General features: G+C 43.9%; 102 protein-coding genes and 2 tRNA genes (2 of these 104 cut by a window edge). 76 read left to right on the top strand and 28 right to left on the bottom strand.

The genetic code is table 11. The annotated features are described in order from the left end of the window. The 4 genes from DBZ36_RS14735 to DBZ36_RS14720 form a co-directional block, all read right to left on the bottom strand. Positions 1-891 carry the 5' portion of an AmpG family muropeptide MFS transporter gene (locus DBZ36_RS14735; protein WP_120355725.1) on the bottom strand. The gene continues 465 nt to the left of window position 1, outside the view, so the window shows 891 of its 1,356 coding nt (coding positions 1-891); the start codon lies at positions 889-891; its stop codon lies beyond the left edge, outside the window. 29 nt (positions 892-920) lie between these two features. Further along, entirely contained in the window at positions 921-1,397 is a 477-nt protein-coding gene (locus DBZ36_RS14730) for a peptidylprolyl isomerase (protein ID WP_199711897.1), read from the bottom strand. A gap of 77 nt (positions 1,398-1,474) precedes the next feature. Next, positions 1,475-2,062 (bottom strand): YajG family lipoprotein, encoded by a 588-nt coding sequence (locus DBZ36_RS14725; protein ID WP_158589112.1) that lies wholly within the window; start codon positions 2,060-2,062, stop codon positions 1,475-1,477. Between the two features lie 33 nt (positions 2,063-2,095). Next, complete coding sequence (locus tag DBZ36_RS14720; RefSeq protein WP_120355722.1) at positions 2,096-3,226, bottom strand: methyltransferase; 1,131 nt, start codon at positions 3,224-3,226, stop codon at positions 2,096-2,098. An 83-nt stretch (positions 3,227-3,309) separates the two neighbouring features. Between DBZ36_RS14720 and DBZ36_RS14715 the strand changes: the two genes are divergently transcribed. The 10 genes from DBZ36_RS14715 (at position 3,310) to nqrM (ending at position 11,569) form a co-directional block, all read left to right on the top strand. After that, entirely contained in the window at positions 3,310-3,915 is a 606-nt protein-coding gene (locus tag DBZ36_RS14715; protein ID WP_120355721.1) for an alpha-ketoglutarate-dependent dioxygenase AlkB family protein, read from the top strand. A gap of 10 nt (positions 3,916-3,925) precedes the next feature. Further along, entirely contained in the window at positions 3,926-4,240 is a 315-nt protein-coding gene (locus DBZ36_RS14710) for a BolA family protein (protein WP_120355720.1), read from the top strand. Between the two features lie 233 nt (positions 4,241-4,473). Beyond that, entirely contained in the window at positions 4,474-5,808 is a 1,335-nt protein-coding gene (locus DBZ36_RS14705) for a Na(+)-translocating NADH-quinone reductase subunit A (protein WP_120355719.1), read from the top strand. A 2-nt stretch (positions 5,809-5,810) separates the two neighbouring features. Continuing rightward, on the top strand, positions 5,811-7,025 hold the full coding sequence (locus tag DBZ36_RS14700; RefSeq protein ID WP_120355718.1) for an NADH:ubiquinone reductase (Na(+)-transporting) subunit B: 1,215 nt from the start codon (positions 5,811-5,813) through the stop codon (positions 7,023-7,025). Continuing rightward, a complete protein-coding gene (locus DBZ36_RS14695; protein ID WP_120355717.1) occupies positions 7,015-7,800 on the top strand; it encodes a Na(+)-translocating NADH-quinone reductase subunit C in 786 nt (261 codons plus the stop codon). The genes DBZ36_RS14700 and DBZ36_RS14695 overlap by 11 nt, the downstream gene beginning before the upstream one ends. Next, entirely contained in the window at positions 7,793-8,425 is a 633-nt protein-coding gene (locus DBZ36_RS14690; RefSeq protein ID WP_120355716.1) for an NADH:ubiquinone reductase (Na(+)-transporting) subunit D, read from the top strand. Before DBZ36_RS14695 ends, DBZ36_RS14690 begins: the two co-directional genes overlap by 8 nt. Before the next feature lie 3 nt (positions 8,426-8,428). Further along, complete coding sequence (gene nqrE / locus DBZ36_RS14685) at positions 8,429-9,037, top strand: NADH:ubiquinone reductase (Na(+)-transporting) subunit E (RefSeq protein WP_120355715.1); 609 nt, start codon at positions 8,429-8,431, stop codon at positions 9,035-9,037. A 27-nt stretch (positions 9,038-9,064) separates the two neighbouring features. Further along, positions 9,065-10,288, top strand: a complete 1,224-nt coding sequence (nqrF, locus tag DBZ36_RS14680; RefSeq protein WP_120355714.1) for an NADH:ubiquinone reductase (Na(+)-transporting) subunit F — start codon at positions 9,065-9,067, stop codon at positions 10,286-10,288. A 110-nt stretch (positions 10,289-10,398) separates the two neighbouring features. Then, positions 10,399-11,322: an FAD:protein FMN transferase gene (locus DBZ36_RS14675; protein WP_233558150.1), complete on the top strand. Its 924-nt coding sequence runs from the start codon at positions 10,399-10,401 to the stop codon at positions 11,320-11,322. A gap of 10 nt (positions 11,323-11,332) precedes the next feature. Next, on the top strand, positions 11,333-11,569 hold the full coding sequence (nqrM, locus tag DBZ36_RS14670; protein WP_120355713.1) for a (Na+)-NQR maturation NqrM: 237 nt from the start codon (positions 11,333-11,335) through the stop codon (positions 11,567-11,569). Here nqrM and DBZ36_RS14665 read toward each other — a convergent pair. Both DBZ36_RS14665 and nadK read right to left on the bottom strand, forming a co-directional pair. Further along, complete coding sequence (locus DBZ36_RS14665; protein ID WP_120355712.1) at positions 11,562-12,686, bottom strand: GNAT family N-acetyltransferase; 1,125 nt, start codon at positions 12,684-12,686, stop codon at positions 11,562-11,564. The genes nqrM and DBZ36_RS14665 overlap by 8 nt on opposite strands. Beyond that, complete coding sequence (gene nadK / locus DBZ36_RS14660) at positions 12,683-13,567, bottom strand: NAD(+) kinase (RefSeq protein WP_120355711.1); 885 nt, start codon at positions 13,565-13,567, stop codon at positions 12,683-12,685. The genes DBZ36_RS14665 and nadK overlap by 4 nt, the downstream gene beginning before the upstream one ends. 159 nt (positions 13,568-13,726) lie before the next feature. Between nadK and grpE the strand changes: the two genes are divergently transcribed. The 3 genes from grpE (at position 13,727) to can (ending at position 15,487) form a co-directional block, all read left to right on the top strand. Then, positions 13,727-14,386, top strand: coding sequence for a nucleotide exchange factor GrpE (gene grpE, locus DBZ36_RS14655; protein ID WP_120355710.1), 660 nt, complete (start codon positions 13,727-13,729; stop codon positions 14,384-14,386). Positions 14,387-14,603: 217 nt separating this feature from the next. Beyond that, positions 14,604-14,855 carry a DUF1289 domain-containing protein gene (locus tag DBZ36_RS14650; protein ID WP_199711884.1) on the top strand — a complete coding sequence of 84 codons (252 nt, stop codon included), beginning with the start codon at positions 14,604-14,606 and terminating at the stop codon, positions 14,853-14,855. Positions 14,856-14,878: 23 nt separating this feature from the next. Continuing rightward, on the top strand, positions 14,879-15,487 hold the full coding sequence (can, locus tag DBZ36_RS14645; protein WP_120355708.1) for a carbonate dehydratase: 609 nt from the start codon (positions 14,879-14,881) through the stop codon (positions 15,485-15,487). A 54-nt stretch (positions 15,488-15,541) separates the two neighbouring features. Here can and mutS read toward each other — a convergent pair whose 3' ends face one another. Next, positions 15,542-18,103, bottom strand: coding sequence for a DNA mismatch repair protein MutS (gene mutS, locus DBZ36_RS14640; RefSeq protein WP_120355707.1), 2,562 nt, complete (start codon positions 18,101-18,103; stop codon positions 15,542-15,544). A gap of 518 nt (positions 18,104-18,621) precedes the next feature. On the opposite strand from mutS, the gene cls reads away from it, so the two are divergent. The 3 genes from cls to recA all read left to right on the top strand — a co-directional run bounded on the left by cls (position 18,622) and on the right by recA (position 22,014). Beyond that, on the top strand, positions 18,622-20,097 hold the full coding sequence (gene cls / locus DBZ36_RS14635) for a cardiolipin synthase (protein ID WP_199711883.1): 1,476 nt from the start codon (positions 18,622-18,624) through the stop codon (positions 20,095-20,097). A 119-nt stretch (positions 20,098-20,216) separates the two neighbouring features. Then, positions 20,217-20,783, top strand: coding sequence for an HdeD family acid-resistance protein (locus DBZ36_RS14630; protein WP_120355706.1), 567 nt, complete (start codon positions 20,217-20,219; stop codon positions 20,781-20,783). A gap of 193 nt (positions 20,784-20,976) precedes the next feature. Further along, positions 20,977-22,014, top strand: coding sequence for a recombinase RecA (recA, locus tag DBZ36_RS14625; protein WP_120355705.1), 1,038 nt, complete (start codon positions 20,977-20,979; stop codon positions 22,012-22,014). 68 nt (positions 22,015-22,082) lie between these two features. Here recA and DBZ36_RS14620 read toward each other — a convergent pair whose 3' ends face one another. Both DBZ36_RS14620 and DBZ36_RS14615 read right to left on the bottom strand, forming a co-directional pair. After that, on the bottom strand, positions 22,083-23,708 hold the full coding sequence (locus DBZ36_RS14620; protein WP_120355704.1) for a methyl-accepting chemotaxis protein: 1,626 nt from the start codon (positions 23,706-23,708) through the stop codon (positions 22,083-22,085). Between the two features lie 325 nt (positions 23,709-24,033). Then, on the bottom strand, positions 24,034-25,662 hold the full coding sequence (locus DBZ36_RS14615; protein ID WP_120355703.1) for a methyl-accepting chemotaxis protein: 1,629 nt from the start codon (positions 25,660-25,662) through the stop codon (positions 24,034-24,036). A gap of 258 nt (positions 25,663-25,920) precedes the next feature. Between DBZ36_RS14615 and DBZ36_RS14610 the strand changes: the two genes are divergently transcribed. Next, positions 25,921-26,934: a C4-dicarboxylate TRAP transporter substrate-binding protein gene (locus DBZ36_RS14610; RefSeq protein WP_120355702.1), complete on the top strand. Its 1,014-nt coding sequence runs from the start codon at positions 25,921-25,923 to the stop codon at positions 26,932-26,934. Between the two features lie 52 nt (positions 26,935-26,986). Here DBZ36_RS14610 and DBZ36_RS14605 read toward each other — a convergent pair whose 3' ends face one another. Beyond that, positions 26,987-28,294 (bottom strand): dicarboxylate/amino acid:cation symporter, encoded by a 1,308-nt coding sequence (locus DBZ36_RS14605; protein ID WP_120355701.1) that lies wholly within the window; start codon positions 28,292-28,294, stop codon positions 26,987-26,989. 305 nt (positions 28,295-28,599) lie between these two features. Here DBZ36_RS14605 and dnaK point away from each other — a divergent pair, with 305 nt between their 5' ends. The 9 genes from dnaK to DBZ36_RS14560 all read left to right on the top strand — a co-directional run bounded on the left by dnaK (position 28,600) and on the right by DBZ36_RS14560 (position 38,840). After that, positions 28,600-30,516 (top strand): molecular chaperone DnaK, encoded by a 1,917-nt coding sequence (gene dnaK, locus DBZ36_RS14600; RefSeq protein WP_120355700.1) that lies wholly within the window; start codon positions 28,600-28,602, stop codon positions 30,514-30,516. A gap of 103 nt (positions 30,517-30,619) precedes the next feature. Further along, positions 30,620-31,750 carry a molecular chaperone DnaJ gene (dnaJ, locus tag DBZ36_RS14595; RefSeq protein ID WP_120355699.1) on the top strand — a complete coding sequence of 377 codons (1,131 nt, stop codon included), beginning with the start codon at positions 30,620-30,622 and terminating at the stop codon, positions 31,748-31,750. A 414-nt stretch (positions 31,751-32,164) separates the two neighbouring features. Further along, positions 32,165-32,671 carry a GNAT family N-acetyltransferase gene (locus DBZ36_RS14590; protein WP_120355698.1) on the top strand — a complete coding sequence of 169 codons (507 nt, stop codon included), beginning with the start codon at positions 32,165-32,167 and terminating at the stop codon, positions 32,669-32,671. Between the two features lie 10 nt (positions 32,672-32,681). Next, on the top strand, positions 32,682-33,041 hold the full coding sequence (locus DBZ36_RS14585; protein WP_120355697.1) for a VOC family protein: 360 nt from the start codon (positions 32,682-32,684) through the stop codon (positions 33,039-33,041). Continuing rightward, a complete protein-coding gene (locus tag DBZ36_RS14580) occupies positions 33,038-34,333 on the top strand; it encodes a hypothetical protein (RefSeq protein ID WP_120355696.1) in 1,296 nt (431 codons plus the stop codon). The genes DBZ36_RS14585 and DBZ36_RS14580 overlap by 4 nt, the downstream gene beginning before the upstream one ends. A gap of 535 nt (positions 34,334-34,868) precedes the next feature. Beyond that, on the top strand, positions 34,869-35,936 hold the full coding sequence (locus DBZ36_RS14575) for an extracellular solute-binding protein (protein ID WP_120355695.1): 1,068 nt from the start codon (positions 34,869-34,871) through the stop codon (positions 35,934-35,936). A 102-nt stretch (positions 35,937-36,038) separates the two neighbouring features. Continuing rightward, positions 36,039-37,124, top strand: a complete 1,086-nt coding sequence (locus DBZ36_RS14570) for an ABC transporter ATP-binding protein (protein ID WP_120355694.1) — start codon at positions 36,039-36,041, stop codon at positions 37,122-37,124. Next, complete coding sequence (locus DBZ36_RS14565; protein ID WP_120355693.1) at positions 37,124-37,981, top strand: ABC transporter permease; 858 nt, start codon at positions 37,124-37,126, stop codon at positions 37,979-37,981. The genes DBZ36_RS14570 and DBZ36_RS14565 overlap by 1 nt, the downstream gene beginning before the upstream one ends. A gap of 1 nt (position 37,982) precedes the next feature. Further along, a complete protein-coding gene (locus DBZ36_RS14560; RefSeq protein WP_120355692.1) occupies positions 37,983-38,840 on the top strand; it encodes an ABC transporter permease in 858 nt (285 codons plus the stop codon). Positions 38,841-38,849: 9 nt separating this feature from the next. Here the strand turns inward: DBZ36_RS14560 and DBZ36_RS14555 are convergent, their stop codons facing one another. Continuing rightward, positions 38,850-39,809 (bottom strand): FAD-binding oxidoreductase, encoded by a 960-nt coding sequence (locus DBZ36_RS14555; RefSeq protein ID WP_120355691.1) that lies wholly within the window; start codon positions 39,807-39,809, stop codon positions 38,850-38,852. A 173-nt stretch (positions 39,810-39,982) separates the two neighbouring features. On the opposite strand from DBZ36_RS14555, the gene DBZ36_RS14550 reads away from it, so the two are divergent. Beyond that, on the top strand, positions 39,983-40,780 hold the full coding sequence (locus DBZ36_RS14550) for an SDR family NAD(P)-dependent oxidoreductase (RefSeq protein ID WP_120355690.1): 798 nt from the start codon (positions 39,983-39,985) through the stop codon (positions 40,778-40,780). A gap of 79 nt (positions 40,781-40,859) precedes the next feature. Here the strand turns inward: DBZ36_RS14550 and DBZ36_RS14545 are convergent, their stop codons facing one another. Both DBZ36_RS14545 and DBZ36_RS14540 read right to left on the bottom strand, forming a co-directional pair. Beyond that, positions 40,860-41,774, bottom strand: coding sequence for a pseudouridine-5'-phosphate glycosidase (locus tag DBZ36_RS14545; protein ID WP_233558149.1), 915 nt, complete (start codon positions 41,772-41,774; stop codon positions 40,860-40,862). 5 nt (positions 41,775-41,779) lie between these two features. Further along, on the bottom strand, positions 41,780-42,859 hold the full coding sequence (locus DBZ36_RS14540; RefSeq protein WP_120355688.1) for a carbohydrate kinase: 1,080 nt from the start codon (positions 42,857-42,859) through the stop codon (positions 41,780-41,782). Between the two features lie 240 nt (positions 42,860-43,099). Here DBZ36_RS14540 and DBZ36_RS14535 point away from each other — a divergent pair, with 240 nt between their 5' ends. From DBZ36_RS14535 to DBZ36_RS14485, 11 genes are all read left to right on the top strand, one after another. Then, entirely contained in the window at positions 43,100-43,969 is an 870-nt protein-coding gene (locus tag DBZ36_RS14535; protein ID WP_120355687.1) for a M48 family metallopeptidase, read from the top strand. Then, complete coding sequence (locus DBZ36_RS14530) at positions 43,915-44,463, top strand: GNAT family N-acetyltransferase (protein ID WP_120355686.1); 549 nt, start codon at positions 43,915-43,917, stop codon at positions 44,461-44,463. The genes DBZ36_RS14535 and DBZ36_RS14530 overlap by 55 nt, the downstream gene beginning before the upstream one ends. A 77-nt stretch (positions 44,464-44,540) precedes the next feature. After that, positions 44,541-45,161, top strand: coding sequence for an FKBP-type peptidyl-prolyl cis-trans isomerase (locus DBZ36_RS14525; RefSeq protein ID WP_120355685.1), 621 nt, complete (start codon positions 44,541-44,543; stop codon positions 45,159-45,161). Between the two features lie 360 nt (positions 45,162-45,521). Then, positions 45,522-46,919 carry a CmpA/NrtA family ABC transporter substrate-binding protein gene (locus DBZ36_RS14520; protein WP_120355684.1) on the top strand — a complete coding sequence of 466 codons (1,398 nt, stop codon included), beginning with the start codon at positions 45,522-45,524 and terminating at the stop codon, positions 46,917-46,919. Between the two features lie 81 nt (positions 46,920-47,000). Beyond that, positions 47,001-48,017: an ABC transporter permease gene (locus DBZ36_RS14515; protein WP_120355683.1), complete on the top strand. Its 1,017-nt coding sequence runs from the start codon at positions 47,001-47,003 to the stop codon at positions 48,015-48,017. Between the two features lie 33 nt (positions 48,018-48,050). Further along, the gene (locus DBZ36_RS14510; protein ID WP_120355682.1) at positions 48,051-48,890 is read left to right on the top strand and encodes an ABC transporter ATP-binding protein; all 840 of its coding nucleotides are present in this window, start codon (positions 48,051-48,053) and stop codon (positions 48,888-48,890) included. Positions 48,891-48,954: 64 nt separating this feature from the next. Beyond that, a complete protein-coding gene (gene dapB / locus DBZ36_RS14505; RefSeq protein WP_120355681.1) occupies positions 48,955-49,776 on the top strand; it encodes a 4-hydroxy-tetrahydrodipicolinate reductase in 822 nt (273 codons plus the stop codon). A 236-nt stretch (positions 49,777-50,012) separates the two neighbouring features. Continuing rightward, positions 50,013-51,155: a glutamine-hydrolyzing carbamoyl-phosphate synthase small subunit gene (gene carA, locus DBZ36_RS14500; RefSeq protein WP_120355680.1), complete on the top strand. Its 1,143-nt coding sequence runs from the start codon at positions 50,013-50,015 to the stop codon at positions 51,153-51,155. A gap of 12 nt (positions 51,156-51,167) precedes the next feature. Further along, positions 51,168-54,386 (top strand): carbamoyl-phosphate synthase large subunit, encoded by a 3,219-nt coding sequence (gene carB, locus DBZ36_RS14495; protein WP_120355679.1) that lies wholly within the window; start codon positions 51,168-51,170, stop codon positions 54,384-54,386. 110 nt (positions 54,387-54,496) lie between these two features. Then, positions 54,497-54,973: a transcription elongation factor GreA gene (gene greA, locus DBZ36_RS14490; protein ID WP_120355678.1), complete on the top strand. Its 477-nt coding sequence runs from the start codon at positions 54,497-54,499 to the stop codon at positions 54,971-54,973. Positions 54,974-55,119: 146 nt separating this feature from the next. After that, positions 55,120-55,614 carry a hypothetical protein gene (locus DBZ36_RS14485; protein ID WP_120355677.1) on the top strand — a complete coding sequence of 165 codons (495 nt, stop codon included), beginning with the start codon at positions 55,120-55,122 and terminating at the stop codon, positions 55,612-55,614. Positions 55,615-55,730: 116 nt separating this feature from the next. Here DBZ36_RS14485 and yhbY read toward each other — a convergent pair whose 3' ends face one another. After that, a complete protein-coding gene (yhbY, locus tag DBZ36_RS14480) occupies positions 55,731-56,027 on the bottom strand; it encodes a ribosome assembly RNA-binding protein YhbY (protein WP_120355676.1) in 297 nt (98 codons plus the stop codon). Between the two features lie 95 nt (positions 56,028-56,122). Here yhbY and rlmE point away from each other — a divergent pair, with 95 nt between their 5' ends. The 14 genes from rlmE (at position 56,123) to pnp (ending at position 70,881) form a co-directional block, all read left to right on the top strand. Next, on the top strand, positions 56,123-56,752 hold the full coding sequence (gene rlmE / locus DBZ36_RS14475; RefSeq protein ID WP_120355675.1) for a 23S rRNA (uridine(2552)-2'-O)-methyltransferase RlmE: 630 nt from the start codon (positions 56,123-56,125) through the stop codon (positions 56,750-56,752). 194 nt (positions 56,753-56,946) lie between these two features. Continuing rightward, positions 56,947-58,935, top strand: coding sequence for an ATP-dependent zinc metalloprotease FtsH (gene ftsH / locus DBZ36_RS14470; protein ID WP_233558166.1), 1,989 nt, complete (start codon positions 56,947-56,949; stop codon positions 58,933-58,935). Between the two features lie 53 nt (positions 58,936-58,988). Next, a complete protein-coding gene (folP, locus tag DBZ36_RS14465; RefSeq protein WP_120355673.1) occupies positions 58,989-59,822 on the top strand; it encodes a dihydropteroate synthase in 834 nt (277 codons plus the stop codon). Further along, positions 59,819-61,156 (top strand): phosphoglucosamine mutase, encoded by a 1,338-nt coding sequence (glmM, locus tag DBZ36_RS14460; RefSeq protein ID WP_120355672.1) that lies wholly within the window; start codon positions 59,819-59,821, stop codon positions 61,154-61,156. The genes folP and glmM overlap by 4 nt, the downstream gene beginning before the upstream one ends. 198 nt (positions 61,157-61,354) lie before the next feature. Continuing rightward, positions 61,355-61,687: a preprotein translocase subunit SecG gene (gene secG / locus DBZ36_RS14455; protein ID WP_120355671.1), complete on the top strand. Its 333-nt coding sequence runs from the start codon at positions 61,355-61,357 to the stop codon at positions 61,685-61,687. Positions 61,688-61,703: 16 nt separating this feature from the next. Continuing rightward, positions 61,704-61,790, top strand: a tRNA-Leu gene (locus DBZ36_RS14450). A 51-nt stretch (positions 61,791-61,841) separates the two neighbouring features. Beyond that, positions 61,842-61,918, top strand: a tRNA-Met gene (locus DBZ36_RS14445). 206 nt (positions 61,919-62,124) lie between these two features. Beyond that, positions 62,125-62,583, top strand: a complete 459-nt coding sequence (gene rimP / locus DBZ36_RS14440; protein WP_120355670.1) for a ribosome maturation factor RimP — start codon at positions 62,125-62,127, stop codon at positions 62,581-62,583. 12 nt (positions 62,584-62,595) lie between these two features. After that, the gene (gene nusA / locus DBZ36_RS14435) at positions 62,596-64,092 is read left to right on the top strand and encodes a transcription termination factor NusA (RefSeq protein ID WP_120355669.1); all 1,497 of its coding nucleotides are present in this window, start codon (positions 62,596-62,598) and stop codon (positions 64,090-64,092) included. A gap of 25 nt (positions 64,093-64,117) precedes the next feature. Next, positions 64,118-66,751, top strand: a complete 2,634-nt coding sequence (gene infB / locus DBZ36_RS14430; RefSeq protein ID WP_120355668.1) for a translation initiation factor IF-2 — start codon at positions 64,118-64,120, stop codon at positions 66,749-66,751. Positions 66,752-66,817: 66 nt separating this feature from the next. Continuing rightward, the gene (gene rbfA, locus DBZ36_RS14425) at positions 66,818-67,216 is read left to right on the top strand and encodes a 30S ribosome-binding factor RbfA (RefSeq protein ID WP_120355667.1); all 399 of its coding nucleotides are present in this window, start codon (positions 66,818-66,820) and stop codon (positions 67,214-67,216) included. A 2-nt stretch (positions 67,217-67,218) separates the two neighbouring features. Beyond that, positions 67,219-68,166: a tRNA pseudouridine(55) synthase TruB gene (gene truB / locus DBZ36_RS14420; protein ID WP_120355666.1), complete on the top strand. Its 948-nt coding sequence runs from the start codon at positions 67,219-67,221 to the stop codon at positions 68,164-68,166. 95 nt (positions 68,167-68,261) lie between these two features. After that, positions 68,262-68,531, top strand: a complete 270-nt coding sequence (gene rpsO / locus DBZ36_RS14415; RefSeq protein WP_120355665.1) for a 30S ribosomal protein S15 — start codon at positions 68,262-68,264, stop codon at positions 68,529-68,531. Between the two features lie 244 nt (positions 68,532-68,775). Then, the gene (gene pnp / locus DBZ36_RS14410) at positions 68,776-70,881 is read left to right on the top strand and encodes a polyribonucleotide nucleotidyltransferase (protein WP_120355664.1); all 2,106 of its coding nucleotides are present in this window, start codon (positions 68,776-68,778) and stop codon (positions 70,879-70,881) included. 86 nt (positions 70,882-70,967) lie between these two features. Here the strand turns inward: pnp and DBZ36_RS14405 are convergent, their stop codons facing one another. Next, entirely contained in the window at positions 70,968-71,390 is a 423-nt protein-coding gene (locus tag DBZ36_RS14405; protein ID WP_120355663.1) for a CBS domain-containing protein, read from the bottom strand. Positions 71,391-71,565: 175 nt separating this feature from the next. On the opposite strand from DBZ36_RS14405, the gene DBZ36_RS14400 reads away from it, so the two are divergent. From DBZ36_RS14400 to DBZ36_RS14390, 3 genes are all read left to right on the top strand, one after another. Then, a complete protein-coding gene (locus tag DBZ36_RS14400) occupies positions 71,566-72,051 on the top strand; it encodes a diacylglycerol kinase (RefSeq protein WP_120355662.1) in 486 nt (161 codons plus the stop codon). Positions 72,052-72,076: 25 nt separating this feature from the next. Further along, the gene (locus DBZ36_RS14395) at positions 72,077-72,580 is read left to right on the top strand and encodes a GNAT family N-acetyltransferase (protein ID WP_120355661.1); all 504 of its coding nucleotides are present in this window, start codon (positions 72,077-72,079) and stop codon (positions 72,578-72,580) included. Between the two features lie 725 nt (positions 72,581-73,305). Next, positions 73,306-74,094, top strand: a complete 789-nt coding sequence (locus DBZ36_RS14390) for an IclR family transcriptional regulator (RefSeq protein WP_120355660.1) — start codon at positions 73,306-73,308, stop codon at positions 74,092-74,094. Between the two features lie 93 nt (positions 74,095-74,187). Here DBZ36_RS14390 and DBZ36_RS14385 read toward each other — a convergent pair whose 3' ends face one another. From DBZ36_RS14385 to DBZ36_RS14370, 4 genes are all read right to left on the bottom strand, one after another. Beyond that, positions 74,188-75,381 carry an acetate/propionate family kinase gene (locus DBZ36_RS14385; protein WP_120355659.1) on the bottom strand — a complete coding sequence of 398 codons (1,194 nt, stop codon included), beginning with the start codon at positions 75,379-75,381 and terminating at the stop codon, positions 74,188-74,190. Between the two features lie 233 nt (positions 75,382-75,614). Next, positions 75,615-77,855 carry an ATP-dependent DNA helicase gene (locus DBZ36_RS14380; RefSeq protein ID WP_120355658.1) on the bottom strand — a complete coding sequence of 747 codons (2,241 nt, stop codon included), beginning with the start codon at positions 77,853-77,855 and terminating at the stop codon, positions 75,615-75,617. 41 nt (positions 77,856-77,896) lie between these two features. Next, positions 77,897-79,483: a sensor domain-containing diguanylate cyclase gene (locus DBZ36_RS14375; protein WP_120355657.1), complete on the bottom strand. Its 1,587-nt coding sequence runs from the start codon at positions 79,481-79,483 to the stop codon at positions 77,897-77,899. A gap of 201 nt (positions 79,484-79,684) precedes the next feature. Further along, the gene (locus DBZ36_RS14370; RefSeq protein WP_120355656.1) at positions 79,685-79,999 is read right to left on the bottom strand and encodes a DUF496 family protein; all 315 of its coding nucleotides are present in this window, start codon (positions 79,997-79,999) and stop codon (positions 79,685-79,687) included. 196 nt (positions 80,000-80,195) lie between these two features. Here DBZ36_RS14370 and DBZ36_RS14365 point away from each other — a divergent pair, with 196 nt between their 5' ends. Continuing rightward, positions 80,196-80,678, top strand: coding sequence for a GNAT family N-acetyltransferase (locus DBZ36_RS14365; RefSeq protein ID WP_120355655.1), 483 nt, complete (start codon positions 80,196-80,198; stop codon positions 80,676-80,678). Positions 80,679-81,362: 684 nt separating this feature from the next. Here the strand turns inward: DBZ36_RS14365 and DBZ36_RS14360 are convergent. Together DBZ36_RS14360 and DBZ36_RS14355 are read right to left on the bottom strand one after the other, a co-directional pair. Then, positions 81,363-82,562 carry an AGE family epimerase/isomerase gene (locus DBZ36_RS14360; RefSeq protein ID WP_120355654.1) on the bottom strand — a complete coding sequence of 400 codons (1,200 nt, stop codon included), beginning with the start codon at positions 82,560-82,562 and terminating at the stop codon, positions 81,363-81,365. A 172-nt stretch (positions 82,563-82,734) separates the two neighbouring features. Beyond that, positions 82,735-83,613: a helix-turn-helix transcriptional regulator gene (locus DBZ36_RS14355; RefSeq protein WP_120355653.1), complete on the bottom strand. Its 879-nt coding sequence runs from the start codon at positions 83,611-83,613 to the stop codon at positions 82,735-82,737. A gap of 111 nt (positions 83,614-83,724) precedes the next feature. Here DBZ36_RS14355 and DBZ36_RS14350 point away from each other — a divergent pair, with 111 nt between their 5' ends. Continuing rightward, positions 83,725-85,335, top strand: a complete 1,611-nt coding sequence (locus DBZ36_RS14350) for a glycoside hydrolase family 43 protein (RefSeq protein WP_120355652.1) — start codon at positions 83,725-83,727, stop codon at positions 85,333-85,335. A 104-nt stretch (positions 85,336-85,439) separates the two neighbouring features. Next, entirely contained in the window at positions 85,440-86,807 is a 1,368-nt protein-coding gene (gene yegD, locus DBZ36_RS14345; RefSeq protein ID WP_120355651.1) for a molecular chaperone, read from the top strand. Positions 86,808-86,871: 64 nt separating this feature from the next. Here the strand turns inward: yegD and gnd are convergent, their stop codons facing one another. Genes gnd through zwf form a run of 3 tightly spaced genes read right to left on the bottom strand, consistent with a single transcriptional unit; the run spans position 86,872 to position 90,546 of the window. Then, positions 86,872-88,320, bottom strand: a complete 1,449-nt coding sequence (gene gnd, locus DBZ36_RS14340; protein WP_120355650.1) for a decarboxylating NADP(+)-dependent phosphogluconate dehydrogenase — start codon at positions 88,318-88,320, stop codon at positions 86,872-86,874. Positions 88,321-88,330: 10 nt separating this feature from the next. Beyond that, positions 88,331-89,050: a 6-phosphogluconolactonase gene (gene pgl / locus DBZ36_RS14335; protein WP_120355649.1), complete on the bottom strand. Its 720-nt coding sequence runs from the start codon at positions 89,048-89,050 to the stop codon at positions 88,331-88,333. Further along, positions 89,047-90,546: a glucose-6-phosphate dehydrogenase gene (gene zwf, locus DBZ36_RS14330; protein WP_120355648.1), complete on the bottom strand. Its 1,500-nt coding sequence runs from the start codon at positions 90,544-90,546 to the stop codon at positions 89,047-89,049. Before zwf ends, pgl begins: the two co-directional genes overlap by 4 nt. Positions 90,547-90,844: 298 nt before the next feature. On the opposite strand from zwf, the gene DBZ36_RS14325 reads away from it, so the two are divergent. The 5 genes from DBZ36_RS14325 to DBZ36_RS14305 all read left to right on the top strand — a co-directional run bounded on the left by DBZ36_RS14325 (position 90,845) and on the right by DBZ36_RS14305 (position 96,778). Continuing rightward, positions 90,845-91,315, top strand: coding sequence for a hypothetical protein (locus tag DBZ36_RS14325; RefSeq protein WP_120355647.1), 471 nt, complete (start codon positions 90,845-90,847; stop codon positions 91,313-91,315). Then, on the top strand, positions 91,281-92,432 hold the full coding sequence (locus DBZ36_RS14320; protein WP_120355646.1) for a hypothetical protein: 1,152 nt from the start codon (positions 91,281-91,283) through the stop codon (positions 92,430-92,432). The genes DBZ36_RS14325 and DBZ36_RS14320 overlap by 35 nt, the downstream gene beginning before the upstream one ends. A gap of 12 nt (positions 92,433-92,444) precedes the next feature. After that, positions 92,445-94,841 (top strand): putative bifunctional diguanylate cyclase/phosphodiesterase, encoded by a 2,397-nt coding sequence (locus DBZ36_RS14315; RefSeq protein WP_120355645.1) that lies wholly within the window; start codon positions 92,445-92,447, stop codon positions 94,839-94,841. A 143-nt stretch (positions 94,842-94,984) separates the two neighbouring features. Continuing rightward, on the top strand, positions 94,985-96,136 hold the full coding sequence (chrA, locus tag DBZ36_RS14310; RefSeq protein ID WP_120355644.1) for a chromate efflux transporter: 1,152 nt from the start codon (positions 94,985-94,987) through the stop codon (positions 96,134-96,136). Between the two features lie 42 nt (positions 96,137-96,178). Then, positions 96,179-96,778 (top strand): DUF6933 domain-containing protein, encoded by a 600-nt coding sequence (locus tag DBZ36_RS14305; protein ID WP_120355643.1) that lies wholly within the window; start codon positions 96,179-96,181, stop codon positions 96,776-96,778. Between the two features lie 42 nt (positions 96,779-96,820). Here DBZ36_RS14305 and xseA read toward each other — a convergent pair whose 3' ends face one another. Further along, positions 96,821-98,185: an exodeoxyribonuclease VII large subunit gene (gene xseA / locus DBZ36_RS14300; RefSeq protein ID WP_158589111.1), complete on the bottom strand. Its 1,365-nt coding sequence runs from the start codon at positions 98,183-98,185 to the stop codon at positions 96,821-96,823. A gap of 135 nt (positions 98,186-98,320) precedes the next feature. On the opposite strand from xseA, the gene guaB reads away from it, so the two are divergent. The 6 genes from guaB to rlmM all read left to right on the top strand — a co-directional run bounded on the left by guaB (position 98,321) and on the right by rlmM (position 104,673). Then, a complete protein-coding gene (gene guaB / locus DBZ36_RS14295) occupies positions 98,321-99,781 on the top strand; it encodes an IMP dehydrogenase (protein WP_120355641.1) in 1,461 nt (486 codons plus the stop codon). Positions 99,782-99,878: 97 nt separating this feature from the next. Continuing rightward, on the top strand, positions 99,879-101,459 hold the full coding sequence (gene guaA, locus DBZ36_RS14290; protein WP_120355640.1) for a glutamine-hydrolyzing GMP synthase: 1,581 nt from the start codon (positions 99,879-99,881) through the stop codon (positions 101,457-101,459). A 2-nt stretch (positions 101,460-101,461) separates the two neighbouring features. Further along, positions 101,462-102,022: a phosphodiesterase gene (yfcE, locus tag DBZ36_RS14285; protein ID WP_233558148.1), complete on the top strand. Its 561-nt coding sequence runs from the start codon at positions 101,462-101,464 to the stop codon at positions 102,020-102,022. A gap of 297 nt (positions 102,023-102,319) precedes the next feature. Beyond that, a complete protein-coding gene (locus tag DBZ36_RS14280; RefSeq protein ID WP_120355639.1) occupies positions 102,320-103,231 on the top strand; it encodes a transcriptional regulator GcvA in 912 nt (303 codons plus the stop codon). Continuing rightward, the gene (locus DBZ36_RS14275) at positions 103,218-103,595 is read left to right on the top strand and encodes a DUF423 domain-containing protein (RefSeq protein WP_120355638.1); all 378 of its coding nucleotides are present in this window, start codon (positions 103,218-103,220) and stop codon (positions 103,593-103,595) included. The genes DBZ36_RS14280 and DBZ36_RS14275 overlap by 14 nt, the downstream gene beginning before the upstream one ends. A 4-nt stretch (positions 103,596-103,599) precedes the next feature. Beyond that, positions 103,600-104,673, top strand: a complete 1,074-nt coding sequence (rlmM, locus tag DBZ36_RS14270) for a 23S rRNA (cytidine(2498)-2'-O)-methyltransferase RlmM (protein WP_120355637.1) — start codon at positions 103,600-103,602, stop codon at positions 104,671-104,673. Positions 104,674-104,727: 54 nt separating this feature from the next. Here rlmM and DBZ36_RS14265 read toward each other — a convergent pair whose 3' ends face one another. After that, entirely contained in the window at positions 104,728-106,362 is a 1,635-nt protein-coding gene (locus tag DBZ36_RS14265; RefSeq protein WP_120355636.1) for a methyl-accepting chemotaxis protein, read from the bottom strand. A 226-nt stretch (positions 106,363-106,588) separates the two neighbouring features. On the opposite strand from DBZ36_RS14265, the gene yjeH reads away from it, so the two are divergent. Further along, the gene (gene yjeH / locus DBZ36_RS14260; RefSeq protein WP_120355635.1) at positions 106,589-107,875 is read left to right on the top strand and encodes an L-methionine/branched-chain amino acid transporter; all 1,287 of its coding nucleotides are present in this window, start codon (positions 106,589-106,591) and stop codon (positions 107,873-107,875) included. On the opposite strand, the gene DBZ36_RS14255 is transcribed toward yjeH, so the two are convergent. Together DBZ36_RS14255 and DBZ36_RS14250 are read right to left on the bottom strand one after the other, a co-directional pair. Next, the gene (locus DBZ36_RS14255) at positions 107,839-108,396 is read right to left on the bottom strand and encodes an NnrU family protein (RefSeq protein WP_120355634.1); all 558 of its coding nucleotides are present in this window, start codon (positions 108,394-108,396) and stop codon (positions 107,839-107,841) included. The two genes, yjeH and DBZ36_RS14255, sit on opposite strands and share 37 nt — an antisense overlap. A 19-nt stretch (positions 108,397-108,415) precedes the next feature. Continuing rightward, a complete protein-coding gene (locus tag DBZ36_RS14250; RefSeq protein ID WP_120355633.1) occupies positions 108,416-109,219 on the bottom strand; it encodes a crotonase/enoyl-CoA hydratase family protein in 804 nt (267 codons plus the stop codon). 193 nt (positions 109,220-109,412) lie between these two features. Between DBZ36_RS14250 and DBZ36_RS14245 the strand changes: the two genes are divergently transcribed. From DBZ36_RS14245 to secF, 6 genes are all read left to right on the top strand, one after another. Beyond that, positions 109,413-110,117, top strand: coding sequence for a SanA/YdcF family protein (locus DBZ36_RS14245; protein ID WP_233558147.1), 705 nt, complete (start codon positions 109,413-109,415; stop codon positions 110,115-110,117). 225 nt (positions 110,118-110,342) lie between these two features. Then, positions 110,343-111,386: a tRNA preQ1(34) S-adenosylmethionine ribosyltransferase-isomerase QueA gene (gene queA / locus DBZ36_RS14240; RefSeq protein WP_120355632.1), complete on the top strand. Its 1,044-nt coding sequence runs from the start codon at positions 110,343-110,345 to the stop codon at positions 111,384-111,386. Positions 111,387-111,484: 98 nt separating this feature from the next. After that, positions 111,485-112,609 (top strand): tRNA guanosine(34) transglycosylase Tgt, encoded by a 1,125-nt coding sequence (gene tgt, locus DBZ36_RS14235; protein WP_120355631.1) that lies wholly within the window; start codon positions 111,485-111,487, stop codon positions 112,607-112,609. 44 nt (positions 112,610-112,653) lie between these two features. Then, positions 112,654-112,992 carry a preprotein translocase subunit YajC gene (gene yajC / locus DBZ36_RS14230; protein ID WP_120355630.1) on the top strand — a complete coding sequence of 113 codons (339 nt, stop codon included), beginning with the start codon at positions 112,654-112,656 and terminating at the stop codon, positions 112,990-112,992. Positions 112,993-113,016: 24 nt separating this feature from the next. After that, positions 113,017-114,870: a protein translocase subunit SecD gene (gene secD, locus DBZ36_RS14225; protein WP_120355629.1), complete on the top strand. Its 1,854-nt coding sequence runs from the start codon at positions 113,017-113,019 to the stop codon at positions 114,868-114,870. An 11-nt stretch (positions 114,871-114,881) separates the two neighbouring features. Beyond that, positions 114,882-115,343, top strand: partial view of a protein translocase subunit SecF gene (gene secF / locus DBZ36_RS14220; RefSeq protein ID WP_120355628.1) — the 5' portion only. The gene runs 492 nt beyond the window's last position; 462 of the gene's 954 nt are visible here — the first part of the coding sequence; the start codon lies at positions 114,882-114,884; the stop codon falls past the right edge of the window.

The following is a 115,343-nucleotide window of genomic DNA, read 5'->3' as shown; positions in this document are numbered from 1 at the left end:
GTAGTGACCAATTTGTTCATTACTAAAACCGACTTCTTTGTAGAAAGTGATCGACATACGACCCAAAAAGGCTTCACCAATTTTAAACAAAAATACAAAGAGTAATAAAGTAATGGCAACTCGAACGCCGTTGCTTCGGAAAAAGTCTAAAAACGGCTCAACAACAGTAACCGTCAACCACGCAATAACACGCTGTTTACGACCTAACTTGAGCGCTTCGATGTGACGAGCTTCAGCTGCTGCTTGCAAGGCTTCTCGGTCTGTTTTTGGTTCTTTGACAAGCAAGGTAAAAACCATTAACAAGGCAACGATTGCCGCCATAACCAGATAAACACCATTCCAACCGATGCTATCGGCGTTGGTAAAGGCTAAATAACCTGGTAAAGAGTAACCTGTCCACCAACCTACAACGGCCATTGCCGAAGCTTGTGGCATTTTGTTTGATTCACTACGCCCAATTGAATCAATACGGTAAGCATCAATGGCAATGTCTTGGGTTGCAGAACTAATAGCTATTAGCAGCGCCACAAATGATGTAAGCGCTAAACTTACCGCGGGATCCAAACGCGAAATAGCTAATGTGCCTATAAGTATCAATCCTTGACACAAAAAGATCCAAGAGCGTCGTTGCCCGAGTTTATCGCCCAAAAAGGGAAGTTTGACACGGTCAACTAATGGAGCCCACAGGAAGTTAATGGCATAAACGGCAAATACTGAACCAAAGTACCCAATAGCAGAGCGGGTAAGCCCTGCATCTTTGAGCCAACCTGACATGTTAGAACCGATCAGTACCCATGGGAACCCGCTACTACAGCCCATCAGAAACACCCAAAGTAGGCGCTTGTCTCGGTAACTTAAAATTGTTTGTTTCCAGCTTTCGGCCTGGATCATATGAACGTCCTTGTTACTTTGAAGTGAAATTAAGGATAAATAACATCGAGCAAGACTACGTTTTGGCGCGGTACATCGCGCATGCCAGAGCGAGAACCGGTAGCTACTTTAGCAATTTTATCGACAACATCCATACCCCGAGTCACTTGCCCAAACACGGCATAGCCAAATTTGTGAGACTCACCGTCTAAGTTGGTGTTATCAACTAGGTTTATATAAAACTGACGAGTGGCTGAATGCGGTTGTCCTGTTCGAGCCATCGCTATAGAACCACGAGTATTACTTAATCCATTTTGCGACTCATTTTCAATTTGAGTATAGGTGTCAAGGCGTTTGAAGTCTTCGGAGAAACCGCCACCTTGAATCATAAAACCGTTAATCACACGATGGAAAATGCTGTTTTGATAGCTTTTATCATTCACATAGCGAATAAAATTTTTGGAAGATACGGGGGCTTTCTCGGTATCGAGCTTGATAGTGATATTCCCCATGTTGGTAACTAACATCACTGTTGTTGCCCAACTAGGCACACTGAATAATAGCGCGACTAGGCATAAGACTTGAGAGAGTTTGGATACAAATTTCATGATTGAGTCTCCAATAATTTTAGAATTTCAGGGTCATTAACGACTCGATTCAGTAATGTACTTAGCTGCTGCCCCATTTCTGATTCGACTTTATTTAGATCCACTTGCATAGAACCTTCTCTTTCAAAACTGTTCTGGTACTGCTTAGCAAGGGTTTGCTTAGGAGTTTTGACACTGACTTTGATACGCATGTCGCTCTTAACAGTATGCGTTAATGAATGCTGTTTAACTTTGGCTGACAACTCCAAAATATCGAGCTGAAGATATATCTCGGATTGTTCCGAAAATTCAATCTGATACTGTTGAAGGGCAGCTCGCATATTTTGATCAATGTCACTGCGCAAGCTGTGTTCAAGGTTTACCAACTGTGCTAGCTCTTGCTCACCTTGATGCACACTAATAATGTAACGATGGCTGCGCAAATCTTGCGTTTGATAAGCGATGGTTTGCGCCAGCGATATATCACTATTTTCAACTTGAACCTGTGGACTAATATCCAAGTGCTCGGGTACTGGCTGCGCACACGCTGCTAATAGCAAAGAGATGGGCAGAGCAAAAACTAAGGGATGAAAAAAACGTGCCACGAGTTGTCCTTTAATTGGTCGATAGTTCAAGATTTAGCAAAGCGCGTCAAGAATAACAAACTTTGCGTTGGATGCGACTAAGTTTATATTTGAAAACAACGGCTTTAGGTACATTTTATAGTTAAGGTGGCGATTAGCTACAATTCTTAAGCGACCATTATTTTTTAAGCAGCGCCGAGAATCCTTAAACATTTGCTGGGCGATATGCTCGCTGACGGTATTTTGTTGATGAAAAGGTGGGTTGCAAAGAATCAGATCAAAGCTTTTATCAGCGACGCCCTCCAAACAATTCGTTTGAACAAACTGACACTGGTTTATTTTTTCCCCTAAGTTGCGTTTAAGGTTGTCATTAGCGCTAGCTACAGCCATGCAAGATTCATCAAAGAAACTAAGCTGACTACTCGGATGTTGAGTTAAATAATGTAAACCTAGCAAACCATTACCGCAGCCCAAATCGGCCACGCGATCGGCCTTGATATCTAAGTGTTGCAACATAAATCGAGTGCCAATGTCTAATTTACCTTGGCAGAAAACGTTTGAGTGTTCAGAAAGCTGGTACGGGTAGTCTTGGGCTTGCCAGCTCGTTGGCTTAACTTTTATTTGGCGTGATTTTTGAGTCTTGGCAAAAATTAGCCGTGCCTTTTTCTTGGCTAGCGAAGTTGAAAAATCATCACATTGTGACTCGAAGCTTTTGAACACCGAAGCAGGCATTGCTCTCAACATGCCGCTTGCAAGAATGGTTGTACCAGCTGTTTGACTCCCGTTGATTTGTTCGAGCTGAAACTGTTGATAGCGGAGTATCTTGGGCACTTTATATAAGACTAAATCAGCAATTGGCAAGTCTGCTAAGCTATTGTGACAGCGTAACTCAACATTTAGGTCTGTTGTTGCCAGATTTTGTTGCAACCCTTGCATTGCTACGTACGAATCACTAAACCAATCAATCGATATACGGTGGCTTATTTCTTGTGCAGCCTTATTTATGGCGCATGCTATAGCACCAAAATCATCATTAATTAGTATTATTCGCTGCGGGCTCGTCAACGGTGAACGTAGCCAGTGTTCAATGAGTAACTCGTCTGCTGCATTCCATGCTTGCAGGGAATCATTTGCGACAATAGGGTAGCGATTGAGCTTCAATTGTAGTGATTGAAAATTTGGCATAAACCTTTTTGGATCATGTGGGTCAAAGATAAGCTATGGTCTTAGTGTACTCGATCAACTAAAGGCATAGTGAGTTCAAATGCATGAAAATAGTTAGACAAACGCAAAAGGTGGTGCGGCTTGAGCAGCACCGATGGTTTGGATATCATCCCAAATGGCTTGCCAAAAGCACGTGTGAGCAATTGATAAATGAGCTTGCAGATGCGGTTCAGTGGCCTGAATCGCATATCCACATGTTTGGTCGACGTATTGCCGAGCCACGCCGTTCAGCTTGGTTTGGCGACCCCCATTGCTCGTATACGTATTCTGGACAACTTCGTCAGCCACAAGCTTGGCGCACGGAGCTATTCCAGCTAAAGATTTTGTTAGAAAGCGAATTAAATCATAACTTTAATAGCGTGTTGGTTAACTGTTATCGAGATGGGCAAGATTACATGGGCTGGCACAGAGACAACGAAAAAGAATTGGGTCAAAATCCACTTATCGCGTCTATCAGTTTAGGTGCCTCGCGGCGATTTTTACTACGCGAACGACGCGGAGAACAACAGTTTGAGTTTTTACTGGGGTCAGGTGATTTACTCGTGATGAGAGCTGAGTCTCAAGAAATTTGCGAGCATTCATTACCGAAAATGCGGGCTTTGCAACAAGCGCGGATTAATTTAACATTTCGTCAAATAAAGCAATCTTAAGGCATACCATATGACTAGTTCGACGATAGAAGAACAGATAAATAGATTATTAGAGCGTGATTTTTCGCCTAAAGTGTTAAAAGTAGTCAATGAAAGTTACAAACATAGTGTACCAGAGGGCTCAGAGAGCCATTTTAATGTAACTTTGGTTAGCGATGAATTTCAAGCCAAAAGACTAATACAGAGACATCGAATGGTGAACCAAACTTTAGCTGATTTACTACAAAATTCTATCCATGCTCTTGCCTTACATACCTTAACACCTGAGGAATGGGCGAGCCGAAAAGAAGTCCCTCAATCACCGGAATGTCGTGGAAAAGGCTAAGGTTTGCAGACTTTGGTCTTAGGATAAAGCTCGTATTTTTGCTGGATTTAGCTCTAAAATAAAAGCCAGCGCACAGTTGTTCTATCTTTGATAATTTTTTTGCAGCAATTTTTGTCCAGAATGATAGAATACTGACGCTTTTTTGTGACTTGTTGCTAAGATACGAAATTCTTGTAAAACGACGTCTTATAGAGCAGACCGCTCGTCTTCTGACAAACAGATGTGTAGAGAGTATGATAACGATAAAAAATGGATTGGATCTTCCCATAGCAGGAAGACCCGAACAGCGCATCGAAGATGCCGCCGCGATTACGCGGGTAGCTGTTCTAGGAGAAGAATTTGTTGGCATGCGCCCAACAATGAAAGTTCGCGTTGGCGAGCAAGTCTCCAAAGGACAGGTTCTGTTCGAAGATAAAAAAACCCCTGGTGTAGTTTTCACTGCCCCCGCTTCAGGCACTGTGGTTGAAATTAATCGTGGTGCTCAACGTGTGTTGCAATCGGTTGTCGTTGAAATAAACGACCACGACGCCATAAACTTTGGCGCTGAAACTTCAATCGAAAATGCCGACCGCCAAACTCTAGTTGATAAGTTAGTCGCTTCAGGTGTCTGGACTGCGTTTAAAACGCGGCCTTACAGCAAAGTTCCAGCTATTGACAGCGAAGCCTCTGCTATTTTCGTAACCGCGATGGATAGTAACCCGCTTTCAGCTGATGCTCGTATGTTGATTAAACGAGAGTCAACCGCATATCTATCTGGTCTCGATGTGTTGAGCAAGTTAACTTCAGGTGAGGTTTTCGTTTGTAAAAACGAAGCCGATCTACCTAAGTCATCGGCTGCGCGTGTTCAAGAACACAGCTTCTCGGGTCCGCATCCAGCAGGCTTGACCGGAACGCACATTCACATGCTTAAACCTGCTTCGGCACAGCGAACCGTGTGGAGTATTAACTACCAAGATGTGATTGCGATTGGTAAGTTTTTCGAAACCGGTGAAGTGTTTAATGAACGCATTATTGCCTTGGCCGGGCCGCAGGTTAAAAAGCCTCGTTTACTCAAAACGATAATGGGCGCTTGTATTAGCGAATTAAGCAAGGGTGAACTCAAAGAAGGTATCACTCGCGTAGTTTCGGGTAGTGTTCTACAAGGCACTGCTGCTAGCGGAGTTCATGACTATATTGGTCGTTATCATCTCCAAGTTACCGCATTGCTTGAAGGCCACGAGAAAGAGTTTCTCGGTTGGGCTGCCCCTGGCGCTAATAAATTCTCGTTGGCGCGGGTATTTACCTCGGTAGCAAACAAAAGCAAGTTGTTTGACTTCACCACTACTACTGGTGGTAGTGCACGGGCGATGGTTCCAATTGGGCAATATGAACGTGTAATGCCTTTGGATATTCTCCCCACTCTCTTACTTCGCGATTTGTTGTCAAACGATACTGACAGTGCTCAGCAATTAGGTTGCTTAGAACTTGACGAAGAAGACTTAGCATTATGCACATATGTTTGTCCTGGTAAGCATGACTTTGGACGCGTATTGCGTGACTGTTTAACCACGATTGAGAAGGAAGGTTAAGCATGAAAAAGATTCTCGAAATTATTGAGAAAATCGAACCCGATTTTCTGCCCGGTGGTAAACGAGAAAAATGGTTTGCGCTTTATGAAGCGACGGCTACTTTCTTCTTTACTCCAGGCTATATCACCAAGAACAAAACTCATGTACGCGACAACTTAGATCTTAAGCGTATGATGATTTTTGTTTGGGCTGCTTTAATGCCAGCAATGTTTTTCGGTATGTACAATATCGGTGCTGGCGCTAATGAGGCCATTGCAGCAGGTTTTGCTCCTTTAGCTGATTGGCGAGTTGCTATCATGGGCGCAATTGGCGTTCCAATGGGAGCTGAAGCCGGTTGGTTTGCAAGTCTACTCTTTGGTGCGTTCTACTTTTTGCCAATTTATCTAGTCGCTTTTGTTGTGGGTGGTTTTTGGGAAGTATTATTTGCCTCAGTTCGTAATCACGAAGTAAACGAAGGTTTCTTTGTAACGTCCATTTTGTTTGCACTAACATTGCCAGCGACTATCCCCTTATGGCAAGTTGCTTTAGGTATCACCTTTGGTGTTGTTATTGCAAAAGAAGTGTTTGGCGGAACGGGTAAAAACTTCTTAAATCCAGCTTTAGCGGGTCGAGCGTTTTTGTTCTTTGCCTATCCTTCAGCTATTTCAGGCGATGCGGTATGGACTGCAGTTGATGGCTTCTCGGGTGCAACAGCACTTAGTGTTGCCGCAGCCGGTGGTGTCGAAGAATTGGCTGCACAAGGTATTACCTGGGCAGGTGCATTCTTTGGTTCTATCCAAGGTTCATCTGGTGAAACGTCAACCTTCTTATTAGCGTTGGGCGGATTATTCTTAATCTATGCTCGCATCGCTTCGTGGCGTATTGTTGCTGGTGTGCTGATAGGTATGGTAGCAACTACCTTGCTGCTTAATGTTGTTGGATCGGATACCAACGCCATGTTCGCAATCCCAGCTTACTGGCATTTAGTTATGGGTGGCTTTGCTCTTGGTATGTTCTTTATGGCAACCGACCCAGTATCTGCTGCATTCACTAATAAATCGAAATGGTGGTATGGCGCCTTAATTGGGGTCATGGTGATCTTAATCCGCGTTGTCAATCCTGCTTTCCCAGAGGGCATGATGCTTGCGATTTTATTCGCAAACTTATTTGCGCCGGTCTTCGACTTCTTAGTTGTTCAAGGGAATATCAAACGGAGGATTGCTCGCGATGGCCAATAATGATTCATTAGCGAACACCGTTAAAGTGGTACTAGGCGTAAGCTTAGTATGCTCAATCGTTGTTTCAACCGCTGCCGTTGGTTTGCGTGGCATGCAACAACGCAACGTTATCGAAGATACGCAGAGCAATATTTTAACCGTTGCTGGCGCAGACTTCGCCGGACAAAAAATTCAAGACGTTTACCAGCAGGTCATTGAACCGCGAGTCGTCGATTTAGATACCGGTGAATTTGTTGCCGCAGACCAAATCGACGTTAATAGTTTTGATCAACGTAAATCAGCGAAAGATCCAGAGACTAGTACCCGGCTAACAAAAGACGAAGACATTGCCGGTATTGTCCGCCGTTCTAATTACGCCAATGTATATTTGGTCAAAGGTTCAGCGGGCGGCTATGAGCGGATTATTATCCCCATGCACGGCCGTGGATTGTGGTCAACAATGTATGCATTCATGGCGATTCAGCCTGACGGCAATACGGTTGATGCAATGGTCTACTACGACCATGGTGAAACGCCAGGTCTAGGTGGCGAGATTGCAAACCCGCTTTGGCTAGAGAAGTTCGTTGGTAAAAAATTATTTGACGACCAAGGACAGCCTGCATTAGAAGTTATCAAAGGCACAGCCCCTCAAGACTCGGCTTATCAAATAGACGGTCTATCGGGTGCAACCTTGACTTCAAATGGTGTAACTAACACCTTTGATTTTTGGTTGAGCGAGAATGGCTTTGGTAAATTCCTTAGCAATATCCAGAAAGGAGGCCTAGGAAATGGCTGAAGCTCAAGATAATAAAGCGCTGCTGCTAAATCCGGTATTTTTAAATAACCCGATTGCCTTGCAGGTGCTTGGTGTTTGTTCAGCACTTGCTGTTACCAGTAAACTTGAAACAGCATTTGTAATGAGCCTTGCGGTGATATTCGTAACGTCGTTATCGAATTTATCCATTTCACTCATCCGTCATCACATTCCAAGCAGTGTGCGAATCATTGTGCAAATGGCAATTATTGCCTCACTGGTTATTGTTGTTGACCAAATACTTAAAGCGGTTGTTTACGATATTTCGAAACAACTTTCAGTATTTGTTAGCTTAATTATTACCAACTGTATTGTAATGGGCCGAGCAGAAGCCTTTGCAATGAAAGAGCCACCATTTCGTTCATTTTTGGACGGCATTGGTCAAGGGTTAGGCTATGGCGCATTGTTGATGGCTGTAGGCTTTTTCCGAGAACTGCTTGGTTCAGGCTCGTTATTTGGTATCGAAATTCTACCTTTGATCAACAACGGCGGTTGGTATCAACCCAATGGGCTCTTATTGCTTCCAGCCTCAGCGTTTTTCATCATTGGTTTGTTAATTTGGGCACTGCGCACCAAATTCCCAGCACAAGTGGAGCCGAAGGAGTAATTTATGGAACAGTATATTAGCCTTTTTGTTCGCTCTATCTTTATTGAGAATATGGCTTTGGCCTTTTTGTTGGGGATGTGTACATTCCTGGCTGTATCTAAAAAGGTAAAGACAGCGTTTGGCCTTGGTGTCGCGGTAACCGTAGTATTGGGGATCTCTGTACCGGTTAACCAAATCATCTACTTTAATCTTTTGGCCCCTGGTGCTTTGGACTGGGCTGGTCTGCCTGAAGCTGATTTAAGCTTCTTAGGATTCATTACCTTTATTGGTGTGATTGCAGCTCTGGTTCAAATTCTTGAGATGGTCTTAGATAAGTTCTTCCCAGCTTTGTACCAAGCATTAGGTATTTTCTTACCCTTGATTACCGTGAATTGCGCCATCTTTGGTGGTGTTTCTTTCATGGTTCAACGTGAGTATAACCTCGCTGAGTCGTTCGTATACGGCATTGGTAGTGGTGTAGGTTGGATGTTGGCTATCGTTGCTTTAGCGGGTATCCGCGAAAAAATGAAGTACTCCGATGTGCCAGAAGGATTACGCGGTCTAGGAATTACCTTTATTACGGTAGGTCTTATGGCAATGGCATTTATGTCTTTCTCCGGTGTTCAGCTTTAAGCAGCCATAACTACAAGGAAATAGTCGATGGAAATCATTCTCGGCGTGACCATGTTTACCTTGCTGATTCTGGCATTGGTAGCGATTATTTTGTTCGCAAAGTCAAAACTTGTGAGCAGTGGTGAGATTCAGATTTTAATCAATGATGATCCCAACAAAGCAATAACAACGTCAGCTGGCAGCAAGTTACTTAGCGTACTTGGCGGTTCTGGTATCTTTGTATCATCTGCGTGTGGTGGCGGTGGCTCGTGCGGCCAATGTCATGTACATGTGCTTGAAGGTGGCGGTGATATTTTACCTACGGAATTGGACCATATCTCAAAGCGAGATGCTAAAGATGGCTTGCGTTTAGCCTGTCAAGTTAGTGTTAAGCAAGACATGAAAATTCAATTACCTGAAGAAATATTCGGGGTTAAGAAATGGGACTGCGAAGTTATCTCAAATGGTAACAAAGCAACCTTCATTAAAGAGTTAAAGCTTCAGATCCCTGATGGCGAGTCGGTACCATTTCGTGCCGGTGGTTATATTCAGATTGAAGCGCCAGCACACCATGTTAAATATGCTGATTTCGATATCGAAGAGCAATACCGTGGCGATTGGGATCACTTTGGTTTCTTTAAACTTGAGTCTAAAGTTGACGAAGAGACCATTAGAGCTTACTCGATGGCTAACTACCCAGAGGAAGAAGGCATCATTATGTTGAACGTGCGTATCGCTACGCCGCCACCCAACAATTTGAGCTTGCCTTGCGGTAAAATGTCATCGTTTATCTTCGGCCTCAAAGAAGGTGACAAAGTCACTATCTCAGGTCCATTCGGTGAATTCTTCGCTAAAGATACTGAAAATGAAATGGTATTTGTTGGTGGTGGTGCCGGTATGGCTCCTATGCGTTCACACATTTTCGATCAACTTAAGCGTTTGCATTCTACGCGTAAGATGAGCTTCTGGTACGGTGCACGTTCTAAACGTGAAATGTTCTACGAGGAAGACTTTGACGGCTTAGCGGCTGAAAATGATAACTTCCAATGGCATGTTGCGTTGTCTGATCCACAAGAAGAAGACAACTGGGAAGGCTACACTGGCTTCATCCATAACGTGTTGTTTGAGAACTATCTACGTGACCATGACGCTCCAGAAGACTGTGAGTTCTACATGTGTGGTCCACCAATGATGAATGCTGCTGTCATCAACATGCTTAAAGATTTGGGTGTTGAAGACGAAAACATTATGTTGGATGATTTCGGCGGATAATGATGACCCGTAACATAAGACAATGGCTAGCCTTAATAGGGCTAGCTTTTTTATTAGTCGCTTGTAGTCAAGAACCAAAACTTGAAACTCTGCAACTGCAGGGTAAGACGATGGGTACATACTACAGTGTTAAAGTTGTTGCTAAGCCTGGAGAATTACCAGACCTTAAAGTGCTGCAATCTCAAATTGATGCTGAGCTTAAACAAGTCAATCAGGAAATGTCGACTTATCAGGCAGACTCCGAGTTGTCCTTGCTTAATAAGCGGCATAGTACTGAAGCTACTTCGATAAGCGCTAACTTAGCACTAGTGTTGAATGCCTCTCTAGAACTATCACAGCAATCTAACGGCAGTTTTGATGTTACTGTTGGTCCGTTGGTTAACTTGTGGGGTTTTGGGCCTCAAGCACGGCCCGATCAAGTTCCAAGTCAAGACCAGATAGATGCAGCAAAATCGAAAATTGGCTACCAACATATCCAGCTACAGGATACGTCGCTAATCAAAGCTCATCCCGATCTGTATATTGATTTGTCGGCGATTGCGAAAGGACATGGAGTCGATCGGGTTGCTGATGTCATTGAAGCGGCGGGATTTAGCCATTACCTTGTTGATATTGGTGGTGAGTTGCGGCTTAAAGGACAAAATGACCAACAATTGGCGTGGACGATAGCGGTTGAAAAACCTCAATTAAATAGTGAACAGCGGATTCAGAAAGTACTGACACCTGGTGACAGCGGTATTGCTACTTCGGGTGATTACCGTAACTATTTTGAGCAAGACGGTATTCGTTATTCACACACTATTGATCCTGCAACAGGTTCACCAATAAGCAATCATATCGTTTCTGTGACGGTTGTGAGCGATAGTAGTATGATGGCTGATGGGCTGGCGACTGCATATAGTGTCATGGGTGTAGAGCGGGCGCTTGAACACGCCTCAACTCATGAGGTTGCCACCTATATTGTCGAGAAACGTGGTGATGAGTTTATTGAACATCTAAGTTCAAACTTCGAACCACTTGTGAAAACCCAATAGGAGAGGTCACATGCTTTACTTCATGACTACATTTATAGTGTTCTTGTTGGTGATTGCAGCCATGGCAATTGGCTATGTGTTACAACGAAAAACAATTGCTGGCAGCTGCGGAGGAATCGCAACTCTAGGTATGGATAAAGTCTGTGATTGTCCTGAACCATGTGAAAAACGCAAAGCGAGAATGGCCAAGGAAGAACTAAAGCAAGAGCAGCGCCGCCAAATGCTTGAAGAAAACCGTATTATTTAGAATTGAAATGATCACGATGTTTAGCTATCTGAGTTAAGGCTAAACGCTTAATTTTCTTCAGCCGAAGCAAAAATCTACTTTGCCAATTGAGCGCCAATACTAGACTTAGCATTGGCGTTTTTTTATTGCTCAGTTTCTCCTTGTAACTCTGCGCTTGTCCACTTTTCATGTAATCATAATTTGAAACTGGATTGTTAAGCATGCTCAGAATATGCAAGTTAACCCCTGGAGAAAGTTTAGCGTTTTGGTCTTGATCCCAACCACTTTGATAAAAATGTAGCGTGTCATTGCTCAAGTAATAGAAGTTCAACGCAATCGCCTTATTATCGATGAATAGGCCGCTCATCAACACATTTTCAGGATGTCTGGCTATCATATTCCGATGGAAATCATTGAACTTTGGTTCTGAAAAAGCACCAGTATGACCCAGTGATAGCCACCGAGTTTGGTGCATTTCTTTCATCCGCTCCCAAGCTGATTCGTAGCTTTCAGTGTCTAAGCATTTAAATCCAATATTACTGTTAAGCAGTTGGTTTTTTGACCTGTTGTAGCGTTTTCGAGTGTTCTTACTTAATGACTCCAAAATATTTGGTTTGGGAGATGTTTGTTGGAATCTATAAGTAGATTGAATATCAGCGTTTTTGACTCCTTTAGTTAAGTTCTCGCTGATAAAGCTGTCCTGGTGAAGATCTTTTGCTCTAAATTCGAAAAAGCGGCCACTGTATAAGATCGTTCTAAAATAATTGCTAACATCCTCTTGATACGGCTCTAGACAAAGAATATCAAGGTACTCACTAGCGACCCCCGCCTCTGGAGGTTCTCCTTGCCCTAATAAACAAAGATACTTACCAACAACGCTGGTTTTGGAGCTTTTTATATATAAAGGCAGAATCGCAACGACTTGCTGTTTGCACTTCGCAATATGGATTTCAAGTTTCCAGTTGGGATCCCAGAAAACTTGAAGCCAGTTTTTCATCCATGTCGATGAATTAATAAAGTTAGCATGTGCGGGATGACGTAATTCATCCCATTTATTCCAGAACTCATGGTTTAGTTCATCCATATTAGGGCTATACCATTGCAAGCTTGCTTGTGTGTGCTTAACGAACTCGCTCAAAACAACTTGCTTCCCCAATGTAGCTTTTGTCTTAATACTGAAAAATAATTGTAGCTTAGCGGGTGCACTAGTTTTAGTAGTTTACTTTGTTTTCGAATGATAACTTCGTCGCCAGGCATCACCGCAAGGCTGACATGTGAATCGCAAGAAATCTGCATATGCTCTTGGTTGTTATGGGAAAGCTTCAGTCTTACCTCATGGCGGTTGTCGATAACGATAGGGCGCGAGCTTAAGGTATGCGGAAACATCGGTACCAGACTTAAGGCATTCAAATCGGGGGTTAAGATCGGTCCCCCGCCGGAGAGCGAGTATGCCGTTGATCCGGTCGGTGTTGACACAATAAGGCCATCGGCGCGTTGGCTAAGCATAAACTCGTTGTCAATGTAGACTTCAAATTCGAGCATTTGAGCAACTTTGTCGGCGTGCAGTACCACCTCGTTAACGGCGCTATTGCGACTTTTGACCGCATCGTGTCTCACGACTTTTGCTTCTAACAAAAAACGCTTTTCAACTTGGTACTGCCCTTCAAGTACCTGGGCCAGTTCGATGTGAAACTGTTCAGGGTCGAGATCGGTTAAAAACCCAAGGTTGCCTCGGTTAACACCGATAACTGCAACCGGGTATTTTGATAGCACTCTGGCAACTCGAAGCATGTTACCGTCACCGCCCACAACAATAGCTAGATCGGCCTCTTTGCCAATTTGAGGAAGGCTGAGAAGACGCTCGGGATGTTGTTCTAAACCATCCGCGCTGCGAGCTTCCATGACCACTTCGTAGCTACGCTGTTTTAGCCAAATATAGAGTGCTTGCAATGTTTGTGCGGCGCCAGCGTGCTGCGGTTTTCCTATTAATGCGATTGTGCTAAATGTTTGATTTGCCATAAGGGTCTGAAATTTTTAGCATTGATGCTCGAGTATAGCCCGTAGCTGAGCTGCAAACCAAGAAATGCATCGTTAGTTTTAACACTGCCCCCTTGAATCCTTAGCTTTGATCCCCATAATAACTGACATAAAATGACATTATTTAGACGGAGACTTTGTATGAGCGAGCCGACCAAACCGGAAGCTAGCCAAAACCCAGACCTTGAAAATGGCCATGTTGAGCTAAATGCAGAACAGGCTGAAGCAGCGGCGAAAGCTGATGTTGAGCAAGAAATTGAACAAGAGCTAGCAGAGCAGCAAGCGCAAACTGGTGAAGGCGAGGGCCTGACTGTCGCTCAACTACTAGAGCAATTGGAAGCTGAGAAAGCTAAAGTTGCTGAACAACAAGACGGCGTTGTTCGTGCTAAGGCTGAAGTAGAAAACATGCGTCGACGCGCTGCTATGGATGTAGAAAAGGCGCATAAGTTTGCCCTCGAGCGTTTTGCGAATGAACTTCTTCCCGTCGTGGACAACATGGAACTTGCGCTGCAACATGCAAACCATGAAGACGAAGCACTAAAGCCAATGATTGAAGGCGTTGAATTAACCCTCAAAACGCTACTCAGCGCGATTGAGAAAAATGGTTTGGAAATTTTTGAGCCTCTAAATGAAGCCTTCGATCCTGCGCGCCACCAAGCTATGGGAATGCAAGAAGTTGAAGGTGTTGCTCCCAATACTGTTATCGCGGTAATGCAAAAAGGTTATGAATTGAATGGCCGTTTGATTCGCCCCGCAATGGTAATGATATCTAAAGCAGCGTCAGTTGATACTTCTGCTTAAATCTGCCTACCAATACTAATTAGCCAGCCTTTGAGCTGGCTTTTTTGTGCCGATCAGTTGTTACGCTTTGGCGGGTTATTTTATAGAAAAAGTCCTCGCTAGGCTGCTAGCGCGAACGTTTAATCAAAAGCGCTGCTCTGATGAGATGATCGCTACTTGAGCTTAAGTCACTTCGCAGTTACTCTGGCTAATATCAGTAGCTTAGGTAATATCTATTGTGGAGCAACTTGAGTTTTTCGAAATCCCGAGCCCGTGCCGAGGCATTTGCCAAAGCAATGAACGTGGCTTGTGTTTAGGCTGTTTTCGCAGCCGGGACGAGAGATTCTTATGGCAAAAGTTTAATAACGCTCAACGAAGTCATGTTATTCGATTAAGTAAGCAGCGACGTTATCGCTGGTATAAGAAACATCATCTTAAGCCCAGCGAGGATATTGAATCATTACCGAATCAATCTGAATTGCCGTTTTAGTTTTTATGTGAGAACCAATCTAGATGTGTAAATTAGACAATTTGTTAGAAAACAACCGTTCGTGGGCCGCTAAGCTCAAGCAACAACAACCCGAATTTTTTGAAAACCTCAGTCAGCAGCAAAATCCTAAATATCTTTGGATTGGTTGTAGTGATAGTCGGGTACCTGCGAATCAGATTGCAGGGTTAGCACCCGGTGAAATTTTTGTCCATCGAAATATTGCTAATGTCGTCGTGCACACGGATTTGAATTGCCTATCGGTAATTGAATATGCGGTTAAGGTTCTTAAAGTTGAGCACATAATTGTTACTGGGCATTATGGCTGTGGTGGTGTAAGAGCCGCTATGGGCAAAGAGCCCTTAGGTTTAATCGACAACTGGTTGCGTCATATTCGGGATGTGTATCGTTTTCATAAAGAAGAGTTAGTTGCGATAGAAGACGAGAACGCAAGAATGGATCGATTGTGCGAGCTTAATGTTGAAGAGCAAGTTAAAAATGTGGCGCACACAAGTATTGTGCGCAAAGCGTGGAGTGAAGGTCAGAAATTGTCTGTTCATGGTTGTGTCTATTCACTAAAAGATGGTTTGCTAAGAAACTTGAACATTAGTGATGATGGAACTTCAGCCGCGTAAGCAATTAGTATATACAACAAAAAGGGCTCAATGGAGCCCTTTTTAATGCCTAATTTACAGTTGAGCTTTTAGTTCGAACAGTAACTCAAGTGCTTGTCGCGGGCTCAAGTTATCAGGATCTATCGATTCAAGCTTAGTGACTAGCGGGTGTTCAATTACTGAGCTACTTGGTGCTAACTGCTGGTTGTTAACCGCGTTCTCTGTTTGTTGGCTTTCCAGCATCTGAAGTTTTTGCTTGGCCTCTTCAATAACCGATTTTGGGATCCCTGCTAGCGCTGCAACTTGTAATCCAAAGCTTTTACTTGCTGCACCATCATTCACTTGGTGCATAAACGCTATCGTATCGTTGTGTTCCACCGCATCTAAATGAACGTTATGTATACCCGCTTGATCAGCAAGTTGTGTCATCTCAAAATAATGGGTGGCGAAAAGGCAAAGACAATCAATTTTTTGCAGTTGCTTCGCTACAGCCCAAGCTAAGGACATACCGTCAAAGGTACTGGTGCCGCGTCCTATTTCATCCATCAATACCAAGCTTTTATTGCTGGCATTATGTAAGATATTTGCTGTTTCAGTCATTTCAACCATAAAGGTTGAACGACCGCTAGCTAAGTCATCCTGTGCTCCAATACGGGTAAAAATGCGGTCAATTGGACCAATGGTAAGCGCTTGGGCTGGTACAAAACTACCGACATAGGCCAGTAGTGTGATAAGAGCTGCTTGGCGCATATAGGTAGACTTACCGCCCATATTTGGCCCCGTGACTATGAGCAGTCGACGCTCGTCGTTAAAGCGGAGAGGATTGGCGATAAAAACAGCGTCGCTAACTTGTTCGATTACTGGGTGGCGTCCGTCAACGATCTCAATTTTCGACTCACTACAAAATTGTGGTCTGCAATAGTTTAGTTGCTGCGCGCGTTGTGCAAAGTTGACTAAAACGTCAAGCTCACTCAGGGCTGCCGCGCTGAGTTGTAAGGCCGCTAGGCTAGGTTGAAACAGCTCTAATAACTGTTCATAGAGTCGCTTCTCAAGCGCCAGCGCTTTGCTTTGGCTGGTCAGCACTTTGTCTTCAAGCTCTTTAAGTTCAGGAATTATATAGCGTTCCATGTTCTTCAAGGTTTGCCGACGCACGTAATGGATAGGTACTTGCTCAGAGTAAAGTCGGCTTACTTCTATGTAAAACCCATGAACCCGGTTGTAGCCAATTTTTAGCCCACTGATGCCTGTGCTATCGCGCTCGCGCTGCTCTATATCGGTGAGTAAATCTGTGGCCCCACTGCTAAGTGAGCGAAGTTCGTCAAGTTCAGAATTATAACCCGGAGCAATAACACCACCATCGCGAATTAGCACCGGTGGATTATCTATTAAGGCTTTGTTGAGCAACGCCGACAATTCAGGGTAGAGTGAAATATCAGCTCGTAGCGATATTAACTCGCTGCATCCGTATTCAAGTAAAGGCGCTAAACGAGGCAGGGCAGCAAAGGCGTTTTGCAATCGACTTAAGTCGCGAGGGCGCGCACTTCGAATTGCTAACCTGGCAATGACGCGTTCGATGTCCCCAATGGGCTTTAACTGTTCTTGCAAAGCCTCGCTGTCGAGTTGTTCCATAATGCATGCCACCATATTTTGGCGGGTCAGAACTTTATGCTGATCGCGCAGGGGCTGGTGAAGCCATCGTCCTAGTAGGCGACTTCCCATGGCTGTTGAGCAACGATCGATTACGGCACTAAGGGTGTTACTATGACCCCCGGCTAAATTCTGAGTGATTTCCAAGTTTTTGCGACTAGCGGCATCAAGTTGAACATATTGCTGCTGTTGTTGAACAACAATTTTTTGAATGTGAGGTAAGGCGGTGCGCTGCGTGTCATGTACGTATTGCATCAAACAACCGGCTGCCGCTAAGCCAAGCGGGTGGGCGCTCACGCCGAAGCCGTCTAAGTGGTCGGTTGAAAACTGACGCTTCAGAGCATCACTTGCACTTTCGATATCGAATTCCCAATCACCGCGACGGCGTAAGCCTTTGTAGGGGCTCAGAAAGTGACTGTATTCGAAACTATCGGGGTAGAGGATCTCAGCTGGATTTAGACGTTGAAGCTCGCCAGCTAGCTGTTGCTCGCCTTCGACCTCTAGCAAAACGAATGCACCGCTATTGATATCTAGATAAGCGATGCCAAATATTTGCTCATGATTGCAAACGCTGACTAAAAGGTTCTCACGCCGTTCGTCAAGCAATGCTTCGTCGCTAACAGTGCCGGGTGTCACAATTCGTACTACTTTGCGCTCAACTGGGCCTTTACTTGTAGCTGGGTCGCCAATTTGTTCACAAATAGCAACGGACTCACCCATCTGAACCAATCGAGATAAGTAGTTTTCAACTGCATGATAAGGAACGCCGGCCATTGGTATAGGAGTGCCGGCTGTGGATCCTCGTTTGGTCAAAGAGATATCGAGTAGTTCCGAGGCGCGCTTGGCATCGTCAAAAAACAATTCATAGAAGTCGCCCATGCGATAAAACAGCAAAATTTCGGGGTGTTCTGATTTCAAGCGTAAGTATTGGCGCATCATTGGTGTGTGTTCTTGTTTGCTTGCGCTTGTTTTTATAGAAGTATTTTTCATCACTATACTATTGTTAATGGTTGTCAGAGTTATTGACCGAGTATCTCGTTGCTGTTGTAAGCAAGTGAAAATCCGATGAATAGCGAATTTTTAGCAGCAAAGTGTAGCATTATTTAAAGGGGATATTACGTCCTTGATTACGAGAACTATGTCCTTAGTTAGCGAATAATAGCAACGCTGGTGTTAACTCAATGCCTTTAACTTGTTGCTAGCTTTTTCTTGGGTTTAGTTGCAAGGTGAAGAGGGAATTTTCTCTTCGCTGTTTGTAAGCATTACCCATGAAAGTCTGGTTCGACAAATGGCAGTAATTTTCGCTTCACTAAGCAGCTGTTGATTGTCGTAGAAGCAATTGAGCCTATTGATTCTATTAGCCAATGTAGTGAGGTTCAGGTAGTTATAGTATTGCATTCATAAATTGAGCTTAGTCAAGAAAAAATGTAAGTAAGGTGCTAACGTAATTTTATGGGGTTATCAGTTACCCATCTGGCATCAAGAAAGCTTCAGATTAAAGGATTAATATGAGCTATTTTAGCAAGTTAGAATCTAAACATGGGCGGACGAAACCTAAACGCGGCAGAGGTTTGATCGCTTTTTTTATCACGCTATTTTATCTTGCTGGAATAGCATCCGCAGTGCATGCCGTGATGACAGCCCGCACAGCTACCGGCGCTGTAGCATGGTCAGTTTCTTTGGTATCTTTTCCTTTCATTGCCGTTCCAGCCTATTTATATCTGGGAAGAAATAAGTTTGAGGGTTATGTAGATGCTTTTGAAGAAAATGCCGATGAGCTTGACGCATTGATAGCTAATTTTCGTAACGACCTTGAACCATGGAATGTTGATGGGAATGAAGGAGCTTCGATTTATAAAGCAGTAAGTCAGCTCGCTGAAATGGACTTAACCCGGGGTAACAGTGCAGAGCTGCTAATTAATGGAAACGCAACCTTCGATAGTATTCTTGCAGGCGTATCCCAAGCCAAAGACTACGTACTTTTCCAGTTTTATATGATTCATGATGATAGTTTGGGACGGCGTGTACAACAAGCCCTTATAGAGCGCGCTAAAGCAGGTGTGCGTGTCTATGTGCTTTATGATGAAATTGGTAGTAGTGGTTTAACTCAAAGCTATATTGATGAGCTAACTCAAGCTGGTGTTGAAGTTAGTTCCTTCAAGCCGACACAGGGCTCACGGAATCGTTTTCAAGTTAATTTTCGTAACCACCGGAAAATGGTGGTTGTTGATGGGACAAGCGCGTGGATTGGTGGGCACAATGTTGGTGATGAATACTTAGGTTTGGACTCAGAGTTTAGTCCCTGGCGGGATACTCATGTCAAGCTACAAGGACCCACGGTTATTCAATTACAGGCGGTAATCGTTTCAGATTGGTATTGGGCAACGCGCTCGATACCAGAATTAAATTGGAAGCCTACAGCAGCGCCAAATGCTGACCTTAAGGCTATGATTATTCCTTTCTCCCCAACAAAAAGATTGGAAACTGCGGGATTGTTCTTTGTATCGGCTCTGCATTCGGCCAAAGATAGAATTTGGATCTCGGCACCCTATTTTGTGCCGGATGAAGCGGTGCTAAAAGCGCTTGAACTCGCAGCTTTGCGGGGCGTAGACGTTAGAATCATCACAACTGGCAAGCCCGATAGTCTGCCCGTCTATTTAGCCGGTTTTTATTATTTCAATCAGCTGCGCGACTTAGGAATCAAATTTTATGCCTATCAGCCCGGTTTTTTGCATGAGAAAGTTATGCTGGTTGACAACAAGTATTCGACAGTAGGCACGCCTAACTTTGACAATCGTTCGTTTCGCTTAAACTTCGAAGTAACTGCTTTAATCATGGACCAAGGTTTCGCACAAGAAATGGAAAAAATGTTTGAAGACGATTTTGCACACTCGATAGAACTCAACCCGAGCGATTTTGACGAGAAACCGTTTTATTGGTGGTTTGGGGTTAATTTGTCCCGATTAGCATCTCCGGTACTTTGATGTGGTCCAACCGATTGCCATGTAAACCCGATAATAGTCGTACGAAATTCACTTGTGAAATCACAAAGTGGATGGAGATCAACAAATAACTAACTGATACTGAAGAGAAAGGAATAATTATGTCACAAGAGCTGAGCGCGATAGATTCCACCTTCCTACGGGAAGTAAAAAAGAACACTGGGCTTACAATTGCAGTAAGTATACTCGTTATACTTATGGGCATTTTTGCAATGGGTTCCCCCTTAGTTGCCGGTGTCTCGTTGGCGATTGCTGTAGGATTTATATTGATCTTTAGCGGTATAGCGCAGCTATTTTTTTCAGTTAAAGTTCGTGCTGGCATTGTTAGTATCATCTTGTCGATTCTTACCATAATTGCAGGTGGGTACATGGTAAGTAATCCAGGTGTTGCGCTTGCGTCGATGACGATTGTTTTGGCTATATACTTAGTGATAACTGGTGTGTTTGAAGCCGTGATGGCGTTTCAGATTAAGCCTAGTAAAGGCTGGGTTTGGGCATTGTTTAATGGCCTTATTTCGGTACTACTGGGTGCTATGATTTGGAGTCAATTCCCGGTGTCGGGTGTATGGAGCATCGGGACCTTGATAGGCATTAAACTATTTTTCACAGGATGGACATTATTGATGTTTGGTTTAAGTGCGAGAACGGTCGTAAACACCCAACTTTAAACGACCCATTTGGATTCCAGCATATTCGAAAAAGGCACTTGATACTGTATGAATTAACAGTATACTGTGTTTTACGAATTGCTGGTAGCAAGCTCCATATAATTAAGTTTAACTTGCTACGATCAAGACTACAGAATTTAGGGCTAAGTCGGACTTTAGCCGCAGTGAATAAAGATAAAATGGGTGATCAGGAATGAACGACAATAAGCAAAAAGCGCTTGCCGCGGCTTTAGGCCAAATCGAGAAACAGTTTGGTAAAGGCTCAATTATGAAATTGGGTGATAACCGCACGATGGATATTGAAACCATATCCACTGGTTCATTGTCGTTAGACGTTGCGATTGGTGCTGGCGGGCTACCTATGGGACGTATTGTTGAAATATACGGCCCAGAGTCATCGGGTAAGACAACCCTAACCTTAGAAGCGATTGCTTGTGCTCAAAAAGCGGGTAAAACATGTGCTTTCATTGATGCAGAACACGCTCTAGACCCTATTTATGCCCAAAAATTGGGTGTAAACATTGATGAATTGCTTTGTTCACAACCCGACACCGGCGAACAAGCTCTAGAGATTGTTGACGCCTTAGCACGCTCGGGCGCTGTCGATATGATTGTAGTCGATTCGGTAGCCGCGCTTACCCCAAAAGCTGAAATTGAAGGCGACATGGGTGACAGTCACATGGGTTTGCAAGCACGTATGCTTAGCCAAGCAATGCGTAAGTTGACTGGTAACCTTAAGCAGTCCAACTGTATGTGTGTTTTCATTAACCAAATCCGTATGAAAATTGGCGTGATGTTTGGTAATCCTGAAACAACTACCGGTGGTAACGCACTTAAGTTTTATGCCTCAGTCCGCTTAGATATCCGCCGTATTGGTGCTGTTAAAGACGGCGACGAAGTCGTAGGTAATGAAACTCGTATTAAAGTCGTTAAAAACAAAATTGCTGCGCCATTTAAACAGGCTGAAATCCAGATTCTGTATAACCAAGGTTTCAACCGCATGGGCGAGTTGGTTGACTTAGGCGTGAAGCATAACTTAGTTGAGAAAGCTGGTGCTTGGTATAGCTATAAAGGTAGTAAAATTGGGCAAGGTAAAGCCAATTCTTGTAAGTTCTTGAGCGATAACCCAAGTATTGCTGATGAGTTAGATACGCTGCTGCGAGATATGCTGTTAAAACCAGCGGTGCTAATGACAGAAGAAGAAATTAATGACAAGGCTGAAGCTAAATAAGCCTAGCATTGGTTTGGACTAGATAAAAAAGCCATCGAAAGATGGCTTTTTTGTGGAAAATAAACGGTCTAAAATTGAAACTTTTGGTTTTGCTGTTTTAGAAGCGCTGAATATTCTTCCATTTTTATTGCCAATCGTGAATTGTTTTGTGCGGCTGTTGATGTTTGTTCACTACTACTACGAAGCGCGATCACATTCTCGTTTATTTCGTTTGTCACTTGGTTCTGTTGCTCTGCGGCAACTGAATTTTGGTGACTACGCTCTTCCAACTCGCTCATCAATTTAGCGATTTTATGAATTGCTTCGATATTTTCTCCGGTACTTAGTTGCTGTTTCTTTATTCCTTCAACACTACTTTCTATTTGCTTGTCAACTTGGTTGGCCGAGCTCTCTAGCTTATCAATCATTGCCATAATTTGTTGCGTTGCTTCTTGCGCGCGACCGGCTAGGTTACGCACCTCATCAGCAACGACTGCAAAACCTCGTCCATGAGTACCAGCTCTAGCTGCTTCAATGGCGGCATTAAGAGCAAGTAGGTTGGTTTGTTCAGATATGGAGTTAATGACATCGACTATTGTGCCAATATTTTGAGTGCTATGACTTAGTTCGACAACAGAAGCTTGTGAGTCACTAATTTGTTGGCTCAGTTGGCTTAACTGTTTTGAGTTGGACTCTATCGCTGTACTGATGTCGCAAGCTAAGACCGCGGTTTGAGAACTAATATCTGCAGCATCGGTAGTGTTAGCGGCAACTTCTGCGACTGAGCTGTTCATTTGAGTGATCGCACTCGCAATACTATCGATATCTATAAATTGCTGGTTAGCAACTTGAGTTGATGTTTTTGAAGCGTCAGAAATACTCTGGCTAACTTGCCCTAAGTTCTCTTGGCTATTTGCAAGCTCGTTCAGTAGATCAATGGTGTTTAGTCGCATTTTTTCTAGGTTATCAATTAACACGCTAATATCGTTATTGCCCTCGTCTAAAAGAGGGCGGCTGTAATTGCCTTGACGAAATTCGAATATACTGTTTGATGCGGACTCTAGTTGACGTGTAATAAATCGGATTGACGGTATAACTAGCATCGAAGCAGTCAATAATAATCCAACAATAATTATTATTCTGGTTATCATTTCGCGCTTCATTTCTGTTTCAATCTGCTCGATAGAATTTCCACTTCCTATGACCCATTCCCATTGTGGAAACTTTTTAACATAACTTAATTTAGCATTGGATTGCTTAGTAATAGGGTTGATAAAGTGATATTCAACTGATCCCTCACCACTGCGGTTGATCACATCCATCATCTCGCGCCAATGAAGTTTCCCATTCGCATCTTTGGCCGATGACATGTTGCTACCGATACTACTTTCTCGAAGTGGATGCGCTAATAGCTTTAAGTCCAAATCATTAACCCAAAAATATTGATCGTTTAAGTAGCGTAGTTCGGTAATCGCTTTTAAGGCTTGGGTTTGAGCTTGCTCACGACCAATTTCAAGTTCTTTGCTCTGAAAGTATTTGACTAAGCTAAAGGCGATATCAATATTACCTTTAAGGGTGTTTTCGGCAGTCTCATACATTTGGATTCTTTTCTGCGATAAGTTGATTATGGCCTGTGCTGTGGCAAAAAATGTGACCAGTAGGCCTATGCCTATGAATAGCTGATGTAAACGAACCGTCTTAAAAATCTTCGGCATGGGTCTCTCCTTGTTTATGTATGGCTTGGCACCTGGAGGTAATTAAAATTACCTTACGCATTCTTGTGGGATTTATATGGGGTAAAAAAAAGTACAGTATCACTAACAGCAGTAATTGCTCAAGTTTTGGTTGTGGGATATCTTTATCTGAGTTTGCCTATCGACTAAGGCGGTGATATTGAAGTCTTATTAGATTCTTCTGTTTTTTTGGGGGGACATTAGGAATGATGTTTATTGATTGTCGGTGGTAAATACTCGCTTTAGGGGCACGCGATTCTAATGCACAAAAACCATCGTTGTGATGGCTTTTGTGTTAGATATAAAGCTAATTAAATTGGAATTTTCTAGTCTGCAGCTCTAATTGCTCGGCACAACGATTAAGTTGTTCGGCCAATTCGTTGTTTCGATTTGCACTTTGGGCGGATACTTCGCTACCGCTGCGCAGGGCAACTACACTCTGATTGATTTCATTACTGACTACGTTTTGCTGTTCAGCTGCAACTGAGTTTTGATGGCTACGCTGTTCCAAATCATCCATGAGAGAGGTGATTTCTTGAATAGCTATAATGCTGGCATCGGTATCTTTTTGTTGATTTTGGATACCACTGACGCTGGTTTCAATTTGTTGGTCTACCTTTCCAGCCAGTTGTTGTAGGTTGTGAATCATCGTCATGATTTCTTGAGTTGCTTCCTTTGTGCGTCCTGCAAGGTTACGTACTTCATCAGCAACCACGGCAAACCCGCGCCCGTGAGCACCTGCTCGTGCAGCTTCAATAGCAGCGTTGAGGGCCAGCAAATTAGTTTGCTCAGAGATCGAATTAATAACGTCAACAATTGTACCAATTTGTTGGCTGCTTTCACTTAATTGCATAACTGAAGCTTGTGACTCGCCAATCTGCAAACTTAATTGCTCAGATTGCTTTGCGTTCTTTTGCATTGATTGATTGATGTGGTTTGCGTTATTCGATGTTTGTGCACTTATCTGCGCCACTTTGTCGGTATTCATGGCCACTTCAGCAATTGAGCTGGTCATTTGCGTCATAGCACTGGCAATACCGTCGATATCTAGGAATTGTTGACTAGCTGCTGCATCCGTCTGTTTGGCTCCCGTTGAAATTGAAGCACTAACGTGCGTCAGCTGGCTTTGATTCTGCGAAAGCTTTTGTAGTAATTCGACCATTGATTTGCGCATTGCTTCTAGATTATGCCCAAGCTCACTGAGGTCATTATTCCCTTCCACCTTAACCTGCGTATCGTAATTTCCTTGACTGAATAATTGGATACTATCTGACGCAGCACTTAGTTGTCGTTTCATTAGGCGAGTGATAGGGATTAAAATCAATAAGCCAATCGTTAACATAGAAAGAGTGAAAATGAGTTTGGTCATGATTTCTTGTCGAACGGCAGCTTCTATATGGTCGATATACACACCCGTTCCAATGATCCAATCCCAGCCCGGAACCTTTTTCACATAAGACATCTTCGACTTCGGGCTTTCTAAACTTGCATGCATAAAGCGGTATTCAACACTGCCTTCGCCATTTTTATTTGCTACGTCAAGCATTGCTTGCCAATGGGCTTTACCGTCGGCGTCAACGCTACTCCGCATGTTCTTGCCAATATTCTCTGGGCGAAGCGGATGCATTAACAAGTTCAGCTGGGTGTCGTTTATCCAAAAGTACTCGTTACCTTGATAACGTAGGTCGGCGACGGCTTCAATTGCGAGTGCTTGCGCATTTTCTATACCAATATCATTTTCCATAGCTTGGTAATGACTGACTAAGCTAATGGCGACGTCGATTGTGGCTTGCAGAGAACTATCGGCACTGCTATAGAGTTGCTGACGGGTTTGGCGAATGTCCATACTTGCTTGTAGCAAACTTAGGCCGACGACCATCACACCCAAACCACTAAAGAGTTGGCTGAGGCGGATCGATTTGAGTAAATTAAGCATTGTTTTATTAGGCTCCAGTATTTCAAGTCGCGCAAATTATCATTGATCGACTTCTGCTTCAAAACAGTCACTGTTACTATTTTGAACGTTTTAGATTTCGGCAATTAATTTAGATTTTGGAGCCTATTTTTAATGTTTTTTAGTTCGCCATTGAGACTTTAGTCTTAAAAAGCACATAAAACTGTTAACGGTAAGGGGTGTTTTTGTAAGTGTGATGTTAAGGTGATTTCGAGCTTAATTAAAATACAAGGAACGTAGATGAAACAGCATAAATTGGTGAAGCCTTTACTGGTCGGTTCGGTACTGTTTAGTTTTGTTGCCGCGGAGTCTGCTATTGCAGCAACCGAATGGAATGTTTCACTTTGGGGAAAACGCCGCGCTTTTACAGAACATGTTGAAAAATTAGCAGAAGTTGTAGAGCAAAAAAGCAATGGGGAGTTTAAGTTAAGTATTTCCTACGGTGGTTTGTCAAAAAACAAAGAAAACCTAGACGGAATTTCATTTGGAGCCTTTGAAATGGCACAGTTTTGTGCTGGCTACCATCGCGACAAAAACCCTAGCATTACCGTGCTTGAACTTCCATTCTTGGGTGTTCAGTCCTTGGAGCAAGAAATTGCGCTAAGCCAAAGTATTTATCAACATCCTGCAGTTGTGAAAGATCTAGCGCGTTGGAATGCAACGTTATTAATGCCTAGCCCACTGCCGCAATACAATATTGCTGGGGTAGGAGATGCACCTAAGTCAATGGCGGATTTTGAAGGTATACGAGTGCGTGCAACCGGTGGTATCGGAGAAGCGATGTCAGCTGTCGGAGCCGTACCGACATCAATGTCAGCTACCGAGGTTCGTCAAAGCTTGGATGCTGGTGTAATTGGTGCAGTAGCGTTTGCACCCCATGCTCATATGGCTTTTGGCACGGTTGAGACCGCCAAATGGTGGACGACTAACCTAAACCCAGGTACCGTGAATTGCCCTGTTGTTGTTAATACCGACGCGCTTAACGAGCTCAGTGATGCTAATCGCAAAATTTTGTTAGATGCAGTCGCACCAGCTTTACAGCATTACGTTGATTACTATAACGATAAGACAATGTCTGCTTGGGGACCTAAGCTTGACGAGAAAGGTATTGAACGCATTAGTTTCAGCGACGCTGAGTTAGCGCAGTTCCGCGAAACCGTTGCTGGTCCAGCTAAACAAGCTTGGATTGAGGATATGACGGCCAAAGGCTTACCTGCTCAAGAGCTGGTAAGTTTGGTTGAATCCCAGCTATAAGCACAAGAAAACGGCAACCGAGGTTGCCGTTTTTGTCTATTGGGGTCATCAATTAAGCGTGTTCGTGAGGTAGCTCCACTTGCTCGTCTTTTAAACCTGCGTCTTTATTGTTATACACCTCTAAATCCAAATCACCTTCAGATTTAGCTACCACGGTAGTCACCATGCTATCACCTGTAATGTTGACAGCTGTACGCACCATATCTAGTAATCGGTCTACCCCAATAATGAGCGCTATCCCTTCGACTGGCAAACCAACTTGCTGCAGTACCATGGCTAGCGTGATTAGACCCACACCAGGTACACCAGCAGTCCCCACGGATGCAAGCGTTGCCGTTACAATAACCATTAGGAAATCGCCAGCACTTAGATCAATGCCATAAACTGTGGCAATAAATATCGTGGCAACACCCTGCATGATCGAGGTGCCATCCATATTGATGGTGGCCCCAAGCGGGACAGTAAATGATGCGGTCGAATTTCTAACACCGAGTTTATGAGTTGCGGTTTCCATAGTGACTGGAATTGTTGCATTGGATGATGCAGTACTAAATGCAAATACAATGGCTTCGCGCATTTTTCGAAGAAAAATAAATGGATTAAGCCCGCCCAGGGTCCGCAATATCAGTGGGTACACAACCAGCGCATGGATCAGCAATACTGAAAGCACGACCATAAAATAACTGAATAAGCTTGCTATAGCATCAAAGCCCATTTGGTAAAAGAGTTTGGCGAGTAAACAAAAAACACCGTAGGGTGCAACGTTCATCAACAAGGTGACAAGCTTCATGATGACTTCATTTAAATCCTGGAAGAAGCTTGCAACGCGTTTCCCGGCATCACCGGTAATAGCCAATGAAATCCCGAACAGCAATGAGAAAACGATGATTTGTAACATGTTTCCTTTTGCCATCGATTCAATTGGGTTGCTAGGGAATAGATCGATGACCACTTGGCTTAGTGAAGGGGCCTCTTTAGCATTAAAGGTTACATCAGCCGCAAGCTCCATACCTGTGCCGGGGCGTATCAAAAGTGCAACAGCCATTGCTAGCGAAATCGCGATTGCAGTAGTGACCAAGTAGAGTAATAAGGTTTTACCACCCAACCTTCCTAAGCGAGCCGTGTCTTTCATCGAAGAAACACCGCACACTAGTGATACAAATACTAAAGGTACAACGAGCATTTTTAGGCTGGCTACAAAGATGCTTCCACCAATGTGAAATAGGCCATCAATTAAATAGTGTTGAATAAATAACGACGAGCCACTAAGCATCTGCAGTACTGTGCCTAGTAGTATCCCGCTGACCATACCTATCAAAATACGATGGGTTAGCGTCAACTTCTTGTTCGAGCTTGGCATATGTTTCCCTATCTAAAATGTGGAGGCCGGATATTATCACGCAAAATATAGCTTTTATTGATTTAACTTATGCTTTACCCCAAAAATACCTAATGTATCAATGTTTTGTACTATTTTTGAGCTATTTTGTGGTTTTAAATGTCGAGGTGTGAATGCCAGTATCTAAGTTAGAGCGTATTCAGAAGTACAAAAATTATTTGCATTCGATGAAAAAGTAAAAAAAATTGCTTGAAATCGCTTTGCCTGTCCCCACTTTAGTTATCAACAAGAAATAATAACCATAGACAAATTTGGAGAAGACCATTATGGGTAAGATTATTGGCATTGATTTAGGTACTACTAACTCATGTGTAGCGGTACTCGACGGTGATACCCCTAAGGTAATTGAAAACGCTGAAGGCGATCGTACTACTCCCTCGATCATTGCATATACAGATGATGGCGAAACTTTGGTTGGCCAACCTGCGAAGCGTCAAGCGGTTACCAACCCAACGAATACAGTTTACGCAATTAAGCGTTTAATTGGTCGTCGTTTTGAAGATGAAGAAGTACAGCGTGATATTGAAATCATGCCATTTAAAATCATTAAAGCTGACAACGGTGACGCTTGGGTAGAAACTCGCGGCGACAAAAAAGCACCACCACAGATTTCTGCTGAAATTCTAAAGAAAATGAAGAAAACAGCAGAAGACTATCTTGGTGAGAAAGTAACTGATGCGGTTATTACTGTACCTGCTTACTTCAATGACTCACAACGTCAAGCAACCAAAGACGCGGGTAAAATTGCAGGTCTAAATGTTAAGCGTATTATTAACGAGCCAACAGCTGCTGCATTTGCTTATGGCGTTAATAACACAAGCGGTGACAACGTCGTTGCAGTATATGACTTAGGTGGTGGTACTTTTGATATCTCAATCATTGAAATTGATGAAGTTGATGGTGAAAAAACTTTCGAAGTATTAGCAACTAACGGTGATACTCACCTCGGTGGTGAAGACTTTGATAACCGTCTAATTAACTATTTAGTTGCTGAGTTTAAGAAAGAGCAAGGCTTTGATCTGAAAACAGATCCTTTGGCTATGCAACGTCTAAAAGAAGCCGCTGAGAAAGCTAAAATTGAGTTGTCTTCAGCTCAACAAACAGATGTGAACCTTCCGTATATTACGGCTGACGCCTCTGGACCTAAACACCTTAATATTAAAGTATCACGCGCTAAACTTGAGTCTTTAGTTGAAGACCTAGTCCAGCAATCGCTTGAGCCTTTACGTGTTGCACTACAAGATGCTGACCTGTCGGTTGGTGATGTTGATGATATCATTTTGGTTGGTGGTCAAACACGTATGCCAATGGTTCAAAAAGCAGTGACTGACTTCTTTGGTAAAGAAGCTCGTAAAGACGTAAACCCTGATGAAGCAGTGGCAATGGGTGCTGCAATTCAAGGTGGTGTACTTTCAGGCGAGAAAACTGACGTATTGCTACTTGACGTAACTCCGCTATCGCTTGGTATTGAAACCATGGGTGGCGTGATGACCAAAGTTGTTGATAAGAACACTACTATCCCAACTAAGGGTTCACAGGTATTCTCAACGGCTGAAGACAACCAAAGTGCAGTAACAGTTCACGTGATTCAAGGTGAACGTAAACGCGCAGCAGACAACAAATCTTTGGGTCAGTTTAACCTAGAAGGGATTCGTCCTGCTCAACGTGGTATTCCACAAATTGAAGTTGTTTTTGACCTAGATGCCGACGGTATCTTGCATGTATCGGCTAAAGATAAAGATACAGCTAAAGAGCAGAAAATTACTATCCAAGCTTCGTCTGGTTTGTCGGATGAAGAAATCAGCAAAATGGTTTCTGATGCTGAAGCAAATGCTGAAGAAGACAAAAAATTCGAAGAGTTGGTTCAAACTCGCAACCAAGCTGACGCACTAGTACATGGTACTCGTAAGCAGATTGAAGAAGCGGGCGATGCACTACCTGAAGATGAGAAAACTAAAATCGAAGCTGCAGTTAGCGCATTAGAAGACGCTGTACGTGAAGATGATAAAGACGATATCGATGCTAAAACACAAGCCTTGATTGAAGCCTCTCAGAAATTGATGGAAGTTGCACAACAACAGCAACAAGCGCAATCAGCTGGCGGCGAATCTGCCCCGGCAGAAGAAGCTGCTGACGACGTTGTTGACGCTGAGTTTGAAGAAGTTAAAGACGATAAAAAATAATCGTTAAAACAAGTACAAACTAAGTAAAACGGGCGTTGTTTTTAAGCAACGCCCGTCTGTGTATCCAGAACTGGATTAATACCTCGATTACAGAAAGCTAACTATGTCAAAACAAGATTTTTATGAAGCGCTTGGTCTAAGCAAGAGTGCCGACGAACGCGAAATCAAAAAGGCTTACAAGCGTCTTGCAATGAAGTATCACCCTGATCGTACTAAAGGTGATAAAGCTGCAGAAGAAAAATTTAAGCAAGTGAAAGAGGCTTATGAAGTCTTAAGTAATCCGCAGAAAAAAGCAGCTTATGACCAATACGGACACGCAGGTGTAGATCCTAACCGTGGCGGTGGTGGCGGAGCACAAGACTTTGGCGATGTATTTGGCGATGTATTTGGAGACATTTTTGGTGGCGGCCGTGGTGGCGGTGGACGTCGTCAAGCACAGCGTGGTGCAGATCTTCGCTATAATATGGAGCTCACCCTTGAACAAGCCGTTAGAGGTGTTAAGCAAGAAATTAGCGTTCCGACTCTAGTTCATTGTGAACAGTGTAATGGTAGTGGTGCTAAAAAAGGCTCGAAACCTGTTAGTTGTGGCACTTGCCATGGTCAAGGCCAAGTACAAATGCGTCAGGGTTTCTTTGCAGTTCAACAAGCCTGTCCTACGTGTCACGGACGCGGTTCAACAATTAAAGATCCTTGCCACAAATGTCACGGTGAAGGACGTTATGAGCGCACTAAAACTCTGTCAGTCACCATTCCCCCAGGCGTTGATACTGGCGATCGTATTCGTTTGTCTGGTGAAGGTGAAGCGGGTGAAAACGGAGCGGGTTCTGGCGACTTATATGTGCAAGTTCATGTAAAAGATCACCCAATCTTCCAACGCGAACAAAACAATTTGTATTGCGAAGTTCCGATTAGCTTTTCGCTGTCGGCACTTGGTGGCGAGATTGAAGTACCAACCCTTGATGGACGCGTAAGTCTCAAAGTGCCAAGTGAAACCCAAACCGGTCGTATGTTCCGTATGCGCGGTAAAGGTGTTAAATCAGTGCGTAGTGGTGCGACTGGCGACCTAATCTGTAAGGTTATTGTAGAGACTCCGGTCAATCTTAATGATGAACAGCGAGAAATGCTGCGCTCACTTGAGGAAAGCTTTGGTGGCCATTCAAGTAAAAAACATAAGCCTAAATCAGAGGGTTTCTTTGATGGGGTTAAAAAGTTTTTTGATGACCTAACCAGCTAGTGAGTTGGGGATAAAAGAAGCGGCTTTAGCCGCTTTTTTTGTGTCTGGGATCCATTAAAATCATAAGTGTATTCAAGGGTGTTCGTGATAGGTTTGCTTATCCCATTGCGATTATTAGTTGATCGTCATTAATCGTATAGCAATGCTTAGGGCTAGGAAATATCGCAGTTGCTAGTTGAGCTAATGACACCCTTTTTGACGTTGCGACAAGTGAAGGTTGTCGACGAAGCTGATTTAATATTTAGTAGGATTAGTCTCCTATTGCCTCTAACACTTGTAAAGGCGCCGCGGGCTTAGCTTTAATTTCATAGATTTCAGCACTAATGATTGTTGAAGTGACCATTGGTATTACTAATGGGTAGAGGTATGATGCTATTAAGTTTTTAGTACGCTACGCATAGTAAAAGGAAGCTTATGTCTGAACTTCAGTTTCGACAGGGTCGAGATAGCGATCTGAGCGCTATCAACGTCTTGTACAACCATTTTGTAGCAAACAGTGTCGCTTTATTTGAAACCAAGGCCTGGGATATGCATCGCCGAGAGCAGTGGTTTGATAGCTTTACTCAGCGGCCTGAGCTCTATCAGTTGTGGGTTGCATACGAAGGTCCAAAGCTCGTTGGTTTTGCCTATAATGGTGCCTTTAAAGCTAAACCTGCTTACGACAGTTCTAGTGAAATCACGGTTTATGTGGATCCAGAGTATCACGGACAACGGATTGCTAAGCAGCTATACCTAAAGCTCTTCGAAGGTATAAATAAAAGCGAAATTCATCGAGTGTATGCGCTAGTAGTTACTCCCAATGCGGCTTCGGAACGATTACATGAGGTGTTTGGTTTTCATCGGGCTGGCTTATTGCATCAATCGGGCTTTAAATTCGGCGCGTTTCACGATGTAATCATTTACGAAAAACGTATGGTCTAGGGAGATAACAATGCATCAAGATAAATCAATTAACTATTTAGAGTTTGCATCGAAGGACTTAGATAAAACCAAAGCCTTCTTTCATACAGTTTTTAATTGGATATTTACCGATTATGGGCCTGAGTATACGGCCTTTAAATCCACAACCATGGAAGGTGGTTTTTATGCCGCAGAAGTAAGCTCCACAACAGCTACAGGCGCATGCCTAGTTGTTTTCTATGCTAAATCATTGCTAGAAACACAACAGGCTATCGTGACTGCTGGCGGCATTATAAGCCAAGAAATATTTAGTTTTCCAGGTGGGTTTCGCTTTCATTTTATTGACCCCACAGGAAATGAATTTGCAGTTTGGTCAGAACAGCAAGCTTGATTCCTCTCAAATTTTTGGTGCGTGAAATACCGCAGCGCCAAGCACTAGTCGGACGCTTAGTATTAGCTTGCTGGGCGATACAAATCTTTACATCGCTATTGTCACTAACGAATTTCTTAGCAACCATTTGTGCCTGGTTAGTTATCGTTTTTGCGTGGCCTATTCTCGGCTCTTCGGCTAAAAAGCAGGCAATAGTATTGAGTGGAGTGGGGCTGCTATGCTTAGCCCTAGCACTAATGCGTGGTGCAGACCCTGACATCTACAGTCTGTTTTCGAGTAATCTAGCCTTGCTGGCCATGCTCAGTGCGGTAACATTTTTAGCTCTGGCGAATGTAGAGCAGTCCGATGAAATCTTACCACGGGGTGAAAAAGGCTTTTGGTCCACTTTCGCTAGTGCGCACTTTCTTGGTGCTGTTATCAACTTGTCTGTGGTTTTAGTCATTGGCGATAGATTGCAACGCGCCGGTAAGTTGAGCGATGAGCAAACTATGCTGCTTATTCGCTTTTATTGCGCCGCTGCATTTTGGTCACCGTTTTTCATTGCGTCAGGTGTAGCGCTCACTTATGCACCTGGTTCGCAATGGCTTGATATTGCCTTACCCGGATTCTTGTTAGTTCTGCCGGTTTTATTGTTGTCTCGTTGGCAAATGCGCGGCCCAGATCTGAACCAGTATCAAGGGTTCCCGTTGCAACGAAATAGCTTGTTTATGCCGATGACTTTGGCATTAGCCGTCGTTGTTGGACATGCTTACTTTGATAAGGTTTCGATGTTGACGCTTATTTCTTGTTTAGCACCGATGGCTGCGATTAGTTTTGCGCGCAGACCACGGCGAACGAAACTTAAAAGCTTTGTCGATGAGCGCTTGGGTAACTTATCTAGCCAATACGTTGTGTTTTTGGCCGCGGGTCTATTCTCTGGTGGGATCAGCGCCTTATTGAGTACTTTTGCGGTTAGTGAGCTTATTAATACCACCGAATTCTCTCAGTTGCATTTTGCGGTGGCTAGTTTGTGCATGTTACTGATTGGTGTATTGGGGATTCACCCTGTGATTAGCATCGCTTTGGCGAGTCCCATTTTGCTAGAAATGAATGCTGAAGCTGCTCAAATGGCTTTTTTGTTTCTAAGTGTTTGGGGGACAGCAACCGCCTGCAGTCCATTATCGGGGATAGGCCTCACCATGGTTGGACGTTATCAAGTTCCACCGAAAAAAATCATTCGACTGCAATTGCCATTTTTATTGACGATGTGGCTCAGCGCCATAGCAATGAACGGGTGGTTTTTCTCAAATTAGTGATGTATCAAAAGCTGTATAGCTTTGCTTGCAAGGGTATAAATTGGTTCAGAATGTAAGGCGCGGATGAAGCGCATGTGTGATCTTATGTTTTGCCCCATATTTATTGTCATCAGAGTGAACTTACAGGTTCTATTGATCCCTAGTCCGAGGTTATTTCTAACAAAGACAAATATTAGCTTTTGTTTGCCAGCATGAAGATGAGTAAACGGAAATGTCTCTCATTTTGTTAGTTCGACACACTCATATGCATGCGGATCATAAAACTACCATGCTCAGCTCACATGCCTAAAATCAGTTAACAGTGGCCTATAACTTGCTGATAATCCCCAGATAAAGTCGTTATAAATTGAATATTCTAAGTAAATATAAAGGCTTAGAGACTTGCCAAGCCTGAGAAAAGGTCTATGCTAAATTTTTAAGCAAGGCCATTTTGTAACCTATTTGTCATGGTTATGGTCTAAGTTAGTCAAATAAACTTCATTTATTTGACACCTAGTGCCCTAAAGTTGGGGCCTATTGACAGGGAAACCACATGAAAAATAGTCTCGTTACACGCGCTTTGACCTTATCTATCGCTTGTGCATTCGCAAGTTCTGTACAGGCAGATGAATTACGCCTGTTAACGTGGGGAGGCTATGCTCCTCAAAATGTAATCGATATGTTCGAAAAGGAAACCGGTCACGTTGTTAAAGTAACCAATTCCAATAATGAAGATATGATTTCCAAATTGCGTGCAACCGGCGGTGCAGGCTTCGATCTAGCGCAGCCAAGCCAAGATCGTATTACCTCAGCTCAGCAAGCGTTCAATATTTATCAAGCTATTGATATGAGCCGCATTAATAGCGATTTAATTATTCCTTCTATGTTGAAGTCGACCAACGAAAACACCGCGATTGGCTCTGATATATTTGCTGTGCCGCACATTTGGGGCACTAGTGGTCTAGTCGTAAACCGTAAGCTTGCCGCTGATGTCAAAGACTACACCGATTTATGTAACGCAGCCTATGAAGGCAAGGTGAGCTACAGACTTAAACGTCCAACCCTTATTGGCTTCGCCTTTGCAATGGGCGAAGACCCTTTTGCAGCCTATGGTGATACAGAGAAATATCAGGCAATTTTGGACAAAGTAGAACAAGCTCTTATTGCTTGTAAGCCAAATGTAAAAACCTATTGGAGTGGTGGCGACGCCTTAATTAACTTGGTTCGCAGCGAAGAAGTCGTGGCAGCGATGGCATGGGATGCTGGCGGTTGGAAACTAAACCGTGACAATGCTGATGTAACATTTGTTGCTCCAGCCTCAGGTGCGCTTGGCTGGATCGATACCTTTGCAATTCCGCGCAAGTCTAAGTCACTTGACGCAGCATACGCATGGATAAACTTTGTGAATCAACCGAAAGTAGCTGCGTTGATTACCGAAGCTGCGGGTAACTTTACCGCCGCTCTAGGTGCAGATGAGTTTGTTAATGACGTTGCTAAAGCCCAGTACCAAGAAAGCTTTTCAACTCAAGACCTAGAAAATATCAAATGGTACCCACCAGTACCAGCTGGTCTAGAAGATCTAGAAGGCATGGCTTTGGATCGTATTAAAGCTGCGCAGTAGCTAAGCTTACGGCTCCGATGTCTTCGGAGCCGTTTCCTTAACAACCAAGTGCTCGTAGCTTGGTTTTGTTGTTTATAAACGTAGTCAAACCTAAGGCTTGTAATGTCCGATGTTGTAAATGATCTTTCTTGTAATCTATTGCATAAACAGTTTGATGACTTTGTCGCCGTCGACAAGTTAAGTTTTGAAGTCGAAAGTGGTTCTTTTTTCTCGATTTTAGGCCCATCAGGTTGTGGTAAAACCACACTTTTGCGCATGTTGGCTGGATTTGAACAAGCGAGTAGCGGCGATATTTTTATTAAGAATGCCCGAGTTAATGATGTTGCTCCGAATCACCGACCTTTAAACATGGTATTTCAACACTTAGCTTTATTTCCCAACATGAGTGTTGCCGAGAATATCGCATATGGTCTAAAACGACGTAAGGTTGGCCGAAGTGAACGGGAGCAGAAGATAAAACGCGTGTTACAACGGGTTGGACTCGATGGTAGTGAGCACAAAGGCATAAGCCAGCTGTCCGGTGGACAAAAGCAACGCATTGCGATAGCCCGTTGTTTGGTACTTGAGCCATCCGTATTATTGCTTGATGAGCCATTAGGAGCTTTAGACCTTAAACTAAGAGAACACATGAAGGTGGAGCTTAAACACCTTCAACAAGAATTTGGCACAACTTTTGTGTATATCACCCATGATCAAAGTGAAGCCTTGGTGATGTCAGATAAGGTTGCAGTCATGAATCATGGTCGCTTTGAACAAGTTGATACCCCCCAAAGGCTCTACGCCAATCCCCATAGTAGTTTTGTGGCGAAGTTTGTAGGAAATACCAATGTCGTCCGCGGACGGATCGGTGACGTTGGCGCAAATTCCCGTGCAAAAGTTGAACTGGGCGATAACCTGAGTGTGCCGGCATCTAACCCACAAGATCTGGCAGTAGGTAGTAACGTCGAACTCTTTTTGCGACCAGAAGCGATTGAATTGACCGGTGATGCTACGGCCTCTCAAATCAGTGGCGTATTTAAAGAGCTGCTATTTGATGGCGCTAATAGTACTGTCATTGTACAGACCAGTGTAGGTGATTTACAGGTACGCTTGCCTCAGCAGAAGCCATTTGAATTAGCTAAAGGCAGTGTGGTTTATTTGTCCTGGAGCAGCGAGCAGTGTTTTTGTTTAGCCGCTGAGAACAACTAATGCGTCGTCTTGGAATTGGTTTTTATTTGCTCTTGTGCCCATTCGCGCTGTGGTTATTGCTGTTAATCATATTGCCTCACCTGAATATGTTAGAAGTGTCGTTAAACTTGCGCTCTTATACGACGCCTAAAAGTTACACATTTCAAAACTATCTGAATTTCTTTGAACAACCTTTATATTGGAATACTTTTGTACGCACGGCTTGGATGTCGATACTGGCCACCTTGCTGACCTTGCTGATTGCTTTTCCTATGGCCTATTACATCGCCAAGTTGGCCAAAGGGCGCAGCAAAACACTTCTTCTGATGGCTTGCATACTCCCGTTTTGGCTAAGTGAACTGGTGCGTACCTATGGTTGGATGATCATTTTACGTGAGTCGGGACTTCTTAGCGGCCTATTGCGCTATTTTGGGATTATCGAGAACAACATTGAGTTTTTATATAACGATGCCAGCATTATGCTGGGGTTGGTTTACACCGCAATGCTATTTATGATTGTGCCCTTAGTGAGTGCCTTAGAGAGCTTGGATGATAGCCACATTGAAGCGGGATATGACTTAGGCGGCAGTCATTGGAATGTATTACGAGAAATCGTAATTCCACATGCGATGCCTGGCATCGTCTCCGGTTGTATTATCGTCTTTATGTTAAGTTTGGGTAATTATTTGACACCTAATTTAATTGGGGGCAAAGACAGTCTTTGGTTTACCGAACAAATTTTCACGCAATTTATTACGCGTTTCAACTGGGAACAAGGCTCCGCCTTCGGTATTTTACTACTGCTGCTCTCGTCGTTAATTGTGTACTTGGGTCTGCTACTCAGTGGACAAACCTTGTCCAAAACGATGGGGAAATAACATGATACCTTCCATCCCAATGTCGGCTCCTAGACAAAGATTGTATAAACTTTATGTGCTGGCTTTTCTGATTTTCTTAGTCTTACCTTTAGCGGTGGTAGTTGGTTTTTCTTTTAATGATAGTTTGTTTCCAGCGCTTCCTTGGCAAGGCTTTACCTTAGATTGGTACTTTGGAACACAGTCGCCTAAATTAGGTCTGTTTCACGATAAGATACTCTTAGAAAGCATAGGAAATTCGGCATTTATTGCCTTATGGGTGACTGTCGTTGCATTGGCCCTAGCTTTATGTAATGCACTGTTATTTGTTCGATATCAATTTCGCGGCAAAGACTTCTTGTACGTTTTAATGCTACTGCCTCTTGTCATCCCTGGCGTTATTTTAGGGGTATCGATTTTGGTGAGCTCGAGCCAATTTGCAAATTATATCGAAGAAGCGTTCGCTTATGATATTGAATGGCTGCGTCCTGGAGCAACCTTAATAGTGCTGGGGCAAGTTGCTTTTATAACCACGATTTGTTCATTGGTACTGATCGCGCGTTTGCGGAAATTTGACCCAAGCCTCGAAGAAGCTGCGTTAAATTTGGGAGCTAGTCCATGGGTTGCATTTCTAACTGTCACTGTGCCGTTTTTGCGGACCACGATAGTGAGTGCTGGAATTGTTAGTTTCTTAATGTCTTTTGAGAATTTCAACACAACCTTGATGCTCGTCGGTTCCGATGCACCGCTTACGATAGCGATGTTTCAGCGCTTGCGTGAGGGGTCAACACCGGTATTAAACTCAGTATCGGTCATGTTGATGCTGGTTTCAGCTTTACTTGCCGTGATATCTGTAACCTTTCAGAAGAAAGAGAAGGCTTAAGTTGTTCGTTTAGTTATTGACGAAAAATTCGCTGTGGATTTGAGCTGAACTTAGGCCTTGTTGTTGTAATAGACTCGGGTAAATTTCTAGTTCTGGTTTAGGTCCACAGACAAATGCTTGTAGGGTTGAGCCCTTATCAGGCTCTGATTGTTTTTTCCATTCGCTCTTTAGTTCTATTGGCGGTTCGGGGTAGAAATAAGTGCGAATATTTGAATGCATAGTATCTAGTTGTGCGAGTTCATCAGCGGCATAAAATCTGTCCATGTGATGCCCGATCAAAACCATAGTAATAGGTGCTGCGTGGTCTTGTGCTATCGCTGTTCTTGCAATACCTAAGGCAGGAGCAAAGCCGCTTTGTGCGCAGATGAACAGTAGTGGTTGATTAGTGTATTGCTTGCGATAGTAACAATCCCCGAAAGGCCCTTCTACCGCTAAAGGCATGCCAACTTGCAAACGTTCAAAGGCCCACTGAGAAAAGACACCATTTGGATGAAGCTGTATATGCATCTCTACGGTATTGTCGCTATTTGGGGATTGGCTGAGTGAGTAGCATCGTGCAAGGCTAGCGCTGCGATATAAGCGGATGAACTGGCCACTGTGACTACTGCAATTGAGCTGTAAGTTCACCTTTAGTATGCTTTCTGAAAGCTGTGTTACTCCAATGACTTCTGCAATTTGTTTTGGAGCCAGTTGTGGTGCTTGATTAAGGCAAATGTCTTGCTTTGGATAGGCGCAGCAACTCATGATTAGTTTTTGCTGCTTTTGAACGCTACTTAATCCTAATTGTGAATTAGCGGGAATATCTCCATCGCTTATTTGTAGCAGGCAGCGCTGACAAACCCCGCTTTTACACCCATAAGCGATGCTTTTATTCGCGTGGAGCAAGTTGTCTAGCAACGATAATTGAGGATCAAGGTCGAATTTGTCATCTTCAAATTTTACAGTTGGCACAGCAGTATTCAGCTTCATTCAGATCTTTATGTGACCACTTTATCATGCTGGTTTTGTGAGAAGTAGTTTAGTGAATCATCATTAACAATCGATTCCGAGGCAATCTATGCCACGGCACACTTCAGTGTTCTTATTCTGGCAATCTGAACCTATACTTAGTTTGCAAATCATATGGCAAAAAGAGAAACCTCATGTCTAAAACGATTCTAATTACAGGTGCGACGGATGGAATTGGGCTAAAAGCGGCAATGATGCTGGCGCAACAAGGACACCGTTTGTTGTTACATGGGCGAAGCGTTGGCAAATTGGAATTATCAAAAAATCAACTTTTGGCGCAGACTCCAAACGCAGAACTTGAATGCTATTGCAGTGATCTGTCACTTTTGTCCAATGTGGGTAAGTTGGCAGATGAGATTTGTACACAATATGACAGCATAGATGTACTGATTAATAACGCCGGTATTTACAGCGCTGCGAAACTAAAAACTGAAGATGGTTTAGACCTGCGCTTTGCAGTGAATACTATCGCGCCTTACCTGTTAACACGACGTTTGTTGCCATTGCTGGCCTCTAGCGCTCGAGTGGTTAACGTCAGTTCAGCCGCGCAATCCACCATTGATGCCGATGCCTTGGCTGGACGCAAACAACTATCTGATGGCGAAGCATATGCTCAAAGTAAACTTGCCATTGCCATGTGGTCGCATTGTTTAGCTCAAGAGCTTAAAGATTCAGGACCTATTGTTTTGGCCTTGAATCCGGCATCAATGTTGGGCAGTAAAATGGTGAAAGATGCGTTTGGAGTGGCGGGTGGAGACCTAAAAATTGGAGCGGAAATTATCGTTAAAGCGGCGCTTTCTAACGAGTTCTCCAGTGCGAATGGTTTGTATTTTGACAATGATATAGGACAGTTTTCTAAGGCCCATCCTGATGTCTATAATCAAGACCAATCCAAATTAATAATGAGTTTGCTCGATACCTTCATTGTTTAGCAAAGATTTTGCCAGACCAAACACCAAAAAAGCAGGCTGAATGAACGCCTGCTGTTACATTAAGTAGTGCTGATTGAGACTACTGAGTCAACTCGATGGCAATTTGAGCACCTAATCGTGCATTATTGAAAACCAATTGAATGTTACTGGCTAAGCTGTCGCCGCCGGTTAGTTCAGCTACGCGCTTCAACAAAAATGGCGTGGAGTCTTTACCCGCAATCCCTTGTTCAACAGATTCTTGTAGGGCTTGTTCTACTGCTGAGTCAATTGCTGCTTTGTCCATCGCATATTCTTCTGGGATTGGGTTGGCTACCACAACCCCACCATGTAACTGCATTCCCCATTTCGCAGACAAGAACTGAGCCACATCGTTTGCAGTTTCCATACGATAATCGATGCTATGGTCACTTTCACGGGTATAGAATGCCGGGAGTGTATTGGTTTGATAGCCTAGAACCGGCACGCCATTGGTTTCCAAATATTCTCGCGTTAACCCTAGGTCAAGAATAGACTTAGCGCCAGCGCATACAACCGCGACGTCTGTTTGAGAAAGCTCTTGTAAGTCAGCAGATATATCAAAACTAGTTTCCGCTCCGCGATGCACTCCGCCAATACCGCCGGTTGCAAAGACCTTGATTCCAGCCATCGCCGCAATGATCATGGTTGCTGCGACCGTAGTTGCGCCGTGCTGCCCAGCGCTTACTACAAACGGTAAATCGCGGCGTGAACATTTGGTAACACTTAAGCCTGCTTTAGCCAAGGTATCAATTTCATCGCCACTTAAGCCTGCTTTTAGGCGGCCGTCAATAATGGCAATGGTGGCCGGAACTGCGCCAGCATCACGTATAATTTGCTCAACTTGTTTAGCTGTTTCTGCATTCTGAGGCCAAGGCATTCCGTGTGAAATAATGGTGCTTTCAAGCGCTACAACTGCTTTTCCGTCGCGCAATGCTTGGGCAACTTCAGGGTGAATATCTAAATATTGGTTCATCATAATTCCTAGTGGCTTAATTGCGACATAATCGCTTGTTCATCGAGGGTCGGGTTGACCGCAAATTCGCTTTCTAGTGTTAGCGCTGCGCAATGCAAGGCAAACGAGAGTTGTTGTTGGATATCAAGCGCGGGCTTTAGTTTGCGAGCGTGAATAAAGCCGGCTAATAATGAATCACCAGCGCCAGTATCGCTTACTGGCTTAGATGCTTTAACCGGTGATATGAACAATTGTTTAGCATCGCAATAGAGCACACCTTGGTTACCTAAGCTTAGTAAAACTTGCTTTACTCCGCATTTGAGCAACAATTGGGCTAGTACTTCAACCGAGCTTTCGTCGCTTTCCAAAATTGCCTGGGCTTCACTTTGGTTAACTTTAAGCACTTGAAGTTTGCTCAGAATTGGCTTCAACTTGGGGGCTTTATTGGCAGAGACTGCGTCTGCCATTAGTGAAGCATCTAAGTTTTGTTGGGCGAGCCATAATAAAGTTTGTGAACTGATGTTGGCATCTAATACTAGAGTCTGCGCTGCTTTAACAATCTTTATTTGATCTTGTAGATAGCTCGGACTAAGGCTATCGACCACTTGCATATCAGCGAGCGCAGCTTGTAATTCTCCGAGATGATTGTTGAGCGCGATGTAGCGACCGGTCGCATGTTGATCGCTGACGTGAAAATAGTCGGTATTAATACCAGCATTGATGCATTGCTCGCGCAACCATTGACCGCTGCTGTCTTTACCGATAGCCGCAACTAAAGTCGTGTCATTGCCCAAACGAGCTAGATTCTCAGCAATATTGCGACCTACACCACCAATACTTTGGTGGATACTACCAGGATTGGAGTCACCGGCTAAAAATGCAGATTGACTGTTTCCGCTAAGGTCTACGTTGGCTGCGCCGATAACAACTATGGAGTCAGCTTCTGGGAATATATAGCCCTTACCAAGAATGTAACCTTTGCGAGTTAAACGCATAATGTGTCCTGCGATTGCTTCTCGGCTCATGCCAATTCGCTCCGCAAGTTCTTGTTGGGTCGCCGTGGGAGTAGCGCGTACAGCAGCCAAAACGCGTTGTTCTTGAGTAGTCATTTATAACTTATGTTTTAAGAATAAACTAAAGTTATATTAACGCTTCACCATTTTAAAAACTACGTTTTTTTAGCAAAACTTTGACATTAGTCGATATAAGATAGTTAGCGCTTTACTCGCGCTAGTCAATGACTAGAGGTATAGTTTCTATATAGCCAAGGCTTGTTGGAGTATACAAGTCAGAAAGTGGTAGCAAAAATTAGCAAGGTCGTCAGTAAGGGATTAAAGGATAGTTAAGCGATGAACTTAAGTTGTAGATTGAATAAACAAGTTAGATATGTACTTGGGGCGAGTGTGTTAGCCATGGCTTTGGCTGCCTGCTCTTCATCACCGACCGGTCGGAACCAAGTCCTGCTCTATGATGCGCAACAAATGAATGGTTTAGGGGCGCAGTCATTTGCTGAAATTAAAAAGAACGAAACCATTTTGGAAGATCCTGCTGTTAATGCCTATGTGCAGTGCATAACCAATGCGATCACAAAGGAAATTCCTCCTTCTTTTGGTGAGGGCGTTTGGGAGGTTGTTGTATTTGATAGCGAGCAAGTCAATGCCTTTGCACTGCCTGGTGGTCACATTGGCGTCTACACGGGACTTATGAATGTTGCTACAAATCAAAGCCAATTGGGTACAGTCATAGGCCATGAAATCTCCCATGTATTAGCGCGTCACAGCAATGAACGTTTATCTCGAGAGCAAATTGCTGGCATTGGAGCTACCGCCGCGGCAATTGCGATTGGTGTTAGTGATATGGATAATAAAGGTGCTGCGATGGCGGCCTTGGGTCTGGGGGTTCAGTTCGGTGTTCTATTACCTTATGGACGAGCTCAAGAGAGTGAAGCCGATATGATAGGTCTTGAACTCATGGCAAGAGCGGGATTTGATCCACAAGAAAGTGTTAATTTGTGGCGAAATATGGCCAAAGAAAGTGGTGGTGGTCCTCCAGAGCTGTTATCAACTCACCCCTCGCACGATACCCGTATTAGTGACTTGCAACGAGCAATGCCTCAAGCCGAGCAGTTAAAACTAGCTGCTCGTGCACAATCAAAGAATCCAAAATGTACGACACCAAAAATTCCGAAACCAAAAGCCAAAAGCAAGTCCAAAGCCTAATTTGCACGGCTAAGGTTGAGCATGCACCAGACATCGTATCGATTCAAAGAGCGAGCTGGCGGCATGCTTATCCCAAACCTTTAATCGATGCGCTATTAAGTAATTTACCCATATCTGTGCATCGCCAGATGTGGGCTGAACGTGTGCAAAGCCAGCAGCTGAAAACGGTTGTGATTTTTGATACCCAGACTGAGCTTGCGTGCGGTTTTGCGATGTACGAGTTACAGAATATGAGCTGCGAAGTACATGCTTTGTATCTTCCACCTAAACATATAGGACATGGTTATGGCCGAAGCTTACTAGAGTTTATAAAAGAGACAGCGGGCGCCGCATATTGCAGCGAACTGCGCTTGTGGGTGATGGAAGATAACAGTGAAGCTATCGGTTTTTATCAGCATTTGGGTTTGAATTTGTGTGGTGTTACCCAAGTGCAAAAGCACTTTGGTAAGGCTTATCGCAAGTGCTTAATGAATCAAGATTTGCTCTCGGTTTGATTCTTAGTCACTGCCTTTGCGAGCCTAAGCGTGCCTATGCTAGACTCTGCGCTCATTTCATTGTTAAAGAGTAAATTATGTCAGAGCAATATCAAGGTGCCAAAGCTCAAGCAAGCTACGGTTATGGTCTTCAAATTGGCGAGCAGATCGAACGTGCAGCATTTGATGGTTTAGAAGTAGATGCAATGCTTGATGGGATCCGCGACGTGATGACCAAAGCAGAGCCTAAAGTAGCTGAAGCTGATATCGCCGCTGCGTTCCAAGTGATAACCGAAGAAATTGAAGCTCAAAAAGCTGAGCAGCATAAAGACGCTCGTGAATTTGGTGAAAAATTCCTTGGTGAAAACCGCCAACGTCCAGAAATTAATGTAACTGAGTCAGGCTTACAGTATGAAGTATTAGCTGAAGGCGACGGCGCAACTCCAGAAGCGAGCAGTAAAGTTCGTGTTCACTATGAAGGTACTTTCATAAACGGAGAAGTATTCGATAGTTCTGTTGCCCGTGGTGAACCAGCAGAATTTCCAGTCAATGGTGTGATCCGCGGTTGGACAGAAGCGCTACAGTCAATGAAAGTTGGCGATAAGTGGAAGCTATATGTCCCCGCTGAGCTTGCATACGGCGCACAAGGGGCAGGATCATCTATTCCTCCTTTCTCAGCTCTAATTTTTGAAGTAGAGCTAATTGATATCGTAGCATAGGTATCAATAGCGCTATGTATTTGGCTTGACATACTAAGTCGAGGCATACAAACATCAAGGACCTTGTTCTTGGTGTTTTTTTATGGCCGCGGTTTATTCGCGACCTCACATGTGAGAATTAAGCCCATCTAGTTGTACTTGTCTAAGCTATTGTTCGAATCTCCTAAAAATAGACGCATCATCGTTGTGCATTCATGCGCTAAGTTTGTGAATTCATTGAAAAATAACGAATACCTCCTTGTGGATAGCCGCCAATCTAAGTCAATGATTTAGAAATATAAAAAAATGTGATCTGGATCTTGGTATGGCTTTCGCAATACCAGCCTAGACATAACAATTTTTTTATTGAAGGAGCAGGGAATGCATACAAGTACTAGCCATCCATCTTTTGGCAAGATATCGAAGACGATAAAACAAACTTTGTTAGCGAGCACTATTGGTCTGTTGCTTGTCAATCCGGCAACAGCTGAACTTGGTGAGCCAGAAAAGGAAGACCTTAAGTTTGGGTTTATTAAGCTTACCGACATGGCGCCATTAGCCGTTGCTTACGAAAAAGGTTTTTTTGAAGACGAAGGTTTGTACGTCACTTTAGAAGCGCAAGCAAACTGGAAGGTTTTACTTGATGGGGTGATTACCGGCGAATTAGATGGTGCGCACATGCTTGCGGGCCAGCCTTTAGGAGCAACCATTGGTATTGGAACGCAAGCCGATATTATTACTGCTTTCAGCATGGATTTGAATGGCAACGCGATCACTGTTTCTAATGAGATATGGGCGCAGATGAAGCCTCATATCGAGCATGTTGATGGCAAGCCTGTCCATCCAATTTCAGCCACCGCGCTTAAGCCTGTTGTAGAGTCATATTTAGATAAAGGTGTGCCATTTAATATGGGAATGGTATTCCCAGTATCGACACATAACTATGAGCTTCGATATTGGCTAGCAGCTGGTGGAATTCATCCCGGTTATTATGCACCGCATAAAAGTGATAATACGGGACAGATTGATGCTGATGCCTTGTTGTCAGTGACGCCGCCTCCACAAATGCCTTCCACCATGGAAGCGGGAACTATTTTTGGTTACTGCGTTGGTGAACCTTGGAATCAACAAGCGGTTTTCAAAGGGATAGGTGTTCCAGTGATTACCGATTACGAAATTTGGAAAAACAATCCAGAGAAAGTATTTGGTGTCAGCCAATCATGGGCTGACGAGTACCCTATCACTCATATACGCGTCGTTAAAGCCATGATCCGAGCTGCGCAATGGCTTGATGAGCAAGACAACGCTAATCGTCCAGAAGCCGTTAAAATACTATCTCAAAGTCAATATGTGGGTGCTGACTACGATGTCATTGCCAACAGCATGACGGGCACTTTTGAATACGAAAAGGGCGATAAACGCGAAGTGCCTGACTTCAATGTATTCTTCCGTTATAACGCAACTTACCCGTATTACAGTGATGCCATTTGGTATCTAACTCAAATGCGCCGTTGGGGACAAATTGAAGATGCAAAACCAGACAGTTGGTACATGGATATTGCTAAGAAAGTATACCGTCCTGACATTTATGCTTTGGCTGCTCAAGAACTAATAGCTGAAGGTCATGTTAAAGCGCAGGACTTTCCTGAGTTTGCAACTGAGTCGGGCTTTAAACCACCACAAGAAGGCTTTTTGGACAAAGTTACCTATGACGGTAGTAAACCAAATGACTACTTGAGTCAGTTTGAAATCGGCCTTAAAGGCGACGACAAAATCTAATAGACAGCATAAGAAGAGGGAAGGCAGTTAACTGACCTTCCCCTATTTCAAAACTGGAAATAACCAATCAAGGATGTCGTTATGAAAGACAAAACGATTCACTATTTAGAAACCTTTGGCCTAAGTCCAATTGTGCCGATGGTACGTCTAGCAAGCGGCGAAAGTCCCAAGCGACAATTTCAAGACTTGTTTGAAAAACTAGGCTTGCCGCTATTAGCAATTGCTATCTTCCTCGCTCTGTGGAGTTTTAGTGCTGCGCGGGTCGACACCAGTCTTGGCACATTGCCCGGGCCTACGGCAGTTTATCAACAATATTTGGGTTTGGTGGACGAACACAAAGCTGAGCGGCTAAAAGAAGTGGCCTTCTATGAGCGTCAGGATAAGCGCAATGCCGAGAAATTGGCGAAGAATCCTGAAGCTACCGTGAAAGTTAGACCTTATACCGGCAAGCCCACCTTTTTTGACCAAATATGGACCAGCTTGTATACCGTTTTTGCGGGTTTTGTTGTTGCAAGTTTAATTGCAATACCGCTTGGCGTTGCCTGCGGTCTGAACCAAAAACTTTATGCTGCGGTTAGTCCGTTGATTCAAATATTTAAACCGGTGTCGCCGCTGGCTTGGTTACCGATTGTCACCATGGTTGTAAGTGCGGTTTATGTCAGTGATGACCCTATGTTTAGCAAATCCTTTATCACCTCAGCTGTGACTGTGACCTTATGTTCGCTATGGCCCACGCTTATCAATACCGCGATGGGAGTCGCCTCTATCGATAAAGATTGGATCAATGTTGGACGCGTTATTCGTCTACATTGGAGTAAACAGGTGTTCAAAATAGCCCTTCCAGCATCGTTGCCAATGATATTTACCGGTCTGCGTATTTCACTTGGTATTGGATGGATGGTGTTAATTGCCGCTGAGATGTTGGCTCAAAATCCAGGCTTAGGAAAATTTGTATGGGACGAATTTCAAAATGGTAGTTCTAACTCCTTAGGACGGATTATGGTTGCTGTGCTAGTCATTGGCATCATTGGTTTTGTATTGGACTGGATGATGCTGAGCGTGCAAAAACTAGTTTCTCCTCAAAGCTCTAATGCCTAAGGCATAGCATTTTGCAAAAAGAAGGTATTGAATATGAATCACTATTTAGAAATTGACCATGTCGGCATCGAATTTCCAACTAAAGATGGGCCATTTAGAGCGCTACAAGACGTAAACTTAAAAATTGAACAAGGCGAGTTTATCTCCCTCATTGGGCACTCGGGTTGCGGTAAATCCACAGTACTTAACATCGTTGCTGGTCTGTATCAAGCCAGTGAAGGTGGGGTGATCTTGGAAGGTAGAGAAGTGAGCGAGCCCGGTCCCGATCGCGCCGTCGTGTTTCAAAACCATTCGTTGCTACCATGGTTGACGGCTTATCAGAACGTTGAGCTTGCGGTAAAAGAAGTGTTCAAAGGTAAAAAAAGCAAAGCCGAAATGGCCGAATGGATAAATCACAATCTTGAACTAGTCCACATGGGGCATGCTGCGCATAAACGACCCGATGAAATTTCAGGGGGGATGAAGCAGCGTGTGGGCATTGCTCGGGCGCTTGCTATGCAACCCAAGGTTTTGTTGATGGATGAGCCCTTTGGCGCGTTAGACGCTTTAACCCGTGCTCATTTACAAGACTCGCTAATGGAAATTCAAAACGAACTTAATAATACCGTCATTATGATTACTCATGATGTCGATGAAGCGGTTCTGTTGTCAGATCGCATTGTGATGATGACTAACGGACCCGCCGCTACGATTGGTGAAGTATTAAACGTTGAACTGGAGCGTCCTCGCAATCGAGTTAGTTTAGCTGATGATGCACAATACAATCATTATCGTTCACAAGTCTTACGTTTCTTATATGAACGCCAACAAAATCCAGCTCAAAGCAGCGCTAGTAAAAAACCAAAGTTGGTTAGCTCCGGTGAGGCTGCTTAGGGGTTCAGCTTTGCTTTTGCTGTGTTATATTGACGTCAATACTAACTCAGAATAGGGCAGTTCAATGGCAAAAGTGCAGGTTGCAGTCGTCGGTTGCAATGGTCGAATGGGAAAAACACTTCTCGAGGCCATTTCGCAGAACCCGGATACGGAATTAGGGGCTGCTACAGAGCGCGCTGGCTCAAGTTTAATTGGTGTCAATGCTGGTGAATTGGCGGGTCAGAAGGATATTGCGGTCACTGTTTGCGATAGTCTTGAAGGACTCGAAGATAAGATTGATGTGGTGATTGATTTCACGGCGCCGGCGGTTACCTTGTCGCATTTAGCCTGGGCTAAAAAGCATGGTAAAAAAATGGTGATAGGCACCACAGGCTTTAGTGATGAGCAAAAACAACTCTTAAGCGACTATAGTGAAAGTGTGGCTATAATGTTTGCATCGAATATGAGTGTGGGTGTGAATGTCGTTTTCAAACTTTTAGAAGTTGCCGCCAAAGCCATGGGCGACTATACCGACATCGAAATAATAGAAGGGCATCATCGGCACAAAGTCGACGCACCCTCCGGTACTGCTTTAAGTATGGGCGAAGTCATTGCTGACACCTTAGGTCGTGATCTTAAAAAAGTTGCTGTCTATGGACGCGAAGGCATTACTGGTGAGCGAGACCGAGAAACTATTGGTTTTGCAACAATTCGCGCCGGAGACCTTGTTGGCGAACATACAGCGATGTTTGCTGATATTGGCGAGCGAGTTGAAATCACCCACAAAGCCTCTAGTCGCATGACATTTGCCAACGGTGCTGTACGTGCCGCGGTCTGGTTGCAAGAAAAACCGAAGGGTTTATTCGACATGCAAGATGTACTTGGGCTTAAGGATTTCGACATTTAATACAACAAAACCCTAGTAAAAGCGTTAAAAGTTGCAGTGTTGTTTGCAGTTTTTAGCGCTTTTCGCTGCTTCTTCCTCCTTAGCTATTATTTTCGATGTTTTTCTATATTTTCATGGACGGCTTGGCTTATCTGCTATAAGATCCGCGGAATTTGCCAAATTTTTGGTTTTTCAGGCATCAAATTGACACCTTGATGCTGGTTTAATTGTGTCGAAACCCTAGTTAGGAGGTCGCCTTGAGCAGTTCAGCAATGCTAGTCCTGGAAGATGGAAGTCTATTCCACGGAACATCCATCGGAGCCAACGGTACATCGGTTGGAGAAGTTGTTTTTAATACTTCGATGACCGGATATCAAGAAATACTCACAGACCCCTCATACTCTCGCCAAATCGTTACTCTTACTTACCCTCACATCGGAAACTACGGCACTACGTCAGAAGACGATGAGTCAACTCATATACACGCCAAAGCGTTGATCATTCGTGATTTACCTTTGATGACGAGTAACTTTCGAAGTGAACAAAGTTTAAGTGACTATTTGAAACAGCGAAATGTTGTTGGTATTGCCGATATTGATACTCGCCGCTTAACTCGCATCTTGCGCGAAAAAGGCGCAATGGCAGGCTGCATTATTGCAGGTTCAAACTTAGACCAAGCCACTGCTTTACAACAAGCGAAAGATTTCCCTGGCCTCAAAGGCATGGATTTGGCAAAAGAAGTCAGCACGACGCAAACGTATACCTGGCTGCAGGGCTCTTGGGATCTGGTTGATGGCCATCCTGCAGACAAACAAGACTGTGATAAGCATGTGGTCGCTTATGATTTTGGGGTTAAGCGCAATATTTTGCGTATGTTGGTTGACCGCGGCTGCCGTCTAACGGTTGTGCCAGCGCAAACCCCAGCTGCAGACGTGTTAGCAATGAATCCCGACGGAATTTTCCTCAGTAACGGCCCCGGCGACCCAGAGCCATGCGATTACGCAATTGAAGCCGTCAAAACCTTCTTGGAAACTGACATCCCAATTTTTGGTATCTGTTTAGGTCACCAAATTCTTGCGCTAGCTTGCGGTGCAAAAACAGTCAAAATGAAATTTGGTCATCATGGTGCTAACCATCCAGTGAAAGATCTAGAACAAGCTAAAGTGATGATTACTGCTCAGAATCATGGTTTTGCGGTCGACGGCGCAAGCTTGCCAAGCACACTTCGCACAACGCATGTGTCACTATTTGACCAAAGCCTGCAAGGTATTCACCATACCGATAAGGCAGCGTTTAGCTTCCAAGGACACCCTGAAGCAAGCCCTGGTCCGCACGACGCCGCGCCATTGTTTAACCATTTCATTGATTTGATCAATCAACGTCTTTCAAGCTCGAAGTAAGGTAACTTAGACATGCCAAAACGCAACGACATTAAAAGCATTTTGATTCTGGGTGCTGGACCAATCGTTATTGGTCAAGCCTGTGAGTTTGACTATTCAGGTGCACAAGCCTGTAAAGCTTTGCGCGAAGAAGGCTACCGAGTCATCTTGGTGAATTCAAATCCTGCAACAATTATGACTGACCCTGAAATGGCCGATGCAACCTATATCGAGCCTATCCATTGGGAAGTCGTAGAAAAAATTATTGCCAAAGAAAAGCCCGATGCAGTTTTACCTACAATGGGCGGTCAGACGGCGCTGAACTGTGCATTGGAGCTTGAATCCAATGGTGTATTAGCTAAATACAATGTCGAAATGATAGGTGCGACCGCTGACGCGATTGATAAAGCTGAAGATCGCAGCCGTTTTGATAAAGCGATGAAAAGCATAGGCCTAGACTGTCCGCGTGCAGGTATTGCTCACAATATGGAAGAAGCCTACGGCGTTCTCGATATGGTTGGCTTCCCTTGTATTATTCGCCCTTCGTTTACCATGGGTGGGACTGGCGGCGGTATCGCATATAATAAAGAAGAGTTTGAAGACATTTGTACCAATGGTATCGACTTATCGCCAACTTCAGAATTGCTCATTGACGAAAGCCTCATTGGCTGGAAAGAATATGAGATGGAAGTGGTTCGCGACAAAAACGATAACTGCATCATTGTTTGTGCTATTGAAAACTTCGATCCAATGGGCGTACACACAGGAGATTCCATAACTGTTGCACCTGCCCAAACTTTAAGCGACAAAGAATACCAATTGATGCGTAATGCATCGCTTGCTGTCTTGCGAGAAATTGGTGTTGAGACTGGCGGTTCAAACGTACAGTTCGGAATTTGCCCTGACACTGGGCGTATGGTCATTATTGAAATGAACCCACGCGTGTCACGCTCGTCGGCATTAGCATCTAAAGCAACGGGTTTCCCGATAGCCAAAATTGCAGCCAAACTAGCGGTTGGTTTCACCTTAGATGAACTTCAAAATGACATTACCGGCGGACGTACACCGGCATCGTTTGAGCCTTCAATCGATTATGTTGTAACTAAACTCCCGCGTTTCAATTTCGAAAAATTTGCTGGTGCTAACGATCGCCTGACCACTCAAATGAAGTCCGTGGGTGAAGTTATGGCAATTGGTCGTAACCAACAAGAGTCACTGCAAAAAGCTTTACGTGGCTTAGAGGTCGGCGCCGTTGGTCTCGACCCAATGGTTGACCTAGACGATCCGCAAGCTTTAGCCAAAATTCGTCACGAGCTAACCGCAGTTGGTGCAGAACGTATTTGGTATATTGGCGATGCATTCCGCGCTGGCATGAGTATTGATGGTATTTTTGAGTTGACCAAAATTGACCGTTGGTTCTTAGCTCAAATTGAAGATTTAATACGAGAAGAAAAACTGGTAGCAAAACAAGGTATCGCAAGTCTCGATCAAACGCGATTGCGTGCGCTTAAACGTAAAGGCTTTGCCGACCCGCGCCTAGCGCAACTAACCGGTGTCTCTGAGAGCGAAATCCGAAAACTTCGCCATCGTCTTAATATTCTGCCTGTCTATAAGCGTGTGGATACCTGTGCGGCAGAGTTTGCAACAGACACGGCTTACTTGTATTCGACTTACGACGAAGAATGTGAAGCTAATCCAAGCGATAAAGACAAAATTATGATCTTAGGCGGTGGGCCTAACCGCATCGGGCAAGGTATCGAATTTGATTACTGTTGTGTGCATGCAGCCCTAGCAATGCGTGAGGATGGCTATGAAACCATTATGGTTAACTGTAACCCTGAAACGGTTTCAACTGACTATGACACCTCTGATCGTTTATACTTTGAACCGGTTACCCTTGAAGACGTCCTTGAGATCGTTCGAGTAGAAAAACCTAAAGGCGTGATTGTTCAATATGGCGGACAAACCCCACTTAAACTGGCGCGCGAACTTGAGGCTGCTGGGGTACCCATTATTGGAACATCACCAGATGCAATTGACCGCGCCGAAGACCGTGAGCGTTTCCAACAGGCTGTTATTCGCTTAGGTTTACTTCAACCTGAGAATGAAACCGTCTCAACGACTGAAGATGCAGTGATTGCCGCAGAACGTATCGGTTTCCCTCTGGTCGTTCGCCCATCTTATGTTTTAGGTGGCCGTGCAATGGAAATTGTTTATGACGAGCAAGATTTGCGCCGCTACTTCAAAGAAGCGGTGAGCGTGTCAAACGAATCGCCAGTTCTTCTTGACCGATTCTTAGATGATGCGATTGAAGTCGATATTGACGCTATCTGTGATGGTGAACAAGTCGTCATTGGTGGCATCATGGAACACATTGAACAGGCAGGGGTTCACTCTGGTGATTCAGCCTGTTCATTGCCGCCTTATACCTTAAGTGCAGAAGTTCAAGATCGTCTACGGACGCAAGTTAGTGCTTTGGCGCTTGAGTTAGGCGTGATCGGCTTAATGAATACTCAGTTTGCGGTTAAAGGTGGAGAAATCTACCTAATTGAAGTTAACCCACGCGCTGCGCGCACAGTGCCGTTTGTGTCAAAGGCAACCGGCGTTCCAATTGCAAAGATTGCTGCACGCGTTATGGCTGGCCGTTCACTTGCTGAGCAAGGTTTTACGAAAGAAGTTATTCCACCGTTCTATTCCGTAAAAGAAGTGGTATTGCCATTTAATAAGTTTCCTGGCGTTGACCCAATTTTAGGCCCAGAAATGCGCTCAACAGGCGAAGTGATGGGGGTTGGCGAAACTTTTGCTGAAGCCTACGCTAAAGCAGAGTTGGGGATCGGAAACGAAACGAGTCGTGGTGGTCGCGTATTGCTATCTGTTCGAAACTCCGATAAAAAACGTGTTGCTGAGTTGGCAAAAAACTTACTTGAACTTGGCTACGACCTTGATGCAACCCATGGTACTGCGGTTGCGTTAGGAGAAGCGGGTATTTATCCGCGCTTAGTTAACAAGGTACATGAAGGTCGCCCACACTTAGTTGACCGTCTAAAGAATGGTGAGTACAGTTATGTCATTAACACCACTGAAGGTCGCGTAGCAATTGAAGATTCGCGCCAGATCAGACGCGCTGCTTTGCAAAATAAAGTAAATTATACAACGACACTCAACGGTGCTTTTGCAACCTGTCAGGCTGATCAAGCTGATGCGCGAGCCAATGTATCCTCGCTTCAAGAGCTGCATGCGAAGATTGTATAAGGCTTCCAATTCTTTTCCATTTGTTTAAAAATGGTTAGAATAGACAAATAGAGATAGTTAAAACTGGCGGTTTATACCGCCAGTTTTTTTTACTGAGGAAATTCAATTTTATGCAACAAATTCCAATGACGGTCCATGGTGCTGAGAAGCTACGTCAAGAACTCGAAAACCTTAAGTCTGTTGTACGACCTAAAATTGTCGCAGATATTGCTACTGCTCGGGAACACGGAGATTTGAAAGAGAATGCTGAGTATCACGCCGCAAGAGAACAGCAAGGTTTTTGTGAAGGACGTATTCAAGACATAGAAGCAAAGCTTAGTCATCTCCAAATCATCGATGTCACTAAAATTGAAAACAAGGGCAAAGTTATCTTTGGTGCAACTGTAACCTTGTTGAATTTGGATACTGAGGAAGAGAAAACCTATCGCATTGTCGGAGATGACGAGTCGGACATTAAGTTGAACTTGATTTCGGTTAATTCGCCAATCGCCCGAGGCTTAATTGGTAAAAATCTTGATGATGAAGTTACGGTCGTCACACCGGGCGGCGATATAGATTATGAAATCACAGCAGTTGAGTATCTTTAATAAGACTGTTTTATGAGGCCCTTTTGGGCACGCGATAAGTAAGCACTTGCTATCTAAGACTATTTTTAGAGAAGCCTTTTGTCTAGTTCAGATAGCTAAAGAGTGTTATTATTGTACAAATTTTGTTAGGTGAGGTTTTATAAGACATGCAAATATCTGCAAACGTCGGTATATCAACTTATCAACAAGGAAGTTTAAATCGTCAGGTTTCTACCCAACCAATTGAGCCGCAGTTGCCCAATAAAGACGAGATCGGTCAGGAGCTTAAAAACCGCTACGACAGCTTAAGTCCGGAACAACAATTATCGACTAAGCGTAATGTAGAAAGTTACTATCAGTCTGCTCAAGATACCCAACAGCAAGTTACAGATGCAAAGCGTAATACTGTGCTTGGTGCGAATGCGGTACAGCATACTGAGAAACTCGCAGAGATCTATTATACCAGCTCAACTGGTAATGAAGCGCCCAAAAGTAGCTCTTCTGTCACAGACTACGCGGCTAAAAGCACGCTTGACGGTAGTGTCGACCGTATTGTTGAGCAACAAGTTAATGCTAGGCGATTAGAATTGTACAAATCGATTTCTGACTACAGTCCGCAAGGCGCACAGCCAGAGTTGTATTCGGTATCTCAAGTCGTTTGAATTACCTGATTAGCTTTAATTATTGATAAAAAGCCTGAGCTAACACTCAGGCTTTTTTGTATCTAGCTAAATTCATCGTTCAACAAAGAGCTTAAATCTTTGTAGAGTCAATTTCTCTATCGACGTGGTAGTTGGATTTTATTCAAGTCGCTGGTACGGTAAAAAACCATTACATTACCGATAATTTGAACTAATTCGCTTTGAGTTTGCTCGGCGATAGTGGCGGCAATCTGGTCTCTAAGCTCTTTCTCTGCACCTGGAGCTTTTACTTTAATCAGCTCGTGATGTGAAATAGCGGCTTCGATTTCTGCAATTACACCTTCTGTTAAACCGTTGGATCCGAGTTGGACCACGGTTTTCAATGGGTGCGCTTGCGCTTTAAGGTGCTGCTTCTGTTTTGTTGAGAGCTGCATATTATTTTGTAATCCTGGGTTGAAAAAACGTATTTTAACGCCATCTATCACTTATACCAATTTTTCATTGTACTCGTTTGCTAGGTTTTTCAACTATGACCAACAAAAAACACACTGCTAGCTCCAAACGCTGGTTAACTGAGCACCACAGTGACCATTATGTTCAAAAAGCTAAGCAACAAGGTTTGCGTTCTAGAGCTGTATTTAAACTTGAAGAAATGCAAGCCAAAGATAAGTTGTTTAAACCAGGAATGACGGTGGTTGACCTTGGAGCTGCACCTGGAGGGTGGTCTCAATACGCGACTGAAAAAGTCGGTATGGATGGCATGGTGATCGCTTGCGATATTTTACAAATGGACCCGATTGCAGGTGTTGATTTTCTACAAGGTGATTTTCGTGAAGAAGCAGTGCTAAATGCTCTGTTGAAACGGGTTGGAGAAGCAAAAGTTGATGTTTTGCTCTCAGATATGGCGCCAAATATCAGTGGCAACCAAAGCTCAGATCAAGCGCGCGGCGTTTATCTGGTCGAGTTAGCTTTAGATATGTGCCATCAGGTGCTTAGTAAAAAGGGTACGTTTGTAGTGAAAGTGTTCCAGGGTGAAGGCTTTGATGCATTTTTGGCCCAAGTAAAAGAAGCGTTTAAAGTGGTAAAAATCCGTAAACCTGATTCTTCGCGTGCACGTTCGCGTGAAGTCTACATCGTTGCAAATGGTTATAAGCACTAGTGACGCACGTTATTAAGATCAATTCGCAATAACGCTGGTCTATCGGCACATTATTATAGTAGGCTTGATGCTATATGCCTTTTATTTTTATTGGTTATTAGCAAAATGAATGTTCGCTAGCAGGGTTTTGCCGGCAACATCTGTATTTAACATGTAATTTTTATTACCCTAATGAGGTTTTCGTCTTGAGTGACATGGCAAAAAACTTGATCTTGTGGTTAGTGATCGCCGTCGTATTAATGTCGGTTTTTCAGAGCTTTAGCCCAGATTCGATCAAAGGAAGACAACTAGACTATTCAACCTTCGTTAAACAGGTGAATCAAGAACAGATCCGTGAAGTTCGTTTCAATGGTCCTGAAATCACAGGTGTTACCCGCAGTGGTGACCAATTCCAAACTTATATCCCGATGCATGATAAGGACATTCTCAATGACCTTATTACGCACAATGTTAAAGTTGTAGGTGAGCCACCAGAAGAACAAAGTTTACTGACTTCGATCTTCATTTCATGGTTCCCAATGCTGCTTCTCATCGGTGTTTGGATTTTCTTTATGCGTCAAATGCAAGGCGGCGGCGGCAAAGGTGCAATGTCCTTTGGTAAAAGCAAAGCCCGTTTGATGAGCGAAGATCAAATCAAAACTACTTTTGTGGATGTTGCTGGTTGTGATGAAGCCAAAGAAGAAGTTGCCGAACTTGTCGACTACTTGCGCGACCCAAGTAAATTCCAAAAGCTAGGCGGTAAGATCCCAACTGGTATTTTGTTGGTAGGTCCTCCTGGTACAGGTAAAACCTTACTTGCTAAAGCGATTGCTGGTGAAGCGAAAGTACCGTTTTTCACTATTTCGGGTTCCGATTTTGTTGAGATGTTCGTAGGTGTTGGTGCTTCAAGGGTTCGAGACATGTTCGAACAAGCTAAGAAGTCTGCGCCTTGTATTATCTTTATTGATGAAATCGATGCCGTTGGTCGCCAACGTGGTGCCGGTCTAGGTGGCGGTCATGATGAGCGCGAACAAACCTTGAACCAAATGCTGGTTGAAATGGATGGATTTGAAGGTAATGAGGGTATTATTGTCATTGCTGCGACAAACAGACCCGATGTTCTCGACCCTGCATTATTGCGTCCTGGTCGTTTCGACCGTCAAGTGACTGTTGGCTTGCCCGATGTCCGCGGCCGTGAACAGATCCTTAAGGTTCACATGCGTAAAGTTCCTTTGGGTGATGATGTTAATGCCGCTGTGATAGCACGTGGTACTCCAGGTTTCTCTGGTGCTGATTTAGCCAACTTAGTGAACGAAGCGGCACTATTTGCAGCGCGTTCTAGCAAACGCAATGTTGCCATGGAAGAATTTGAAAAAGCCAAAGACAAAATCATGATGGGTGCCGAGCGCAAATCAATGGTTATGACTGAGACTGAAAAAGAAATGACGGCATATCATGAAGCTGGACACGCGATAATCGGTCGCTTGGTTCCAGAACACGATCCTGTTTATAAAGTAAGTATTATTCCTCGCGGTCGAGCCTTAGGTGTGACCATGTACTTACCTGAACGAGACCGAGTTAGTCACTCTCGCCAACATTTAGAAAGTATGATTTCTAGTTTATATGGTGGCCGTTTAGCCGAGAAAATTATTTACGGCGAAGATAAGGTCTCTACCGGAGCCAGTAACGATATCGAACGTGCGACTGAAATTGCTCGTAAAATGGTGACTCAGTGGGGCTTCTCAGATTCAATGGGACCCTTACTTTATGCTGACGATGAAGGCGAAGTGTTCTTAGGACGCAGTGCCGCTAAAACTAAACATATGTCTGATGACACCGCTCGCGCTATTGACCTAGAAATTCGCGCCTTTGTTGACCGCAACTATCAACGCTCGGAAGAACTTCTGAATGCAAACATTGATATTTTGCATGCGATGAAAGATACGCTCATGAAGTACGAGACTATTGATGCGAAGCAAATTGACGATCTAATGGAGCGCAAAGAACCGCGTCCACCCGCAGATTGGGGCGAAGCAGATACTTCTAGTTTAGATACGGATGCTGATAAGCAAGCCAAGGCAGCTGCGGAATCAGAAGTGGAAGCTGCAGAACCGGCTAGTGATGAAGCAAGTGAAACAGTTTCTGAAAGTTCTGAAGCCGATGCACCCAAAGCTGATGAGTCAAACGAAAAACCGACTCAGTAAGCCATAAAAGTTCAACAAAGCCCTAGCTTGCTAGGGCTTTTTAGTATGTGACTATGACTAAAAAATTTACAGTATCAACGCAGTGTTTTGAAGAGCCTGTGATTATGGGCATTCTCAATACCACTCCTGATTCATTTTCAGATGGTGGAGATTTTCTTGACCCACTTAAGGCAACTCAACGTGGTCTCGAAATGTTGGATCAAGGCGCACAGATCCTGGACATCGGCGGTGAGTCGACTCGTCCGGGAGCAAAAAGTGTTAGTTTAGATCAAGAATTGCAACGGGTTATCCCTGTGATTGAGTATATTCGAGCGCGTAGCGATGCGCTAATCTCGATAGACACGAGTAAAGCTTTAGTCATGCGAGAAGCCGTTATGGCCGGGGCAAATATCATTAATGATGTTTGTGCCTTAAGCCTAGAAGGATCGCTTGCGACAGCGGTTGAGTTACAAGTACCGGTTTGCATTATGCACATGCAAGGACAGCCGCGTTCTATGCAAAATGCTCCCCAGTACCATCATGTTGTTGACGACGTCTTGTCGTTTTTTAAGCAGCGTATTGAGTTGATTGCAGCTGCGGGTTTAAGTAAAGACAAGTTGATTATCGATCCGGGCTTCGGATTCGGTAAAAGTCTTGAACACAATTATCAATTGCTTGCTAACTTGGCAAGGTTCGAACGCTTTGAACTGCCGTTATTGGTAGGCGTCTCTCGTAAAAGTATGTTTAGTAAGTTATTACACCGAGAACCACAAGATTGTATGCCAGCAAGCATTACAGCTGCTATATTGGCGGCCCAGTTAGGCGGACAGATTTTCCGAGTGCATGATGTTTGGCAAACCAAGGATGCGTTTCGCGTTTATTCAAAACTTAAGCAGAGTAACTTATGACTAGAAAATATTTTGGCACCGATGGAGTGCGTGGCAAAGTTGGCCAATACCCGATCACACCAGATTTCGCTATGCGCTTAGGCTATGCCGCCGGTAAAGTGCTTTCGCAAAGCGGAACCAAGCAAGTGTTGATTGGTAAAGATACGCGTATTTCAGGTTATATGCTTGAGTCTGCTTTAGAGGCTGGTCTTTCTGCCGCTGGAGTAAAAGCTGCATTCATGGGACCTATGCCGACCCCTGCGGTCGCTTACCTTACCCGAACCTATAGGGCTGAGGCTGGTATCGTTATTAGTGCTTCGCATAATCCGTATTACGACAACGGAATTAAGTTTTTTTCAGCTGACGGTACTAAATTGCCCGATGCAATAGAAATCGCCATTGAGTCTGAACTCGACAAGCCAATGGGTTGTGTTGAGTCTGATCAACTCGGTAAAGCGCGCCGCATCGAAGATGCAGCTGGACGTTATATCGAATTTTGTAAGAGCACCTTTCCAAATAAGCTAAATTTGCATGGTTTAAAAATTGTTGTTGATTGTGCACATGGTGCCACCTACCACATTGCACCCAATGTATTTCAAGAATTAGGTGCGGAAGTTATTTCAATTGGAGATAAGCCTAACGGGCTTAACATCAATGAAGAGTGTGGAGCTACCGATACTCGCTTGCTTGCCAAAACAGTACTAGAGCATCAAGCTGACCTTGGTATTGCGCTTGATGGCGATGGTGACCGAGTGATGATGATTGATCACCTGGGCCAACACATCGATGGTGATGAGATTCTTTATATTATTGCCAAAGACGCCAAACAACTGGGTCGATTCAATGGTGGCGTAGTCGGGACCTTGATGAGCAACTTAGCGCTTGAACAAGCCTTTGCTCGAATGGACATACCATTCGCTCGTTCAAAAGTAGGCGATCGTTATGTGATGGAACTACTTAGCGAAAAAGGCTGGCGCTTAGGCGGTGAAAATTCGGGCCATATCATTTGCCTTGAGCATACGACTACCGGGGATGGGATCGTTGCCGCGCTTCAAGTTCTTGCCGCAATGCGAACTTCAGAACATAGCCTACGTGAGTTGTTAACTGGTCTAACGCTGTACCCGCAGTTATTAGTAAATGTGCGCTTTAGTGGTGATAGCAATCCACTTAGTTCCCAAGAAGTAAGTGACGCCGTTGCGCAGGTTGAAACTAATCTTGCAGGCAAAGGGCGTGTACTGTTACGTAAGTCAGGCACTGAACCACTACTTCGGGTGATGGTTGAAGGTGCTGATGGGGAAAAAGTTGAGCAAGGTGCGCAACTCATCGCTGACGCAGTACGTAAAGCCTGCGAATAAGCCTTAGTTCACAAAATGTGGCGACTTAGCTCGCCATTGCCAATGGTTTTGTTACCCTTTGGTTGAATTTACAGCAATCAAGCGATTCAAGGGCAGTTTTTTAAACACTGCCCTTGTATTGTTAAATTTGATTCGCTACTATCTCGACCGCTTCGCAAGTGCAGGTTCTGTACTTGGAATTATTTCGGAATTTGAATTATGTATACTGTTTTGATTGTCGCTTACTTGTTAATTGCTCTAACGCTGATTGGTCTCGTACTTCTACAGCAGGGTAAGGGTGCAGATATGGGCGCTTCATTCGGTTCTGGAGCATCGAATACTGTATTTGGTTCATCGGGTTCAGGTAACTTTCTGACACGTATGACCGCTGTAATGGCAGCAGGGTTCTTTATCTTGAGTTTGGTGTTGGGTAACTTAACCACGCGTCAAACCAAGCAGGTAGATGAGTGGAGCGATCTATCACTACCAGCAGTTGAGCAAGTTAGTGAAGCACCAACAGCTCCTGCAATCGGGGAATCAGTACCCGAGTAAAACCTCAGAGTAAAATGCCCAGGTGGTGGAATTGGTAGACACGCTATCTTGAGGGGGTAGTGTCTGTATGGACGTGCGGGTTCAAGTCCCGCTCTGGGCACCAAAGTTTTAGTGTAATTTGCTGTGAATGTGATATTATGCACGGCAATTCGGACGCGGGATGGAGCAGTCTGGTAGCTCGTCGGGCTCATAACCCGAAGGTCGTAGGTTCAAATCCTGCTCCCGCAACCAAATCTTAGTTTTAAAAGTATTGTGATGAAATACTTTGGTTTGCTCTTTTAGAGCTATACTAAACTAAGTAGCGAACAAGGCTCAGAACAAAGAAAAGCCCCGCGTTAATCGGGGCTTTTTTGTTTTGTCAGCATAGCTTTTATCGGCTCCGATAAAAGCTCAAAACTGGGCTTTTTAGCCCTTTTTTTATACCCGGAGGAGAACACTTGGCCACAATTGAACAACGCTTAACTGACATGCTGCGTCCTGCAGTCGAGGCAACAGGCTTCGAATTATGGGGAATAGAGTACGTTAACGCGGGCAAATTTTCGGTTTTAAGACTATATATTGATCATGAAAATGGTATCGATGTAGACGCTTGCGCTGAGGTGAGCCGTCAAGTCAGTGCTATTTTGGATGTTGAAGATCCAATTAGTAATGAGTATAGCCTTGAAGTATCTTCGCCTGGGTTAGAACGTCCTTTATTTGAAAGTGAACATTACCAACGTTTTGTTGGTGAACAAGCATTTGTTCAGACGCGATTGGCATTAAACAATCAGCGTAAATGGACAGGTGAAATAGTTGGTGTAGAAAACGATGTTGTCGTGTTAGCTGTTGAAGGAAAAGAACAGCGTCTTGCGGTGAACAATATTCAGAAAGCACATTTGATTCCCCAGTTTGATTAAAGAGGCTTAGGAATGAACAAAGAAGTTTTATTAGTGGTTGATGCGGTATCTAACGAGAAAGCACTGCCACGTGAAAAAATCTTCGAAGCGATGGAAACAGCGCTAGAGACGGCAACAAAGAAAAAATACGAAGGTGACATTGCGGTTCGTGTTGATATCGACCGTAAAACCGGTGGTTTCGATACCTACCGTCGCTGGCAGACCGTTGAAAACGAAGCTGCAATTGAGAATCCTTATCGCGAAATTACCATCGAAGCGGCTCAAATTGATGAGCCTGAAATCGAACTTGGTGGGTTTGTAGAAGAGCAAATCGAATCGGTAACTTTTGACCGTATTACGACACAAACAGCCAAACAGGTTATCGTGCAAAAAGTACGTGAAGCTGAGCGTGCTCAAGTTGTTGAACAGTACTACGACAAAGTAAATGAATTGGTAACGGGTGTTGTTAAAAAAGCAACCCGCGAAAGCATTATCGTTGATTTAGGTAACAACGCTGAAGCTATCATTCATCGTGATGAGCAACTACCTCGCGAGACGTTTCGCCCAGGTGACCGTGTTCGCGGTTTGTTGTTTGCCGTTAAACCTGAAGCTCGTGGCGCTCAATTGTTTATGAGTCGTACTCGCCCTGAGATGATCATTGAATTATTCCGCATTGAAGTGCCAGAAATTGCTGAAGAAATGATCGAACTTAAGTGCGCAGCACGTGATCCAGGTTCTCGCGCTAAAATAGCTGTGAAATCAAATGATCGTCGTATTGATCCGGTTGGTGCGTGTGTTGGTATGCGTGGTGCACGGGTGCAAGCGGTATCAGGTGAACTGAGCAACGAGCGAGTTGATATTGTGTTGTGGGATGATAATCCTGCACAATTTGTTATCAATGCAATGGCGCCTGCTGAAGTTGCATCAATTATTGTTGATGAAGACAATCATTCGATCGACATTGCTGTTGAAGCAGACAACCTTGCCCAGGCAATCGGCCGCAACGGACAAAACGTTCGTCTAGCATCACAACTTACGGGTTGGGAGCTAAATGTCATGACGGTTGAAGAAGCCAATGACAAGCACCAAGCTGAAGCTGGAAAAGCCGTACTGGCTTTTGTTAAACACTTGGATATCGATGAAGAATTCTCAACTATATTGGTTGAAGAAGGTTTCACGACCCTAGAAGAAATTGCCTATGTCCCTGTTGGTGAGCTACTTGCCATCGATGGAATGGACGAAGACATTGTGGCGCAATTGCGTGAGCGCGCCAAAGCAGCACTAGTAACAGAAGCACTAGCTAAAGAAGAGTCTCTTGAGAACGCTGAACCTAGCGAAGATCTACTTAATCTTGAAGGCCTAGATCGCCATCTAGCTTTCGTACTTGCAAGTCGCGGCGTTGTAACGCTTGAGCATTTGGCTGAGCAAGGTGTAGACGAACTTGAGGACATCGAAGAGCTTTCTGAAGAAAAAGCTGGTGAACTTATCATGGCCGCCAGACAAATTTGCTGGTTCGGTGACGAAGAATAAAGCGTCGACGGAGGACTAAGACCCGATGACTGAAGTTTCAATAAAACAACTCGCCAGCGATATTGGCACAAGTGAAGATCGTTTACTGCAGCAGTTTAAAGATGCAGGTATCACGAAATCCACTTCTGACGGTGTTACTGCTGAAGAAAAAACTAAATTGCTAGAGCACCTAAAGCAACAACATGGTGATGAGCAAGGCCAAAGCCGCATGACGCTTAAACGTACAACTAAAAGTACATTAAGTGTGCAAGGTACTGGTGGTAAATCACGTGCTGTTCAAGTTGAAGTGCGTAAAAAACGTACCTACGTTAAACGTAGTGCTGTTGACGAACAAGCGCGTAAAGAAGCTGAAGAAGCAGAACGTTTGCAAGCTGAAGAGTTAGCCCGCCAAGAAGCGAGCGCTAAAGCTGAAGCAGATGCTAAACGTAAAGCTGAAGAGCAAGCCAAACGTGAAGCAGCTGATAAGCAACGCAAAGAAGAAGCTAAACTACGTGCCGAGCAAAAAGCACCAGTTGAGAGTAAAACACCAGCTGAGTTAGAAGCAGAGAAAGAAGCGGCTGCGCTAAAACGTGTTCAAGACGAAGTTCAGCTTAAGAAAGCTGAAGAAGAAGCTGCACTTAAAGCTGCTGAAGCGAAAAAACTTGCTGAAGAAAACTCAGGTCGCTGGGAGCAAGAAGAGCGTGAGCGTAAAGAGCGTGAAAAAACCGCCGATTATCATCAGACGACTTCTACTTATGCCCGTGAAGCTGAAGATGAGCAAGAGCGTAAAGCTGAAGCGCCTCGTCGCCGTAAGAAGAAAACTAACAACGATTCGAACAATCGTGGACGTGGTCGCAAGGCTCAAAAACGTTCGCTTAATACGCCAACTTCTATGCAGCATGGTTTCCAAAAACCAGCCGCACCAGTCGAGCGTGATGTTCGTATCGGTGAAACGATTTCCGTAGCTGAACTTGCTGATAAAATGGCAGTTAAAGGCACTGAAGTTATCAAAGCGATGATGAAGATGGGTGCAATGGCAACCATTAACCAGGTTATTGATCAAGAAACAGCAGCGCTTGTTGCTGAAGAACTTGGCCACAAAGTAATCTTGGTTAAAGAAAATGCACTTGAAGAAGCGGTTATGGCCGAGTCTGAAGAGTCCGGTACGCAAACTGAGCGTGCTCCAGTTGTTACCATCATGGGTCACGTTGACCATGGTAAAACATCGCTACTTGATTACATTCGTGCTGCTAAAGTTGCTGACGGCGAAGCCGGTGGTATTACCCAGCACATTGGTGCTTACCATGTTGAAACTAACGGTAAGATGATCACCTTCTTAGATACTCCGGGACACGCCGCATTTACGTCGATGCGTGCTCGTGGTGCTAAAGCGACAGATATTGTTATCTTGGTTGTTGCTGCAGACGATGGCGTTATGCCACAGACTGTTGAAGCTATTCAGCACTCGCGTGCTGCTGGTGTTCCAATGGTCGTTGCTGTTAACAAAATGGATAAAGAAGGCGCAGATCCAGATCGGGTTAAGAATGAGCTTGCACAGCAAGACGTTATTCCTGAAGATTGGGGCGGCGATATCCAATTTGTGCATGTTTCTGCTAAAAGCGGTGAGGGTATTGATGACTTACTTGATTCAATCATCCTTCAATCTGAAGTACTTGAGCTTACTGCATCAACCGACGGTCAAGCCGCAGGTGTTGTGATTGAGTCTCGTCTCGATAAAGGCCGCGGTGCAGTTGCATCGATATTGGTACAATCGGGCACGCTTAAACGCGGTGACATCATCTTGTGTGGTACGGAATACGGTCGTATTCGTGCAATGCGTGATGAAAACGGTAAAGATATTCAAGAAGCAGGTCCGTCAATCCCAGTAGAAATACTCGGTTTGTCAGGCACGCCAGCTGCTGGTGATGAAGCAACTGTTGTACGTGATGAGAAGAAAGCTCGTGAAGTAGCCTTGTATCGTCAAGGTAAATTCCGCGATGTTAAACTTGCACGTCAACAAAAAGCTAAACTTGAAAACATGTTTGCAAACATGGAAGAAGGTGAGGTTCAAGAGCTCAACATCATCCTTAAAGCAGATGTACAAGGTTCTTTGGAAGCAATTGCTGAATCATTGGCTAAGCTTTCAACTGAAGAAGTTAAAGTGAACATCATCGGCCGTGGCGTTGGTGGTATTACTGAGACTGATGCTACTCTTGCTGCAGCTTCAAGTGGTATTGTACTTGGCTTCAACGTACGTGCTGATGCATCTGCGCGCCGTGTCATTGAGTCAGAAAGTGTTGATTTACACTACTACAGTGTTATTTACGACCTAATTGACGAAGTGAAGAGCGCAATGAGCGGACTTCTAGCTCCTGAATTCAAACAGGAAATTATTGGTCTTGCGCAAGTTCGTGACGTATTCAAGTCACCTAAAATTGGTTCAATTGCCGGTTGTATGGTTACTGAAGGCTTCGTGAAACGTTCAAACCCAATTCGTGTGTTACGTGACAATGTCGTAATTTACGAAGGTGAACTTGAGTCGCTACGCCGCTTTAAAGACGACGCCAATGAAGTACGTAATGGTATGGAATGTGGTATCGGTGTTAAGAACTACAATGATGTACGTGTCGGAGACCAAATTGAAGTCTTCGAAATCGTCGAAGTTAAACGAAGCCTGTAGGCGTTTAATTTAAGTTCATTGTCTATGGGAGCTGCGGCTCCCATTTTTTATGAAAGGAGGCCGATTGTGCCTAGAGAATTTAGCCGCCCGGATCGGGTTGCCCAACAAATTCAAAAAGAGATCGCGGTGATAATTCAGCGCGAAGTTAGAGATCCTCGTTTGGGCTTATGTACGGTAACTGAAGTTGAAGTTAGCCGAGATTTAGCATATGCGAAAATATTTGTAACCTTTTTGGATGATGCTGACGAGGCCGTTAAAGAAGCCTTGATTGCACTAGAAGAAAGCCATGTCTACATCCGTCACTTGCTAGCGAAGGCTATGCGCCTAAGAATCGTACCGGAGCTTCGTTTTAGCTACGATCGTTCTATTGTTGAAGGTTTGCGTATGTCTGAACTTGCTGGTAAAGCGATTGCGGAAGACACTCGTAAGCTTGAGCAAAGCGACAGAGATCAAGAAGAGGAATAGCGATGGCGCGTACGCGTAAAGGTCGAGCTATTAACGGGATATTCCTTTTAGATAAGCCTACAGACATGAGCTCCAATCATGCCTTGCAACATGTTAAGCGCATCTTTGGCGCTGCAAAAGCGGGTCACACTGGTGCTCTAGATCCACTGGCGACCGGTATGCTACCGATTTGCTTAGGTGAAGCGACAAAATTTTCACAGTTTTTACTCGATTCAGATAAACAGTACCAGGTTCGTGCTAAGTTAGGCCAACGTACCGATACCTCTGATAGCGATGGCGAAATTGTTCAAGAGCGTGCTGTTGATGTTAACTTGGATAAAATTGAGTCGGCGTTAGCTGCATTTAGAGGCCCTATTTTGCAAGTGCCATCGATGTATTCGGCGCTTAAGCATCAAGGAAAGCCCTTATACACCTATGCTAGAGCTGGCATTGAAGTTGAACGTGAAGCCCGGCCAATTACTGTGTTTTCATTAGAACTGGTATCGTTGGAAGATGACTTGCTGACCTTAAATGTTCATTGCAGTAAGGGCACCTACGTACGGACTATTGTTGATGATTTAGGCGAAGCCCTAGGCTGTGGTGCACATGTCGTCATGTTGCACCGTACACAGGTCTCAAAATATCCAGTCGATAAGATGATGAGCTTAGATCAATTGCGTAGCTTTGTTGACCAGGCTAAAGCTGATGAGCGCAGTGTTTATCCAGACATAGACCCCTTATTATTGCCAATGGACACGGCAGTGCATAATTTGCCTTCAGTAGCGGTTGATCTAGAAAGCGCAAACTATCTACTACATGGTAATCCTGTACAGGGTAGTGGGGCACCATTAAACCAACAATTCAAATTGATTGCAGGTCCGTCTGAGATATTTATCGGAGTTGGTGAAGTCAACGATGATGGATTAGTTGCGCCCAAGCGTATGATCAATGGTATTGACCTAACACAATAACTTGCAAGGCATACACTTTTTGCCTACAATGCGCAGCCTTCATCGCTGAGTTAGTGATCGGCGATGAGTAAACATATCATTTTTTAGGAGTAAACATGTCACTAAGTGTTGAAGAAACATCAAAAATCATTGCAGAATTCGGCCGTGCCGAAGGCGATACAGGTTCACCTGAAGTACAAGTTGCATTGTTGACTGCACAGATCAACCACTTGCAAGGTCACTTCAAAGAGCACATCCATGATCACCACAGCCGTCGTGGTTTGTTGCGCATGGTTAGCCAACGTCGTAAGCTTCTTGATTACTTCAAGCGCAAAAACGTTACTGCATACCAAGAGCTAATCGCTAAACTAGGCCTACGTCGCTAAGACATAGCTCAGTTAGTTGATAGCTTAAAGAAAAAACCTCGTCATTGACGGGGTTTTTTGCGTTTTGACTAGTGTAACTAAGGCACTGATATTGGTATTCGAGCACTGATGCTTTATACTGCGTGCGCATATTGTACCAAACACATTACATATCGAATTTGAGCCCTTTATGTGGTCAGATTTTCGCAGATTCGATTATTAATGGGTTTGGTATTCCTTTATATTGAAAAACAAGGAAATTTACGTGAATCCAATCGTAAAGAGCTTTAAATATGGTGCACATAATGTGACCATTGAAACCGGCGCTATCGCTCGACAAGCGACTGCTGCTGTTATGATCAACATGGACGATACTGCGGTATTAGTTTCTGTTGTTGCTAAAAAAACGGCTAAGCCTGGGCAAGATTTCTTCCCACTTACCGTAAACTACCAAGAGCGTACATACGCTGCAGGTCGTATCCCTGGTGGTTTCTTTAAGCGTGAAGGCCGTCCTTCAGAAGAAGAAACGCTAATCGCACGTTTGATTGACCGTCCAGTTCGTCCTTTATTCCCGAACGGCTTCATCAACGAAGTACAAGTTATAGCGACAGTTGTTTCAGTAAACCCACAGGTTTCTCCTGATTTAGTTGCGCTTATCGGTACTTCAGCAGCGTTATCTATCTCTGGTGTTCCATTCAGCGGCCCTATCGGTGCTGCGCGCGTTGGTTACATTGATGGTAACTACGTATTAAACCCAACCACTGAAGAGCTAACCACAAGTCAACTTGATCTGGTTGTTTCAGGTACTGAAAATGCAGTACTTATGGTTGAGTCTGAAGCTGAACTTCTATCTGAAGACGTAATGCTAGGCGCGGTTGTATATGGCCACGAGCAACAACAAGTCGTAATTCAAGCGATTAACGAGTTGAAAGCCGAAGTGAATGCAACAGCTTGGGATTGGGCTGCTCCAGCAGTTGACCTTCCATTGCGTGAAAAAGTAGCTCAAATTGCGAAAGAGCAATTAGATTCAGCTTATCAAATTATTGATAAGATGGAGCGTTACGCTAAAGTTGGCGAAATCAAATCAGCTGCGGTTGATGCGCTTATCGCACAAGACGATAGCCTAGATGCACAAGACATCGGTGATGAACTTAGCAAACTAGAAAAATCAGTTGTACGTCGCCGTATTATCTCTGGTGCGCCACGTATCGATGGTCGCGAACCTGATATGATCCGTGCACTTGACGTAATGACTGGTGTGCTTCCACGTACACACGGTAGTGCAATTTTCACTCGCGGTGAAACTCAAGCTCTAGTAACTGCTACACTTGGTACTGAGCGTGATGCTCAGACTTTGGATAAGCTGACTGGTAGCGAAACTGATCGCTTCATGCTTCATTACAACTTCCCTCCATACTGTGTTGGCGAAACTGGCTTTGTTGGCTCACCTAAGCGTCGTGAAATCGGCCACGGTCGTCTTGCTAAACGTGGTGTTGCTGCGGTTATGCCAAACGCTGAAGAGTTCCCATACACAGTCCGTGTTGTTTCAGAAATTACTGAATCAAACGGCTCAAGCTCTATGGCTTCTGTTTGTGGTAGCTCGCTAGCATTGATGGATGCAGGTGTTCCAATTAAAGCTTCGGTTGCTGGTATCGCAATGGGCTTGGTTAAAGAAGGCGATGATTTCGTTGTTCTTTCTGACATTCTAGGCGATGAAGATCACCTTGGTGATATGGACTTTAAAGTTGCTGGTTCAAGCGAAGGTATTACTGCTTTGCAAATGGACATCAAAATTGAAGGCATCACTAAAGAGATTATGGAAATCGCTTTACGTCAAGCACAAGGTGCTCGTCTGCATATCCTTAGTGTTATGGACCAAGCAATTGCTGGTGCTCGTGATGACATCTCTGAATTCGCTCCGCGTATTCATACGGTTAAAATTAACCCAGAGAAAATCAAGGACGTTATCGGTAAGGGCGGCGCAACTATCCGTGCTCTAACTGAAGAAACTGGTACTAACATCGAAATCGGTGACGACGGTACTATCAAAATTGCTGCAACTGACGGTGATCAAGCCCGCTTGGCCGTTGAGCGTATCAAGCAATTGACTGCTGAAGTTGAAACTGGCCAGCTATACAACGGTAAAGTTGTACGTCTTGCTGACTTTGGTGCATTCGTTGAATTGATGCCTGGTAAAGATGGTCTAGTACACATCTCTCAAATCTCACATGAGCGCGTTGCTAACGTCGCTGATCACCTTAAAGTTGGTGATATTGTGAAAGTGAAAGTACTTGAAGTTGACCGCCAAGGCCGCGTACGTCTAAGCATCAAAGAAGCATTGGATAAGCCAGCTGAAACTAGCGCTGAGTAAGCTCTATTGAAGTAAAAAAAGCCGCTGAATTTCAGCGGCTTTTTTGTATCTAGCTGACGCGGATTGACGAGTAATTTCGGCAGATCCTAGATTGTTAATTCGTTCGGTTTGTCTTCGATGGCTTTTAGAATATCTTTCCAAGTAATAATACCTAGAGGTTCATTGTTGTTGTCGACAATAGGCAGGCAAGTGACATGATACTTGTTAAACACTTTTATCGCTTCGAAAACGCTTGAATCGGGGCTTAGTGTAACTAATGCACGGTTCATCACTTGATGTACCTTTTTGTTCAAGCTAGCCGTATCGCGGCTGGTTTCGGCAGCGGTGCCTAGGTAGGGGCTGATTGACTTTAACAAGTCGCGATCAGAAACCAGACCAACTAGTTTTTTATCTTCGAGAACCAACAAGTGATGGAAGCGAGTATTGTCAAAAATTTCTTTGACGACATCGAGTTTATCATCCATCTCTACGCTGACTAGGCGTTGTGTCATTATACTTGAAACTAGCATTTACCCTCCGGATCTCAACAAACGAAAAAGCACTTCCTTTAAACATAGTGACGCTTGTTTCAGGAGCTTGCAAACATTTCCATTCTCACCGAGTAAACTTTGTGCTTTGATCAGCACAATGATAAATTTAGCAATAGACTTGAGAGTTATCAACCAAGGCAACTAAGGCTTGTTTATGAATGAAAACAAGGATTTCAGTAACTCCTACGATAAAATAAAGCAGCGCCGTAGAGAGCTCGAACTGCGTTTACGTCAAGACTTAGAACGAATAGATGCACTGCGCCGAGAAGTTGAACAGCGGCTAAATCAAGAGGTTGTGCAGCTAGTTGCTGCCAGTGGACATTCGCTGCGCGGGCTTAACTTCGCAGCTCGTCATGAGCGGGCATTCCGTTTAGAGCTGTTATGTTTCATCTTTGTCATCCCTTTAGGTTTGTGGTTGGGAGATAATATGAGTGAACGCGCTATCCTCATTGGCGTCTGCGCACTTGTACTCATCACTGAGCTACTTAATAGTGCTATCGAGGCAACGGTAGACCGTATATCTTTGGATCACCATGAACTCTCTGGTAGAGCTAAAGACTTAGGCTCCGCCGCGGTGTGGATCAGTATCGTATTGGCAATAGTAGTATGGATAGATAAGCTATCGCAATATATTGGCTAGGCGTTTAAGTTTACTCGGAGCACTAATGTTTGAACCCGTCAAAAACTCAACTCAAATCGAAGCTGTAGTAGCACTCGCTGAGCAAATTTGGACTGAGCACTACACGCCTATCATTGGCCAAGCGCAAGTCAGTTATATGCTGCAACGTTATCAAACCGCAGCGGTAATTCGTGATGAATTGCAGCAGCTGCAACCTAAAGTGGAATACTACCTGATGACCATGGATACGCAGTACCTTGGTTACCTTGGGATCCGCTATCAAGACGACGGGATATTTCTAAGCAAAATTTATGTATCCAAAGTGGCGCGCGGACAGGGATTTTCTCGCTTAGCCATGGATTTTCTAAAGCAAAAACTGCGTGATGTCGGTGGTCATCAAATCAGCCTCACGGTAAACAAACATAACAGCGATAGTATCGCTGCCTATCAACGGCTAGGCTTTGTAATCACACAGGAGGTATGCATTGATATTGGTGGCGGTTTTGAAATGGATGATTACCGAATGAGCCTTACTGTGCCTGCTAGTTAGCATCAGCGTGGGCAAGTCCATTATCTATAGCAGTCTGACAGCCGATGATAATTGTTGGTATCCAGCGACTGTGAGCATTGACTAAATCATTTTTGGACAGAAACGAATCAGTAACTTTGCTAAGCTTCAACCCAAGAAAAGTTATCGCGAAGTCAACTAACATATTGTTTAGTGTTGACGCTACTGCTCAGTTAGTGATGATTGTAATTTCTGTAATTTCTGTAATTTCTGTAATTTCTGTAATTTCTGTAATATTAAATTGTCTTCTTTTAACCCACGGCCTAACCTTTCGACGAATCGAAAGTTAAGCGTAACTGGTTTATCGACTTTGTATCCCCGTCGATAGCAGCATAACTTTATTGCTTGTGTTTAAGTGCAAAAAATTCTATAAGATTTCAGTTCGATAACATCATAAAGTCATTCCAAGAAAGAACAAAGGGCGCGATTAAAGTAAGCATTAAGATCCGCTGTTTTGCTAGTTATTCCTACTGTTTTGTGAACGTGACTTTGCTATGAAACAGCAAGCTTTGCTATAGGGCTTGTAAGGTTCACAACAATAATGCGACGTTGAATATTTTGTTATCATGATGGAAGCTCATTTGTTAGGATTAAACCAAATAACGACCAACAATTCATATGCGGTCAATGGCATTTGCTTGTAAATTAAGCCGCTATGAGTGAAGTCACGATTAAACTGAATTTGATGAGAGCTAAGGGTATTTCAAATGGCACAAAATAAGGCAGAATATCGAGCTCCGGCCCTAGAAAAAGCACTCGATATTCTAGAACTGTTAAGTCAATCCAAACGTCCGCTTACTAAAAAAGAAATCTCTGAGCGTTTGGAGAAGACTGTCAATGAAATATTTCGAATGCTTGAAGTCCTCAAAGTCAGAGAATATGTTTTGCATGACGAAGTTCAGGGAACTTATGAACTTAGTTTGAAAATGTTCGAGATGTCGAATCTTCATTTACCAATGAAACGAGTGCTTAAATCAGCTGCCCCTGAACTTGTCGAGCTTAGCGAGCTAGTTCAACAATCATGCCATTTAAGTGTTTATGACCGTGGAAACATGTTGGTGGTAGCGCGTCAAGAAAGCCCCTATAAAATGGGTTTTAGTTTGAGCTTAGGAGCTCGCATCGATATTTTTGGTTCGGGCTCAGGGATCGTAATGCTGGCCTTTACTGATGAAGAATCGAGAACAAAGAGGCTTGATAGCTCAGGTGCATCACGCAAAGAAAAAGCGTTTGTGCTTCAAGAAGTTGAGAAAACAATGCGGCTTGGATTTTATGTGGGAGAAAGTCCGCAAGTTAGCGGTCTGACCAATATTTCGCTACCTATACTATCCCTACATGGTGAAGCCAATGCTGTTTTAACGATCCCATATCTCACCTTAAATGCTATGTCTTTACACCACCAAGTTGTCGATCGGGAGCAGGTCATTGTTTATGCCCAGCGATCAGCACAGCGACTAACTAAGGTTTTAGGTGGAAAATGGCATTTGCCTGAGGTCTAGTCGCGCGCAGTTACACGGTGAAGGCAGACTGAGGATATAGTGTGAAACATCCAAGTCGCAGTGCTGCGACTTGGATTGAGGCTTACATGTTGCTTAGAGTAGTTCAACCGACTGCTGAGCAATCACAAACTCTTCGTTGGTAGGAATAACCATCGCAACAGCATTTAACAGCTCTGACGTAGCGATCGTTCCTGAAGCACCAAAGCGAGCGTCTGCATTCGCTGTTTTATCTTCGATAAAACCTAGTAGTTTTAAGTTGCTTAGAATTTCACTTCGAATAGGTAATGAGTTTTCACCAATACCACCGGTGAAAATAATTGCATCCAGATGATCTAATGGGATGAGGTAGGACCCAATAAATTTAGCCACGCGATAGGTAAATACTTCAAAAGCTAATTTAGCACCTTCGTGTCCATTTTCCATGGCTTCCAATATTCCACGAGCATCGCTGGTAAGTCCCGACACGCCAAGAAAACCTGATTTCTTGTTAAGCGTTTCGAATACTTGTTCTTGGGACCAACCTTTTTTCATCAAAAATTCGATAATCCCTGGATCAAGATCGCCAGAACGCGTTCCCATCATCAAGCCGGCCAAAGGTGTGAACCCCATTGATGTATCCACACTGTTGCCGTTGTTAATGGCACAAACTGAAGCACCATTGCCAAGATGGACTGAAATAAAGCTGCACTCGTTAACGTCTTTTGACAACATTTTAGCGGCTTCACGGCTCACATAATAGTGACTGGTACCATGGAAGCCATAGCGTCTAATGCCATACTCGGTGTATAGCTCTTTGGCGATACCACCAGTAAAGGCCTTCTTCGGCATTGTTTGGTGGAAGGCGGTATCGAAAACCGCAAACTGCGGTAGGACAGGGAAGGCTGTTATTGCAGCGCGAATACCAGTTGCGCCAGCAGGATTATGTAGTGGAGCCAAATCTGCTAGATTTTCGATTTCAGCTAGCACTGATTGGTCAATGCGAACTGTACTGGTAAATTTCTCACCGCCGTGAACGATGCGATGGCCTACGGCAACGAGCTTGTCGTTGTAGCCCCATTGTTCAACCAAATCGACAAGTCGACTGATGGCATATTGATGGTGATTCTCACTGGTGTTAACGGCTTCTTCGGTTTTGTTACCTTCAAATTTCCAGCTCATGCTTGCTTGCGGGGTGCCAAAACACTCACCTAAACCAGAGACCATTGCGTCGCCAGTGACAGAGTCAATAATGGCGAACTTTAACGACGAGCTACCAGAGTTGATTACCAATACAAAAGAGTTAGACATTAAATACATTTTCCTATTGTCGAGGATGAACAGCGTAAACGTAGATATATAATCATTCTGGCATCTTCTGATGTTGTTTTAAAGCCGAATCAAGCTATTTGTATTATTTATGGGTTTGAGTTGATCTACCGCAGGATTTTTAGTTTCGTCAGCTATGGAGGTCATACCAGTTAAGGGTTTGTGTTGCTTACCAGCATAGTTTTTGTGAGAAATGGAGCTAAGAACAGTGCGGGTTAAATCTGCCACCAGTTTGGCAAAAGGGTTTGAATGTGGCTATGGGCATAGCGCTCGTCAATGAGTTCGACAATGCCTAGGTCATCGCTGTCACGGATAACTCGACCCGCCGCTTGTATCACCTTACGAAGTCCGGGATAAAGATAAGTATAATTGTAGCCCTGGCCATAGCGCTGCTCAAGGCGCTCACGCAGCACTTCACTTTGAGCCTCAAATGGCGCAAGCCCCAGCGTACAAATAAATGCACCAATAAGTCGCCTACCTTGCAGGTCTATGCCCTCTGAAAAAATTCCACCAAGCACCGCAAAAGCGACTTGCTGACTGTGTTGGGAGAAGCTGTCTAGGAATTGTTGTCGCTGACTTTCACTCATATAACGTTGTTGTTGTACTAGAGGGATGTTTGGAGCGTGCACCCGCATTTGTTGCTTTAAGTCATCAAGGTAGGCAAAACTACTGGCGAATACGATGTAATTCCCAGGCTGTTGTTCAAATTGAACTTTAATTCGTTCGCAAATTGGCTGCAAAGATGCGTGGCGCTGTTTCCAACGAGTGCTTATATTGGTGATTAGACGCACCTCTAGTTGGGAAGCGCAAAAAGGGCTTTGTATTTCAGACCACAAGGTTTCTCTACTTAGACCTAACAGATCCTTGTAGTAATCATAGGGGCTTAGAGTGGCACTGAATAGAATGCTACTTTGGCTTAAACTAAAGCGATTTTCCAAATGATCTGCAGGAATTTGATTGCGAATACTTAGCGTTGATTTTCCGCGTTTTTGATAGTCATACTCAACGACGGAATGCTCGTTGAACAGTTCACTTAACTTAGTAAAGGCAAGGCATTCAAAGAGTAGCTCTTGTAAGCTGGGGCTAATTGAATTGGCAACCGCATAGTCAGATATAGCTGAGCATAGGCTGAGCATAGGGCCTTCTAATTGGCTTGGTACATAGTTCAAAAATTGAGTTTGAGACTTTAGCTCATCTGCTGATTTTAGTTTTCGGTTAAGCGCTCTCCAAGCCGAAATAACCCGATTGAGTGGCTTCGCTATTGGCTTTGGTGCTAAAGTTTGGGCTGCCAAAAACTGAGATTGATATAAGCTACAGCTGTACATTTCGCGAGCGCGGTCTATGAGATTGTGTGCCTCATCGACGAGACTTAGGCAACGCAGTTTCTCGCTGGTAATCATTGAAGCAAGCGCAGCACTTTGATCGTACATATGGTTGACGTCGGCAACCAACACATCGGCCCAATGGCTCATTTCTTGCGCTAAAAAATACGGGCAAATGTTGTGTTGCTCTGCAATCTGTTCTACTTGGCTTCTAGCCCATAGCTTATCACCAAGTAAAAGCTGTTGCCGAGCCTTGGGTAATCGATCAAAAAAACCATCAGCTAAAGGACAAGATAAGCCCTGGCAACTGGCTTCAGGATGCAAGCAGCTTTGGGTTTTTGAAGTCATTTCGAGGCCCCAAAAATCGGTATCGTTGCGCAACTGCGCCAAAGTGGTCATGGCCACTTGTTTGGTTGTATTTCTGCAACTTAGGTAGTGGATTCGGTCTAATTTGGCTTGGGGCATGCTTTTTAAAGCTGGGTAAAGTACCCCGATTGTTTTACCTAAGCCAGTGGGGGCTTGCAGCAAAGCATCTCGAGATTGGACCGCACATTTATACACGAATTCGGACAGGTTTCGCTGTCCTCTGCGAAAGTCTACAAATGGGAATGCTAGTGCTTTAAGTTCTTGATCTCTTTTTATCCGGTGCTTATCTAGTTGGTTACACCAGTGAGAAAATACTAAACATAGCTGACAATAAAACTGTTCAAGCTCCGTTGTCTTTAGATTTTTAGTAAACGTAGTTTCTTTGCCGCTATCAACATTGATGTAAACAAGGCGAAGCTCGATTTGACTCAGATCTTGTGCATAACAGATCATCGCAGCATAACATTTGAGTTGAGCCCAATGATATTGCCTTCGATTTTCGCTAATCGTATCGATGTGACCTCGATGTGACTTTATTTCCTCGATATAGCCATGTTCAGGGTCGAAGCCGTCGGCACGGCCGCTAACATTCAAGCCCCAAACTGTCGCCTTAAGACTATACTCTGCGATATAAGATGGGCCGCGCTTTGATTGCAAGGCTTGATGGGCTTCTATTCCCTGGCTTGAGCTTGGAGATGGGGTGAAGCGGTGTTCTAAGCTTCCTTGCTTAGCAGCAAATTCACACAGTTGTCGTACAGAGGTTTTCACGGCGAGTGTTCCAGCTGTAAACGTATCAAAGCTAGTATTACCTAGCTAGTCGCGTAAGCGTAGAATTGGTCTTTCCCGCTGGCTTTAGCGTTATACATCGCCTTGTCTGCTAAGTGGATTATTTCGTCCACGCCTTGGGCCTGTGAAGACAAAGCAAAACCAATACTAGCGCTGAGATATATTGTGCGAGACTCTATTGAGTATGGCTGGCGTACGCTGCTAATAAATCGCTCGACAATAGTTTGGGCTGCTTCTGCATTGTCTACTTGGTTGAGCAAAATCAAAAATTCGTCCCCACCATATCGACTAATCTTATCATCCCCTTTATTAATCGAGCTTAAGCGCGACGCTACCGCTTGTAATACTTTATCACCGAACTGATGGCCGTACTCATCGTTGAGAGGCTTAAAGCCATCTAGGTCTAAGAACAGCAAGGCAAATGCTGAATTAGATTGGTATTGTTGTTCGATCAACTGATGAATAGCTAAACGATTAGGCAAAGATGTGAGCAAGTCATGCTGGGCCAAGTGCAGACTATGATCTTTGATTTTATTGAGTTCAGCTGTCCTCTCTTGAACTTTTTGTTCAAGAACTTCGCGATGCTGAGAAATCTCTAACGACATTTGTTGCATGGCGTTTGATAAGGCGCCAATTTCATTGCTATATAGAGCGCGTGGAAAGTCAATTGGTATGGCTTGTGTTTGTTGGGAGATTTGTTGCGCATAGACGGTGAGTCGACGTACCGGTTGCGAGAATATACCAGACAAGATCCAACTCAAGCCTATCGCACAGATACTAGTGATTATAGCGATGATTATTGTTGCGTCTTGTACATGGCGAATATTCTCATAAAGCTCAGACACGGGTTGCGGGATCATCACGCCCCAACCCGTTTGAGGAACTGAAGAGTAACCTGCAATCATGTCTGATTTCATTGCGGGGGAATAAAACTGTTCAACTCCAGTTTGGCCAGCAATTTGTTTTTGCACAATACTAATACTGGAGATATCTTTGGCTTCTCGTTGCCATTGCTTATTTGGGTGAGCTAATACGCGACCGCGTTGGTCAACGATGGCTGCATGACCTTTTTCTCCAAACGCAATACTGCGTTGCATCGAATAAATATAGGCCAGACTGATAGCGGCAATCCAGTAGTCGCCTTCAATAGACTCCTTGGCAATATAGAGATTAGGTTCCACATCTCCGAATTTTAAGACCGGTGTGAATAATGGTGCTGGGTTGGTTTGCACCATTTTTACGATGGCTTGTCTCTGAACAGGGTCGTCAAAATACGCTTGATCCCCAAACACTGATTGTAAAACTTGCCCCTCGTCGGAGACGCGTATTAAGCTATGTAAGTTGAGTTGCTGCATTAATAAACGATACTCGCTGCCTAAGCGTGTTAGCTCAACTGCTTGAGTACCTGCTACAAATGCCGATTTAAGATCCATTGCATAACGATTGAGGGCTAAAGTTAGGTTTTTTGCGAGTAGGAGGTGTTTTTCTTCGACCGCTTCAAACTCTCGCTCTAAAGCAGTGTTTGTTGTCCAAAATGAAAACACCGAAATTGGAATGAGGGCTATCAAAGTCATGGTGATAGTGAGAATTACACGTATGGGAAGCTTCATCGTCTCAACTCACAACCAATATATGTGGAATTATTGACGCCAAATAGATGAAGAGTACTATCGCAAAACAGCAAATTGGAAATCCGTATCCGATTAAAAAGTAAGTGTATTGCAAGATGTGGCTATAAAGCAACCAAAGTTGGGAGCTCGGTGTAAGCCTTCATTTTGGATTGCGCGACCAAAGCCGCGCAAAAAAAACGCTTACTCTGCTTTAGCTGATTTTATTTTTAGGGCTAAATCACGGCGTTCTTGAGAAAGTTCTGCGTTTTTGATGGTGTACTCATCCACGCGGTCATCATAGTCATTTTTCATGTTCTCGATGATAGTCCGAATTTCTTCGACCGACATACCTGCTTGAATGTAATCGCTTAAATTATCGAGTAAGTCTACGCGCTTACGGTTATCGCGGATTTTCTTATCTAAGTCGACCATCTCTCGCTTAAGTTTGTTACGGCGACGACTCATAGCGACTAGCTCTAAAACCTGAGAAACGCGGCGGGCATTTTGCTGATCCATAAATACTCCTAAAGGCTAAATGGGGGGATTCTGTTAGTGCAATAATGTACCTAGGCTAGGTCCTTGGGCAAGCAATATTTGCTAAAGATACCTAAATCCGCTTGAGGCTTAGTTTTGAAGATATATGATGCTTACTATTGAATCTACAAATCGAATAGTGCATCTGGCAAATCGAATGAATTTAGGGATCAGTTCAATGAAAGAATCTTGTATCTACTACCTTGAGATGCTCAATGAAAGTGAATTGAAAGCTAAAACAGAATCTTATGGATTGCTGATAGTTGAAATGAAGCACAAACAATGGCAATTCAATCGATTTTTATATGAGTTGGTGGGCAGTGCTTGGCAGTGGACTGATAAGCTAAGCTGGAGTGAAAAACAATGGCAAAACTACGTTGATAACGATCTATTTACATGGGTTGCCTATATGGACGGGGCGGTTGCTGGGTATTTTGAACTTCAGCTTCAACATCAAAAGCAAGTTGAAATTCGTTATTTTGGCCTGAGCGAGCCCTTTATCGGACGAGGTTTGGGCGGGTACTTGCTTAGTGAGGCTATCTCAAAGGCGTGGTCTTTGAACGATTGCAAGCGGGTTTGGGTGCATACTTGTAGTGATGATCATCCCAGCGCCTTGACGAACTATATGTCCCGAGGATTCTCCCAGTACCACTGTGAGTAAGCGCTAAATAATGGCGTAACATACTGATATAAAAATAAATAACAATTTTTTCAAGAAAAATGATTTTAGTTTGAACTATTTGAGATTAGAAGGGTCTTAATTAGTAATTGGAATAGTGTTTTTTTAGAATTTAGAATTGTTTCTATGCCTCTGCTTTTGCAGAGGCTTTTTTTTGTCTTCGATTTATGTAGCAGTGCATAGGCGACTTTTTTCACTTTTTTCAAATTATTTTGAACTTTTGCCTATTTCGTCGGTCAGAACTTATGTAATTGGAATAGTGCTTTTTTAGAATATGTTTCTATGCCTCTGCTCTTAGCAGGGGCTTTTTTTTGTCACAAATTTACCAATTTGAATGTTTTGTTGGTAATTTCAAATTAATTTGAACTTTCAGTAAATTCGACGGTCTGAACTTATGTAATTGGAATAGTGCTTTTTTAGAATATGTTTCTATGCCTCTGCTCTTAGCGGAGGCTTTTTTTTGTCTCAGATTTACCCTGTTCTTTTTTCTGTTAGTAATTTCAAATTAATTTGAACTTTCGGTAAATTCGACGGTCTGAACTTATGTAATTGGAATAGTGCTTTTTAGAATATGTTTCTATGCCTCAGCTCTTAGCGGAGGCTTTTTTTTGTCTAAAATATAATGAGCCAACTTTGATTCTAAATGGATACAGTCTTTAATCCGCTTTAGTTTTGCAATTTTTCAAGACGCAAATACATCTCCAAACATGCTCTACCATTATGGTAAGGGCATTTCCATGGCTCAACTTTAGGCAAATCTGTATAGGGCTTACCAAAGCGATTGGTTTGCATATGCCATTCGCCATGCGTGTGGTCAATTAGTTGAGTCTGTATGATATCCCAACAATGTTGACTGGCTTCTAGCATCTTCGGATCTAAAGATTTTTCAAAAGCGTTATAAAATCCTAGCATTGCTTCAGCTTGAACCCACCAAATTCGGTCACAATCTAAATAACGCTGTTGGTGCAGTTCGTTAAAAACAGCGCCATCAAAGTCTCGTCCTTCATTTAAGGTGGCGTAGGCCATTTCTAAGCTCGAGTCTTGAATACGTTTACGCAGTGTTGGTTGATTAACTTGTAGAGCAGCATCATCAAGTAACCATGTGCCTTCGATATCATGACCGTAAGAAACATCCTGGGACACACATTGCCAATCGCGTTGAAAAAATAGTCCGTAATGGCATTTATCATCAATAATGTGCTCTTCAAAGAGTTCGAGCAGATGTATCAGCCTAGATTCGACTTTAACTTGAGGTTTAGCCCGTTGTAAGTTGGCGTACGCTTCGAGAATGTGTAAATGCGTATTCATCGACTTTTCTGCCAAAACATCCTCTTGAGTATCGCAAACTAAACTGTTGGCGATAGGCTCCCATTGACAGTCAAATGCTTCTAAATACCCACCAAACTCTTGGTCTGCAGCGTGCTGTTCAATTAAATCAAATAATTGTTCAGATAAGACGAGTGCTTTGGGGTCATTACTGGCCAGGTAGTATTCGCTAAAAGCATAGATAGCGAAACCTTGATTGTAGACATGCTTTTGGCTGTCAATAACATTGCATTGACTGTCTAACATCCAGTATACGCCGCCAAATTCTGCGTCCCACGCTGCACCCGCTAGAAAATCAAATGCCTGTTTGGCAGCTTGCAAATATTCTGGTTTGGGAAAAGTGCGATAGGCAGCAGAGAAGGTCCATAAAATCCGAGAATGCAGCAACACGCCTTTATTGAAATCAGCTTGAATAGTGCCATTGTGGTCGGCATAGCTATGAAAGCCACCACCTTCGTGGTCAAGGTGCTTTAGCCAATAGCTTAAAATATTGTGTTCGAGTTCATTGGAAAGAGCGTGTTGCATGGATTGAAGTGACATCAAATTTCCTAAATCAACAGGTGGGGTAGCAATATTTTTATTAATACGAGACATTTTAACGTTACGATTTTTGTCGTCAATTAAATCTGTTCGAAGCGTGAAGCACTTCAATCTTTTATAGCAAGCCTTAAAAGAGTTTGTGACATGACATCGCTTATTTTCTTAAAGCTATTTAGTTTTTATAGTCGTGGTGGCTTATGAACTGTTTGCCGGAGGTCATTGTTCGCCTGAATTGTCCAGGGCTTTGCCCTATACCTTGCTTGAATTTGGCACAGAAATAAGCCGTATCAGTAAATTCGCAACGATACGCTATTTCACTAATGCTATCGCCGGTTTGTAGCAAAAGATGGATAGCATGGCTTAGTTTTTGTTTAAGTAGGTAGTGACTAAAATTTTGCCCAAGTTGTTGTTTGAAGTTCCGAGAAAAGTGCGAGCGGGACATCTGACAGATGCCAGCTGCTTGATCTAAACTAATGCCTAAAGACTTTCCTGCTTCCCATTTTTGAAGCAGCGGCCGCAGTATCGCGATATTTTGTAGTTGCTTTGATGCTTGCTTGAAGTCTTGTTGCAAATGCTCTTGCTTGAGTCGGACAAATGTTAGCAATGATCCCAATAAGCTATTTTTTAACATCAAGTCTTCATCCTTCTGAAGGTCATGACTCCAATTCAAAAGGTCGCGAACCCGGCCGAACTCTGAAGGGCCTAATTTGCTGACAAAAGGAATGTTCAAAGGTTGTTGTGGCGATGTAATGCTGGCACTTTGGTAAAAACTGCGGTGGTATTGAAACAGAAAAAAACGTTGCGGGCTAGCTATGCTAGTCAATTGGTGCGCCATAAGTGATGGTACATAAAGCAAGCTGTTCGATTCAAGAGAGAACACTTCTCCCTCAATCTCAACAATGCCGTCGAATCGCTCGAAAAGCATCAGCTCAAACATACTATGGAAGTGATTTTTAGCCGCTAGTGCTGCAGATGGCTCTAATTGGTAGAAGCGTAGTCCAAAATTTTGTCCTGGAGTGAGACTAATGTTTTCAAAATTGAGTTGATTCAAGTTTAAGGCTTAGCCTCGAAAGCAATATAATTATGTTTATAGGTTATATTTATACATTTATTATATAAGAACGACAATATTATAATGTTTTCATTGTCGGTTGGTGTATTTATGAACACGATTGAGAATCCAATTATTCCAGGATTTAATCCAGATCCTTCGATTGTTCGCGTTGGCGACGATTACTATATCGCGACGTCAACCTTTGAATGGTTTCCAGGGGTACAAATTCACCAATCTCGTGATCTGGTGCATTGGAAACTTTGTACGCATGCCTTGGTCGATCAACAACACCTAAATATGTTGGGAATGGATAACTCAGAAGGCGTTTACGCCCCTGCTTTAAGTTATTCGGATGGACAATTTTGGTTGTGCTTTTCTAATGTGCATAGCTGCCGAGGTGGCAGTTGGATGGCTACACCTTGCTTTGTTGTGTCTGCACCTTCGATTTCCGGACCTTGGTCTCTGCCTGTGTCTATTGGAAACTACGGCTTTGACCCGTCATTATTTCATGACGATGATGGTAAAAAATATATGCTCAATATGTTGTGGGATGGTCGACAAGGTAAAAACAAGTTTGGCGGCATAGTCCTACAAGAATTTGACGTAAGCACGGGTAAGTTATGTGGCCCCGTTAAGACAATTTTTACGGGTACTAAACTGGGCTGTACGGAAGGTCCACAAATACTGAAAAAGGACAATTTTTATTACTTGGTCACCGCGGAAGGGGGAACTAGTCTTGATCACGCGGTAACGGTTTGTCGTTCTCATTCTATTTGGGGACCTTACGAGCTTCATCCTCAAAATCCGATACTCAGCTCCCGTTTTCAAGAAGACGCTCCTTTACAACGTGCCGGCCACGGTTTTTTTGTGAAAACGCAAGGTGGACAGTGGTACATGACCCATCTTTGCAGTCGTCAAATTAGAGATCCTGAGCAGGGTTTATACGGGCCAAAATACGGCAATGGACGAAGTATTCTTGGCCGAGAGAGCGCGATTCAGGCTATTGAATGGCGAGATGACTGGCCTTGGCTCAAAGGCGGTGGAACGGTTCCATTTGAGCAGGTAAAAGGGCCGGACTTACCCACACATATTTGGCCAGCTCGACCAAATCGAGATGATTTCGATCAGCCGCAGTTAGATATAAATTTTGCCAGTTTGCGTGAAGCTGTCAATCCGTCATGGCTAAGTTTAACTGAACGACCTGGATATCTACGTTTGAAAGGTCGCCAATACCTGTACTCCCGCTACCAACAAAGCTTGATAGCTCGGCGTTGGCAATCTTTTAATGCGAGTGCTCAAACCGCAATTGAGTTTAAACCAACTCATTTTATGCAAATGGCAGGCTTGGTGGTTTATTACTCGCGTAAAGACCATTACTTTTTAAAACAAACGCTCTCCGATGAAGGTGAAACAGCCCTGCAAATTTGTCAATTTATCGGTGGGAAATATGATGAACATGAGCTTGTTTTACTACCGAGTTGCGAACGAATTCACTTAAAGGTCGACTTAAAACAGCAATGGTACCAGTTTAGCTATAGTCTGGACTCCAATTACTGGGTGGCAATCGGACCTCGACTTAATAGTACTGCGTTGTCAGATGAAGCGGGTAACGATGTATTTCGCTTTACCGGAAGTTTTGTGGGATTGTTTGCCTGCGATTTAACCGGACAAAATTTGCATGCCGATTTTGACTATTTTGAGTATCTACAAGAGCCGTAGCAAAAAAAGCTGTGCTAAACAGCTGATTAAGTACCGGATTAGACTTGTGACTAGGAAGTAATAACGGTAATCTTCGCGACCCATTTTTAAAGGCTTTTAAAATAATGACTGCGATGATTGCTGGCTTAGACTTTGGTACTTCAAATTGTGCATTGGGTCATATGCAAGCTGGTAAAGCTAGCATTATTACCTTACCTGAACATGGGCAATACATGCCTTCCACAGTGTTTGCACCGCAAAGTCAAATGATCAGTGCGTGGTTGTTTCGCAATCTCGAGTCACAAGGTCGCCAGCATCACTATCAAAATGCTCGCCAATCTCAGTTATCGGCGAGTCTTCGAGCCTATAATGAACTTAAACTCGATGGTTACCCTGAAAACCTAGAGTTTGGTCAACAAGCCCTTAAAGAATATCTTATTGATCCCAGTGATTGTTATTACGTCCGCTCTCCCAAGTCGTTCTTGGGGGCCACCGGTTTAAGTGTGGCGCAGCAGCAGCAATTTGAAGATATTGCTGCTGCCATGATCCTGCATCTTATACAACAAGTTGAGCAACATGGACTCAAGCGCTTACAAAAAATTGTGATTGGTCGCCCGGTAAACTTTCAAGGTTTGGATAGCGAACAAAGCAATCGTCAAGCCTTAGATATTCTTCGGAATGCAGCTAAATTTGTCGGTATTGAGCAGGTTGAGTTTTTGTACGAACCCATGGCAGCGGGTTTGGCATATCAAGAACAGTTAAGCCAAGAGTCAAAAGTGATGGTAATTGATATTGGTGGCGGAACGAGCGACGTATCCATGTTGCTGATGGGGCCTGGTTATTTGAACAAATTTGAACATCAAGACTTGGTTTGCGGTTATAGCGGTGAACGTATTGGTGGAAACGATTTCGATATTGCCTTGAATCAATTTGCACTCATGCCACATTTGGGATCAAACCTAACCCAAAGTAATGGTTTACCAGTCCCTAAGCAGCCTTTTACTGACGCTGCATCGATCAATAGTTTTCCTGCCCAAGCGCGTTTTTATGAGTCGGATACCAAGCGGCAACTGATCGAGCTTTGTAAAGACGATAATCTAAATGCGATAGAAGGATTAATTGCCCTGCAAGAGCAGCGCCTCAGTTATCGGCTTAGTGCTAGTGCGGAACAAGCAAAAATAGAGCTAAGCAAACAAGCGAGTAGTAGCGTTGATTTAAGTTATTTACGCCCAAATCTCAACATTGACGTCGAACAATTACAGTGGCAACAATGTGCCACTAAATTATTGTCTCAAATCGCCAAGCTCGCCGATGATGTGATAACCCAGGCTGGTGGACTACCGGATGAGATATTTCTTACTGGAGGTAGCGCGAGCAGTCCTTTAGTCAAAGAGTTTTTAAGTCAACGCTACAACTGCCGGTTTAGTGCAGGGGACAATTTTGGCAGTGTCACTCATGGCTTAACTTTATGGGCAGACAGGATCTATCAATAAGGGAATCAAATCTATTAAAAAGGGCTCTTTGAGCCCTTTTTTGATTGAAAATGGTGCCTAGCGTTTAGACATCGTAGGTTGTCGATGCAGTATCGCCACCAGTCCCAGTCCAATTGGTATGAAAGTACTCACCAGCTGGTTTATCGGTTCGCTCATAGGTATGTGCGCCAAAATAATCGCGCTGAGCTTGGATCATATTGGCCGGTAAACGCGCCGTCGTATAGCCATCCAAGAATGTCAGTGCAGATGTCATACATGGCATTGGCAGACCAATCTCAAGTGATTTAGCTGCAACTTTACGCCACGCTGGTAAGCATTGCTCAATAATGTCTTTGAAGTATGGGTCTGATGCCAAAAAGGCAAGCTCAGGTGTGTTTTCGTAAGCGTCGCGAATGTTACTCAGGAATGCACTACGTATAATACAGCCGCCGCGCCACATTAGTGCCACATTACCGTAATTGAGATCCCATTTATTTTCATCTGAGGCAGCGCGCATTAGCATAAAGCCTTGCGCATACGAAATGATCTTGGACGCTAACAAAGCTTGACGCAGCGCTTCCAACCATTGCTCTTGGTCTCCTTCAACGGCTCCAATTTGCTTGTTAAACAAGGTTTCAGCTGCTTCTCGCTCAGATTTTAGTGAAGACAGGCAACGCGCAAATACAGATTCAGTGATTAAGGTTAGTGGGATCCCAACATCGAGGGCGTTAATCCCGGTCCACTTACCTGTGCCTTTTTGGCCGGCGCTATCCACTATTTTTTCAAGTAACGGTAAGCCATCTTCATCGGCATAAGCGAGAATGTCTGCGGTGATTTCAACCAGATAGCTGTCGAGTTCGGTTTCATTCCATTTGGCGAAAGTAGCTTGCATTTGAGTGTAGTTCAGGCCGAGACCATCTTTCATGAAATGATAGGCCTCGCTGATAAGCTGCATGTCACCATATTCAATACCATTGTGGACCATTTTGACGAAATGGCCTGCACCATCATTGCCAACCCAATCGCAGCATGGTTCGCCCTGTTCAGTCTTGGCTGAAATGCCTTGGAATATTGGTTTAACAAATGGCCATGCTTCGGGATCGCCACCGGGCATAATTGATGGTCCGAAACGCGCACCTTCTTCGCCACCTGATACGCCAGTACCAATAAAGCGGATCTGATGTTCTTTTAGTTTAGCCACACGGCGGTTGGTGTCGGGATAGTTGGTGTTACCACCATCAATGATAATATCGCCTGCGTCCAACAAGGGTACTAATTTGTCAATAAAAGCATCAACAACGTCACCTGCTCGTACCATCAACATCACTTTACGAGGGGACTCAAGTTTTGCTACCAATTCTTCTAAACTGTATGCGCCTTGGATTTGGGTATCTTTAGCGGGACCTTGCAGAAACTCGTCTACTTTTGCTGCAGTACGGTTGTGGGCAACCACTTTGAAACCATGATCATTCATGTTCAAAATGAGGTTCTGCCCCATCACCGCTAAACCAATAACGCCTATGTCTGCTTTCATTATATTGTCCTTATACCAGCTCTATGGCTGCGTCTTTATCTAAATACCACTGGGTTTCACCCCGAAGTGATTTAACTTTCGCTGCTGGATAGGGCAAGCTATCAGCAGCTTGTGATTGAATTTCTTTGAGGATTCCAGCTTTGGATTTACCAATGACTAGATAAGTAATGCGCTGCGCTTGCTCAAGCAAAGCAGCGGTTTTAGTCACTCGTATTTGTCCAGATTCAGGATGTTTTGCAACCAGTGTTATGCCTGGTGCGTCCATTGTGCCCTGATATGGAAATAGCGAGGCGGTATGGCCATCTTCCCCCATACCCAAAATAATCCAGTCAAATACCGGCATGCCATCGCGTAGCGGGATGTGTGAAAGCATTTCGTCTTTAAAACGCTTAGCTTCAAATTCCGGCTCGTTTTCACCTTGAATACGATGAATGTTGGACGATGGTAGCGGTACGTGTTGAAAAAGTATTTGGTTTACATCACCAAAATTGCTCTGCTCATCAGTAGGATCAACCATACGCTCGTCCCCCCACCAAAAGTGGAGATTGTTCCAGTCGATGCTCTGCGCCACACTGTCTTGTGCTAAATGGGTAAACCACCGCTTAGGTGTCGACCCGCCAGATAAGGATATATGCACCGGGCGTTGTAACTTACTGTAAGCAATCAGTTCTTTTGTTAATTGCTCGATTAGAAGCATAGCGGTGTCAAAGCGTTGATAATTTAGGCTCATAGTTCGCAGTACTCTGTGTCGGTTAAATTTTTACATGGATAGCGCCATTGGCGTTCACTTCTGGCTAGCATTTGCTCTGCTTCAATTGGACCCCAAGTTCCAGCGGCGTAGCCATAAAGGGACTGTGGCCGCTCTTTAAAGTCTAGGATTGGTTGTACGAAGTCCCAGCATGCGTGCACTGCGTCGCTTCGGGCAAATAAGGTAGCATCACCATTCATCGCGTCAAGTAGTAGTCGCTCGTACGCGCTCAGCATGGTTGTTTCACTTAGTTCCTTGTAGTGAAAGTCCATTGATACTTGCTCGGCTGTGAATCCTGCTCCGGGTTTTTTCAGGCCGAAACTCATCAAAATACCTTCGTCGGGCTGAATTCGGATCACTAACTTGTTCTCGGGAGCATCGGCACCAAAAACCGGGTGTGGCGTTTTCTTGAAATGAATGACGACTTCAGTGACTCGGGTTGGTAGTCGTTTACCGGTTCTGACATAAAAAGGTACGCCATTCCAACGCCAATTGTTAACTTCCATTTTCAGACCCACATAGGTTTCCACGCGAGAATCGTCGGCAACGCCATGTTCCGCGCGATAAGCCGGAAGGTTCTGCCCTCGAACTTGTGATTCCGTATACTGTCCTAAAACTAGGTTTCGTTTTAAATCATGTTCGCTTAAAGGCTTGAGGCTACGTAGCACCTTATACACTTCATCACGCATCGAGTTTGCATTAATAGCCGAGGGTGGCTCCATCGAAACCATGGCTAAAACTTGTAGTAAATGGTTTTGCAGCATATCCCTAACGGCTCCCGCGCCGTCGTAATAACCGCCACGTTCCTCAACCCCAAGAGACTCAGCTGCGGTAATTTCAATGTAGTCAATAAAGTTGCGGTTCCAAAGCGGTTCGAACATGCCGTTAGCAAAGCGAAACACCAATAAGTTTTGAACGGTTTCTTTGCCAAGATAATGGTCGATTCGATAAATTTGTTGTTCATTAAAGTGCTGATGAATTTTGGCATCAAGGGCTTCGGCAGAGGCCAAGTCATAGCCAAATGGTTTCTCAACCACTAAACGCTTCCAACCATTTTCTTCGGTATTGAGTCCATGGGCGGCTAAGCATTCGGGAATCACGCCATATAAACTTGGAGGTGTGGCTAAATAGAAAAGAGTATTGCCTTCGGTCTGATGATGGTCCTGAAGTAAATCTAGTCGCGCTTTGAGCTGCGCATATTGTTCTACATCTGAGGTGTTCAAACCCTGATAATACAGGTGGTTTGCGAATGCACTGAGGGTGTTTTCATCAACGGTTTCTGTTTCACGTAAAATGCCAAGTAACTTATCGCGAAATTCTTGGTCAGTGAAATGGGTTCTACTGACCCCCAAAATTGCAAAGCTCTCAGGTAAGCCTTGATTTGCAAACAGGTGGTAAAGAGCGGGAATGAGTTTTCGATGTGTTAAATCGCCTGAAGCCCCAAAAATAACGATACAGCTATTATTCGGTATATCCATCGTCTGTCCTTTCAAACTAAATCGCCATTGGGCGGGTATAGGCCGTTATCCTAGCACCGTCAGTCTCAAAGAGGTAATTGATGTTTTAAGTTAAATTGATAGGTTTAATCGATGGGAACGAAACGACATTTTCCCGTTTTCTAACTATTTGAATAATATAAGTTTGATTATCGTCTAGGCTTTGACTAAAGTTTTATAGAGTAACAACATTTTTATAACATACAACGCTTGTCATTTGTAAAACAATAGCATACGTTGATAAGGACTGGTGGACGAGACATTGGTGGTCAATTTGAGAGTGAACCAGCTTGTTGTAATGATCGTTCTATTTTTGAGTTTATGTAGCGTTGCTTTTAGTAACACCGATCAAACAAATGCTGAATTAGCCGACTTAGCTCTGGCGTCGCAGTCAATCTATGTCGTTCTTAATCGTGCCCGCTCCCAAGAGAAGATAGACATAGGTATAGCTAATCGATTGTTCTCTTTACGCCAATTAACGTGGCCAGACGGGCATCCGGTGCAGCTTGTCTGTTTCCCTGATTCAAATGCTGTCCACGTTAAATTTTCTAAAGCTGTACTTGATATATTCCCTTACCAATTGCGAAAACATTGGGACCGCTTAGTTTATACTGGAGTCGCTACGGCTCCCAAACAAGTACGCACCGACCAGCAGTTAATCCATACGATTACCCATAATGCCGACGCAATTGCCTATTCAAATAAGGAAATCAGTGATGACAATGTCTACTCGATTCAGATTCTTCCTTAGTTTAATTGCGTTGTTAAGTGCTTCAAGCTCGTGGGCTGATGTTCAAGCGCCTACTTGGGGAGGTTTTTTGTCCGCTGGTTATATTGCGCCGAGTGATAATAATTTCTATGGGTTCGAAAGCGGGGATTCTGGGCCCATTTATGAAGCAGGCTTACATGGGCGCTGGGCTTTAAGTCCGCGTTTATCGGTTAGTGGCTTATTAAGTGCTAGAGACACTGGCGACTGGTTTGAAAATGGGCTTGTAGTCGATCATTTAAGTTTGAATGCTAACCTTTGGAGTAACCAAAATTGGGATCTGCATGCTAAATTGGGTCGTATAAAGCTTAAAAACGGGCTATACGGTACCACCCGAGATGTACCATTTACCAAGCCAAGTATTATTTTACCGCAATCCATCTACCCTCATATTCTGCGCGAGCAAAGCTTGAGAAGCGACGGACTAAGTCTAGATTTTTACCGTAACTTTGGGTTTGAGAAGGAACTGAATATAAATCTAACTTATGGTAAAGAACCCTATGATCCAAACATGTCAAAGCGATTTCTAGGGAGTCAACAAGAAGGTACTTTTGAGAGCGAAGTTAATTTGTCCGCCTTTGTCAGTTATAGACCTAACTCCACATGGTTTATGGCCTTTCAAGCCCGAGAGTACGCAATGACCTTAGAGCAAGCGCTTCCCGGTTATGATTATGTATTCGATGTCAGGCAGTACCTTGCTTCATTGCAGTATTCGCAACAACGTTTTGAGATTAGCTCTGAATTGTCGTTTCGAGACGGAGGTACCTATGGTAAACCGGATCTCGCAGTCTTTACCGGTAGTGTTGATATGTGGTCAGGCTACGTTAATGCAATCTATTACTTAAGACCAACAGTCGAGCTATGGGCTCGCTACGATCATAGTCAGTTTATCCCAGATTACATTCCGGACAAGTATAAACGATTACAAGATATCGCTATCGGGACGACTTGGAATTTTCACTCTCAGTGGCAACTTAAAGCTGAATATCATTGGTTCAAAGGTGTTTCGATGATCCCACCGATTAGAGACTTATACGGACCTGATGGAAATCCAAAAATGTACTGGCAAATGGCCGCTGTGCAACTTAGTTTCCGCTTTTAGTTAGGGGTAGCGATGCAAGATAAAACGAAGCGTTTTATTAGTCTTCGACATCAGTTTGCTCTGGGTGTGGCTATTGCTATGCTTCTTGGTTTGTCTGGCATGATTTACCTGCTTGTTGATTCCTACCGAGCTCAACGCGAGCAATTGGTTGAGCAAATTCAGAGTACCGTTGATCAAAGCTTAGATTTACATTTATCAAGTTTGTTTCACTCCATTAGTCTGGCCGTACAATTTGATTACCAATTACGCGAAGATAGACATTTTGAACAGATAAGTTCGGAACTTGAACAAAACTATCCCGCAGCCCAATGGCTGATCCCACTTGAGAACATCTGTATTGACAACCTTGGTGGGGACCCACAACGCAATTTCTGCGTGACACCTAATAGCAGTCATGTGCCTGATGTATTGTTAACAAAGCTTAAGTTGAACTTAGAACCAAGCTATGTTTTAGACTGCGACGCGTTATGTACCATGTGGGTAGGGGTGCCTATCGATTTAAAAGATGGCCGCTTGGCAGCGATTTCTCTAAAAGTCGGGCTACAAGACCAATTGATTATGATTAGTCGGCAGTTAAACGTAGCCATTGAAATTTTCATTCATGAACAAGAATCAGCAACCCGCTCTATTGGAAAGTTTGGTGATGAACAAAGCTTTCCTTGGCTGGAGATTAATGACGCAAGTCAGTTAACGGCAGGTTCTAGTCAAAAATTTGAAGTTATTAAACGTGGTCAACATAGTTACGTTTCACATAGCGTGGAGAAGCCGCTAACAAGTAAGTCGAGTGTTGAATTTGTTTTTGTAAAACAATGGGACAAGTATGATTCTCAGTTCGGGTTTTTAGTCCTTAGAGCTTTCATTATCGGCTTTGCGGCGTTGCTACTAAGCATTTTCTGCGGTTACTTTTTGACGGCTGGACCGCTAAAACTTCTTTTGCAGCATGTTCAGCAATTACCTCAAATATTGGAGAATCGTAGATACCAAGCCAATAAAATTAGACGTAGTTTCCGAGACGAGTTTGATAGTCTTGACTCTGCGTCATTAGCGTTGGTTGATGAAGTGAGTTCAATGCGAAGCCAAATATTAGCGACTCACAAAAAGTTGGTGCGCCAAGCGAGAACCGATTCATTAACAGGCCTTGGGAATCGCTACGCTTTTAGCGATATCTTGTCCGAGCACCTTAGCTCATTTCGTGACAGCTCAGAGCCCTTCTTCTTGGTGTACATAGATATTGATAACTTTAAAGCTTATAACGATGGTTTTGGGCATGCTTTTGGCGATCAATTGTTGATTCAGATTGTTGAACGGATGAAAAACAACTTACCCAAAAAGGTCCGATTGTTTCGTATTGGTAGCGACGAATTTCAATTGATCGTTCCCTATGAGACCGACTTGAGAGTTTTCCAGGCCATTAATGAACTAAAACACCTTATTGCGGTTGAAATGAACGCAGGCTTACTTGCGATAAGTGTCCATGTAAGTGTTGGTATTGCACGGGCTAAACAAGCCAATTTTGAGCTAACTACCATATTGAAACACGCTGATTTAGCGCTACAAAGTGCCAAGGCAAAAGGTCGCAACCGAATTGAGTTTTTTGAACCCGCCTTAGAAGAGGCACAAGAGCTGTTGTTTTCAGTTGAAACACAGTTTCAAGCGGCGATGGATAATGACGAACTTGAGTTATTTTTACAGCCTCAAGTGTCCTGTCAGCAGCAAAAAGTACTTGGCTTTGAGTTGTTGCTTCGATGGAATCACCCTACAAAAGGCTTGCTCGCACCAGGGCAATTTTTGGATGTAATCGAGAACAGTCGATATGTCTTAGATCTAGGCTACTGGGTTATTCGCAAAACCTTAGAAATAATGTGCAGGTTTGAATCGTTGGGATACTTGGATTTAAGCTTCGCGTTAAATGTTAGCCCTAAACAGTTTGAAGACGATAATTTTGCTAAAAACTTAATCGATATTTATCAGAGCCGCACTTGTAAAACCAATACCTTAGAAATTGAACTCACAGAATCGTGTGCTGTTAATGATTTTGAGCGTGTCTCGAAGGCGCTTAAGGTCATTCGACATCAGGGAATACATGTTGCATTGGACGACTTTGGTAAGGGCTTTACCAGTTTAAGCTATTTAAGCCACTTACCCTGCGACAAAGTAAAGTTTGACCGCGAGTTTTGCATGGATGCGATGCACAATCCACGTTCGGAAGAGATCCTGCTGAACGCCAAGAGTTTAGTTGAGATTATTGAAGCCAAGGTTTTGGTGGAAGGTATAGAGGAAATGGAGTACGCACAGTGGTTAGGGGAAAGAGGGTTTGACCTACTGCAAGGCTATGTTTTTGGAAAACCTCTGCCGCAAACGGAAGCAATGAGCTATTTAGACCAGGTGAAAATAGACGGAAAAATTTAAGTCTACCTCATCGATTGCCAGTCTTTCAAAATCAGCTGTCATGCTAAGCCTTGAGCGTCGCTGGCTGAGTTTGATTCTGCAGTCATAAAACTGTCATGCTAGTGACACAAACTAAGCACAATTTGTTTCGAGGATACTCAGACGTGTGGCAAGTATTTAAACAATTTTTCTTGTTAGGGTGGACTAGTTTTGGTGGGCCGGCAGCGCACTTAGGTTATTTTCAGCAAGTTTTTGTACAACGATTAGCTTGGGTCGATCAACGGCAATACGCGTCAATGGTTGCTTTGAGTCAATTCTTACCAGGGCCGGGCTCCAGCCAAGTGGGTTTTGCTATCGGTTATCAGCGAGCAGGGTTAGTCGGAGGCTTAGCAGCCTTTATGGGCTTTACCTTTCCATCGTTTTTAATCATGGCGTCGTTGGCTTCATTTAGTGCCGCATATATAGGACATTCCTGGGTCGACGGCATTATTTCAGGCTTAAAGCTACTGGCAGTCGTTATCGTGGCTGATGCTTGCCAAAAAATGTTTCAAAGCTTTTGCCGGCAAACGACAACCATCATTGTTGCCATCTTGAGTGCATTAGTACTCATCGTAGTGCCCAGTTTTTGGACGCAAGTGTGGGTGCTGATTGTAGCGGCCGTAGGGGGAGCGATCTTTCTTGGGGTTAATAAAAATAATGAGCCTGTTCAAGGACATATAAGTGTAAGTCATCGCCTGTCGCTGGTGTTATTTGTGGTTCTATTTGTTTGCGCATTTTTCTTTAATAACTTGAATCCAATCCTTACTCTATGGAACGATTTTTTTGTGGCGGGTAGTTTAGTCTTTGGGGGAGGGCATGTCGTATTGCCTTTGCTTCAAACGATGGCCGCTGATTCCTTAAGCCCAGATCAATTTCTCACCGCTTATGGTGCTGCACAAGCGCTTCCAGGGCCCATGTTTGCTTTAGCATCCTACTTAGGAGCCCTTATATTGCCACAACAACTGGTGCTTGGTGCCAGTGTCGCAACGCTAGCAATTTTCACCCCTGGTTTGTTGTTAATGTATGCTCTTCTACCGAGTTGGCAAAACATTGCTAACCGTCCTCGTTGGACTGGAGCAATCGCTGGTATTAACGCATCTGTGGTAGGGATTTTACTTGCCGCTTTATACCAGCCGATTTTCGTATCGGCAGTCCATGGTGTTTCTGATTTACTTTGGGTCTTGATTGGTTTGCTGGTGTTAGTTCGCTTCAAAGTTCCTGTTTGGTCATTGGTAATAGGTTTTGCAGTTTTAGGGATAGTTTTAAGCGGGTTCTAAAAACTTGGCATTTGCTTTGCAGTTACCGGAATAGAAACGTTTATGACGGAAAATTGGCAAGCTATGATTGAACTACAAATTGCAGACAAGCTACAGTCTTTGTTACCGAGCATTGCTATAAACTCGGCTACTTTATTTGGGCATTGGCAGTGGCAAATTCATCGCTTTGATTTTGAAGGGCAAGATTGTGTATTGTGTTTAGAACAAAATAGTTCTTACAGTATGTTGTTTTTTGACTTAAGTGCTGACGATTATGCGAACTTTCAGCAAGTATGGCAGTATCGCCTTTTGGCCGAGGCTATTAGCATTGCAGATTTGAGCGAACTACAAAGTAGTGAGTTGCAATCGCAATTGATGGAGCAGTGCAGCAATGTTTGGTTGACCCAACGCAGCTTCGCTGATGGCTGCAACAGTTTGATTGATGCTCAGGCTGTCTTAGAGGTGAAATATCTGCTTAAAAAATTGCTTGAAACTGACGAGTGCTTAGCACAAACCGCTGCCCAGGAGTTTGACTGGGGAGTACGAATTAACCGAGCTCGACGCCAGCATCAGCAATCTCCTTACGAACTATTTAAAAGCTATTGTCACAATCTTTGTAAGTTTGAGGCAATGGGGCTACTGCTGCCAAAGACACTGCACTAAGTTCTGAGCCAACGATTCTCAAAGTTATAAACTGACACAGTCTTATTCGGAGTCTGTGTTATGCAACTTGGTTGAGCGCTCCAAAACTTGAACACTTGCATGTCCTTTGGCAAAGTCCAATCTCAATTTCTGTCCGTCATATAGGCTATCAGAATCCCTGATAATACTGCCATCCTCTGCTTGGACCATGCTATAGCCACGATTTAATACCGCTAGTGGACTTAACTGTTCAAGTTGCTGACATACTTGAGCTAAACGATTCTGCGCACTCGATTGAACGCCGGCTTGCGCCTTTTCTAGCGCAAGTCTGGCTCTGGATAAACGCTCATGGGCCAAACTGATTGTTTGTTCAGCTCTAAAACCTCGTAAGCCACTGAACGCTTGCTCAAGGCGATGCTGGCGAAACTGTTGCTTGGTATTGAAGACAGCGGTCAAAGCCATTTGAGCGCTGTCTAAACGTTGCTGTTGCTGCTGTAGCTGGTTTGCCGGACTGACTAATGCTAAACGCTGTTGTAGCGAATGTAAGCGAGACTCAAATTGTTGGTTTCGCCATTGCCACAAGCGCTTGATATTTTGTTGGTAAGCGCTCAATCGCTGGCTAATTTCCATCGCATTCTGACTGACTAATTCTGCGGCGGCAGAAGGAGTAGGGGCACGCATATCTGCAACGAAATCACTAATGCTTACATCGACTTCATGGCCTACAGCAGATATGACAGGGATGGTACTATTGAAAATCGCGTAAGCAAGACTCTCATCGTTAAAGCAATGTAAATCTTCACTACTGCCTCCACCACGAGTTAACAATAACACGTCGACTTCTTGCCGTTGATTAGCCAATTGCAACATCTGTTGAAGTTGAAGTGGCGCATCCGTCCCTTGAACCAATGACGGGTAGATAATCACTTCAAGGTGAGGAGCTCGGCGCTTTAACACGGACAGTATGTCGTGAATTGCCGCACCTTTTGCCGAACTGATGATACCTATTCGCTGAGGTTGTTGCGGTAGGGCTTGTTTTTGACTTGTGGCAAATAACCCCGCTGCAGCTAGTTTAAGCTTTAAGGCTTCGAAGGCGGCCTGTAAAGCGCCGTCACCAGCATTTTGCATTGCATCAACCAAAATTTGATATTCACCGCGAGGCTCGTAAACAGAAATTCGGCCACGTAGTAAAATTTCCATGCCATTGACCGGTTGAAAACTAACTTTGGAGTTGGCTGAGCGAAACATTGCGCAGCGTACTTGAGACTTAGAATCCTTTAGCGAAAAGTACCAATGTCCAGAGTAGGCTTGAGTTAGATTGGAAATTTCACCTTGTAAAAATACTCGTTGAAGTGAGCCTTCTAGAATACTTCGGACTTGATGATTGAGCTGACTAACCGTAATTGCTTGAGCGGTATTTGGATTCAAATGAGTCTCTTTTTCAGCATTGAGAAAAAATAATATACGAAAAGTAACATTTTTTATTTTACCTTGGCTAGTTTTAGCCTATACTCCGACCGCAATATTTTACCCCCCATCCTTCCTTATTAGGTGAATGTTGCTATGTTAAGAATTGCCAAAGATGCCCTGACCTTTGATGACGTTTTATTGGTTCCGGCCCACTCGCAAGTCCTACCCAATACTGCCAGTTTAGTCACTAAGTTAACGAATACAATAACCATGAATATTCCGCTGGTTTCTGCGGCCATGGATACCGTTACCGAAGCGCGCTTTGCTATTGCTCTCGCACAAGAGGGCGGCGTAGGATTTATCCATAAGAACATGAGCATCGAAAAACAAGCTGACGAAGTTCGTAAAGTGAAGAAGTTCGAAGCTGGCGTTGTTTTAGACCCCGTTACTGTCTCTCCTGATCTGAGCTTACGTGAAGTACTTGAGCTTAAAGCGCTGCATGGATTTTCTGGATTCCCAGTAGTCACTGGAGATAATGATCTTGTGGGTATTGTTACTGGGCGTGATTTACGTTTTGAAACAGATACCAGCAAGTTAGTTTCCGACGTAATGACTCCCAAAGAACGTTTAGTTACCACCGTTGACACCTCTCGCGATGTCGTAGAAGCGCTTATGCATGCTAACCGAATTGAAAAAATTCTGGTCGTCACGAGTGGTTTTAAACTAAATGGCATGATGACTGTAAAAGATTTCAAGAAGGCTGAACGTAAGCCTAACGCCTGTAAGGATGACTTTGGTCGATTACGTGTTGGTGCTGCAGTTGGTGCTTCAAGTGGCAACGAAGAGCGTGTAGCCGCCTTGGTAGAGGCCGGTGTTGATGTGTTACTCATTGACTCTTCACATGGCCATTCTCAAGGTGTGTTAGATCGAATTCGTGAAACCCGTCAAGCCTATCCCGAATTGCAGATCGTGGGTGGAAACGTCGCAACTGGCGCTGGAGCATTGGCCCTGGTTGAAGCTGGTGTTAGCGCTGTTAAAGTTGGGATTGGCCCCGGTTCAATTTGTACTACTCGAATTGTAACAGGCGTGGGAGTCCCCCAAATTACTGCTGTATCGGATGCAGTTGAAGCCTTAGCTGGAACTGGTATTCCGGTGATTGCAGATGGCGGCATTCGATATTCAGGAGATATTGCCAAAGCTCTAGCGGCGGGCGCGTCTTGCGTGATGATGGGTTCGATGTTTGCTGGTACCGATGAAGCACCAGGCGAAATTGAACTTTATCAAGGCCGCTCGTACAAGTCGTATCGTGGTATGGGCTCACTTGGCGCGATGTCTAAAGGCAGCTCAGACCGATATTTCCAAACGGATAATGCAGCAGATAAATTAGTGCCTGAAGGTATAGAAGGACGCGTTGCATATAAAGGATTTGTTAAAGAAATTATCCACCAACAAATGGGTGGGTTGCGCTCTTGCATGGGCTTGACCGGCTGCCCAACTATCTTTGATCTCAATACCAAAGCGGAATTTGTAAAGGTTACTAGTGCTGGTATGGGTGAGAGTCATGTTCATGATGTCACCATTACTAAAGAAGCGCCGAACTACCGTTCAGTATAGTACTTTGGCAGTAGAGGACGAGAGTCCTTTACTGCCAACCATCAGCATTTCAACTAAGTTTATATGAACTCAGTTGAACCGATTTAGGATCTCTTTAATGACTAAAAATATTCATGATCATCGCATTCTAATTTTAGACTTCGGTTCTCAATATACACAGCTTATTGCGCGTCGTATCCGCGAAATTGGCGTTTATTGCGAATTATGGGGATGGGATGTTAGTGCTGAAAAGATAGAAGCCTTTTCACCTAATGGCATCATTCTCGCTGGTGGACCAGAAAGTGTCACCGCAGAAGACTCCCCACGGGCACCAGACTATGTTTTTGAAGCTGGGGTTCCAGTACTGGGCGTGTGTTATGGCATGCAAACCATGGCTCATCAATTGGGCGGTTCGGTTGTCCAGGGCTCAGGTCAAGCGGAGTACGGTTACGCACAAATTGAAGTTCAACAGCCTTCAGAACTATTTAAAGCCATAGAAGATGCAATCTCTCCAAGTGGTAAAGCGCTGATAGATGTATGGATGAGTCACGGTGATAAAGTCGCTTCAATCCCTGATGGGTTTCGCGCCATTGCCAGCACCTCAAGCTGTGAATTTGCGGCTATGGCTAATGAAGATAAAGCTTTTTATGGTGTTCAGTTTCACCCCGAAGTGACCCATACCCGCCAAGGTTTGCGCATGCTGGAGCACTTTGTCAAAGACATTTGCCTGTGCGAAGCCCTTTGGACCTCATCGTCAATTATTGACGATGCAATCGAGCGTATTAAAACTAAAGTTGGCGACGATGAAGTCATTCTTGGTCTAAGTGGCGGAGTTGATTCATCGGTGGTAGCGATGTTAATCCAGCGCGCTATCGGTGATCGTTTGACTTGCGTGTTTGTTGATAATGGCTTACTTCGTCTTAATGAAGGCGAGCAAGTGATGGAAATGTTTGGTAATCATTTTGGCTTGAACATTATTCACGTTCAAGCGCAACAACGGTTCCTATCGGCACTTGCGGGTGAAAAAGAGCCAGAAGCTAAACGTAAAATTATCGGTAAAGTGTTTGTTGATGTCTTTGAAGAAGAGTCGAAAAAGCTGCGTAACGCCAAATGGTTAGCGCAAGGCACTATTTATCCAGATGTGATTGAATCAGCTGGCGCTGAAACGGGCAAAGCGCACGTTATTAAATCGCACCATAACGTGGGTGGTCTTCCCGATGATATGGAAATGGGTCTTGTTGAGCCGCTCAAAGAGTTATTCAAAGATGAAGTACGCAAGATTGGTCTCGAACTAGGGCTACCCTACGACATGCTTTACCGTCATCCATTCCCTGGACCAGGTCTTGGTGTGCGAGTACTTGCAGAGGTGAAGGAAGAATACTGCTCGCTGCTGCGTCGTGCTGACGCAATTTTTATCGAAGAGTTGCGTAAGGCTAATCTCTACCATGAAGTGAGTCAGGCATTTGCTGTATTTTTGCCAGTGCGTTCAGTGGGGGTGATGGGTGATGCTCGTAAATATGATTGGGTTATTTCTTTACGTGCAGTAGAGACTATCGATTTTATGACGGCTCGTTGGGCACATTTACCCTATGAACTGTTAGGTCATGTTTCAAATCGCATCATCAACGAAATTGATGGTATTTCTCGGGTTGTTTATGACATCTCTGGCAAACCGCCTGCGACAATTGAGTGGGAGTAAGCTTGGATCCTGTTGAGGTGCGTCTATTTGTTGCAGCAGATATTCATGGCAACTTTGATAACGCAGAATTAATGATTAAGGCTTTTGAAGCAAGTGGTGCGAGCCACTTGCTGCTCTTAGGCGATATCCTTAATCATGGGCCGCGTAATGCTATCCCAGAGGGCTATGCTCCAGCTAAAGTTGCGCAGTTACTTAATCAATACAGTGCCCAGATACTAGCGGTACGCGGCAATTGTGATAGTGAAGTGGACCAAATGCTTTTGGACTTTCCTATCTTGGCAGACTATGGGCAACTATTGCTGGGTCAGCGTAAGGTTTTTTATTGCCATGGGCATTTGTATAAGCCTGATGATCTGCCGGAGTTGGCTAGTGGCGACGTGTTTATCTCTGGGCACAGTCACAATGCAACGGCGATGTTTCGTGGTGATGTGTATTTGTGTAACCCTGGCGCAATTAGTGTTCAAAAAGGCGACAGTCCACTTAGTTACGGGATATTGCAAGCTTCGGGATTTGAGGTTTTTGCGCTTAGCGACGATAGTTTATTCTTGAAGTGCCAATTTTAGGACAAAAAAAAGCCACTCAATAAGAGTGGCTAATTTTATCTGAAACCAGATAAATAAAATTCTTTAGGGTCTGTAAATGACAAACCAATGCAAACACAACATAGCGCCCTTGCAAAAGGCCTGAGTAGATTAACCTGTAAAACGCCTCTGAATGCAGTTTATAAAACCTTATCAGCAAGATTATCTAGTCAGACCTCTTCCTTAAACGCGCGGCAATGATAGTTTGCTGCTAGCTATCCGGCAATAGATTTTTTATAATCACTTTGGATTAGAAATACTTATCAAAAAAGGTGATCTATGGCGCGGCGTTTGCCCCCATTAAATGCATTAAAAGCGTTTGAAGCAGCAGCTCGACATTTAAGCTTTACTCGAGCCGCAGAAGAACTTTTTGTAACTCAGGCTGCAGTGAGTCATCAAATCAAAGCCTTGGAAGAGTTCTTAGCGTTAAAGTTGTTTCGAAGACGCAATCGATCCTTACTTCTTACTGAAGAAGGTCAAAGCTACTTTCTGGATATTAAAGACATATTTAGCTCGCTAGCTGAGTCTACCGATAGGTTGCTCGCGCGTGCTGAGAAAGGGTCGATTACGGTGAGCTTACAACCGAGCTTTGCGATACAGTGGTTAGTGCCACGTTTATCGCAGTTTAGTCAATTACACCCAGAAATTGACGTACGAATAAAAGCGGTCGATCTCAACGAAGGTTCACTAACCGAAGATGTCGACGTGGCTATTTATTATGGCCGTGGCAATTGGGCTGGTTTACGCGCCGACAAATTGCATACGGAATATATGATTCCAGTTTGTTCTCCCAGCTTACTGATGGGTGATAAACCACTTAATACTCCTGAAGATCTAAAGTTGCATACCTTATTGCATGATAGCTCACGACAACAATGGAAGGCTTGGTTCAATCAACAAGGACTTAAACACGTTAACGTTAATCATGGGCCGATTTTTTCCCATTCAACGATGGTTCTGCAAGCTGCTGTTTATGGGCAAGGTGTCGCGTTAGGGCATAGTGTTCTGGCGAAGCCTGATCTAGAGGCTGGCCGTTTAGTGTGTCCGTACGAGCAAGTTTTAGTCAGTAAGAATGCCTATTATATGGTGTGCCATCCATCACAGGCGGATCAAGGTAAACTTGTAGCGTTTAGAGACTGGATGCTAAGCCTAGTTGAAAAGGAAGAAGAATTTGTCAATGAGGCCCAATAGAGTGTTTTTAGGCTCTCGAATCTGGCAGTCCGCGATTGGCTTAAGCGGGGCATTTCATGTTGCAATGGGTGCCGCAGGAGCCCATGCATTGAGTTCAGTTTTGAGCGAAAAGGAATTGTCGTGGATAGCAACAGCAGTTCAATATCACCTGTTCCACCTTCTAGTCACCATGCTGGCGTTGCATTTTGCATGGAAAAAATTAGCGCTGCTTTGGTTCAGCGGAGCTTGGCTTTTTTCAGCTAGTCTTATCTTAATGGCCTTAACTGGCTCTAAAATTTTGGGACCGATAACACCCATTGGCGGATTGCTAATGATCATTGCTTGGCTCGGCCTGGCTATTTCTCCTATTTTAAGAAAGGACTGACTTCATGTCCCAAGCGATTATTTTGTATTGCCGTGGTGGCTTCGAAAAAGAGTGCGCGGCTGAAATTGAAAAATTTGCCACCTTACAACAATGTTTTGGTTATGCACGAACCAAAGATGGACGAGCTTTCGTTGAGTTTCATCCTTACAATAGTGAAGATGCAGAAAAACTATATTTGAGCTTGGAATTAAATGATTTTGTGTTTGCACGGCATTGGTTTCTGGCACACAGCTACTTGGAGCTCGAAGAAAGCGACCGACTAGCTGACATTATCCCAGCGGCGGCGCAAATTGGTCCTTGTCAATCCATGCGACTTGAGTTTGCAGATAGTAACGATGGCAAGCAAATGAGTAGTTTTTGCAAGAAATTTGAAAGACCACTTAAAAAGGCTTTAAACGGACAAAATCTAATAATTGAAGACGCTAATGCACCTAATTTGCAATTGTTTTTCATTAGCGGCACCCGTCTTTGGATTGGTTTAGATCTGCCGGGTAAAGGAAATCCCAATCATAATGGGATATTACGACTGCGCCAGCCCAGTAAGGCACCCAGCAGAAGTACCTTAAAGCTCGATGAAGCCTTTCAAACGATGCTTAGCGAGCAAGAGTCAGAGCGCTATGTGCAATCCGGAATGCGCGCCGTTGATTTAGGAGCTTGTCCTGGAGGCTGGACTTACCAATTGGTACGACGCTCAATGATGGTCGAAGCGGTCGATAATGGCCCGATGCAAGAAGAACTAATGATGAGTGGTCAGGTTAAACACTGGCGTGCTGATGGTTTCAAGTACCAGCCTATGCATGGTAATAATCAGTGGTTAGTTTGTGACATGGTTGAAAAACCCGTAAGAGTCACCTATTTGGCACTCAATTGGTTCGAGCAGCGCTGGTGTCGTTATGCAATTTTCAATTTAAAACTACCGATGAAAAAACGTTTCTTTGAAGTTGAAAAGGATTTGGACATTTTAAGAGAAGGCTTGAGCAATATATCCGATGACTTTATTTTACGTGCTCGGCACTTATATCACGACCGTGAAGAGGTAACGGTGTTTGTTGCGATCAATAATTACCGTAAAAAATAGCGGTAATTAGGCTCAACGAGCTTTGTTTTCACAAGGCTCGCTTACGCGTTAGTTTTAAGAGTGAACGGTTAGATGTGACAATTGCTGCTTTTGAGCCTGGGCATAGGCGTTTAGCTGTTTGGATATTTCAACCGTCTCCGCAATTGATTGGGCGGAGTCATGCGCGATTTCGGTAATCTGAGATACATTTTTTGCTATATCTTGAGTGACGGTACTTTGTTGACTAGCTGCACTCGCAACTTGAGCATTCATATCTGAAATCACAGCTATTGAGTCCGTCATTTGGCCTATTAACTGTGCTGCTTCTTGTACTTGTTGTTGGCCCATAGTGGTACTTTTTTGGCCGGTAGACATCGCCGCTACAGAATCATTTGCACTACTGCGTACCGTTTCCAAAATGCTTTGAATTTCTTCCGTTGATTGCTGAGTTTTTTGAGCTAGGTTTCGAACTTCATCGGCAACCACCGCAAATCCACGTCCTTGTTCTCCTGCGCGGGCGGCCTCAATGGCTGCATTGAGAGCAAGCAAATTGGTTTGTTCGGCTATACCTTTAATCACATCTAGTACCGCTGTGACATTTTGGGTCTCGTCAGCTAATCGTTGAACCACAGAACCAGCGCTATCAATATCCATGACCAAACTTGCCATGGTTTTATCAGCGTTATCCATTGCAATTCGACTTAAATCAGCTATCTCTTGGCTCTCTTGCGTATTTTTCGACGATTGCAATGCATTGTCGGCAACTTGATCGGCGCTATGGGCTAACTCTTGCACAGCTGCAGCCATTTGATCTGCATGTTGACTCTGATTCAGAGCACCTTTTTCGACAGATGTGGATTGGGTATAGATGGTGTCAGCAGCCCCTTGCAGTTGCTCAGATGAATCCAGAACCCCAAGAATTAGGGTATTGAGTTGCAGTCGCAGACTTTCTGCAGAGCGAGCCAGCATTCCAATTTCATCCCTGCGTGTTGAGCTTGATGCTTGGGTATAGTCTCCAGACTCAAGCTTGCCGATACTCGCAGAAACTACTAATAAAGGATTTATCAGGTAGCGTTTCATAACAAAAATTACACTCGCGAGCATCAGGCCGAGAACTATCGCAATAGCTGCAAAAGCTAGTTTGATGGTTTTCCCAGCTGATTCGCTCGCTAAATTGAATTGTTGCTCAGCAATTTGTCCAAGTTCGTCTGCGAGTAGGTCTAGGGCTTGGGAGGGCTTTCGATCGATACCCGATACCGCTTTGTCTCCTACGGCTTGGTCGAAAGAGGCTGCTTTATACTCTGCTAACCCCTTGGTATAGGCTGTAAGCATTAGCTGATGTGAATTTAAGAATTCTTTGGCTGTTGATTGCAATTGAGCGTACTGGCCAAGTTCAGATTGCAAAGTTCCCACCATACTTTGGACTGACTTATGTTTTTCGTTAAAGCGCGTCCAATATTTTTGTAGTTGTTCAGGGTCGCTGCCGCGTAGCAGGGTGTTCTTCCATTCCTGAACTTGGCGCTTAAACTCGACGTTGGCTTGAAGAGCAAGTTGCTGTAAGTGAACTTCTTGATCATTTATATTTTCGAGCAATTGAATACGACTACTCAAAGAGCTAATTGCTGCGACGTATATGCCAAATACAAGAATGCTAATCAAAGCAAGGGATAGGATTAGTTGGCGATTTAAACTTTGTGCTACCCATTTCATAATTGGCTCCAAGGTTGTGACTTGTGTGCTTCCACTTATGGATTAAGCGGCAAACTACGAGATTTGCTGTTACTACACGAATTTTAGTCTAGCATATGCGTCTAAACGCGCTGCCCAATTTTGATTCAGTGATATTGAAGTATCGGCGTGATTTATATGAACTTAAAATTAGACAAGTAAGCTTAGGGAATTACACAATGCATACAATAAGGAAATTCGACTCACAATGAATCGATTAAAACGCGAACTTGGTGTAGTTCATGGCAGTGGATTACTCGCCACTTCTTTATTAGGCACTGGCATTTTTGTGGTGCCGATTTTAGCGGCTCAAGCGGCTGGGGAAATGAGTCTTATTGCGTGGCTAATTTTGATCGTTTTAGTTTGCCCAATTGCGTGGACATTTGCCTTACTAGGACGTCAGTATCCGCATGCTGGCGGCGCTGCTCATATCGTTGGCAAAGCATTCGGTTCTGGATGGGGAAAACTCACAGGATTTATGTTCCTTGCCGTACTACCCGTTGGGCTTCCAGCAGCGTTAATGATGGCTTTAGGGTTTTGGCATGCCGTCTTTGAACTCGACGTTTGGCAAGGTACATTGATACAAGTGTTGAGCCTGCTATTGATGCTAGGATTAGGACTTGGGGGCGCAAAGCTATCGGGTAATGTCCAAGTTGTGATCGCACTACTTATTGTACTTATGGTCGCTAGTCTTTTTATCGCTTCTCCAAGTTTTTTTCGATTGCCTGAAATCGAGTTTAAGCCTGTTAGTATAGGTGCAGGTACCAGTGCGTTGGGCTTGATGTTTTGGTGTTTTGTTGGCATTGAAGCCTTCATTCATATGGGCGAAGAGTTCAAAAACCCTCGGCGAGACTTCCCAATAGCATTGATTATTGGAGTCACAATAGCGGGTCTTATCTACCTGCTTTGTTCATTGGCTGTGGTCAACAGCGAAGTGTACAAAAATTTGGAATTTAGCAGCACTGCCATTCCCATTCTAATGGGCCAGTTGTTTGGTCCAACAGGCGCGATAGTCGCAAGTATAGTTGGCTTCTTAGCTTGTTTCGCTAGCATAAACATTTATTTACAGGGCTTCTCTCGATTACTTTGGAGTTTGGCAGAGGAGGGGCAAATTGGTGCACGTGCTAAGTCCCATTTAGGTCAACTCAATGCAAAAAAAGTACCTGCAATAGCGCTGATTTGGGTAACCCTGATTTGCATTTTAAGCTTAGGACTTAGTCTGCTATTCAAATTAGACCTCGACAGCTTAATTCGTTATGCCAATGGGAATTTTATCGTAGTGTATTTGTTGTGCATGCTTGCAGGAATGAAACTCTTAAAGTCGACCGGTAGGGTATGGTCTGGCATTTCAAGTTTACTGTGCCTGATTGTATTGTTCAGCCTAGGCAGAGATGCAGTCTATGCCTCAGTTATTTTGCTTTTTTATGGGCTTTACCGACTATGGAAAGCCCGTGTTCTTCAGGAGATTAGCGGCACTGAAAATAGTGTACCGTGAAACCTGAAAACTAGTCCAAACACTAAAGTACCTACCACCAGCGCCAAGGCGTCATAACTAAGTTTTGGATTAAAGCTGGTTGGCTGGCTTCGAGAGAATTTTTGGAATACTAAATAAACTAAACTAAATAAGCCAAATCCCCCGAATAGCATTAACGAGGCAAGATCACCGTTAACCAATAGATGCGCAATAGCCCATATCAAGGTACCTAGCATCATAGGATGTCCAAGCATCGCGCGTAAATGACCCTTTAAGTGAGCACTCACTAATAAGATAAGCCCAATCCATACCAGTAGATAAGTCACGTGGCGCAGATTGGGTAGTGCAGCCCAAACGTGGACGAACTCAGCATTGGATTTTCCATAAACAATAAGTATAAAACCGAACAAAGACAGTAAACTGTAGATGCCTTTGTATCGATTCAAACCATATTTATCGCGTAAGCTTTGACGATATTTAGGAAATAGAGCCAAACAATGTACGCCGAGAAATAAAATGAGACCGAGGCTTAGGCTTAGCATTTTTGTAGTCCTTTATGGCTTACCAGTTTTTTCTGGTTTGATAGTCTTGTTCAGTCTTACCCATTTCTCGCTTACTAGCAATGCGAGTATTTTTATTTATCAGTAAACGGATCTGATTCCACGTTTCTCGAGCAAGTAGTCCACGCTCAGAACTGCTCCAATGACTGCGAATAGTTTGCTTAATTGCACAAACTGCGTCGGGAGATCGTTGGCTAAAGCTTTCCAAAAGCGCTAGTGCCGCTTGTTCGGGTTGTTCATCTACTTGAGAAATCAGCCGCCAATCCAGAGCGTTTTGAGCGTTTATGGTTTCGGCACTTAGACTCAAGCGTAGAGCGATGTCTCTCGGCATGACGTCTCTGATCCCGAGCAAACCAGCCATATCGGGTTGTAAGCCCCATTTGCTTTCCATGATCGAAAATGTTGCTGTTGGGTGAGCGATTCGATAGTCAGCTCCCATAATGATCTGCACGCCGCCGCCCAAGCAGTAACCCTCGATTGCTGCTATAACTGGAACCGGGATCTGACGCCAGTTTCGACTAACGCGTTGAACCAAGTTAGCTTGACCTGGCAACCATTTAAATAATAGTTTCAGCATATTTGTGGGTTTGCTCATGACCGATTTTATATCTAATCCTGAGCTGAAATTATGATTTGAACCACACAACACAACGCCACGGATGTCCCTATTTTTTGTGAGTTGCTTGGCTACCCGGTCAAGCTCAATAAATAATTGCATGTCGAGAGCGTTTAGTTTTTCCGGCCGGTTTAGCCGCACCCAAGCAATTTTAGATTCAATTGAAATGTCGAGTGTCTGCCAATTCATGTCACATCCTTGTTGGAAATTTGTGCCAACGCTATCACGTTTTTATAACAACTGAAGTTTGGGCTTTCAAAGGCACTGGTCGGATCACATTAAAAGCTGAATTCGCTACCGTGAGCTGTATTCAGAGCCGTTTTACTTTTAACAGTTAAACAGTAACAATGGGCTCCCATAGATTAAATAGGTAGTTATATATTTGCTTCGTTTGCTAAAAGTTTGCAGTGCTTCATTACTATTAGCCTTAGCCTTGCTACTTGCTTGCGATCTAGGTCTAAGCTGGAGTGTAAGAAAACAAATCATTGACGACTTTGCTCAGGTAGAGCCGGTCCCTGTCGCTTTGATTTTGGGAACCAGTAAATACGTCGGCAAACGCAAAAATATATATTATGAAACGCGCTTAGAAGCGGGTGCGCAATTATATTTGAGAGGTTTAGTTCAAGGTTTGATTGTAAGCGGAGACAATGCCACTCGTTATTATAATGAACCGATAACTATGTATAACGACCTTATGAGTGAGGGTATACCATCAGCCCATATCACCATGGACTATGCGGGGTTTAGAACCTTGGATTCAATAGTTAGAGCTCAAAAAGTGTTTGGTCAAACGCAATTTATAATTGTGTCTCAGCGATTTCATGTTGAACGAGCACTTTTTATTGCCAATTATTATGGTATTAAGGCCATTGGCTTTGCAGTTGAGAATGCTCCAATTGAATATCACTGGCGAGTTAGGCTTCGAGAAGTTTTGGCCCGAGCCAAAGCGGTTTTCGATTTGTATATCTCCAATGAGAAACCCCGATTCCTCGGACATCCCGAAATAGTAGGCCTGCGAGAACTATTCCCCGAATCTATCGTGGATACCAACATGGTTGACACTTCATCAAGCGCTAGCTCTGAGTAATTAATCCTTATGCTCTGAAGTTGCTCAGGGCATATATAAGCAATGCGCAGTGATTGACTTGAATTTAAGCACAGCCATCTCTAGACTACCGCCTCTATTAGCCTTACGCAGCTTTGTTCCTAGGAGATCACTACCTAGCCAAGTTGTTATAGTGCTCATTAGCTAAGGCTCAATGGCAAGCTTGTGCCTAGAGTCGTTTCTATATTTATTATCAAGGTCTTTGTAATGCGCGTAGCAGATTATTCATTCGATTTACCTGAAGAGTTGATCGCCAGATACCCTAATCCTGAACGGAGCTCTAGCCGTTTATTATGTCTTGAGGGAAATACCGGACGCATTGAGCATCGTCAATTTACCGATTTGCTCGATTACATTGCGCCTGGAGATCTTTTAGTCTTCAACGATACTCGAGTCATTCCTGCACGATTGTTTGGGCAAAAACTCAGTGGTGGAAAAATTGAAGTGTTGATTGAAAGAGTCTTGGATGACCATCGAGTGCTGGCCCATGTAAGAAGTTCAAAATCACCAAAAGTAGGTGCCCAGCTGCGTCTTGCTGACACTATTTCGGTCACGATGCTGGCGCGCCATGAGGCCTTGTTTGAATTGGAGTTTGATCATCAACATACGGTATTAGAATGGCTTGAACAATATGGTCATATGCCGCTTCCTCCATACATAGATAGACCCGATGAAGACTCTGACAAAGAACGCTATCAAACTGTATATAATCGTAATCCAGGTGCTGTCGCAGCTCCAACTGCTGGCCTTCATTTTGATGATGCGATGTTGGAAAAAGTAAAAGCCAAGGGAGCGCAGTTAGCTTTTGTCACCTTGCATGTGGGCGCGGGTACTTTCCAACCCGTTCGAGTCGAAACGATTGCTGAGCATGTAATGCATCGAGAAATAGCAGAAGTTAGCCAAGCCGTTGTAGACAAAATCAAGCAGACTAAGGCTAATGGTGGACGTGTTATTGCAGTGGGGACGACCTCGGTACGCTCACTTGAGAGTGCGGCTAAAGCCAGCAAAAACGTCGGCTCTGAGTTACAAGCCTACAAAGCTGATACCGACATCTTTATATATCCGGGTTATGAGTTTGAGTTAGTTGATGCAATGGTTACAAACTTTCATTTGCCGGAGTCAACGTTGATGATGTTAGTGAGTGCCTTTGCGGGAAAGAATCACATTGATGCGGCATATCAAAGTGCTATCGAGAACAAATATCGCTTCTTTAGCTACGGCGATGCCATGTTTTTGCAGCGCCGCACATAACTAGTCGCTTAGTTGCTACTGTTTTGCCTCTATTTAAGATAAACTTCGCGCCGGAAATTTTAAATTTGGCGGACTGTATTTCTGCCTGAAGGTTGAACATGAAATATGAATTATTAGCCACTGATGGCAAAGCGCGTCGCGGTCGGTTGACGTTTGAACGTGGAAGCGTAGAAACACCAGCGTTTATGCCGGTGGGTACGTATGGCACAGTAAAAGGCATGACGCCTGAAGAAGTGGCAGAAACGGGTGCCGAAATACTTTTAGGCAATACCTTCCATTTGTGGTTACGTCCTGGGCAAGACATCATGCGCAAGCATGGCGACTTGCATGATTTTATGAATTGGCATGGTCCAATCTTGACTGACTCTGGCGGTTTCCAGGTGTTTAGTCTCGGTGATATTCGTAAAATCACTGAAGAAGGCGTTCATTTTCGTAACCCAGTTAATGGTGAAAAGGTCTTCTTAAGCCCCGAAGGTTCAATGGACATTCAGCGTGATCTAGGCTCAGATATCGTTATGATTTTTGACGAGTGCACGCCATATCCTGCGACTGAAGCAGAAGCTGACAAGTCGATGCAAATGTCGCTACGCTGGGCCCAACGCTCGCGCGCTCGCTTCGATGAACTTGAAAATCCCAATGCCTTGTTTGGCATCATTCAAGGTGGTGTTTATGAGCATCTACGCGATGTGTCATTAGATGGCCTGACAAAAATTGGTTTTGACGGATATGCGATTGGTGGCTTGGCCGTTGGCGAGCCCAAGCCTGAAATGCACCGCATTCTTGACCACATAACACCAAAGATCCCAGCGGACAAACCACGCTATCTAATGGGTGTTGGTAAACCTGAAGATTTGGTTGAAGGCGTTCGCCGTGGCGTTGATATGTTTGACTGCGTGATGCCAACCCGAAATGCGCGTAATGGACATCTGTTCACAAGTGAAGGCGTCATAAAAATCCGCAATGCTAGGCATCGCGATGACACTGCGACACTTGATCCTGAATGTGATTGTTATACTTGTAAGAATTATTCGCGAGCCTATCTATATCACTTAGACAAGTGTAATGAGATATTAGGCGCGCGCTTAAACACGATTCACAATTTGCGCCACTATCAACTGTTGATGGAAGGTTTGCGAACTGCGATTGCACAAGGTAAATTAGACGCCTTTGTTGAAACATTCTATGCGAAACAGGGTAAAGAAGTGCCCCCTGTCGCTGAATAAGTTTTTTTTTGCTTTAACTTTTTTGATTAATTAAGAGGATACACATGAGTTTATTTATATCTCCAGCATTTGCAGAAGCAGGCGCATCATCGGCAGCTGGTGGCGGCATGGAACTTGTTTTCATGATGCTTATTTTTGGTGTCATTTTCTATTTTATGATTTTCCGTCCGCAATCTAAGCGTAACAAAGCTCATAAAAACTTGATGAGTTCGTTAGCTAAAGGCGATGAAGTACTAACAACCTCTGGCATGGTTGGTCGTATCATTAAAATTAAAGACGACAGTGATTATATTGGTCTTAGCTTGAGCGAAGATACCAACATCACTATCAAAAGAGATTACGTGTCAGCTGTATTACCTAAAGGTACGCTGAAATCTGTTTAATTAGCCATCCCTAGGGGCTTCGTTTTGTTAAACCACTACCCTTGGTGGAAGAATACGATGGTGATTCTAGTAATCGTCATCGGATTTCTATACGCCTTACCCAATCTATACGGTGAAGATCCGGCCGTTCAAATATCCGGTACCCGCGGTTCTGAAGTTACTGAAGCACAACTTGTACAAGTCCGCAATTTGTTGGAAAAAGAACAAATTGCGTATCGTAGTGTTGCTGTCGAAGACGGCCTTGCACTAGTACGTTTGCTCAATAACGCAGATCAATTACCGACTCAAGATCTAATTACTAAAGCTCTGGGTTCAGACTTTATTGTGGCTCTGAACTTAGCACCTGCAACTCCAGCTTGGCTTAACGCCATTGGAGCGGGTCCACTAAAATTGGGTCTAGATCTACGCGGTGGCGTTCACTTTCTGATGGAAGTGGATATGCAAGCGGCCTTAGCCAAAGCTCAGCAGGGCATGGTTCAAGATTTTCGAAGCAGTTTACGCGAAGAAAAAATCCGTTATTCGGGTGTGCGTGAAGCGCGTGATGGGGTTGAAATCCGATTCCGTGATCAAGAGACTCTTGATAAAGCAATGAGCTTTCTAAAGCGTCAGCATCGTAACTATACCTTTACTGAAAGCAGCAGTGCCGATCAACTGGCTATCATTGCAAACATGAGTGAAGATAATCTTGCTGAAACGCGCGAATATGCGATTGCACAAAACATCACTATTTTGCGTAACCGGGTCAATCAACTTGGTGTCGCTGAGCCAGTAGTTCAACGCCAGGGCTCCGAGCGTATCGTCATCCAACTACCTGGTGTTCAAGACACCGCGCGAGCAAAAGAAATTCTAGGTGCAACTGCAACCCTTGAGTTTCGTATGGTTGACGCAGATGCGGATACACGTGATGCGGTTGCTGGTCGTGTACCGGCGGGTTCTGAATTGGCAAAACGCCAAGATGGAAGTCCAGTGGTTCTTAAGAAGCAAGTGATCTTAACTGGTGACCATATCGTCGGAGCGCAATCAGGCTTTGATGAGTACAGCCGACCTCAAGTTAACATTAGTCTTGATGCCGCTGGTGGTAGCAAAATGGCTGCCTTTACCAAAGATAATGTTGGCGAGCCAATGGCGACCTTATTTGTCGAGTATAAGCCAACCGGTAAAAAAGATTCTGAAGGTCGCGGCTTACTAGAACGTCATGAAGAAGTCATTAACGTGGCAACTATTCAGTCTCGACTAGGCCGTAGTTTTAGAATAACCGGTATCGACAATGCTGCTGAGGCACATAACTTGGCCTTGTTACTGCGTGCCGGTGCTTTGATTGCCCCAATTCAAATTGTTGAAGAGCGCACTATTGGCCCAAGTTTAGGCCAAGAGAATATCGACAAAGGCTTTAAAGCTATCCTATATGGGTTGCTCGCGTTGTTAGTATTTATGCCCTTGTACTACAAAAAATTTGGTTTGGTCGCAAACTTTGCGTTGATAGTCAACGTAGGCATTATTATCGGTGTTATGTCGATGATCCCTGGAGCTACGCTAACGCTGCCAGGTATGGCTGGTATTGTACTAACCGTTGGTATGGCGGTGGATGCAAATGTTCTAATTTTTGAGCGTATACGTGAAGAAATGCTCGAAGGAAGGAGCCCGCAACATGCGATCCAGCAAGGCTATAGTAATGCGCTATCAACCATTGCTGATGCAAATATCACGACTTTAATAACAGCAATTATCTTGTTCTCGATTGGTACCGGAGCGGTCAAAGGCTTTGCGGTAACATTGGCAATTGGTATTGCGACATCTATGTTCACTGCAATTATTGGAACGCGGATGTTAGTCAATTGGCTGTGGGGCGGTAAACGTCTTGAACAGCTCTCTATTTAGGAGCCTGCTCAATGTACTTTTCGTTATTTAATCCCAAAGGTGTGGTGCCCTTCATGTCGCACCGCAAACCTTTTGTTATTCTAAGCATTTTGATTGTGCTTGCCTCGTTTGCAAGCTTAGCGATCAACAAGATTAACTGGGGCTTAGACTTTACTGGCGGTACCTTGATTGAAGCTGAGTTTTCAAAACCAGCGGACTTAACCCAAGTTCGTGAAATTTTGACTGACAAAGGCTTTGACGACGTAGTGGTTCAGTTTTTTGGTTCTTCAACTCAAGTCATGCTGCGAATGATGCCGCGTGAAGGAGAGAACAGTGAGCTACTTGGCGACCAAATCATGCAAGTGCTTCGAGATGGTACCGGTGACGATGTCACTATGCGCCGTATCGAGTTTGTAGGGCCCACGGTCGGTAAGGAACTTGCTGAACAAGGTGGTCTTGCGATTATCGCCGCTTTGGGTTGTATTATGCTCTAT

Origin of the sequence: Alginatibacterium sediminis (assembly GCF_003610775.1) — a bacterium.
In the GTDB taxonomy this organism is placed as follows: Bacteria; Pseudomonadota; Gammaproteobacteria; order Enterobacterales; family Celerinatantimonadaceae; genus Alginatibacterium; species Alginatibacterium sediminis.
This window is presented reverse-complemented; position numbering and strand designations above follow the sequence as displayed.

Bases quoted from the DNA above. Each gene is read 5' to 3' on its own strand.
- DBZ36_RS14730 (WP_199711897.1), bottom strand. From the start codon at position 1,397: ATGTTAGTTACCAACATGGGGAATATCACTATCAAGCTCGATACCGAG.
- DBZ36_RS14720 (WP_120355722.1), bottom strand. From the start codon at position 3,226: ATGCCAAATTTTCAATCACTACAATTGAAGCTCAATCGCTACCCTATT.
- DBZ36_RS14715 (WP_120355721.1), top strand. From the start codon at position 3,310: ATGAAAATAGTTAGACAAACGCAAAAGGTGGTGCGGCTTGAGCAGCAC.
- DBZ36_RS14710 (WP_120355720.1), top strand. From the start codon at position 3,926: ATGACTAGTTCGACGATAGAAGAACAGATAAATAGATTATTAGAGCGT.
- DBZ36_RS14705 (WP_120355719.1), top strand. From the start codon at position 4,474: ATGATAACGATAAAAAATGGATTGGATCTTCCCATAGCAGGAAGACCC.
- DBZ36_RS14700 (WP_120355718.1), top strand. From the start codon at position 5,811: ATGAAAAAGATTCTCGAAATTATTGAGAAAATCGAACCCGATTTTCTG.
- DBZ36_RS14695 (WP_120355717.1), top strand. From the start codon at position 7,015: ATGGCCAATAATGATTCATTAGCGAACACCGTTAAAGTGGTACTAGGC.
- DBZ36_RS14690 (WP_120355716.1), top strand. From the start codon at position 7,793: ATGGCTGAAGCTCAAGATAATAAAGCGCTGCTGCTAAATCCGGTATTT.
- nqrE (WP_120355715.1), top strand. From the start codon at position 8,429: ATGGAACAGTATATTAGCCTTTTTGTTCGCTCTATCTTTATTGAGAAT.
- nqrF (WP_120355714.1), top strand. From the start codon at position 9,065: ATGGAAATCATTCTCGGCGTGACCATGTTTACCTTGCTGATTCTGGCA.
- DBZ36_RS14675 (WP_233558150.1), top strand. From the start codon at position 10,399: ATGGGTACATACTACAGTGTTAAAGTTGTTGCTAAGCCTGGAGAATTA.
- nqrM (WP_120355713.1), top strand. From the start codon at position 11,333: ATGCTTTACTTCATGACTACATTTATAGTGTTCTTGTTGGTGATTGCA.
- nadK (WP_120355711.1), bottom strand. From the start codon at position 13,567: ATGGCAAATCAAACATTTAGCACAATCGCATTAATAGGAAAACCGCAG.
- grpE (WP_120355710.1), top strand. From the start codon at position 13,727: ATGAGCGAGCCGACCAAACCGGAAGCTAGCCAAAACCCAGACCTTGAA.
- can (WP_120355708.1), top strand. From the start codon at position 14,879: ATGTGTAAATTAGACAATTTGTTAGAAAACAACCGTTCGTGGGCCGCT.
- mutS (WP_120355707.1), bottom strand. From the start codon at position 18,103: ATGAAAAATACTTCTATAAAAACAAGCGCAAGCAAACAAGAACACACA.
- cls (WP_199711883.1), top strand. From the start codon at position 18,622: ATGAGCTATTTTAGCAAGTTAGAATCTAAACATGGGCGGACGAAACCT.
- DBZ36_RS14630 (WP_120355706.1), top strand. From the start codon at position 20,217: ATGTCACAAGAGCTGAGCGCGATAGATTCCACCTTCCTACGGGAAGTA.
- recA (WP_120355705.1), top strand. From the start codon at position 20,977: ATGAACGACAATAAGCAAAAAGCGCTTGCCGCGGCTTTAGGCCAAATC.
- DBZ36_RS14620 (WP_120355704.1), bottom strand. From the start codon at position 23,708: ATGCCGAAGATTTTTAAGACGGTTCGTTTACATCAGCTATTCATAGGC.
- DBZ36_RS14615 (WP_120355703.1), bottom strand. From the start codon at position 25,662: ATGCTTAATTTACTCAAATCGATCCGCCTCAGCCAACTCTTTAGTGGT.
- DBZ36_RS14610 (WP_120355702.1), top strand. From the start codon at position 25,921: ATGAAACAGCATAAATTGGTGAAGCCTTTACTGGTCGGTTCGGTACTG.
- DBZ36_RS14605 (WP_120355701.1), bottom strand. From the start codon at position 28,294: ATGCCAAGCTCGAACAAGAAGTTGACGCTAACCCATCGTATTTTGATA.
- dnaK (WP_120355700.1), top strand. From the start codon at position 28,600: ATGGGTAAGATTATTGGCATTGATTTAGGTACTACTAACTCATGTGTA.
- dnaJ (WP_120355699.1), top strand. From the start codon at position 30,620: ATGTCAAAACAAGATTTTTATGAAGCGCTTGGTCTAAGCAAGAGTGCC.
- DBZ36_RS14590 (WP_120355698.1), top strand. From the start codon at position 32,165: ATGTCTGAACTTCAGTTTCGACAGGGTCGAGATAGCGATCTGAGCGCT.
- DBZ36_RS14585 (WP_120355697.1), top strand. From the start codon at position 32,682: ATGCATCAAGATAAATCAATTAACTATTTAGAGTTTGCATCGAAGGAC.
- DBZ36_RS14575 (WP_120355695.1), top strand. From the start codon at position 34,869: ATGAAAAATAGTCTCGTTACACGCGCTTTGACCTTATCTATCGCTTGT.
- DBZ36_RS14570 (WP_120355694.1), top strand. From the start codon at position 36,039: ATGTCCGATGTTGTAAATGATCTTTCTTGTAATCTATTGCATAAACAG.
- DBZ36_RS14565 (WP_120355693.1), top strand. From the start codon at position 37,124: ATGCGTCGTCTTGGAATTGGTTTTTATTTGCTCTTGTGCCCATTCGCG.
- DBZ36_RS14560 (WP_120355692.1), top strand. From the start codon at position 37,983: ATGATACCTTCCATCCCAATGTCGGCTCCTAGACAAAGATTGTATAAA.
- DBZ36_RS14555 (WP_120355691.1), bottom strand. From the start codon at position 39,809: ATGAAGCTGAATACTGCTGTGCCAACTGTAAAATTTGAAGATGACAAA.
- DBZ36_RS14550 (WP_120355690.1), top strand. From the start codon at position 39,983: ATGTCTAAAACGATTCTAATTACAGGTGCGACGGATGGAATTGGGCTA.
- DBZ36_RS14545 (WP_233558149.1), bottom strand. From the start codon at position 41,774: ATGATGAACCAATATTTAGATATTCACCCTGAAGTTGCCCAAGCATTG.
- DBZ36_RS14540 (WP_120355688.1), bottom strand. From the start codon at position 42,859: ATGACTACTCAAGAACAACGCGTTTTGGCTGCTGTACGCGCTACTCCC.
- DBZ36_RS14535 (WP_120355687.1), top strand. From the start codon at position 43,100: ATGAACTTAAGTTGTAGATTGAATAAACAAGTTAGATATGTACTTGGG.
- DBZ36_RS14530 (WP_120355686.1), top strand. From the start codon at position 43,915: ATGTACGACACCAAAAATTCCGAAACCAAAAGCCAAAAGCAAGTCCAA.
- DBZ36_RS14525 (WP_120355685.1), top strand. From the start codon at position 44,541: ATGTCAGAGCAATATCAAGGTGCCAAAGCTCAAGCAAGCTACGGTTAT.
- DBZ36_RS14520 (WP_120355684.1), top strand. From the start codon at position 45,522: ATGCATACAAGTACTAGCCATCCATCTTTTGGCAAGATATCGAAGACG.
- DBZ36_RS14515 (WP_120355683.1), top strand. From the start codon at position 47,001: ATGAAAGACAAAACGATTCACTATTTAGAAACCTTTGGCCTAAGTCCA.
- DBZ36_RS14510 (WP_120355682.1), top strand. From the start codon at position 48,051: ATGAATCACTATTTAGAAATTGACCATGTCGGCATCGAATTTCCAACT.
- dapB (WP_120355681.1), top strand. From the start codon at position 48,955: ATGGCAAAAGTGCAGGTTGCAGTCGTCGGTTGCAATGGTCGAATGGGA.
- carB (WP_120355679.1), top strand. From the start codon at position 51,168: ATGCCAAAACGCAACGACATTAAAAGCATTTTGATTCTGGGTGCTGGA.
- greA (WP_120355678.1), top strand. From the start codon at position 54,497: ATGCAACAAATTCCAATGACGGTCCATGGTGCTGAGAAGCTACGTCAA.
- DBZ36_RS14485 (WP_120355677.1), top strand. From the start codon at position 55,120: ATGCAAATATCTGCAAACGTCGGTATATCAACTTATCAACAAGGAAGT.
- yhbY (WP_120355676.1), bottom strand. From the start codon at position 56,027: ATGCAGCTCTCAACAAAACAGAAGCAGCACCTTAAAGCGCAAGCGCAC.
- rlmE (WP_120355675.1), top strand. From the start codon at position 56,123: ATGACCAACAAAAAACACACTGCTAGCTCCAAACGCTGGTTAACTGAG.
- ftsH (WP_233558166.1), top strand. From the start codon at position 56,947: ATGGCAAAAAACTTGATCTTGTGGTTAGTGATCGCCGTCGTATTAATG.
- folP (WP_120355673.1), top strand. From the start codon at position 58,989: ATGACTAAAAAATTTACAGTATCAACGCAGTGTTTTGAAGAGCCTGTG.
- glmM (WP_120355672.1), top strand. From the start codon at position 59,819: ATGACTAGAAAATATTTTGGCACCGATGGAGTGCGTGGCAAAGTTGGC.
- secG (WP_120355671.1), top strand. From the start codon at position 61,355: ATGTATACTGTTTTGATTGTCGCTTACTTGTTAATTGCTCTAACGCTG.
- nusA (WP_120355669.1), top strand. From the start codon at position 62,596: ATGAACAAAGAAGTTTTATTAGTGGTTGATGCGGTATCTAACGAGAAA.
- infB (WP_120355668.1), top strand. From the start codon at position 64,118: ATGACTGAAGTTTCAATAAAACAACTCGCCAGCGATATTGGCACAAGT.
- truB (WP_120355666.1), top strand. From the start codon at position 67,219: ATGGCGCGTACGCGTAAAGGTCGAGCTATTAACGGGATATTCCTTTTA.
- rpsO (WP_120355665.1), top strand. From the start codon at position 68,262: ATGTCACTAAGTGTTGAAGAAACATCAAAAATCATTGCAGAATTCGGC.
- DBZ36_RS14405 (WP_120355663.1), bottom strand. From the start codon at position 71,390: ATGCTAGTTTCAAGTATAATGACACAACGCCTAGTCAGCGTAGAGATG.
- DBZ36_RS14400 (WP_120355662.1), top strand. From the start codon at position 71,566: ATGAATGAAAACAAGGATTTCAGTAACTCCTACGATAAAATAAAGCAG.
- DBZ36_RS14395 (WP_120355661.1), top strand. From the start codon at position 72,077: ATGTTTGAACCCGTCAAAAACTCAACTCAAATCGAAGCTGTAGTAGCA.
- DBZ36_RS14390 (WP_120355660.1), top strand. From the start codon at position 73,306: ATGGCACAAAATAAGGCAGAATATCGAGCTCCGGCCCTAGAAAAAGCA.
- DBZ36_RS14385 (WP_120355659.1), bottom strand. From the start codon at position 75,381: ATGTCTAACTCTTTTGTATTGGTAATCAACTCTGGTAGCTCGTCGTTA.
- DBZ36_RS14375 (WP_120355657.1), bottom strand. From the start codon at position 79,483: ATGAAGCTTCCCATACGTGTAATTCTCACTATCACCATGACTTTGATA.
- DBZ36_RS14370 (WP_120355656.1), bottom strand. From the start codon at position 79,999: ATGGATCAGCAAAATGCCCGCCGCGTTTCTCAGGTTTTAGAGCTAGTC.
- DBZ36_RS14365 (WP_120355655.1), top strand. From the start codon at position 80,196: ATGAAAGAATCTTGTATCTACTACCTTGAGATGCTCAATGAAAGTGAA.
- DBZ36_RS14360 (WP_120355654.1), bottom strand. From the start codon at position 82,562: ATGTCACTTCAATCCATGCAACACGCTCTTTCCAATGAACTCGAACAC.
- DBZ36_RS14350 (WP_120355652.1), top strand. From the start codon at position 83,725: ATGAACACGATTGAGAATCCAATTATTCCAGGATTTAATCCAGATCCT.
- yegD (WP_120355651.1), top strand. From the start codon at position 85,440: ATGACTGCGATGATTGCTGGCTTAGACTTTGGTACTTCAAATTGTGCA.
- gnd (WP_120355650.1), bottom strand. From the start codon at position 88,320: ATGAAAGCAGACATAGGCGTTATTGGTTTAGCGGTGATGGGGCAGAAC.
- pgl (WP_120355649.1), bottom strand. From the start codon at position 89,050: ATGAGCCTAAATTATCAACGCTTTGACACCGCTATGCTTCTAATCGAG.
- zwf (WP_120355648.1), bottom strand. From the start codon at position 90,546: ATGGATATACCGAATAATAGCTGTATCGTTATTTTTGGGGCTTCAGGC.
- DBZ36_RS14320 (WP_120355646.1), top strand. From the start codon at position 91,281: ATGACAATGTCTACTCGATTCAGATTCTTCCTTAGTTTAATTGCGTTG.
- DBZ36_RS14315 (WP_120355645.1), top strand. From the start codon at position 92,445: ATGCAAGATAAAACGAAGCGTTTTATTAGTCTTCGACATCAGTTTGCT.
- DBZ36_RS14305 (WP_120355643.1), top strand. From the start codon at position 96,179: ATGACGGAAAATTGGCAAGCTATGATTGAACTACAAATTGCAGACAAG.
- guaB (WP_120355641.1), top strand. From the start codon at position 98,321: ATGTTAAGAATTGCCAAAGATGCCCTGACCTTTGATGACGTTTTATTG.
- guaA (WP_120355640.1), top strand. From the start codon at position 99,879: ATGACTAAAAATATTCATGATCATCGCATTCTAATTTTAGACTTCGGT.
- DBZ36_RS14280 (WP_120355639.1), top strand. From the start codon at position 102,320: ATGGCGCGGCGTTTGCCCCCATTAAATGCATTAAAAGCGTTTGAAGCA.
- DBZ36_RS14275 (WP_120355638.1), top strand. From the start codon at position 103,218: ATGAGGCCCAATAGAGTGTTTTTAGGCTCTCGAATCTGGCAGTCCGCG.
- rlmM (WP_120355637.1), top strand. From the start codon at position 103,600: ATGTCCCAAGCGATTATTTTGTATTGCCGTGGTGGCTTCGAAAAAGAG.
- DBZ36_RS14265 (WP_120355636.1), bottom strand. From the start codon at position 106,362: ATGAAATGGGTAGCACAAAGTTTAAATCGCCAACTAATCCTATCCCTT.
- yjeH (WP_120355635.1), top strand. From the start codon at position 106,589: ATGAATCGATTAAAACGCGAACTTGGTGTAGTTCATGGCAGTGGATTA.
- DBZ36_RS14255 (WP_120355634.1), bottom strand. From the start codon at position 108,396: ATGCTAAGCCTAAGCCTCGGTCTCATTTTATTTCTCGGCGTACATTGT.
- DBZ36_RS14250 (WP_120355633.1), bottom strand. From the start codon at position 109,219: ATGAATTGGCAGACACTCGACATTTCAATTGAATCTAAAATTGCTTGG.
- queA (WP_120355632.1), top strand. From the start codon at position 110,343: ATGCGCGTAGCAGATTATTCATTCGATTTACCTGAAGAGTTGATCGCC.
- tgt (WP_120355631.1), top strand. From the start codon at position 111,485: ATGAAATATGAATTATTAGCCACTGATGGCAAAGCGCGTCGCGGTCGG.
- yajC (WP_120355630.1), top strand. From the start codon at position 112,654: ATGAGTTTATTTATATCTCCAGCATTTGCAGAAGCAGGCGCATCATCG.